The following is a 111,961-nucleotide window of genomic DNA, read 5'->3' on the forward strand; positions in this document are numbered from 1 at the left end:
TGGCGCGGTTGACGGGGCTCGAACCCGCGACCCCCGGCGTGACAGGCCGGTACTCTAACCAACTGAGCTACAACCGCCCGCTGCACTCTCCAGGTCGCCCCGGAGCGTTTGGGTGTTCTATGGTGAGGGCGCTCCGCCGTCAAGCGCGGTTTGCGCGAAAATGTGAAATTTTTGTAAGTTGTTTTTGGGGCGTTTGATGGGCTGGGTCTGAGGCCGAAAATCGGGTGGTTTTCACGGAGGGGTCGGGCCGCTTTTACTTGACTGCCCTATGGTCGGGGCTGACGAAGGCTATGGCTTGGAATACTGCGACGCTGCGTGGGAAATCCGGGCGATGGCCCAATACCAATCTCTGAACGAGACGATCGTGACAGTCTCGAACTCCCGACCCAGACTGACCGCGCAGCGGGCGGGCGTCGGTCGGGCTCACCACTGGGGCAGCCGGTTGATCCAAATAAATAGGTTGGAGGGATGGTGGGTCGTGAGAGGCTCGAACTCCCGACCCAGACTGACCGCGCAGCGGGCGGGCGTCGATTGGGCTCACCACTAGAGCAACTGGTTGATCCAAATAAATAGGTTGGAGGGGGATGGTGGGTCGTGAGAGGCTCGAACTCCCGACATCTTCGGTGTAAACGAAGCGCTCTACCAACTGAGCTAACGACCCGACTTGGACCTGATAGCCCAAGGTGGGGGCGGGCTTCAAGCCTATAATGTCAGCCTTTCTTGCTGACCGTTCTCAAGGCGGAAAACCACCCCTTGCCCGCCCTGCATCTCCCGCAGCGCAGCGGGCGTGCGGCCCAGTAAAATAAGGCGCAACATGCGCGATGTGATGCCGTGGGTGATCAGCACATGGGGGCCGTTCAGGCTGTCCAGAAAGCGCTGGCAGCGCTTATGCAGCGCCGCGAATCCCTCGCCCTCGGGGGCGTGTTCGTAAAGATCGTAGGAATCACGCGCGGCGGGGGTTTGGCGCAGCAACGTCTCGCGCGGCATTCCGGCCCAAGCGCCGATGCCGATCTCCCCCAAACGAGGATCAGGCGCAGCCTCTAGCCCCGTTCCCGCCAGCGCGATTTCGGCTGTGACCACCGCCCGCCCCTGCGGGCTGCTGAGCGCCGAGAACCCCGCCAGATCGCAGCGTTTCAGAATCGCATTCTGCGCCGCGGCCTGTTCACGCCCCCGCTCGGTCAGCGGGGAATCGAAATGCCCTTGGAGCCGATTGGCGAGGTTCCACTCCGTCTCCCCATGGCGCAGGATATAGAGCGTCGGGTAACGGCTCATGCGGGGGCTTCCAAGATGCGCTCGGTCCCGTTCTCCAGCAGATAGACGCAGCCTTGCCGGTTGCTGAGCCGACCGGCCTCTACCGGATCGACGCCGCATATCTCTGCGCGAAGCACCTGCCCCCAGAGCCCGTGGGCGACCAGCACCGTGGGCGTGGTCAAACTGTCGAGCACCGCCCGTATCCGCTTGCGAAAGGCCGCCAGCCCCTCCCCGCCCGGCGCGGCGGCGTAGATCTCCAACGGGGCCGGGTCGCGGGCAGCGAGGTCAGGGTGCGCGGCAAGTATCTCATCCCGGGTTGCCCCCTGCCAATCGCCCGCGTGTATCTCTTTCAGCCGGGCATCCGTTTGGAAAGCGGCGCCATTCAACGCAATCCGCGCCGTTTGCTGCGCGCGGCCAAGCGGAGAGACGAGGATATCCGGCTTTTGCTCAAGGATCGCTGGCATGATCTGTGCCTGCCGCTCAGCCTCGGCGATGCCCTGATCGGTCAGCGGTGAATCGAGATGCCCCTGCAGACGAAACGCGCGATTCCACTCGGTCTGCCCGTGGCGCAGGAACCAGATTTTAGGATGTGCCGACATGCTCTCTCCGCCCGTTGTGCCCGTGGTATGGGCCGCTGGTGATAAGGATCACCCCGACGCGGAGAAGGCAAGCCATGGGACGTGGGCGCAGGCTTAGCGCGGCAAGCTATTGTATTGCGAAGGACGGGGAAAATGGTGGGTGATAAGAGATTTGAACTCCTGACATCTTCGATGTGAACGAAGCGCTCTACCACTGAGCTAATCACCCTTGCGGGGCGAAGTAGCCAATTGCGGCGCGGCTTGCAAGAGGGTTTGGCGCAAAAACTGTCGCGAGATGCGGCGGGCCCTGCCCCACGGTGGATACGAAAAACGCGCGCCTCGAAAGGCGCGCGTTCATGACATTCTGACAGGCTGCTCGCCTTAATGTGTGGTCGTCGCGTCCACGCCTGCGGCACGAGCCTTCATCGCGGCGGCTTCGGCGGCCTCTTGGGCAGCTTCGTCCCAATCGATCGCCTTCGGCTTGCTCACCAGCGCATGCTCCAGAACTTCCGAGACATGGCCCACCGGGATGATGGTCAGCCCCTCTTTGACGTTGTCGGGGATGTCCGGCAGGTCTTTCTCGTTCTCCTTGGGGATCAGCACCGTGGTGATGCCGCCGCGCAGGGCCGCGAGAAGTTTCTCCTTCAATCCGCCGATCGGCATGGCGTTGCCGCGCAAGCTGACCTCGCCGGTCATGGCGATGTCGCGCCGCACCGGGATCTGGGTCAGCACCGAGACGATCGAGGTCACCATCGCCAGACCGGCCGAGGGGCCATCTTTCGGGGTGGCGCCGTCGGGCACGTGCACGTGGATGTCCAGCGTGTCGAACTTCGGCGGCTTGATCCCGATCTGCGGAGAGATCGACCGGACGTAGGAACTGGCCGCGTCGATGCTTTCCTTCATCACGTCGCCGAGCTTGCCGGTGGTCTTCATCCGGCCCTTGCCCGGCAGACGCAGCGCCTCGATGCTCAGAAGCTCACCGCCAACGGAGGTATAGGCCAGCCCAGTCACAACACCGATCTGGTCCTTCTCCTCGGCCAGACCGAAGCGGTGCTTGCGCACGCCAAGAAAGTCTTCAAGATTATCGCCGGTGACGGTGACGCTCTCGGCTTCCTTCTTGACGATCTTGGTCAGCGACTTGCGGGCCACCTTGGCGATCTCGCGCTCAAGGTTCCGCACGCCTGCCTCGCGGGTGTAGTAGCGGATCATGCCGGTGAGGGCCGAATCCTCGATCTCGAACTCTTTCTTCTTCAGACCGTGGTTCTTGATCTGCTTCTGCACCAGATGCTGCTTGGCGATCTCGCGCTTTTCGTCCTCGGTGTAGCCCGACAGCGGAATGATCTCCATCCGGTCCAAGAGCGGCCCAGGCATGTTGTAGCTGTTCGACGTGGTCAGGAACATGACGTTCGACAGGTCGTACTCCACCTCAAGATAGTGGTCCACGAAGGTGCCGTTCTGCTCCGGGTCGAGCACTTCGAGCATGGCCGAGGCCGGGTCGCCCCGGAAGTCCTGCCCCATCTTGTCGATTTCATCGAGCAGGATAAGCGGGTTCGTGGTCTTGGCCTTCTTCAGCGCCTGGATGATCTTACCGGGCATGGAGCCGATGTAGGTCCGACGGTGGCCGCGAATTTCGCTCTCGTCACGCACGCCGCCGAGCGAGATGCGGATGAACTCGCGCCCCGTGGCCTTGGCGACCGATTTGCCCAAGGAGGTCTTGCCGACGCCCGGAGGGCCGACGAGGCACATGATCGGGCCTTTCATCTTGGTCGAGCGCTGTTGCACGGCCAGATACTCTACAATGCGCTCCTTGACCTTCTCAAGGCCATAGTGATCGTCATCGAGAACCTTTTGCGCGCGGCCCAAGTCTTTCTTCACACGGGATTTCACGCCCCATGGGATCGACAGCATCCAGTCGAGGTAGTTGCGCACCACGGTGGCTTCGGCCGACATGGGCGACATGTTCTTGAGCTTCTTCAGCTCGGCCTCGGCTTTTTCGCGGGCTTCCTTGCTCAGCTTGGTCTCGGCGATCTTGGCTTCGAGTTCGGCCACTTCGTTCTTGCCGTCCTCTCCGTCGCCTAGCTCCTGCTGGATCGCCTTCATCTGTTCGTTCAGATAATATTCGCGCTGTGTCCGCTCCATTTGCGACTTCACGCGGGTCTTGATCTTCTTCTCGACCTGCAGCACCGACATTTCGCCCTGCATCAGGCCATAGACCTTCTCAAGCCGCTCGGAGATGCTCAGCGTCTCCAGCAAGTCCTGCTTCTGCTCGACTTCGATGCCGAGGTGACCGGCCACGAGATCGGCCAGACGTGCAGGCTCGGCGCTTTCGCCAACGGCTGCGAGCGCTTCCTCGGGGACGTTTTTCTTGACCTTGGCATAGCGTTCGAACTCATCGGCCACTGTGCGCAGAAGCGCCTGCGTAGTGGCGGCGTCACCCGGCATCTCGGTCAGATACTCGGCGCGCGCTTCGAAGAAATTGTCGTTCTCAAGGTATTCGGTGATGCGCACCCGCGCCTGCCCTTCGACCAGCACTTTCACGGTGCCATCGGGCAGTTTCAGCAGTTGCAGCACATTGGCCAGCACACCGGCCTTGTAGATGCCGGATGTGTCGGGATCATCCTCGGCGGGGTCGATCTGGCTCGACAGCAGGATTTGTTTATCGTCCGCCATCACCTCTTCAAGGGCGCGGACGGATTTCTCGCGGCCAACGAAAAGCGGCACGATCATGTGGGGAAACACGACGATGTCGCGCAGCGGAAGCACCGGGTAGGATGCGTTCAGTGGCTCTAACATGCTCAATTCCTTATCTTAGCAAGACATCCGGGCCCCTGTCATAGGCGGCCTCTGACATCCCCTCTTCTGGACAGGACATGTGTGCATCCCATCCGCCTGTTTCAATCCCTTGCGGGCTACTCGGCCGCCATCATCGCGCTTCGGCGGGATGGAGGCAAGCGCGCGATGGGGTGATTTCGCCCCAATTGCACGCGTCGTAAGAAAGGGGCGCCACACGGGCGCCCCTGATCGGTCAGGCTTCGGCCTGTTCCAGCGTCGGGTAATCGGTAAAGCCCTCGCGCCCACCACCATAGTAGGTATCGGTATCGCCTTCGTTCAGCGGCCCGTTCATCTGCCAGCGGCGCGGCAGATCGGGATTGGCGATGAAGGGGCGGCCCACGGCGATCAGATCGGCCTTATCCTCGGCCAGGGCCTTGATCGCCATCTCGCGGTCATAGCCATTGTTGGCCATGTAAGGCCCGTCAAAGAGCGCCCGCAGCGCCGCGATGCTTTCGCCTTCGTCCAACTCGCGCGAGCCGCCTGTCGCGCCTTCGACAAGATGCAGATAGGACAGGTTGTAACGGTTCAGCCCCTTCACGACATATTCGAAAGTCTCTTGCGGATTGGCGTCTTCGATCCCGTTGGCGGGCGAGAAAGGCGAGAGGCGCAGCCCCACACGTTCGCCGCCCCAGACTTCCGTCACCGCATCCAGCACCTCGAACAGCAGCCGGGCGCGGTTTTCGACGCTGCAGCCATAGGCGTCCTCGCGTTTGTTGCTGCCGGTTTTGAGGAATTGGTCCAGCAGATAGCCATTGGCCCCGTGAACCTCGACCCCGTCGAAGCCTGCTTTCTTGGCCATCTCGGCGGCATGGGCATAGTCGGCGACCAGACGCGGCATCTCATCCAACTCGAGCGCGTGTGGCTCGGAGGTATCCTCGAACCCGTTGGCGGTGAAGGTTTTCACGCCAGCGCCGATAGCAGAAGGCGCGACAGGCTTGCCGCCATCGGGCTGTAGAGAGGTGTGGCTGATCCGGCCCACATGCCAAAGCTGGATGACGATCCGCCCACCTTCGGCATGCACCGCGTCGGTCACCTTGCGCCATGCAGCGACTTGGCCCTCGCTATGAATGCCGGGGGTCTGGAAATAGCCCTTGCCCTCGGCACTGATCTGCGTGGCTTCGGTGATGATGATGCCCGCGCCAGCCCGCTGGCGGTAATAGTCGACATGCATGTCCGAGACTTCGCCGGTCTCATTATCCGCGCGGTTGCGCGTCAGGGGGGCCATCACCAAACGGTTCTCGGCCGCGATCTCACCGGCGGTGAAAGGGGTAAAAAGCTTCTCGGTCATATTCGGGCCTTTCCTTGCAATAGAATGTGCAAGGCACCTAAGACCCCGCCACCTTGCAGCAAGGATCATCCGCACAAATTCCCGTGAGGGCGAAGCGCCCCGCCCCTCAGAGCGGGTCGATGTCACCCTGTTCGCGGCCTGCGTGGAAATCGGCCTGCCACTGGGTGAACCGCCCCGCCGCGATGGCTGCGCGCATGCCGGCCATGATGTCTTGGTAGTATTGCAGGTTGTGCCAGGTCAGCAGCATGGACGAGATGATCTCTTGGCTGCGGAAGACGTGATGCAGATAGGCGCGCGAATAGTTGCGGCAGGCCGGGCAGCTGCAATTCTCATCCAGCGGGCGGGGATCATCCTGATGCCGCGCGTTCTTGATGTTGAGCACGCCCATCCGGGTAAAGACCTGCCCCGTGCGGCCAGAGCGGGAGGGCAGCACACAGTCCATCATGTCGATCCCCCGCGCCACGGCGCCAACGATATCGTCGGGCTTGCCCACGCCCATCAGGTAGCGCGGCTTGTCCTCGGGCAGCATGTCGGTCGAGAAATCCAAGGTAGAGAACATCGCCTGCTGCCCCTCCCCCACGGCCAGACCGCCGACGGCATAGCCGTCAAAGCCGATCTCGCGCAGCGCCTCGGCGCTTTCTTGGCGGAAGTCTTCTTCCAACCCGCCTTGCTGGATGCCGAACAGCATGTGACCGGGGCGGTCGCCAAAGGCCTCCCGGCTGCGCTTGGCCCAGCGCATGGACAGACGCATGCTTTCGGCGATGCGGTCCCGGTCGGCGGGCAGCGCCGGGCATTCATCGAAACACATGACAATGTCCGAGCCCAGAAGCTCCTGAATCTCCATCGAGCGCTCCGGCGTGATCTCATGTTTGGAGCCATCAATGTGGCTTTTGAAAGTCACGCCGCGTTCGGTCAGCTTGCGCAGCCCGGCAAGGCTCATCACCTGAAAGCCGCCACTGTCGGTCAGGATCGGCTTGTCCCAGTTCATGAACCTATGCAGCCCGCCCAAGGCGGCCACACGCTCTGCCGTGGGGCGCAGCATGAGATGGTAGGTATTGCCCAGCAGAATGTCGGCGCCGGTGGAGGCCACGCTTTCGGGCATCATCGCCTTGACCGTCGCCGCCGTGCCCACCGGCATGAAGGCGGGCGTGCGGATCTCGCCGCGCGGGGTTTGGATCACGCCGCTGCGTGCCTTGCCGTCCTGCGCGTGTTTGGTGAATCCGGTGCTGGTCATACGCTGCCCTCTCTGCCTGCGACTGGCGCGATAAACCAGTGGCGGGAAACATGCAATAAAGCTGAAATAGCCGAGATTGCACGAGAATGGTATCGTTCAAAGGTTAACGGGCTTAGGGCTTGGTCGTCGCCACTTATTCACCCCCAACGCATTCCTGCGCAGGCTTTGAAGCCAGCAATCCAACTATGCGCGGCTCGCTACGCGCAACCTCAACGCAGCCCAAAAGCCCGCAAATAGCGTTTCAAAGCGCCGCGCAGCCTTGAATTGCCCGAACCCCCGCTACATTGCGCTATCCATGCAGCGGCTTGCCTTACTCTCACGCGATTTCGCGCCTGTGTTTCCTCGTTTTCTGGGGGCCTTCGTGCTGGCGATTGCGCTGCTGACGGGGGCCGCCACCGGGCAGGCGCAGGAGAAATGGTTTCAAACGACCGAGCTGAACCCCGGCCTGCCGCCCCCGCCTGAGACGCTGGACCGCGGTACACCGATGGCGGCGTTGGAAAGCTTCATCTACCTCACCGACAATGGGCACTATTCGGACGCGGCCCATATCCTTGACCTGTCGGACCTGCCCCAAGGGGATCAGGCGGTTATCGGGGCCGAGCGTGCTTTTCAACTTTCCGTCCTGATGGAGCGCAAGGTCGTCGTGCCATGGCGCAGGCTGGCGGACCGGCCCGACGGCTGGCTCTCAGGCTCCGCCGAGGACAATGACACCGGGCGCGTGCGCCGTTCGCTCTTGATCGACCGTCTGGAACTGGGCGGCCATGACGTGCCACTGCGGCTCAACCGGATCAAACCCGGTGAGGATGCCGAGCCAGTCTGGGTCTTCTCGCGCCAGAGCATCGACAACATTCCGCATCTGCACGCGCAGTATGGGCCGACGGACCTTGAGACGATGCTGCCCGACTGGCTGCGCATCCGCGCCTTTTGGGGCATGTATCTGTGGGAGGTGCTGTTCCTGCCTCTGCTGGTCGTCGTCGCCCTGACAGCCGGTTGGTTCGCCTTCAGCATCATGCGCCGTCTCGGGCAGGCCGCCAAACGCCGCTGGATGCGCTTTGTGCTGCGCTCCTTCCGCTGGCCCGCCGCCATCGTGCTTTGCGCGGCAATCATCGGCACGGCCACCAGCCGGGTCTTGGTCGTTTCAGGCTTTATCGACGCGGTGCTCAGCCCGATTTTGCTAATCGCCTATGTCACCGCCGCCGCCCTCGCCATTGTCTTTACCTTTGACGAGATCTTTGACCGGATCAGCCCCAACAACGCCTATGAGTTGGCCGATCCGATGAATGCCCATATGCGCTCCATCGCCACGACAATCGCGGCGGCGCGCAAAGGGGTGATCGTGATCGCCGTGCTGGTGGCCTCAGGGGTGATCCTCGTCTCCAGCAATGCGGACAATACGCTAGGCCTGTCGCTGCTGGCCTCTGCCGGTGCGGTGACCATCGTCTTGGGTTTCGCGGCGCGTGAGGTTTTGGGCAATATCCTCGCCTCTATCCAGATTGCGCTGAACCGCTCTGCACGGATCGGGGACCAGCTGATCTTCGAAGGGCATTTCTGCACGGTCGAGCAAATTCACTTTACTTACGTGCAACTGCTCAACTGGAACGGCACCCGGCTGATCGTGCCGGTCAGCTATTTCGTCTCCGACGCCTTTGAAAACTGGTCGATCGAGGATCACGCCATGGTGCGCCCCATCATCCTGACCCTGTCGCAAAACGCCGATGTGGCAGCCCTGCGCCGTGTGTTCTTTGACCTCTTGGCCCGCGAAGACCCCGATGATGTCAAACCGATGGACAAGGCCAAGGTGCATGTGCTCGACCAAGATGCCTTTGGCATCAAGGTGCGCTTCGAGTTGCCCACCGACAATGCCGCCACCTTTTGGGATATCGAATGCCGCGTGCGTGAGGAACTTCTTGCCGCCGCCGCGCGGATGGAGAAAGAAGACGACGTCCGCATGTTGCCCCCCGCCCCCGCGGATATGGGCACCCCCTGACATCGCGCCGCTTGATGCAGCCCCTGCCGCAGGTTAGGCAGGCAGACCAATGACCCAAGGAGCAGGCAATGGAAAAACTCACATTCGGTTGGGAAGAATGGGTTGCCCTGCCCGATCTTGGCCTGCCCGCGATCAAAGCAAAAGTCGACACCGGCGCGCGCACCTCGGCGCTGCATGCCCATGACATCGAAGTTTTCGGCCCCGCGTCAAAACCCAAGGTGCGGTTCAACGTGCATCCCATCGCCGGGCGTGAAGATATCTCGATCACCTGTTCCGCCCCGATCATCGACCGGCGTGAGGTGACTTCCTCCAACGGCGAATCCGAACAACGTTTCGTCATCGCCACCACGCTTGAGGTCGGCGGCCAAAGCTGGCCCATCGACGTGACCTTGACCAACCGGGGCACCATGACCAGCCGCATGCTGCTGGGCCGTCAGGCGCTGACCGAACATATCAACATCTCGGCCACCGAACGACGGCTGCAACCTGACCTGAATTACGACGTTTACCATACCGCCAGCCTGCGCCACAAAGCGCCGCAGCGGGCGCTGCGCATCGCTGTGCTGAGCCGGGAAGACAACTATTCCACCCGCCGGCTGGTCGAGGTGGGCGAAGCGCGCGGCCATGTGGTTGAGGTGATCGACACCACGCGCTGCTATATGGCGATCAACCAACTCGCCCCCGAGGTGCATTACGACGGCAAGCGCCTGCCGCGCTACGACGCGGTGATCCCACGCATCGGCGCGTCGATCACCCCCTATGGCACCGCCGTGATCCGCCAGTTCGAAACGATTGGCACCTATTGCGTCAACGGCTCTGCCGGGATCACCGCGAGCCGCGACAAGCTGCACGCGCATCAGGTCTTGGCCGCCAAGCGCATTGGCATGCCGACCACGGCCTTTGCCGCATCGCCGAAAGACACCTCCAACCTGATGGCGCTGGTAGGCACCGCACCTTTGATTGTGAAGCTTCTGGAGTCGACCCAAGGCAAGGGCGTCGTGCTGGCGGAAACCAAGAAGGCCGCAGAGAGCGTCATCGACGCCTTCCGTGGCCTGCGCGCCAACTTCCTCGTGCAGGATTTCGTCAAGGAAGCCGCCGGTGAAGACATCCGCTGCCTCGTGGTGGCGGGCAAGGTCGTGGCCTCCATGAAACGCACCGGCGCGGAGGGGGACTTCCGCTCGAACCTGCACCGGGGCGGCTCGGCCAAGGTCGTGCGCATCTCAAAAGAGGAACGCGATACCGCCGTGCGCGCCGCCCGGGCCTTTGGCCTTGGCATCGCCGGGGTCGATCTGCTGCGGTCGGAAAGCGGGCCAAAGGTGCTTGAGGTCAACTCCTCCCCCGGGTTCGAGGGGATCGAGAATGCCACCAAGAAAGACATCGTCGGCAAGGTCTATGATGAGATCGAAGCCCGGGTGAAGCCACAGCCCGCACGGCGTCGCAAAGGCGGCTAGCGGGGGCGGCACCGGCCCCGCCCGGCTCGGGGCCACTTTACGCCCCTGCCCGCAATCCCTATATAAAACGTCGAGAATGATGCGAGGCAAGAGATGACCGAACAGACCCAACCGCTCGAAGGGACACCGCTGATTGCGCCCTCTTCCACCGACCACCCGCTTTACGAGCAGGTCGTTGAGGCTTGTCGCACGGTCTATGACCCTGAGATCCCGGTGAATATCTATGAACTGGGGCTGATCTACACCATCGACATCAACGACGAGAATGAAGTCGACATCAAGATGTCGTTGACCGCGCCCGGCTGCCCCGTGGCCGGTGAGATGCCCGGCTGGGTCGCCGATGCGGTTGAGCCGATCGCCGGGGTCAAGCAGGTCAATGTGGCACTGGTTTGGGAGCCGCCTTGGGGCATGGATATGATGTCGGACGAAGCCCGCCTTGAACTGGGCTTCATGTAAGCGACAACTTTACAAAGCGAAGAACAGACGCCGTCGATGCAGGGCATTGGCGGCGTTTTCTTTTGGCCGCTTCCCGCCGAGCGGGGTCACCGCGGATTGTTCATTTGACTGACATGATCCGGTCGTGAAACCGTTACATCGGGCACCCATAGAAGCCCCGGAACTTCATTCACGAACGGATAACATTATGCGAACACTTGTTTCTCTCGCCGCTCTGGCCCTCGCGCCCGGCATGGCACTGGCCGAGACCCACGCCGCCGCGACACCGGTGGAATACGGCCCCCGCCCGGCCTATCTGGTGGACAAGCTGCCCGAGGGCGCATTGAAGGACAAGCTGGCTTCCTGCATGGGCCAAGACGCCGCCAAGACCGATTTCTCCATCGGCCACCGTGGCGCGCCGCTGATGTTTCCTGAGCATACCGTGCAATCCAACGTCGCCGCCGCGCGCATGGGCGCAGGCATTCTGGAATGCGACGTGACCTTTACCGCCGATCATGAGCTGGTCTGCCGCCACGCCCAGAACGATCTGCACACCACGACGAACATCCTCGTCTCCGATCTGGCCGAGAAATGCACCACCGGCTTCACCGCCGCTTCGGGTGACACGCCCGCCAACGCCGAATGCCGGACCTCCGACATCACTCTGGCAGAGTTCCGCACCCTGACGCCCAAGATGGACAGCGCGGACAAGACCGCCACCACCGCCGAAGACTACCAAGGCGGTGTCGCGAATTGGCGCACCGAGCTTTACAGCGACAAAGCCGATCTGATGACCCATGCGGAATCGATCGAACTGTTCAAATCCCTGGGCGCCAAGTTCACGCCTGAGCTGAAATCCCCCTCCGTCGAGATGCCGCACGAGGGTTTCTCTCAGGAAGACTACGCGCAGAAACTGGTGGATGAATATGTCGCCGCAGGCATCCCCGCCTCCGACGTTTGGCCACAGTCTTTCAACCTCGAAGACGTGCTCTACTGGGTCGACAACACGCCGGAATTCGGCAAACAGGCCGTCTATCTGGTGCAATGGTCCGATGGTTTCGATGAGCAAGACCCCGAGACATGGGCCGAAGATTTCGCCGATCTGAAAGCCAAGGGCGTGAACTACCTCGCGCCCTCGCTCAACATGATGCTGACCAATAAGGACGGCGCCATCGCCGCATCCGAATACGCCATGGCCGCGAAAGAAGCAGGGCTGACCCTGATCGCATGGACGCTGGAGCGTTCCGGCCCGCTCGCCTCCGGTGGCGGTTGGTACTTCCAGTCGGTCAATGACATCGTGACAGACGACAGCGACTATCTGGTGGCGCTGGATGTGCTGGCCCAAGACGTGGGCGTGGCCGGTGTCTTCTCTGACTGGCCCGCGACCGTGACCTATTATGCGAACTGCATGGGCCTCTGATCGGTCCTAGCCGTTAGATCGCCAGTAGGGCCGCCCCCTTTCGGGCGGCCCTTTTCCGTGGCCGGGCTTGCATGGATTTCGCCTTCCTGCGACATTGCGGGAAACAAGGGGCAAACCATGGAAACTTGGGCAATTTTTACCGGCGATATCGTGAAATCCTCCGCGATGAGCCGGGCGGAGTTGGATGGCATCTTCGCGCGCCTTGATGATGCCGCCGAGGCGCTGACTGCTTGGCAAGGCCAGCCCGCCCGGATGACCCGTTTTCGCGGAGATGGCTGGCAGATGGCCGTGGCGCCCGCCTTCACCTTCCGCGCAGCCCTCGTGCTACGCGCCACCGTGCGCCGCTGCGGCAAGACCGCCGACACCCGCTTTGGCATCGGTATCGGCCCCGCGCATTTCACAGGTAGCGACCTCTCCCGCGCGGACGGAGCGGCCTTGGTCAGCTCCGGCCACGCGCTCGACAACATGCCCCGCGCGCGACGCATGCACGCGCCCGACGCCCCCCTCGCCCTGCGCACGGCCCTGCCCCTCGCCGACCGGATCGCGGGCGGCTGGACCAAGCGCCAAGCCGATGTCGCCTATTACATGCTGACCCCCGAACCACCCCTGCAGGCGGAGCTTGCGCGGGAGTTCGACCTGACGCAGCAGAGCGTACAGGGCCATGTGGACGCGGCGGGGATAGATGAGTTGCGGGAGGTCTGCGAGGTTCTCGAGGCGCGCGAAACAGCCCTTTAAGCCTGTTTTACCAAATTACAGCCAAATTAGACTGTTAAATACCATAAGAAAACCCTTGTCCCGGCTCGCCATGGCTTTTCAAATGGACGCCATCACCAACTACCGGAATTTCTATGACCGAACAGGCCATCGCCACCGCTCTCGCCTGCCTGATCGCTCACTTGCTGGCGGATTTCGTTTTTCAAACCAATGCGATGGTCGCCGCCAAGCGCAAGCCGCAGATGCTGCTGCTCCACGGCGCTATCGTCTTTGCCCTGACCGCGCTGGCCCTCGGCGGCAGTTTGATGCCCGCCGCCCTCCTCGCACTTGCCCATACCGCGATTGATGCGCTTAAGACCTACGCCGTGCCGGAGCACCAGCGCGACCGGCTTTGGCCCTACCTTACCGATCAACTTGCCCATCTCATCAGCATCGGGGTCCTTGTCCTCTATGCCCCCGATGCCTTTGCCAGCGGCATTTGGGCCGACCACAGCGGTACGCTCATCCCGCCTGCCCTGTTCCTTGCCGGGCTGATCACCGCGACCCTTGCGGGCGGTCCGGCGGTGGGCGGCCTGATGCTGCCGCACAAGGCGCAGGCCCAACCGGATGGGTTGGAGAATGCGGGCCGGATGATCGGCCTGCTGGAACGCGCGTTGATCTTTCTAATGGTCATGATCGGCGAGCCTGCGGACATCGGTTTTCTCATCGCGGCAAAGTCGATTCTGCGCTTTGACACCGTGAAAAAGAACCAGAAGATAAGCGAATACGTGATCATCGGCACGCTAGCCTCATTCGGCTGGGCGCTCATCGCCGCCTTCGCCACCAAGGCCGCAATGAATTCCTTCTGACGGCTTGAGATCGCCGCGCCGCACCCCTATCTTGGCGGCATAGGAGATTTGTGATGTTTGGCATTCCCGGCAAGCAAGCCGTTACCATGACCCCCAAAGCCGCTGGCCAGATTGCGAAGTTGATGCAATCGGCGGGCCACGCCGGGCTGCGCATTGGCGTCAAGAAAGGCGGCTGTGCGGGCATGGAATACACCATGGAATACGTCGAAGCGACCGACCCCAATGATGAGGTGGTCGAACAAGACGGCGCGCGGGTGATGATCGCCCCCATGGCACAGATGTTCCTTTTCGGCACCGAAATCGACTATGAAACCACGCTGCTCGAGTCCGGTTTCAAATTTCGCAATCCCAATGTGACCGAAGCCTGCGGCTGCGGCGAATCGATCAAATTCGACGAAAGCCTCGGCGCGAAGTAAGCGCGCCAACCTGCCCCGCCCTTGACGAAAGGCCACGGGCCTGCGAACTGATCTGGTAATATCAACAGATCAGGACGGAACCGATGCGCCCCAAAATCGCCGCCGGCAACTGGAAAATGAACGGCACCGCCGCCGCACTGACAGAGCTTCACAGCCTTGCCACCGGCCTGCCCGAAAACCCGCCGCAGGTCGTGATCTGCCCGCCCAGCACCCTTTTGTTTCGCGCCACAGATGCCACTCATGGCAGCCCCATCCAGATCGGCGCACAGGATTGCCATGCCGAAGATGCGGGCGCCTACACCGGCGATATCTCTGCCGCGATGGTTGCCGACAGCGGGGCCAGCCATGTGATCCTCGGCCATTCCGAACGCCGCGATGCCCACCGTGAGACCGACGCCGACGTGCAGGCCAAGGCCGTCGCTGCATGGGGTGCCGGTCTCACCGCCATCATCTGCATCGGCGAAAGCGAGGCGGAGCGGGACGTAGGCCAGACCCTCGACATTATCGGCACACAGCTCGACGGCTCCCTCCCCGATGCCGTCGACGCAAAGAATACCGTGATCGCCTATGAGCCGATCTGGGCCATCGGCACCGGCAAAATCCCCAGCATCGCGCAGATCAAAGAAGTGCATGACTTCATCCGCACCCGCCTGATCGACCGTTTCGGTACGGAAATTGGCAATGTCCTCCCCCTGCTCTACGGCGGCTCGGTGAAGGCCGCGAATGCGGTCGAGATCTTCGCGGTTGATAATGTCGACGGCGCGCTTGTCGGCGGGGCCAGCCTCAAAGCCGAAGATTTCGCGCCCATCGTGTCGGCGCTCGCGCAATCCTAAAGTGTTCCGGGGCGGCGGGCGCACCTGCCGCCCGGCGAATTCACAGCGGCAGCATCGTCGTCGATTTGATCTCTTCCATCGACAAAAGCGCCGTGACGTTATGCACCTTCACCTCTGAAATCAGCGCCTGATAAAAGACATCATAAGCCCGCGCGTTCTTGACCCGCACCTTTAGGATATAGTCGATATCCCCCGCCAGACGGTGCGCCTCCTGCACCTCGGGCCGGTCTTTCAACGCCTGCAAAAATGCCGCCTGCCAAGCCGCCTCATGCTCTGACGTGCGGATCAGGACAAAGAAACAGGCCTCGAACCCAAGCGCTTCGGAATCCAGCACCACGGTCTGTTGGCCGATCACCCCGGCTTCGCGCAGCTTGCGTATCCGATTCCACACCGGCGTTTTCGAAGACCCCACTTCACGGGCAATATCGTCCAGCGATTGGCTCGCATCGCGTTGCAGCTGCGCCAAAATCTTCCGGTCGGTCTCATCAATTCGGACAGTCATTCTCTTCTCTCTCGCCCCGGCAGGACGTTCATACTCAACCTGCGACTAAAGCGAACGCACGTTCTTATCTGCGCCAGCATGTAGCCAATTATCGGGAATATTTCCTATATAAGAGGTCACGTCAAACAGAATACAGGGCGCATCATGGATCACTTTCCCATCTTCCTCGCCACCCGCGGGCAAAAGATCCTCCTCTCCGGCGGCGGTGAAGCTGCTTTGGCCAAGTTGCGCCTGCTGATGAAAACCAAGGCGGCGCTGCATGTCTTCGCCCCCGACCCGGCGGCAGAGATTGTCGAGTGGCAGGCGGCGGGCAAGCTCACCCTGCACCGCCGCGCCCTTACTGCCGCCGATCTGCCCGGCGCGCGGCTGTTCTATGCAGCGGATGAAGATGACGCGCTGGATGCTGAAAACGCCGCGCTGGCCCATGCGGCGGGCGTGCTGGTCAATATCGTCGACAATCTGCACGACAGCGAATTCATCACCCCCGCCATCGTCGACCGCGACCCGGTGACCGTGGCCATCGGCACCGAAGGCGCCGCCCCGGTGCTGGCCCGCGCCATCAAGGCCGATCTGGAAGAGCGTCTGCCCGTCACCCTCGGCCCGCTGGCGCGCATCGGCAAAGGTTTTCGCAAGCTGGCCGATGCCCTGCCCATGGGCCGCGCGCGCCGTGATTTCTGGCGGGAGTATTATTTCGCCACCGGCCCTCGCGCCATGGCCGAAGGCAAGGATACCGTGCGCCCGGCGCTGAAAACCCTGCTGCACACCCACCTCACCCGCAAAGCCCGCGCAGGCCATGTGGCCTTTGTCGGCGGCGGCCCGGGCGACCCGGAACTGCTGACGCTTAAGGCCCGCCGCGCGCTGGATGAGGCCGATGTGGTGATCTACGACCGGCTGATCAGCCCCGAGATCCTCGAACTCGCCCGCCGCGAAGCGCTGATGATCGACGTCGGCAAAGAGGGTTTCGGCCCCTCCACGGCCCAAGAGCACATCAACGCCCTGCTGGTCGAACACGCGCAAAGCGGCGCGCAGGTGGTGCGGTTGAAATCCGGCGATGCCACGGTCTTTGGCCGGCTCGACGAAGAGATCGACGCGGTCGACGCCCATGGCATCGGCTGGCACATCGTGCCCGGCATCACCGCCGCCTCCGCCGCCGTGGCGGGCATCGGGCAGAGCCTGACCAAACGGGGCCGCAACGCTTCGGTCCGGTTCCTCACCGGGCACGACATGAAAGGTTTCGCCGATCACGACTGGGCCGCCCTTGCGCGCCCGAATGAAGTCGCCGCAATCTATATGGGCAAGAAATCCGCCCGTTTCGTCCAAGGCCGCCTGCTGATGCACGGCGCCGACCGCGCCACACCCGTCACCGTGATCGAAAACGCCTCGCGCGCCGATCAGCGGGTGCTGTCGACCACGCTGAACGATCTGCCGCGCGATCTCGCCGATGCCGAAATGACCGACCCCGCGCTCACCTTCTACGGCCTCGCCCCGCGCGCCGCCGTCCAAGTTGCCACCGAAACCCCGCTAGAGGAGCTGGCCTGACATGCCCAAACCCTTCACCCCCAAGGTCATCACCGCCAATGCGCTGCTCGAAGGCGATGTCGTCTATCAAACCGCCACCGGCTGGACCCGCAAACTGAGTGAAGCCGAAGTCCTCACCGATGAGGCCGACGCCGACCTGCGCCTGATCGACGCGCTGAGCCAACAGGATTTGGTCGTCGGCGTCTACCTCGCGGATGTGGCCCCCGAAGCGGGCGGCCCCCGCCCCACCCATTTCCGCGAAGAGTTCCGCGCCACCGGCCCCTCGAACTACGCCCACGGCAAACAGGAGACCGTCTGATGTACAGCTACACCGAATTCGACGACAAATTCCTCGCCGAGCGCAACGCCCAGTTCCGCGCCCAGGTCGAGCGCCGCATCGCCGGCTCGCTCACCGAGGATGAGTTCAAACCCCTCCGCCTGATGAACGGCCTCTACCTGCAACTGCACGCCTATATGCTGCGGGTGGCGATCCCCTATGGCACGCTCAACAGCGCCCAGATGGACCAACTCGCCTATATCGCCGAGCGGTGGGACAAGGGTTACGGCCATTTCACCACCCGTCAGAACATCCAGTACAACTGGCCCGAATTGCGCGATGTGCCCGATATGCTCGACGCGCTGGCCGAGGTGAAGCTGCATGCGATCCAGACCTCTGGCAACACGATCCGCAACGTGACGGCGGACCATTTCGCCGGCGCCGCCGCCGATGAGGTCGCAGACCCCCGCCCCGTGGCAGAACTGATCCGCCAGTGGTCCACCGACCACCCGGAATTCCAGTTCCTGCCGCGAAAGTTCAAGGTCGCTGTCACCGGCGCCGCCGCCGACCGTGCGGTGATCAAAGCCCATGACATCGGCCTGCACATCGTCGAACGCGATGGCGAGCAGGGTTTCGAAGTCATCGTCGGCGGCGGTCTTGGCCGCACCCCGATGATCGGCAAGGTGCTCTATGAATTTGTCAGCGCCGACGATCTGCTGCCCACGCTCGAAGCCATTGTCAGCGTCTATAACGTGCTGGGCCGCCGCGACAATAAGTACAAGGCGCGCATCAAGATCACCGTGCACGAGAACGGCATCGAAGACATCCGCGCCCGGGTCGATGCGCAATATGCGCTAATCCGCGACCAGTTCACCGGCGTCGACCAGCAAATGCTGTCGCGTATCAAAGCCGACTTTGCAGCACCCGCGTTCAAAACAGCCTCCCTCGGGGCTTACGAATCCGCCTATACCAACGATCCGGTCTTCCGCGCATGGGCGGATACCAACCTCGCCGCGCACCGCGCGCCCGGCTATGCCATCGTCTCGATCAGCCTCAAGGCCCATGGCGCCACGCCCGGCGACGCGACGGCAGACCAAATGCGCGTCATGGCCGACCTCGCGCGCCGCTTCGGCCATGACGAGCTGCGCATCAGCCACGAGCAGAACGTGATCCTGCCCCATGTGCACCGCAGCGACCTGCCCGAACTGCACGCCGCGCTGAAAGAGGCCAAACTGGCCACCGCCAACATCGGCTTGATCTCGGACATCATCGCCTGCCCCGGCATGGATTACTGCGCACTGGCCACCGCGCGTTCCATCCCCATCGCGCAGGAAATCGCCACCCGTTTCGACGAGTTGAAGCTTGAGCATGACGTGGGCCCGCTCAAGATCAAGATCTCCGGCTGCATCAACGCCTGCGGCCACCACCACGTGGGCCATATCGGCATCCTCGGCCTCGACCGCGCGGGCGTAGAGAACTACCAGATCACGCTCGGCGGTGACGGCACGGAAAGCGCAAGCCTCGGCACCCGCACCGGCCCCGGCTTCTCGGCGGATGAGATCATCCCGGCTATCGAACGCCTCGTTCTGGGCTATCTCGACCTGCGCAACGATCCCGGCGAGACCTTCCTGCAAGCCTACCGCCGCCTCGGCCTCGCGCCATTCAAAGCCGTGCTCTACCCCGAAGCGGCAGAGAAGGATCGGGCCAATGCCGCTTGACACCCCTGAACTTCATCCTTTCTCAAATACCGATGCGCCGCCCCCCGAGGGGCTGCGCGCGGTCGAGGAAAAGGTGGCACGGCTCAACGCCGAGTTGCGCCACCACGGGGCGACGGATGTGATCCGCCGCGCCGATGCGGAGATCGAGAACCTCACCCTCGTCTCCAGCTTCGGCGCGGAATCGGTGGCGCTGTTGCACCTCGCCTCCATGGTCTCGCGGGACATCCCGGTGCTCTTCATCGACACCGAGATGCTCTTTGCCGAAACGCTCGTCTACCAGCAGGAGTTGAGCGAGCGCCTCGGTCTGCGCAATGTCACCACCCTGCGCAGCGCAGAGATCGCAGCACAGGATCCCGATGGCACGCTGCACCAATATGACACCGATGCCTGCTGCGCCCTGCGCAAGACCCGGCCCCTCCAGAGCGCGCTGGCGGGCTATGACGGCTGGATCACCGGGCGTAAACGTTTTCAATCGGGCAGCCGCGCGACCTTGGAGTTTTTCGAGACCGAGATCCCCGAAGACGGTGCCGCACCGCGTATCAAGGTGAACCCGCTGGCCTATTGGGCCACGTCCGACGTGAGCGATTACATCACCGAAAACCGCCTGCCGCGTCACCCGCTGGTGGCACGCGGCTACCCTTCGATCGGCTGCGCGCCCTGCACTTCGCCCGTGGCCCCGGGCGAAGACCCGCGCGCCGGGCGCTGGCGCGATCAGAACAAAGAAGAATGCGGCATCCACTTTGTGAACGGCAAAGTGGTCCGAACAGGAGACAAATCATGAGCGTACTCGTCACCGACACAGGCTTCACCACCGACGACTGGACCCAAGGCTATTGCGAGGATGGCGCCGCGAACGATTGCCGCGCCGTCGATCTCGCCTCTGACGCGGATGCCCATGCCCTCACGCTGACCCCGGCGCTTGAGATGATCCGCGTCGATTTCCCCTCTTTCGCGGATGGGCGCGGCTTTACCATCGCCCGCGTCCTGCGCCTGCGCGGCTACAAGGGCCGCCTGCGCGCCCGCGGGCATGTGTTGGCCGATCAATATGCCATGGCGCGCCGCGCGGGTTTCGATGAGGTCGAGATCGACGATGATCTGGCCGCCCGCCAGCCTGAAGACCAATGGCTGGCCCGCGCCGATTGGCAGGCCCATGACTATCAGTCCCGCCTGCGCGGTGCCGCATCCGGACCGGCGACCGCGGCCAAATAGGCCGCTTCATTGCCCTCCCCCCTTCCTTGCCATAAGTAGAGGCCGCAACCCGATTTGCGGAAACCATGATGACCGAGCAGAGCACAGTGAACCAAACCGCCGCCAAGCCCGTCCCGACATTGCCCGACGCCCAGACCGTGACCTCGGTGACCCACTGGACCGATCAGCTGTTCTCGTTCCGGGTAACCCGGCCCGCTTCCCTGCGGTTCCGCTCGGGTGAATTCGTGATGATTGGCCTGATGGGCGACCCGCATCCCGAAACCGGCAAGCAAAAACCGCTCTTGCGCGCCTATTCCATCGCCTCGCCCGCGTGGGACGATGAGTTGGAGTTCTACTCGATCAAGGTGCAAGACGGCCCGCTGACCTCCAAACTACAGCACATCCAGCCCGGCGATCAGATCATCCTGCGGCCCAAGCCCGTGGGCACACTGGTCCATGACGCGCTTCTGCCCGGCCACCGGCTGTGGATGTTCGCCACCGGCACCGGCTTTGCCCCCTTCGCAAGCCTGCTGCGCGAGCCTGAGACCTATGAGAAATTCGACGAGGTCATCGTCACCCACACCTGCCGCGACGTTGCAGAGCTTGAGTATGGCCGCCAGTTGATCGAAGGGCTGAAGGCCGACGAGCTGATGCAGGAACTCATCGGCCCGGAAAACCTTGCCAAGATTCGCTATTACCCGACCACCACCCGCGAAGAGAGCCCCAAGATGGGCCGGATCACCAATCTTTTGCAGGATGGCACGGTGTTCAAAGATCTGGGCGTGCCCCAGATCAATGCCGCCCATGACCGTGCCATGGTCTGCGGCAGCCTTGGGTTCAACAAGGATATTATGGAGATTCTCGAAGGCTTTGGCCTCACCGAGGGTGCCAATTCCGACCCCCAGCATTTCGTCGTCGAAAAGGCTTTCGTCGGCTAAGCCGAATTAAGCCTTACGAAAGGTCGCAGCGTTATAACCAAGGTGTCGGCGCAGCTTTGCCGACGCTTTGGCAGAACCCTGCGCATCCCGAAAACGCCCCCTTCCGCTGCACTGCGGCAGGGCTTAGCTGACGCCTTGCGAGCGCGGGGGACTGCCGCGCGAAACGCAACCACAGGCGAAAGGCATATCAATGGCGAGCAATGGGACCCCGACCCCAAAGAAAGTCTCCGATCTGGCAACTCAGAAGGCCGACCTGTCCAGCACGGCGCTGATCGGCATCTTCGGCAGCGACAGCACGCCCGGCGCGCTGATCCGCGAAGGTGGCGGTAAAATCTCGCGCGTCGAAGTGGGCGATCAGGTCGCAGGCGGCGTCGTCTCTGCCATCGGGCAAGGGACGTTGGTGCTTTCCAGCCGCCGCGGCAATCAAGTGCTGCGCCTGCCGCAGGGCTGAAACCTTGGGGGAGGCGCGGCGCGCGCCTCTTGACCTGCCGCGCGGGGCAGTGCACATCCCGCGCATGAGCAAGATAGCATTGATCACCGGCGCATCGCGCGGCCTTGGGGCCGCATTGGCAGAAGCCTTGGCCCCCACCCATCACATCATCGCGGTCGGCCGCACGACCGGCGCGTTGGAAGAGTTGGACGACCGCATCCAAGCCAAGGGTGGCAGCGCCACTCTGGCCCCGATGGACATCACCAACGCCGATGCGATGGCGGTGCTTTGCCGGGGCATCCATGACCGCTGGGGCAGCCTTGACCTTTGGCTGCATTGCGCCGTCCATGCCGCTCCGCTGACGCCCACCGATCACATCGACGCCAAGGATATGGAGAAATCCATCGCCGGAAACGTCACCGCCACCGCGCGGCTGATCACCTTTGTCTCGCCGCTTTTGGGGGCGGATGGCACGGCGGTCTTCTTTAACGATCCGCGTGCGGGCACGAAATTCTTCGGCAGCTACGGGGCCACCAAGGCTGCGCAGATCGCGCTGGCGACCTCTTGGCAGGTCGAGACCGCGCAGATCGGCCCCCGTGTCCATATCCTCACGCCCGAGCCGATGCCCACCGCCACCCGCGCCCGCTTCTTCCCCGGTGAAGACCGCGCGGCGCTGAGCGACACCGCCACGCAGGCCGCTGCGGTATTGGCGCAACTGTCGGAAAACTCCGCCTCCTGAACCGCGCGGCACCGGCGCGCTGCGCTTGCCGCCGGTCCGCCCCTCGCCTATCAAGGCAAAAAGGGGCCATTCATGCGTATTTTGATTACAAACGATGACGGCATCAACGCGCCCGGTCTGGCCGTGCTGCGCGCCATTGCCGAGGAACTGGCCGGGCCTGCGGGCGAGGTCTGGACCGTGGCACCGGCGTTTGAGCAATCCGGCGTCGGCCACTGCATCAGCTACACCAAGCCGATGATGATCACGCAATTGGACGAACGCGTCTTCGCCACCGAAGGCTCCCCCGCCGATTGCGTCCTTGCCGCGATCCACGACACGATGACCGCCGCCCCCCCCGATCTGGTACTCTCCGGCGTGAACCGGGGCAATAACGCGGCTGAAAACGCGCTCTATTCCGGCACGCTTGGCGGCGCGATCGAGGCGGCGTTGCAAGGTTTGCCCGCCATCGCCCTGTCGCAATACTACGGCCCCGCCAACCGCGATCTGGCCGACCCTTTTGAGGCCGCCGCCCAGCATGGGGCCGAGACCTGCCGCCGCATTCTGGACCACAGCCCCAAAGAAGACGCGGCCTATGGGCTTTTCTACAACGTGAACTTCCCCCCCGTAGCGGGCGCAGATGTGCGCGGCATCCGGCTTGCGCCGCAGGGCCGCCGCCCCGGCACCGGGTTTTCGACCGAAGCACATCTGTCGCCCTCGGGCCGCCGCTTTTTGTGGATCAAGGGCGGCGACCAGCGCGTGCAAACGGCCCCGGGCAGCGATGCCTGCGTCAACCTTGACGGCTATGTCTCGGTCACCCCGATGCGCTGCGACCTGACGGATCACGCGGCTCTCGAAACGCTGGCGGGCATCAACGGATGAATGAGCCACCCATCTCTGAAGCGGAACGCAAGATGCAGTTCCTCTACGCGCTACGCTCCAAAGGCGTGACCGATGCGCGTGTGCTCACAGCGATGGAAGCGATCGACCGCGGCCCCTTCATCCGCGGCCTCTTTGCCAGCCGCGCCTATGAGGACATGCCCCTGCCCATCGCCTGCGGCCAGACCATCAGCCAACCCTCTGTCGTCGGGCTCATGAGCCAAGCCTTGCAGGTGTCCTCACGCGATAAGGTGCTCGAAATCGGGACTGGCTCGGGCTATCAGGCCGCGATCCTCAGCAAGCTCGCCCGGCGGGTCTATACCATCGACCGGCACCGCCGTCTGGTGCAAGAGGCGCGCGGTGTCTTCGAGGCGATGGATCTGACCAATATCACCGCGATCACCGCCGATGGCAGCTTTGGCCTTGCCGAACAGGCCCCCTTTGACCGGATCATCGTGACCGCCGCCGCCGAAGACCCGCCCGGCCCCCTGCTCGCGCAGCTAAAGGAAGGCGGCATCATGGTGCTGCCCGTCGGCCAATCCGACACGGTCCAACACCTCATCCGCGTGCGAAAGACCGCTGAGGGACTGGAATACGACGAATTGCGTGCCGTGCGCTTTGTCCCCCTGCTGGAAGGCTTGGGCAAGGACGGCTAATAGGTTACAGAGACACGGACAACGCCCCATACCGTCTGGGGGCGAAGATGAGGACTTGCAGATGCGCCAAACACGCTTGCGCCGCTCCATGCGGCTGACCCTAATGGCCGGGACCAGTGCGATACTGCTGGCAGGTTGCGAAAATCAGCCCTTGGATTACGACATGCGCAGCACCTTTGGCGATGGGTTCTCCACCGCTGAAGCCGCGCGCGGGCCTTTGGCAGACCGGCCCAAGCCCGACGCCCGGGGCGTGATCTCTTACCCCAATTACCAAGTCGTCGTCGCCCGCCGGGGCGATACGCTGAAAGACGTGGCCGCGCGTGTGGGCGCCGACGGCGGCGAATTGGCCCGCTACAACGGGATCGATCAGGGCGTCCCGCTCCGCCAGGGTGAGATCATCGCTCTGCCCCGCCGCGTCTCTGAGCCCGCGCCGGGCACCAATGGCGCCGTGGACATTACCACCCTTGCCGGCAGCGCCATCGACCGCGCCCCGGCCACCCCCAGCGTCCAGACCCAAAGCCTGCCGCCCGCAGGCACCACCAGCACGCCTGCGCCGCAGCCCGCGGCACCGCAGGCGAAAGAGCCTGTGCGCCACCGGGTCGAGCGTGGCGAGACCGCCTATACCGTGGCGCGTCTTTACAACGTGCCGGTCAAGGCACTGGCCGAGTGGAACGGCCTCGGCCCCGATTTCGCGATCCGCGAGGGCCAATTCCTGCTGATCCCGGTCGAGAAACAGGCGCCCCCGCGTCAGGCGACCAACACCGCGTCGAGCGCCGCGGCCTCGCGCCCCGTGCAGCCGGTCACCAGCGCGCCCGGCGCAGGCACCCCCACGCCGACGCCGCCCTCCGCCGCCAAACCGCTGCCGCAGGATGAGACCGCACAGCCCCTGCCGCCCAAGGTCGAGCCGAAAGAGCCTGTGGCCGATGTGGGCAAGCCCACCGCCCCGGCAAAGGCGACCAAGATGACCCCGCCGGTCCAAGGCTCCATCATCCGCGCCTATTCCAAGGGCAAGAACGAGGGCATCAACATCAAGGGCAGCCCCGGCGGGCCGGTGAAAGCCGCCGAGGCGGGCACCGTCGCCGCGATTACCAAAAGCGCCGAGGGAATCCCGATCGTCGTAGTGCGCCATGCCAACAACCTGCTCACGGTCTATGCGAATGTCGACGGCGTGAATGTGGCGAAGGGCGATAGCGTCAGCCGGGGTCAACAGATCGCCAAACTGCGCGGCGGGTCGGAATCGCATGTGCATTTCGAGGTGCGCAAAGGTTTTGAGAGCGTCGATCCGACACCCTATATTCAGTAACCAAACGACAAAGGGCCCGCAGAATATGCGGGCCCTTTCGCCAATACCGTCCGGCGCTCAACCGCCCGAAACGGGAACGCCTTTCCGGCCAGCCAAATCCACGAAATATTGCCAAGCCACCCGGCCCGAGCGGGCGCCGCGTGTGGCCTGCCATTCGACAGCCTCGGCGCGCAATGTGTCGTCGTCGATCTCTACGCCGAAGGCATCGCAATAGCCGCGGATCATCGCCAGATATTGGTCCTGATCGCAGGGATGGAACCCCAGCCAGAGCCCGAACCGGTCAGAGAGAGAGACCTTTTCCTCTACCGCTTCGGAAGGATTGATCGCGCTGCCGCGCTCGTTCTCGATCATGTCGCGCGGCATCAGGTGGCGGCGGTTCGATGTGGCATAGAGCACGACATTCTCGGGCCGCCCTTCGATGCCCCCATCCAACACGGCCTTCAGCGATTTGTAATGCGCGTCGTCATGGCCAAAGCTCAGGTCGTCGCAAAACAGGATGAACCGCTGCGAGGCCCCGCGCAGGAGGGACAGAAGCCGCCCGACCGACGGCAGGTCTTCGCGCTGCAATTCAACGATGCGCAATGCTTCATGTGATGCTTGAACATCCGCGTGTATCGCTTTGACAAGGCTGGATTTCCCCATGCCCCGCGCGCCCCAGAGCAGCGCGTTATTCGCAGGCAGCCCCGCCGCGAATTGGCGGGTGTTGGCCAAGAGCGTATCCCGCGCCCGATCCACCCCCACCAAAAGCGGCAGGTCGATCCGCGCGACCTGCGGCACGGGAATTAGACGGTCGGGGTCGGTGTGCCAGACGAAGGCAGTGGCCGCATCGAAGTCCGGGGCGGCAAGCGGCGCGGGAGACATACGCTCCAGCGCCGCCGCGATACGGTCCATCGGATCGTTTATCACAGCAGGTCTTCCTCGTCTTCGTCGTCAAAGTAGCCCTCTTCGCGCAGCTTTTCGTTGCGCTTTGTCTCGACCCGACGCACGAGGAAGATCGAGATTTCGTAAAGGCCATAAACCACCACGAAAAGGATCACCTGCGTGATCACATCCGGCGGCGTGACCAGCGCGGCCAGCACGAGGATCGCCACCACCGCATATTTGCGCACATTGGCCAGACCTTCGGAACTGACCAGCCCCGCCTTGCCCATCAGTGTCAGCAGAACCGGGAGCTGGAAACACAGGCCAAAGGCCACGATGAATTTGATCGTGAGCGACAGATACTCCTGCGCCGAGCCTTGGAAGGCGATGGCGGCGATGCCGTTTTCACCATCCGGCCCACCGACCAGCGTGCCGGCCTGTTGGAAGCCAAGGAAGAAGTCGAAGGCCAGCGGCGTGACGACGTAAAAGGCGAAAGCCGCGCCAAGGAAAAACATCACCGGCGAAGAGATCAGGAAGGGCAGAAAGGCCCCCTTCTCGTTCTTGTAAAGCCCCGGCGCCACGAAGCGCCACAGCTGGTAGCTGATGAAGGGGAAGCCCAGCACCAGACCGCCCAGAAGCGAGATCGAGATGGCGACGAAGAAACCCTCTTGCAGCTTGATCAGGATCAGCCCGCAATCCTCTTGCCCGCGCTCGGCCATGGCCGAGCAGAGCGGTTCTGTTAGGAAGTTGAAGATCGGGTTCCAGACGGTAAAGCAGATCACCATCCCGATGATGAAGGCGATGACCGAATGGATGAGCCGCGTGCGCAGCTCGGCCAGATGCTCGATCAACGGGGCGGAACTGTCGTCGATCTCGTCATAATCGTCGGTGGCGCTCATTCAACTCACTCTTTCTTGGCGGCAGCTTTGGGTGCCGGTGACGTCTTGGCGGCGGCATCGTCCGATGCCGCTTGGGCCTGACCTGCGTCTTTTTCGATCACAGGCCGCGCCGGGGCTTCCTTAGCCGGGGCGGTGTCCGAAAGCTTCGCGTCTGCCGCCTCGGCCTGTGTCATGGCTTCCGCCGCTTCGCGTTGCTTGCGTTCGGCGGCGGCCCGCGCGGTGCTGGCTTGGATCTTCTTCACATCCTCGGCCTTTTGCGCCGCCAGTTTGCCGGTCTCGCTCTCAGGGTCGAAATTGGTCAGTGACCGGGTCGCGTCCTTGACCTCATCCATGGCGCTGCCTAGCGGGTTGCTGGCCGTTTTAAGCGATTTGTTCAGCGACGATGACATCTCGCGCATGCCGCTTTCATCGGCGGCATCGTTCATCGCTTGGCTGAATTCACGCGCCATGCCTTTGGCCTTGCCCACGAATTGCCCGACGCGCCGAAACAGCACGGGCAAGTCCTTGGGGCCGACCACGATCAGGGCCACCACGCCGATGACTAAAAGTTCCGTCCAACCCAGATCGAACATTGGGTTACACCCGGTCCTTGTCGGCCTTCAGGTCGGTCTTGGGATGGGTGCCCTGATCGGCATGTTCCGGCAGGTCAGCATGGTGCACGTCTTCGACATGCTTGATCTCGTCGCGCTTGTTCTCTTCTTCGCCTTCGCTGATGCCTTTCTTGAAGCTGGTGATGCCCTTGCCGACCTCGCCCATGAGCGAGGAAATCTTGCCCCGGCCAAAAAGCACCAGCACGACAACCGCGATCAGCAGCAGGCCCGGCAGTCCGATATTGTTCAACATGTCTGTTCTCCCATCATGTTTGGCGCAGTCTGGTCGCGCCAGTCTGCACCGTGATAGCGGGCGCCGCCGGGACCATGAAGGGGCAATGCGGCGGATGGGCGGTGCTGCGGGCGAAGGACTGCCGATTTTCGCGCGTGCAATTCGAGCTGTGACATGTTTTTGTCAGGAGCGTCAGGAGGCAGCATGGTATCAGCGAAAACCGAAGATCGGCTTGTCCGGCTGATCGACAGGCTGCGGGATGGGCAACTGCACCGGTCCGAGGATCTGGCCCGGCAGTTCGGCGTCTCCACACGCACGATCTACCGCGATATGGGCAAGCTCAGCGCGGCGGGCCTGTCCATCGCTGGGACGCGGGGCGAAGGCTATCGGATCATCCCTGCGATCACCCTACCCCCGCTGACCCTGACGACGGCGGAGTTGGAGGCGCTGAACCTCGGCCTCGCCGTGGCAGCAGAGGTGGGCGACCCCGCCCTGCAAGCCGCAGCAGAAACATTGGCCGCCAAATTCGACGCGGTGCTGCCGACCGAGACCATTGCCGAGGGTGCCGCATGGGCGCAGGCGCTGAGGTCGCAGAGCAAAGCCACGCGGGTTTTCACCCATTTGCCGGTGCTACGCGCGGCGGTGCAGGCCCGCCAAAAGCTGCGGATTGCAGTGATCGGCGAAGCGCCGCAGGTGGTGCGCCCGCTTGAGGTGCGCAATTGGGGGCGGTTCTGGCTGCTGACGGCCTGGAGCGAGGGGGCGGCGGATTTCGTGACCCTGCCGCTTGATCAGATCGAGAGCGCCGAACCCCTACCGGAGTTATTCGTGGACGAGCCGGGCCGAACGCTCGCGGATCATCGCCCCTAACCCCAGATCAACGCCGCCTCAGCCCTTCAATCGCCAGCCGGTTTGCGCGGGCAAAAACGCCTCGACACTGGCCTGCGCGATCACGATGGTATCCTGTCCCGTTTCCACGTTCAGCCCGCCCTTTACCGCGTGCACCTCGGCGCGACCGCGCGGCAGTTTGGCCACCAGCGCGTCGACATCCACCTTCTCAGGCTCTTGCACCGCGACGGTGACCTGCACGCGCATCTGATCCGGCGTCACCTCTAGCGCGCCGAACAGCGGCAGGGACGAATGGCGCAGGGCATCCTCGATCGCGCGGGCGGCGGCTTTGGTATAGTCCATCCCATGCAGATCGTTGCCCATGCCCATTTCGATGATGATCCGCTGCTCAGTCATCGGCACGCTCCATCTCGAAGCCGACGGAGAGCGCCACATTGGCCATAACCGTCGGGTTCCCTTCCCCTTCGGGGCGCGGCACGTCGAGGCCGCCGTGATGCAGCTTCACCGTCACCTCGCCATAGGGAAAGACCGCGCGCAGCGCTTCGGCATCCACCAGATCCGGGCGCTGCACACCCACGTCGAGGGTGATGCGCATGGCCGACTTATCAAAACCGAAAAGCTCGGCCAGATTGATCGAATTGTGCCACAGCGCATCCTGCACCGCGCGTTTCGCGGCCTGCGTATAATCACCGCGCCGCAGGGAAGAGCCCATGCCGAATTCCACCAAAAGCGGCTTCATGAGGTCACCGGAAAGACAAAGCAACGATCGCGGCGCACGGTCAGCCACATGACGGCGCCGGGTTGCGGCAGAAAGACATTGGGCACCGTGGCCTTGAGCCGTGATCCGTCCTCCTCCAGTACGAATTCCACGAGGCTTTCGTTGCCCATAAAACGCGCGCGTTCCACCACCGCCCGGGCCGGTGTGCCATCGGTCGCCGTCGGGCGCGGCCCCTTGCCCGCCCGGTCAAAATCGATGCGCAGGTGTTGCGGGCGAAAGACGATATTTACGGGCGTGCCGTCGGGCACCCCGGGGGCAAGGAATTGGCCAAAGACCGTATCGGCCAATGCCCCGGTCACCGTGGCCTCAAGCACATTGGCATCGCTGAAAAAGGCGACGGAGGCGCGGTCGGCGGGCCGCGTATAGACGTTGTAGGGCGCCCCTTGCTGCACGATCTTGCCGTCGCGCATCAGCGCAATCTCATCAGCCATGCGCATCGCCTCGTCCGGCTCATGGGTGACCAGCAAAACGGCGGTGTCCTCTTCCTTGAGGATGCTCAGCGTCTCGTCGCGGATGCCATCACGCAGGCGGTTGTCGAGACCGGAAAACGGTTCATCCATCAGCATGATACGCGGCTGCGGCGCCAGCGCGCGGGCCAGGGCCACGCGCTGCTGCTCCCCGCCCGAAAGCTGGTGCGGGTATCCGTCGATATAGCGCAGCAGGTCCACCCGTTCGAGCAGTTCTTTGATCCGCGCGCGTTTCTCCTCACGCGTGCCTTTCTTGAGGCCAAAGCCCACGTTGTCGGCCACGCTCAGATGCGGGAACAGGGCGAAATCTTGGAACATCAGCCCGATCTCGCGCCGCTCGGGCGGGACGCGGAACATGGTGTCGCAGATCAGTTTGCCGTCGACATGGATCGTGCCGCTGTCTTGCATCTCAACGCCCGCGATCATGCGCAACGTGGTGGATTTGCCGCAGCCCGAGGGGCCAAGCAGACAGGTCACCTGCCCCGGCAAGATCTGCAGGGATACGTCATCGACCACCTGCCGCCCGCCATAGGCGCGGCGCAGGTTGCGGATTTCCAGACGGGGGGTGGGGTCACTCATGGAGGCTGCGGTATCCGATCAAATCGCTCGGAAACCCAGCTATCAGCCCCGCCGCGCCCCCGCAAGCACCGCCGCGAACCCGGCCAGCAGCACGAAGATGCAGATCACCAACAATTGCTCGTATTTATGCCCCTCGGGCAGAAGTGCCGCGACCCATCCCCAGCCCCGCGCGAAATAGGCCGCAGCCCCCAGCATCGCGGCGGCAAAGGCAACAAGGTAGCTCCAGACCGGGATCGCGCGCCCCGCCACCAGCCCGATGAGCAGCACCGGGGTGAGGAACATCGACGCGGTGCCGCTCACCGCCACGGCATCAAAAAGCGTGGCGTTGCCCCAAAGCGTCAGCAGCGCACCAAGCGCCATGAACCCCGCCATCACCAGCCGCCCGCCCGCCAGGCTGCGCGGCGCAATGCGCCATTCCTCAACCATCAGCCGCGCGGCAGAGGCGAGCGCCGAGTCGAGCGTCGACAGCGCCGAGACCAGCAGCGACAGCATCAGCGCCACGAAAATCCAGCCCGGGAACATTTGCCCCCATGTGCCGATCAACTCACCCTCATAGGCCGCGCCGGTCAGGCTGGCTTGGATGCCGAAAAAGCCAAAACCAATGATGCAAAGGGTCGAAATCCAGAAGGCATGGAGGAAAGACGCCCGGGTGGTCGCCTCATCCGCGAGAAAGCCGCGGTCCATCATCACCGGGTCATGCGCCGGGTAGGAAAAGACCTGCAACAGCGCCACGACCAAGAGCACCCAGCCGTTGTAGGAGCCAGAGGCTCCTGGCGCGCTCAGCACCGCGCCAAGCTCGAACCCCGGGCTCAGCAGCAGCGCCCCGAGCGCAAGGCCGAAGACGATGAGAAAGACCAGCATTTGTACCACATCCGTACGCAGCGCGGCGGAAAGCCCGCCCCACGCCGAATAGCCAAAACCAAGGGCGGCGACGATCAGCACAGCCAGCGTACCCGACCCGGGCCAGACGGCTTCGAAAATCAGCGCGACGACCAAGAGATTGGCAAAAACCTCGGACAGCAGCCGCAGCCCGATCACGAGGTTATAGGCCGCCGTGCCCGCGCTCCCGAAATGCCCCGCCAGCCAGTCCTGCACCGACCGCGCGCCGCCGCGGCGCAGGTGACCCACGATGAAGCCGCCCGTCAGGAAAGACCCATAATAGGCCGCATAGGCCAGTGTGCCCGCGATGCCGTAGAAATAGCCCAAGATCGCCGCGTTCATCAGGCTGCGGGCGAAAATCCACGTGGTGACTTGGCTCAGCACCAGCACCGAAAGCCCCGGCGCGCGGCCTGCCGCATTGGCCCCGCCAAAGAAGCCTTCGACCGTCGCGCGGCGCGGTGCCACCAAGAGGCTGGCAAGGATCACGGCTGCGAAAAGAAGGACAAGAACAGTGGTTTGCATGGGCGGTGGACCTTTTGCGAGAAGCTGATCCACAAGGGTTAGCCGCCGCCTGCAATCCGGGCCAGCACTGAAACCGCTGCTGTCAGGAATGTGATCCGCCGCGACGGGTCATGGCCGGGACGCGCGCCCCGGCCATGGAGGGTTTACATGGTCAGATTGGTGCCGCCGCCATCCAGCAGCAGGTTCTGCCCCACGATGAAGCCCGCGTGCTGCGAACAAAGGAAGGCACAGGTCGCGCCGAACTCCTCACGGGTGCCATAGCGCCCCGCGGGGATGCCCGCCTGACGCTCGGCGCGGGCTTCGTCCAGCGTGATGCCCTTTTGCTTAACCACATTGGCGTCGAGCGAATCTGCCCGGTCGGTCGCATGAATGCCCGGCAGAAGGTTGTTAATCGTAACCCCCTTGCCCGCCACCTGCCGCGCGGTGCCCGCGACATAGCCGGTAAGCCCGGTGCGGGCGGAGTTGCTCAGCCCCAGCACTGGGATCGGCGCGCGCACCGACTGGCTGGTGATGTTGATGACCCGGCCCCAGCCGCGCTCCATCATGGCCGGCACCAGCGCTTTGATTAGCGCGATGGGGGCCAGCATATTGGCGTCGAGCGCCTTAATAAAATCCTCGCGGTCCCAATCCTGCCACATGCCCGGAGGCGGGCCGCCCGCGTTGTTGACCAGAATGTCACAGCCCTCTGCCGCCTTGATGACCAGCGCTTGCCCCTCTTCCGTGGCCACATCCGCCGCGACCGTGGTGACTTCGACGCCGTGTTCCTGACGGATGCGCTCGGCCGACGCCTCAAGCGCCTCTGCGCCACGGGCATTCATCACAAGGTTCACCCCTGCCGCCGCCAGCGCCTCGGCGCAGCCAAGGCCGAGCCCCTTGGACGAGGCACAGACCAGCGCCTTCTTCCCTTTGATTCCCAAATCCATTTTGATTCCTCCTATGCATTTGCATATGCCTACCACGCCGCGCCGCCAATGCCAGCAAATCACCCGAGCCTTGACCCATCCGGGCCACAATTCTAACCTATCTCACTGGCGAAAGCCCCTGAACCAAAGGCCCGTCATGTCCCCCAGCCGCACCGCCCCCGCACAGAACCTCGCCGTCTACCGCGGCGGGGAATTTCGCGCGAGCGATGGGGCCAATATGGGCGATGCGCTGTCCTTTGCCGCCGAATTGGTCCTCGATGATGTCTATGAGTTGGACCGCGCGGCGGAGCCGCAGCGCCTGTCACTGCTAACCCTGCCCGGCGATCAATTCCGCCTTACTGAGGATACCGGCGTGGGCCGCCCCGGGGGCGATCTGCATCTCGACAGCCTGCTGACGCTGATGTCGCCCGACGGGCAGACCCAAGAGGCGCTGCTGCTGGTGGAGGTCGATCAACACGGTCACGCGGCAGAGGTTTACCTTTTGCCGTTTGGCCCGCTGACACCGCAGACGGGCTACCGGATCGTGGGCATCGACACCCAGACCGCGCGGCAAAAGTTCGGCCAGCTGGCCTGCGTCTCTTTCACGCGCGGCACCCATATCTCGCTCAGCACCGGCGAGCTACGGCCCATCGAAAACCTGCGCGTGGGGGACCGGATCCTAACCCGCGATGATGGCGTACAAACCCTGCGCTGGATCGGGCAGAGCACCCTGCGCGCGGTGGGCGAGTTTGCCCCGATCCGCATCCGGGCAGGCACGCTCAACAACGAACACGACCTGATCGTCAGCCCCGATCACCGGCTGTTCATCTATCAACGCAGCGATGAGATGGGCGCGGGCCGGTCCGAATTGCTGGTCAAGGCGCGGCATCTGGTCAATGGCGACAGCGTGACGGTGCAGGACGGCGGATTCGTCGACTACTTCCAACTGCTCTTTGACGGGCATCAGATCATCTATGCCGAAGGCATCGCCGCCGAATCCATGTTGGTCGACAGCCGCACCCGCTCGGTCTTGCCGCCGGAAATGGCCGAAGCCTTGGGCGAGGTGATCCCCGGCCATTCCGATCTGCCCCATGCCGGGCTTGATCTGGCAGAGGCTTTGCTTGACCGCCCCAACGCGGCGGCGCTGCTGCGCAAAGCCTCAACCCGTTAAGCTGCCTCGACGGCGTAGTGGAACTCCTCCCGGACGATCTTGCCGTCTTTGACGTGGTAAACGCCGATCTCTTCCATCTGGAACCGCTCACCGCTTTGCTTGTCGGTGGCATCGACCTTGAACATCGCGCTGAACTGACTGTCGCCAAAGTAGAACGGGCCGATCACCTCGGTGCTATGTTCCTCCATCGCGTTCTCCCTCCAGTCGTGCTTGCCGTGGATGGCCTTGACCCCATGGGTCTCTCGCCCCTGTCCGCCCATATCAGCGGCTTCGACCGAGACGGCATCGTCGGCATAGAGCCGATCAAGGTTCGCACGCACCGCAGCATCCCCCGCACGGCAGCCCGAGACCAATTCGCGGGCAATCTCTTTCAGTTCCATCGCATCCCCTCCGTGTACCCCTTATGTTCTCACCCTACGCCACCCAGCGATTCGCAGCAATGGCCAGATTGCGCCCGGTCGCGGCGCAGCCTATATGGGTCGGATGTTGGACACGCCGCAAAACCGCCCCGCCCTGCCGCCCGAGATCGCGCGCCGTCGCACCTTTGCGATCATCAGCCACCCTGACGCGGGCAAGACCACGCTGACTGAAAAGTTCCTGCTCTTCGGCGGGGCGATTCAAATGGCCGGTCAGGTGCGCGCCAAGGGCGAAGCCCGGCGCACCCGCTCGGACTTCATGGCGATGGAAAAGGACCGGGGTATCTCGGTCTCGGCCTCGGCCATGTCCTTTGACTTTCATAGCGGTGACACCAACTACCGGTTCAACCTCGTTGACACGCCCGGCCACTCGGACTTTTCCGAAGACACCTACCGCACCCTGACGGCGGTGGACGCCGCCGTGATGGTGATCGACGGCGCGAAAGGCGTGGAAAGCCAGACGCAAAAGCTCTTCGAGGTCTGCCGGATGCGCGACCTGCCGATCCTCACCTTCTGTAACAAGATGGACCGGGAAAGCCGCGATACCTTTGAAATCATTGACGAGATTCAAGAGAACCTCGCCATCGACGTGACGCCCGCAAGCTGGCCCATCGGCGTGGGCCGCGATTTCGTGGGCTGCTATGACATGCTGCGCGACCGGCTGGAACTGATGGACCGTGCCGACCGGAACCGCGTCGCCGACAGCATCAAGATCGAAGGGCTGGACGACCCAAAGCTGGCCGAACACGTCCCCGCCGCGCTGCTGGAGAAACTGCGCGAAGACCTTGAAATGGCGCGCGAATTTCTGCCACCGCTGGACCTCAAGGCGATGCACGAAGGCACGCTGACCCCGATCTGGTTCGGCTCGGCCATCAACTCCTTCGGGGTGCGTGAATTGATGGAAGGCATCGCCAAATACGGGCCAGAGCCGCAAATCCAAGCCGCCACCCCACGCCAGATCCTGCCCGAAGAGAAAAAAGTCGCGGGCTTTGTCTTCAAGGTGCAGGCCAATATGGACCCCAAGCACCGCGACCGCGTGGCCTTTGTCCGCCTCGCCTCCGGGCATTTCGAGCGTGGCATGAAAATGACCCATGTGCGCACGAAAAAGCCGATGACGGTGTCCAACCCGGTGATGTTCCTCGCCTCCGACCGCGAGTTGGCCGAGGAAGCTTGGGCCGGTGACATCATCGGCATCCCCAACCACGGGCAGCTGCGTATCGGCGACACGCTGACCCAGGGCGAAGCGCTCCGCGTGAGCGGCATCCCCTCCTTCGCGCCCGAATTGCTGCAATCGGTCCGCGCGGGCGATCCGCTGAAGGCGAAACACCTCGAAAAAGCGCTGATGCAATTCGCCGAAGAAGGTGCTGCAAAAGTGTTCAAACCTTCGATCGGTTCGGGGTTTGTCGTGGGCGTTGTCGGCCAGTTGCAATTCGAAGTGCTCGCCAGCCGGATCGAGTTGGAATACGGCCTGCCGGTTCGGTTTGAGCCGTCTCAGTTCACCTCGGCCCGTTGGGTGAACGGCACGAAGCAAGCCGTTGATAAGTTTATCGATAGTAACAAACAGCACATCGCGCATGACCATGATGGCGACATCGTTTACCTGACCCGCCTGCAATGGGACATCGACCGGGTCGAGCGCGATTACCCGGATGTGAAGCTGACCGCGACCAAGGAAATGATGGTGTAAAATGGCCCGCCCCCGGGGGGCAGAAAACCTTGATTTCGGGGCCGATCATGGCATTCTAACCCCAACTGGGGAGACGTGATGACGACGACGACGAAATGGGGGCTGGTGGCCACGATCCTGGCCCCCGCAGAGGAGATACGACGCTTTGCCGCCTACCATTTGGAGGCGGGCGCGCACCGCCTCTACCTATACCTCGATGCCGAGAACCCAGAGGCTTTCGAAAGCCTGAAGGCCCATCCGAAAATCCGTGTCACCACCTGCGACGAGGCCTATTGGCAGAGGCTCTGCGGCAAACGTCCGCAGAAGCATCAAGTCCGTCAAAGCCAGAACGCGACCCGCGCCTATAACCGGGCGGATGATGTGGATTGGCTGATCCATATGGATGTGGACGAGTTCCTCGTCTCTGACCGCCCGGTGGATGAGGTGCTTGCCACCCTGCCCCCGGCACAAAAAATCACCCGCATCCGCCCGATGGAGGCTTTGGCCGGGGATGGGACGGCTTTCAAAGCCTTCATTCCCAACGGCCCCGAGCGCGCCCAGATCGTCTCGGCGCTTTACCCGACCTATGGTGATTACGTCAAAGGTGGCTTTCTGAGCCATCTGGCCGGGAAAGTTTTCGTTCGCACCGGGATGGCGGAGGTGCGGCTCCAGATCCACAACGCTTTTCAGCACGATACGATGATCGACGGGCCAGAGCAGCAGCCCGGCATTGATCTTGCGCATCTTCACGCGAAAAGCTGGCCAGAGTGGCTCGCCGCCTATCGCTACCGGCTGGAAAAAGGCTCCTACCGCGCCGATCTGGCCCCGAACCGCCCCCGCGATCGCGGCGGATTGTCGATGCATGAACTCTTTTCCATGATCGAATCCGAAGGGGGTGAGCCGGGATTGCGCGCGTTCTTCGACGAGGTCTGCGCCGACACGCCCGCGCTGCGCGAGGCACTGGCAGCACACGGGCTGCTGCGCGAGGTCGATCTGGAGCTTGAGGCGAAACTGCCGCGCCAGTTTCCCAAGGTCTCCGACTGAGCCCCAAGTGTTTGACGACACGGCCCCAACTTGCTATGCGCATCGGGAACATGCCGCGGCAGAAGCCGCCCCAAGGGCCATTCGGGCCGGCTTGTATTGCTGCCGCGGGCCAAGTCAGTGTCCGCTCAACCCGGACGCACATGACAAAATTTACCGATCTCAACCTGAATCCCAAGGTTCTTAAAGCCGTTGTAGAAGCGGGCTACGAATCGCCTACACCTATTCAGGCGGGCGCCATCCCCCCCGCTCTTGAAGGTCGTGACGTTTTGGGTATCGCCCAGACCGGCACCGGCAAGACAGCCAGCTTCACGCTGCCAATGCTGTCGCTTCTCGCCCGTGGCCGGGCGCGCGCGCGGATGCCGCGGAGCCTCGTGCTCTGCCCCACGCGGGAACTGGCCGCACAGGTTGCCGAGAACTTCGACACCTATTCCAAGCATCTGAAACTGACCAAGGCGCTGCTCATCGGCGGAGTCTCGTTCAAGGAGCAGGACAAGCTGATCGACAAGGGCGTCGACGTGCTGATCGCCACACCGGGCCGCTTGCTTGATCATTTCGAGCGTGGCAAGCTGATCCTGTCGGACGTCAAGGTCATGGTCGTGGACGAAGCTGACCGGATGCTCGACATGGGCTTTATCCCTGACATTGAGCGGATCTTCGGCCTCACGCCCTTCACCCGGCAAACGCTGTTCTTCTCAGCCACCATGGCGCCTGAGATCGAGCGGATCACCAACACCTTCCTTAGCAACCCTGAGCGGATCGAAGTGGCGCGTCAGGCGACCACGAGCGAGAATATCGAACAGGGCGTCGTGATGTTCAAAGGCTCGCGCAAGGACCGCGAGGCGAGCGAGAAGCGCAAGCTGCTGCGCCTGCTGATCGACGCCGAAGGTGAGAAATGCACCAATGCGATCATCTTCTGCAACCGCAAGATGGACGTGGATATCGTCGCGAAATCGCTGAAGAAATACGGCTATGACGCGGCCCCGATCCACGGCGATCTGGACCAGAGCCAGCGGACCCGCACGCTCGAAGGGTTCCGGGGTGGCGAGTTGCGCTTCCTCGTGGCTTCTGACGTCGCCGCGCGTGGCCTTGATGTGCCAAGCGTAAGCCATGTCTTCAACTTCGACGTGCCGAGCCATGCCGAAGACTACGTTCACCGCATTGGCCGCACCGGCCGCGCGGGTCGCGATGGCAAGGCGATCATGATCTGCCAGCCGCGCGACGAAAAGAACTTCGAGGATGTCGAGCGTCTGGTGCAAAAGGAAATCCCGCGCATCGAAAACCCGCTCGGCAAAGCCAAACCCGCCGAGGAGACCTCCGACGCACCGGCCAAGTCCGATGACAAGCCCAAGCGGACCCGCTCTCGCAGCCGCAAGGCCGACAAACCTGTCGAGGCGCCTGTCGAGGACAAGCAACCGCAGGCCGAGAAGGCTGAGGCCAAGGTCGACACCAAAACCGACGACAAAGCGCTGCCCGAAAAGACAGAAGCCACGCAGGACGAGCGCAAGTCGGGCCGCGGCAACAAGGACGAGAAGAAGTCCCGCGGCGGACGTGGCCGGGGCGACAAACGGGGCGGCAACGACAACCGTGTCGTCGGTCTGGGCGATCACACGCCAGACTTCATCGGTCTAAGCTTCCGCGAACGCATCTAAACCCCGGCACCGCGGGCATGAATTCGCCGCCGATCCCCGCCGGGATTGGCGGCTTTTTCGTCTGTGCTATGTGAGGGGAAACCACTCACATAGGACCATCATGCTGCGCCCCGCCCCCTTCGCCCTTGCCTTTACCCTGACCGCCCTTACCGCCGTCCCCGCCAGCGCCGAACGCTGCCGGGCCGAAGTCAATGGCGCCGAAGTTGTGGTGGAAGCCGAGAATTTCGCCAATTTCGCCGAAGAGGTCGGCACCCGCGAGCGTCTGATGAATTGGCCCGCGCGGAAGTGGAGCAGGCTTTGGGGCACGCCGCCCGCCTGCGACAGCGGGGTGCTGTTCGACTACCTCGCCACCACCGTGCCGCTGGATCAGATCGACGGCTATTGCCTGACCGCCACGCCCGAAGACGGGCATTTCCTGATCCCCGGCGCGCGGAACTATCGGGGCTATTGCAAGAAGACCTTCTGCGAGCGGGTGAACACCACCAAGGAAGAGACTGTCGAGATCAGCAAGAACATCGCGCGCTCCGCCGTGGACAGGCTCAGCCAGCCGGAGAACCTCCGCGCCGTGGCCCATAAATCGGGGGCGTTTATTCTAACGGGCGGTGCCTCTGCCCTCAGCGCCAATTTGGCGACGACAGGCAGCACGCTGGCCACCGCACTCTCGACCCCCGCCGCCCTTGCGGCCACGGGGGTAAGCGTGGTCGCGGTGGGCGGCGCGGTCTATATGTGCAGCGGTGACGCGGAGGTCAGCTCAGACGGCTGACCACCACGGTGACTTCCGGCTTCTTGCCGATTTCGTCATAGGACGACTGCCGCGCGACCTTTTTCAAACCGTCATTCAGTTTGTCGTCATCCCGCAGGGTGGCGGCTTTCTGACGGTTCAGCCATTGGCTGAGGTCTTGTTCCAGCACATCGACGAGCGGCGCGTTGGAGCGGCCCGTTCCCGGCAGGCCCATCAGATCGACCCAAGGCTCACCCAAAGGCTCGTCATCTGTATCGAGGATCAGCGTCACCGTGGCATGGCCGTTCAGCGCCATGCGGATACGGTCGCGGATCACACCATCCAGCGCGCCGACTTGAACCGAACCGTCCAGATACATGCGGCCCGTGTCGACATGTTCGACCACTTTGGGCTTGTTGCCCGACAGGTCCACCATCATGCCGTTCACCGCCAGAACGCCGGTGATGCCCTTGGCATCGGCGATCTTGACGTGTTCGCGCAGGTGGCGATGCTCCCCATGCATGGGGATCAGAACCTGAGGTTTCACGATGGCATGTAGCGTTTCCAGATCGGGGCGGTTGGCATGGCCCGAAACGTGGTAGAGGCCTGAGGAGTCATCCACCACATCGACGCCCTTTTCCGAGAACTGGTTGATGATGCCGATCACGCCACGCTCATTGCCCGGAATGGTTTTCGACGAAAAGAGGAAGAGATCGCCCTCTTTCAACTCGATCCCCTGATACTTGCCCCGGGCCAGTTGCGCCGAAGCCGCGCGGCGCTCCCCTTGGCTGCCGGTGACCAGCAACATCAGGTTCTCGCGCGGGATCGCGCGGGCGTTCTCGGGCGAGATGACGGGCGGGAAGTCTGTCATCACACCGGTTTGGATCGAGGCTTCGACCATGCGGTTCATCGCACGGCCCAAGAGCACGATGGACCGCCCTGCCCGCGCACCGGCTTCGGCCAGCGTTTTGACCCGCGCCACGTTGGACGCGAAGGTGGTGGCGACGACCATGCCCTCGGCGCTGCTCACCAGCTTTTCGATCTCCGGGCCCACGGTGGCTTCGGAGCGACCGGGATGGGCGGAGAAAACATTCGTGCTGTCGCAGATCAGCGCCTTCACGCCATCCTTGCAAACCTCGGTCCAAAGCGCGTCGTCAAAGGCTTCGCCGACGCCCGGCGTGCGGTCGATCTTGAAATCGCCCGAATGGATCGTGCGCCCCTCGGGCGTGTCGATCACCATGGCCGAGGATTCGGGGATCGAATGCGAGATCGGCAGGAAGCCCACTTTGAACGGGCCTGCGGTGATCTGCTCGGGCCATGCGCTGACGGTGGTGACCGCATCCTCGGGGTGGCCGTGTTCGGACATCTTCCGCCGTGCGATATTGGCGGTAAAGGCGCGCGCATAGATCGGCGCCTTCAGCACCTCATAGGAATGCGCAATGGCACCGATGTGGTCTTCGTGAGCATGGGTGATAAAGATCGCCTCGATCTGGTCGCGGCGTTCCTTCAGCCAAGTGATGTCGGGCAGGATCAGGTCCACGCCCGGCGTGCTGTCCATATCCGGGAAGGCGACACCGATGTCGACGACGATCAGCCGCTCTTTCCCGGGCTTGCCGTAGCCATAGACATAGGCGTTCATGCCAATTTCACCCGCCCCACCGAGGGGCAGATAGATAAATCGTTCGCTGCTCATATTATTCAGCTTTGTCCTTATTGTAATCGTGGATCACGGTCAGCCCGTGCATCGTGAGTTCATCTTGATAATCATCGAACAGGTCGACTGCCTGCTGAAACAGCGGTGCCAGACCCCCCGTGGCGATAACGCGCATGGGTCTTGCACGTTCCGCCCTTATCCGCTCACATATCTCACGAACCAGCCCGACATAACCCCAAAAGACACCGGACTGCATGCAGGCCACCGTATTGGTGCCAATGACGGAGGGCGGTTTCGAGATATCGACATGCGGCAGGGCAGCGGCGGCGTTGTGCAGCGCCTCTAGGCTGAGGTTCACCCCAGGCGCGATCACCCCCCCGATATAGGCCCCATCATCGGCCACCACGTCAAAGGTCGTGGCCGTGCCGAAATCCACCACAATCAGGTCGCCGCCATAGAGGTCATAGCCCGCCACGGTGTTCACCAACCGGTCCGGGCCGACCTGCGTGCCCTCGTCCACACGCACGTCGATGGGCAGTGCGCAGCCCGGTTTCCCGACAACGAAGGGCCGCGTGTTAAAGTAGCGATCCGCCAGAACGCGCAGGTTGAACACCACCCGCGGCACCGTCGAGCTGATGATCATATCAGTGATGTCGGCGTCGATATTTTGGAGCCGCATCAGAGTGTTGAGCCAAACGTAATATTGGTCCGCGGTGCGTTTCCATTCGGTCGACGTGCGCCATGTGGCGATAAACGCATCCCCGTCCCAGATAGAGAACACGGTGTTGGTATTGCCGCAGTCGATTGCCAGAAGCATGGTGCCTCCCCTCCCCCCGATTTTAGAAAAACACGTCCGCCGCGGTGATGGGCACCGCGCCGTCGCGGGTGCGCAGGATCAGATTGCCTGCGCTGTCTACATCTTCGAAAACGCCGGTCATCTCGTCGCGCATGGTGCGCGCGGTGATGACCTCTCCGAGCCGCGCGGCATGGGCCAGCCATGCGCTGCGGATCGTGCTGAACCCATAGGTCGTGAACTGCTCTTCCAGACCGGCGTATTCCCGCGCAAGCACGTCAAGGAACTCTTCCGCGCTCACGTTCGCCCCCGCTTCGCGCAGGGTCACCGCAGGTAAGGCGCGCGCCTCAAGGCTGCCCGCCGCCGGTCCATGGGCAAGGTTCACGCCGACGCCAATGGCCAAATGCTCGCCCACGCTCTCCAGCAGGATGCCAGCGACCTTGCCCCCGCGCAGCAGAACGTCATTCGGCCACTTGAGTGCAAAAGCGTCCTCCCGCCCCGTCACAGCCACGAATGCACGGTAAAGCGCGAGCGACGCCACGAAAGAGCGTAGCGCGGCGACTCCCGGCGGCTCTTTGCGCGGCATCATCAGGGTGGCTGCGAAATTGCCGCGGGGGGTGGCCCAGCTCCGGCCCCGACGCCCGCGCGCAGCCGTCTGCTCCAGCGCCAAGATCCAAGTCGGCGCGGTCAGCTCTTGCTGTAACCGCGCCGCCTCTGAGAGGGTGGAATCGAGCGTGTCATAGACGCGCCGGCCATAGCCTTCCGGCCAAGGGGTCATGCGCGGGTCTGGCCGATCTCGTGCCGCACCGCTCAGTTCACCAGCGATGCCGCTGCCGATGCGGCCAAGCCTTCGACGCCGAACATATTGGCAATACCGACGATCATGATGACGGCAGAGGCCATCAACACCACGGTCAGCACGCCGCCGTTCTGGTGGTCGAGCGTGTCCGAACGCTCTTCGCCGAAGTACATGTAAAAGACGATGCGCAGGTAGTAATAGGCACCGATCACACTGGCGATCACGCCCGCGATGGCCAGCCATGTCATATTGGCGTCATAGGCCGCGCGCAGCACATAGAACTTGCCGAAGAAACCCAGCATCGGCGGCACGCCCGCAAGGCTGAACAGCAGCACCAGCATCGCCAGCGCCCGGCCCGGGTTGGTTTTGGCATACATGTTGAGCAGGGTGATATCGGTCACCGGCGCGCCGTCTTTCTGCATCAACAGAATAAAGGCGAAGGTGCCGAGGTTCATGGTTACATAGATCGCCATATAGACCAGCATCGCCTGCACGCCAAAGGCGGTGCCCGCGGCCAGACCCATCAGCGCATAGCCAATATGCGCGATGGAGGAAAAGGCCATCAGACGTTTGATATTGGTCTGACCGATCGCGGCGACCGAGCCAAAGAACATCGACAGGACCGACAGCAGCGCGACGATCTGGGTCCAGTCGCTGACGATCTGACCAAAGGCGTCATGCATCACCCGCGCGAAGAGCCCCATCGCCGCGACCTTGGGCGCCGTGGCAAAGAAGGCCGCGATCGGCGTGGGCGCACCTTCGTAAACGTCCGGTGTCCACATGTGGAAGGGCACGGCGGAGACTTTAAAGGCAAGGCCGGAGATCAGGAAGACCAGACCAAAGAGCAAGCCAAGCGATGTGCCGCCCGTCTGCGCCGTGGTGATGATGCCCGCGAACAGCGTGGTCCCGGCGTAGCCATAGACCAGCGATGCACCATAGAGCAGCAAGCCCGAGCTGAGCGCGCCGAGCACGAAATACTTTAAGCCTGCTTCCGTGGACTTAACCGAGTCGCGGCGCAGGGAGGCCACGACGTAAAGCGCCAGCGATTGCAGCTCGAGGCCCATGTAGAGTGCCATCAGGTCGCCGGCGGAGACCATCATCATCATCCCGACGACAGCCAAGGCCACAAGCATCGGATACTCGAACCGCAGCAAGCCGCGCAGTTTCATATAGTTTTCCGACATGACCAAGACGGCAGCGGCCGAAAGCAGGATCGTCACCTTGGCGAAACGCGCGAAAGTGTCGTCGATGAACATGCCGTGGAAGGCGATATTGGTGGTGCCGTCGCCAGACATGGCCACCCAACCGGCCAGCAGCACCATCACCACCGCGGTCACCCAGACGAGCACCCCGGCGGCCTTGTCTTTCGACGTATAGACCGCGCCGAGAAGGCCAAGCAGGGCAAACCCCGCAAGGACGATCTCAGGCAGAATGATGTTCAGATCAGCGGATATCATGCGCCAAGTCCTTCTTAATGCGAGGCATCGGCGGTCTGCACGGCGGTGTCAGCCGCCTCCAGCGCCATGTCGTAATTTTCAATCAGGGCAGCCACGGAGGGCCCGATCATGTCCAGCACCAGCGCCGGGTAGACGCCCAGGATCAGGGTCATCGCCACCAGAGGGGCAATGATCCATTTCTCACGCGCAGTCATATCGGTGATCGCCTTGAGGCTTTCCTTGATCAGGTCACCCATCACCACGCGGCGATAGAGCCACAGCGCATAGGCCGCCGAGAAGATCACGCCCGTCGTGGCCACGGCCGCCACCCAAGTGTTCACTTGGAAGGTCGCCATCAGCGTCAGGAATTCACCCACGAAGCCCGATGTCCCCGGCAGGCCCACATTGGCCATGGTGAAGAACATGAAGACCAGCGCATAGGCGGGCATCCGGTTCACCAGACCGCCATAGGCGTCGATCTCACGGGTGTGCATCCGGTCATAGATCACGCCCACGCTGAGGAAGAGCGCGCCGGAGATGAAGCCGTGGCTGATCATCTGCAAGATCGCCCCATCGACACCCTGCTGATTGGCCGCAAAGATGCCCATGGTCACAAAACCCATATGCGCGACCGAGGAATAGGCGATCAGCTTTTTCATGTCCTGCTGCACCAACGCCACCAGCGAGGTGTAGACGATGGCGATGGCCGACATCCACAGGATCAGCGGCGTCATCACCTCGGCCCCCACTGGGAACATCGGCAAGGAGAAGCGCAGAAAGCCGTAGCCGCCCATCTTGAGCAGGATTGCCGCCAGCACCACGGAGCCTGCCGTCGGCGCCTGAACGTGGGCATCGGGCAGCCAAGTGTGCACTGGCCACATCGGCATCTTGACCGCGAAGCTGGCGAAGAAGGCGAGGAACATCAGCGTCTGCATGCCGCCGACGATCTGGATGCCCAGAACCTCAAAGCTTTCGGAGCCGAAGTTATGCGTGAGCAGGCTGATTTCGCAGCCACCGATGCAGGTTGTGCCCGCTTCGGTGAACATCGCCACCATGGCCACCAGCATCAGCACCGAGCCGAGGAAGGTGTAGAGGAAGAACTTGAAGCTCGCGTAGATCCGCTCTTTCCCGCCCCAGATGCCGATGATCAGGAACATCGGGATCAGGCCCGCTTCGAAGAAGAGGTAGAAGAGCACCAGATCCAGGGCCATGAAGACGCCCAGCATCAGGGTCTCCAACAGCAGGAAGGCGATCATGTATTCCTTGACGCGATGCTCGACGTTCCAGCTTGCCGCGATGACGAGCGGCATCATGAAGGTTGTGAGCATTACAAAAAGGATCGAGATGCCGTCGACGCCGAGGCGGTATTTCAGGCCCAAGAGCCAATCAGCCTCATCCACGAATTGGAAATCGGTGTTCGACGGGTCGAACTCGAACAGCACAAAAAGCGAGATCAGGAAGGTGACCGTCGTGGTGATGAAGGCCAACCATTTCGCATTGCGCCCGGCGGCGGCATCGTCGCCCCGCAGGAAGACCGCAAGGATCAACGCTGCGAATGCCGGAATGAATGTGATGATTGAAAGCAGATGCGTATCCATCAGTTCGCTCCTCCGCTCATCGTCATCCATGTCACCAGAACGGCGATGCCGATCACCATGGCGAAGGCATAGGTGAAGATATAGCCCGTCTGTGCCTTACCTGCGAGGCGGGTGAAGAAGGGGATGATCCCCATGGCGATGCCATTAAGCGTGCCGTCGATCACAGTGCCATCGCCGCGTTTCCACAGGAACCGGCCGATCGTTTTGGCAGGACGCACGAAAATCACGTCGTAAACCTCATCAAAGTACCATTTGTTTTTCAGGAACAGGTAAAGCGGGCGTTGGTTTGCCGCCAGCCGTCCCGGGACGGTCGGGCTCCAGATATAGAACCACAGCGCCATGACCAGACCGGCCAGCATCGCGATGAAGGGCGAGACCTTGACCCATTTCGGCGCGGCATGGGCATCTTCCAGCACATGGTTGTCAGGTGCGAAGTAAAGCGCCCCCTCGCCCGGCGCACCGCCGAAGGCTTCGTGATGGGTGCCTGCGTCTTGGTGGCCTTCAACCAGCGCATCCGCGCCATGGTCGCCATCGACCGGACCAGTTGCGCCGTGGTCATCCTCGGCCCCTTCGACATGATCGTCGCCGTGGCCTGCCATCTCGGCCATCGGGATGCCGTAGAACTTGCCGACTTGATCCGCGTGACCAAAGAAGCTGCCGTACCAGATCATCCCGGCAAAGACCGAGCCGAGCGCCAGAACGCCAAGCGGGATCAGCATGACCATCGGGCTTTCATGCGCATGCTCATGCGTGTGCTTGTTGCCGCGCGGCTTGCCAAAGAAGGTCAGGAAAATCAGGCGCCAGCTGTAGAAGCTCGTCATCGCCGCGGCGATTACAAGAAGCCAGAAGCCATACATCGACCCACCGCCCCAAGCGCTCTCGATAATCGCGTCCTTCGACAGGAAGCCCGCGAAACCAATATGCGTGAGCGGAATGCCGACGCCGGTGATGGCCAGCGTGCCGATCATCATCGCCCAGAAGGTATAGGGGATCTTTTTGCGCAAACCGCCGTAGTTGGTCATGTCCTGCTCATGATGCATCGCATGGATGACCGAGCCCGCGCCCAAGAAGAGCATCGCCTTGAAGAAGGCGTGCGTGAAAAGGTGGAACATCGCCGCCGAATACATGCCCACGCCCGCGGCCACGAACATATAGCCAAGCTGCGACATGGTCGAATAAGCGATGACGCGTTTGATGTCGGTCTGCACAAGGCCGATGGTCGCGGCAACAAAGGCAGTGGTGGCGCCGATCACGGTGACGAAACCCATCGCCTCGGGCGCGAATTCCATCACCGGCGACATGCGGCAGACAAGGAAAACACCCGCGGTCACCATGGTCGCGGCGTGGATCAGCGCCGACACAGGCGTCGGGCCCTCCATCGCGTCAGGCAGCCATGTGTGCAGGAAAAGCTGAGCCGATTTACCCATCGCGCCGAGGAACAGCAGGAAGGCGATCAGGTTCGCCGCGTTCCAGTCGTTCCACAGGAAGGTAACGGACTGTTCGGCCAGATCGGGTGCGGCGGCAAAGATATCGTCAAAGCGGATCGAGTCCGTCAGCATGTAAAGGCCAAAGATGCCGAGCAGGAAGGCAAAGTCCCCCACCCGGTTGACCACAAAGGCTTTCATCGCCGCGGCATTGGCCGACGGCTTGCGGAAGTAGAAACCGATCAGCAGGTAGGAGGCCACGCCCACGCCTTCCCAGCCAAAGAACATCTGCACGAGGTTGTCGGCGGTCACCAGCATCAACATCGCGAAGGTGAAGAAAGACAGATAGGCGAAGAACCGAGGGCGATAGCTTTCGTTATCGCGGAAGTTCTCGTCATGGGCCATGTAGCCGAAGGAATAGAGATGTACGAGGCTCGACACCGTGGTGATGACGATCAACATGATCGCGGTCAAACGGTCGAGCCGGATCGCCCAATCTGTGCTCAGCGTGCCGCTTTCGATAAAGCGCAGGATCTGAATTTGCTCAGCGGGACCATCAAGCGTCAGGAAGACCACCCAAGACAGGAAGGCGGCAAGGAACAGCAACCCGGTGGCGACCCACTGGGCGGCCTTCTCACCGATGATCTTCCAGCCGAAACCGCAGAGGATGGCGCCCACCAGCGGGGCGAATAGGATCGTGGTTTCCATTGCCTCAGCCCTTCATCACGTTGACATCTTCCACCGCGATCGAGCCACGGTTGCGGAAGAAACAGACCAAAATGGCGAGGCCGATGGCAGCCTCGGCCGCGGCGACGGTAAGCACGAAAAGCGTGAAGACCTGCCCCGTCAGATCACCAAGGAAGCTCGAAAAGGCGACGAGGTTGATGTTCACCGCGAGCAGCATCAATTCGATGCTCATCAGCAGAATGATCACGTTCTTGCGGTTCAGGAATAGCCCGAAGATGCCGATGACAAACAGCGTCGCCGCCACTGTCAGGTAATGCTCAAGTCCGATCATGTCGTCCCTTACGTTCCCGCCCCTTGATGGGCTTTGGTCGCGCCCCATCTGAGGGGGCTTTTAGTATCACTTTGCCCCGGCTGCCACCGGGATTGCCGATGCTTTAGCCGATAAAGCTGTAGCCGCCGAAAAACACGACGATCAACACCACGACCAGTACCACGATTGTTGTTCTCGACATTTCGACGTCCCTTCTCTCTCTTGGTTCAGCCGTTCTCTTTCAAAGAGAACGGCCCCGGAATTTTCAAAAAATTCCGTCTATTACAGGCCCTGCCCTGACTTCACGTCGCGCAGCTCCATCGCCTTGGCCGGGTCGCGCATCATCTGGGCCACCACGTCTTGGCGCTTCACGTCCTTGCGGTGACGCAATGTCAGCACGATCGCCCCGATCATCGCCACCAGCAGGATCAGCCCCGCCAGTTGGAACAGCAGGAAGTAACGATCATACAGCAGCAGGCCGAGAGCTTCGGTGTTGAACCGCGCGGGATCAATCGCATTGGCCCGCAGGCTCTCTGCCGCCGCACTCTGTTCCCATGCGCCGAAGGCCATGACGAATTGCATCAAAATCACCAGCCCGATCAGCAAGGCCAAAGGCATGTAGCGCGCCATCTCGGCCTTGAGTTCGGCGAAGTCCACGTCGAGCATCATGACAACGAAGAGGAAGAGCACCGCCACCGCGCCCACATAGACGATGACCAGCAGCATCGCCACGAACTCCGCGCCGAGCAGAACAAAGAGCCCCGCCGCCGAAAGGAAGGACAGGATCAGCCAGAGCACCGAATGCACCGGGTTGCGGCTGATCACCGTGAACAGCCCGCCGGTGATGACGCTGATCGCGAAGAGGTAAAATGAAAAGACCGTCATGCGCCGTCTTCCTTCTTGGTATCTTTGTCTTCGTCGAGAACCGATTGCGCCAGCTCCAAGGCCCGGGTCATGGCGGGAAGCCCGGCAAAGACCGACATCTGGCTGATCGTCTCGACGATATGTTGTTTCGTGGCCCCCGCCTCGCGCGCGTGACGCACGGTTTGGCGAAGGGCCATGTCATTCTGCGCGCCCTGCATGGTCAACCCGGCAAGGGTCAGAAGCAGCCGCGTCCGCGCGTCCAGCCCGCCCTTGTTGACCGTGTCGCCGAACCAGAAATCCATCATTTCCTTCGGCATGGTGCCCATCATCGCCTCGAACCCTTTAGGCGAAAAAGCATCCATCGCTGGAAAGGCTTTCGCCATTTCCTGCGCTTGCTTCATCATCGCATCAAAAGGGTTCTTGGGGTCGCTCATCTGTAGGGCGCGTCCATTTCGAGGTTGCGGGCAATCTCGGCTTCCCAGCGTTCGCCGTTGTCCAAAAGCTTGGCCTTGTCGTAGTAAAGCTCTTCGCGGGTCTCGGTCGAGAATTCGAAGTTCGGGCCTTCGACAATGGCATCCACCGGGCAGGCTTCCTGGCAGAAACCGCAGTAGATGCATTTGGTCATATCGATGTCATAGCGCGTGGTGCGGCGGCTGCCGTCTTCGCGCGCTTCGGCGTCGATGGTGATCGCCTGCGCGGGGCAGATCGCTTCGCAAAGCTTACAGGCAATGCAGCGTTCCTCCCCATTGGGATAACGGCGCAGCGCATGCTCCCCACGGAAGCGGGGCGACAGCGGCCCCTTTTCATGCGGGTAGTTCAGCGTGGTTTTTGGCGCAAAGAAATAGCGCATCCCCAGCATGAACGCCTTGGCGTAATCCGCCAGCAGGAAATATTTCGCGGCGCGGGTGTAATCAGTCGCAGCCATATCAGCCCCCTACGGTCCAGCGGGCGTAGATGCCCCAGAACCAATCGAATTTTGCAGCGAATGCCACGAAGACCACCCAGAAGAGCGAGAAGGGAAGGAATACTTTCCACCCCAGCCGCATCAGCTGGTCATAGCGGTAGCGCGGCGTGATTGCCTTCACCATGGCGAACATGAAGAAGACCATCAGCATCTTGATGAACATCCAGAAGAAGCCATCGGGCAGGAACGGCACCGGCGACAGCCAGCCACCGAAGAACATCAGCGACACCAGCGCGCACATCAGCACCACCGCCACCAGCTCGCCAATCATGAAGAGCAGGAAGGGCGTCGAGGAATATTCCACCTGATAGCCCGCGACGAGTTCCGATTCCGCTTCCGGCAGGTCGAAGGGCGGGCGGTTGGTTTCCGCCAGCGCCGAGATGAAGAACAGGATCAGCATCGGGAAATGCGGCAGGAAGTACCAGTTCAGCAGACCCCAGTCGCCATCCTGCGCCGCCACGATGGACGAGAAGTTCATCGACCCGGTCGAGAGGATCACGCCGATGATGATCAGACCAATCGACACTTCATAAGAGATCATCTGCGCGGCGGAGCGCAGAGAGCCCAAGAAGGGATATTTCGAGTTCGACGCCCAACCGCCCATGATCACGCCGTAAACCTCGAGCGAGGAGACGGCAAAGACATAGAGGATCGCCACGTTGATGTCCGACAGGATCCAACCGTCGTTAAACGGGATCACCGCCCAGGCGATCATCGCCATGACAAAGGAAATCATCGGCGCAAGGAAGAAGACCCCCTTGTCTGCGCCCGCCGGAACCACCACTTCCTTAACGATATATTTGAGGAAGTCGGCAAAACTCTGTAGCAGGCCGAAGACGCCCACAACGTTGGGGCCGCGGCGCATCATCACGGCGGCCCAGATCTTGCGGTCGGCATACATGAGGAAGGCCAGCGCCAGCAGCAACGGCACCACCAGCAGCAACACCTGCCCAACCGTCAGCAGGGCAATGCCAAGCCCGGTCGTGTAAAAGAAATCAGCCATAAGTCCTCACACCGTCGGAATGCCGCGTTCCGCGCATTGAAACGCGGTCACTTCGGCATCAATTGTCTTCAAGCCTTTGGGCAGGCTCGGCGAGATTGTGTAAACAGCATCTGCCCGCCATATGCCACCCTCTTCGCTCACATTTGTCCGCACATGACGCGCAAAACCGTAGCCCCGGATCAGCGTGTATTGCGCGGCGGCGCATTCGGCGTAGTCCGACACGTCCTGCGCCGAAAGCGCCTTGGTCATCGCCACGTTGAATTGCACCAAATCACCGTCCAAAAGCTGGGTTTCGACCCCCTTGTAATCGGGGATAAAATCCTCGGCCACCGGCACCTGCGGTTCGCAGGCGGCCAGTAGCATCAAGGGGGCCAGCGCCATTGTTCTCACTCCGCCGCCATCGGCTCGGCCCGGCGCGCGGCGGCCAGCGCCGACAGTTCCGCCATCAACTGGCTGGCCCGCGCGATCGGGTTGGAGAGATAGAAGTCACGCACCGCAGGCGCGAAAGACGCATCGCCCAGCTTGCCCGCAGGCAGCGCATTCCATTCGTTTTCGGGCACCTCATCGACATTCGCCAGATGCGGCACGGCCTCGGTCAGTTTGCGGCGCAGCTCAGCGATGGAATCATAGCCCAGTTGCGCGCCCATCTCAGCCGAAAGCGCCCGGAGAATCGCCCAGTTCTCTTTCGCCTGCCCCGGTGCAAAGCCTGCGCGCAGCGCCAGTTGCGGACGGCCCTCGGTGTTGACGAAAAGCCCCGGCTCTTCGGTATAGGCAGCACCCGGCAGAATGATGTCGGCACGGTGCGCGCCGCGGTCGCCGTGGCTGCCTTGGTAGATCACGAAGGGGCCTTCGCCGATCTCGATCTCATCGGCGCCGAGGTTGTAGATCACCTCAGCCGCGTTCACGTCGTCCATGCCGTTCTCGGCCACGGCACCGATGTCCATCGCGCCGACGCGCGATGCGGCGGTGTGCAGAACCATCAGCTTGCTCTTGGTCTTCTCGGCCAGCTCCATCGCTTTCGCCAGAACCGCCGAACCATCGGCTTCGCGCAGCGCGCCTTGGCCGACGACGATCACCGAAGGCTGCTCCAGCACTTCGTCGAAGTCGCTGCCCATCAGCTTGTCGAGCGTGGCGCGGTCGTTGCCAAGATGGTGATGCGGATAGGTCAGGTCAGCCGCTTCGCCGATCAGGCCGATCTCGGCGCCATTGCTCCATGCCTTGCGGATACGCGCGTTCAGCACCGGCGCCTCGACGGCGGGGTTCGTGCCAATGAGCTGGATCATCTTGGCGTTGTCCAGATCCTCGATCCGGGCGTTGCCGACATAGCCAAAGCGGTTGCCCGCGGGCAATTTCGCGCCATCGGTGCGGCATTCGACAACACCGCCCTGCCCCTCGATCAGCTGCTTCAGGGCAAAGGCCGCCTCCACCGGGGCCAGATCGCCAATGAGACCGGCAAGCTTCTTGCCCTTCATCGCGACGGCGGCGGCATTCAGCGCCTCGGGCCAGCTGGCTTTGCGCAGCTTGCCGTTCTCGCGGATGTAAGGTGTGTCGAGACGCTGACGGCGCAGACCGTCCCAGACAAAACGGGTCTTGTCGGAAATCCACTCCTCGTTCACGCCGTCATGGTTGCGCGGCAGGAAGCGCATGACTTCGCGGCCCTTGGTGTCGACGCGGATGTTGGAGCCGAGGGCATCCATCACGTCGATGCTCTCGGTCTTGCTGAGTTCCCACGGACGCGCGGTGAAAGCGTAAGGCTTGGAGACCAGCGCACCCACCGGGCAGAGGTCGATGATATTGCCCGACAGGTTGCTGTCGATCAGCGCGCCGAGATAGGTCGTGATCTCGGCATCTTCGCCACGGCCGGTCTGGCCCATGACGTGCTGGCCCGCGACCTCGGTCGTGAAGCGCACGCAGCGGGTGCAGGAGATGCAGCGGGTCATGTGGGTTTCGACCAGCGGGCCGAGATCGAGATCCTCGGTCGCGCGCTTGGGTTCGCGGTAGCGCGAGAAGTCCACGCCGTAGGCCATCGCTTGATCCTGCAGGTCACACTCACCGCCTTGGTCACAAATCGGGCAATCGAGCGGGTGGTTGATGAGCAGGAATTCCATCACGCCCTCGCGGGCCTTCTTGACCATGGGCGAGTTGGTTTTCACGACCGGCGGCTGGCCCTCGGGACCGGGGCGCAGGTCGCGCACCTGCATGGCGCAGGAGGCGGCGGGCTTGGGCGGCCCGCCGACGACTTCCACAAGACACATGCGGCAGTTGCCAGCGATCGACAGACGCTCGTGGTAACAGAAGCGCGGCACTTCGATGCCGACCTGCTCGCAGGCCTGAATGAGCGTCATCGCCCCTTCGACTTCGACTTCCTTACCGTCGATGATGATCTTGCGGATATCGCTCATAAGCTCACTTTGCCTTCAGTAACGAACCGATCCGGCTCGATTTTTGAATCTCTTCGCGTCCGAGCGCACAATAGCTTTGCGGGTCCGAAGTATCGACCCCCTTCGCCTTGAAAAACGCGGCGCCCCGCGCTCTCATGCGCGCTTTTTCAGCGTCACTATCAATATAGGCGTCGATCTCGGCGTCGGAGTAGCCCAGATCGGTTGCTTTGCCTTTCAAGTCCCAAGCCATCTTGACCGCGCGCAGCATCCGCGCGCTGATGTCGGGGCAGTTTTTGCGGATGATGTCGGCGACGCCCATGTCCAAGAGCGCATCGTCGATGGCGGCCACCTCGCGCAATGGCGGTTTGGCGGCGACCGGTGTCACGGTGGCGGCGGTCAGGCTTAGGCCCATCACGGCGATCATCAGGGTGCGCATATCAATTCTCCTTCATGCAGCGGGCCGGAACGGCCCGTCTGACAGATGGAGATCGCAGGCCGTGATATTCAATATCACCGCCCCCGAGACCCGCAGGCCTGCGATATGTCGCCGATGCGATCACTGGGGGCAGCGCCCCCGAAAGGTCAGCGCCCCGCCATCGAACCGCAGCGCGCTTGCCGGGGCATCGGGGCCAAAGGTCCAGTCGATTTTCGAGTTGCCGTAGTTGCCGACACAGTATTTCACCGCCTCATAGCGCGCCGCCGCACGGGCGCCGTCGATGGATTTGCCGGCGTCCTTGACCGTCACCTGAAAGACATCCCGCTGGCCGTCAACCTTGCGCAGTTTGGTGTTGAAATACTGCCCGTCAAAGGCAATCCGCTCGCCATCATTGGCGCAGCCCGCCAGCAGGGCGCTGAGCGTCAGAACCGTCAAAGCATATTTCATAGACCTACTCCGCTGCGCCATGGCCCGGCCTTGCCGATCGCCCCGCGCCTGTTGTGGACGGACGCGCCTGACGCGCGCCCGCTATCGCCGCTCCTGCGCCAAGCGTCAAGCCGGTGAGGCCCGCCGCCGCGCAGGGTTTCACTCCGCCGCGACCGCGCTGACGCGGCCCGTGCGCTTGTGTTTGATCCGATCTTCGATCTCATCACGGAAGTGGCGGATCAGACCTTGGATCGGCCAAGCCGCCGCATCGCCAAGCGCGCAGATCGTGTGGCCCTCGACCTGTTTGGTCACGTCGAGCAGCATGTCGATCTCTTCCGGCTCGGCATCGCCCGAGACCAGACGGTCCATCACGCGCATCATCCAACCGGTGCCTTCGCGGCAGGGCGTGCACTGGCCGCAGCTTTCGTGTTTGTAGAACTTCGACAGCCGCCAGATCGCTTTGATCACGTCCGTCGAGTTGTCCATCACGATCACCGCCGCGGTGCCGAGGCCCGAACGCTGCTCACGCAGGTAGTCGAAATCCATAATCGCGTCGCGCATATCCTTGCCGGGGATCAGCGGCACCGACGACCCGCCGGGGATCACCGCCTTGAGGTTGTCCCAGCCGCCGCGGATGCCGCCGCAATGGGTCTCGATCAGCTCTTCAAAGGAGATCGACATCGCCTCTTCAACGACACAGGGGTTGTTGACGTGACCCGAGATCGCAAAGAGCTTGGTGCCCGCGTTATTGGCGCGGCCAAAGCCCGCGAACCACTCAGGGCCACGGCGCAGAATGGTCGGCACCACGGCGATGGATTCGACGTTGTTCACCGTGGTCGGGCAACCGTAGAGGCCCGCGCCCGCCGGGAACGGCGGTTTCATCCGGGGCATGCCTTTCTTGCCTTCGAGGCTTTCCAGCAGCGCGGTTTCTTCGCCACAGATATAGGCCCCTGCCCCGTGGTGCAAGTAAATGTCGAAATCCCAGCCCGATTTGCTGGCGTTCTTGCCCACCAGACCGGCCTCATAGGCTTCATCAATCGCGGCCTGCAGGGCTTCGCGCTCACGGATGTATTCGCCGCGGAGGTAGATATAGCAGGTATGCGCGTTCATCGCGAAAGAGGCGATCAGGCAGCCTTCGATCAGCGTATGCGGATCATGGCGCATGATCTCGCGGTCCTTGCAGGTGCCCGGCTCGGATTCGTCGGCGTTGACCACAAGATAGGCCGGGCGGCCATCGCTTTCCTTCGGCATGAAGGACCACTTGAGACCCGTGGGGAAGCCCGCCCCGCCCCGGCCCCGCAGGCCAGAGGCTTTCATCTGGTCGACGATCCAATCGCGGCCCTTTTGAATGATCCCGGCGGTGCCATCCCAATGGCCGCGCGCCTGCGCGCCTTTCAGGGTGCGGTCATGCATGCCGTAGATGTTGGTAAAAATGCGGTCTTTGTCCTGAAGCATGATGCCTACCTTTGGTTCTCACGGCTGGCCCGGCGGGCCTGCCACATTTGATATATCACGACCATCGCCCAGAAAAGCGCGGCCAGTGCAGCAAAGTCGAAGAGCAGCGCATAACGCCCCGGCAGGCCAAGCGCCGGGCCGGCCCATTGCATGGCCAGCCACAAGCACATGGTCACGGCAATGACCAGCCCTGCGGTGCGGCCCTTGCGGGCAAGCGCTCTGTCTTCGGCTTCGCTCATGTCTCTCTCTTACCCCGATCAGCCCTCGGCTTTGCCGTCACTGGCAAGCGCCTTGGCCTGACCGATCCAATCGTCGCGCCGAATACGGCCCTTGAAACGCAGGCGGGAATCGACCCAATCGATCTCCTCACCCTGAAGCGCCGCGATCTGGTCGAAATGGAAGATGCCCAGTTCATTCAGCGTCTGTTCCAACTTCGGCCCGATGCCACCAATGCGCTTAAGGTCATCTGCCCCACCTGTGCGCGGTGCGTCGAGCAGTGCGGGTTTGCCGTCCGTCGATCCGCCACTTGTCGGACCCTCGGGCGCGGTTTCGACGGTCTTTTCAGGGGTGGTCACCACCGCAGGCGCTTCTTCGGCTTCGACAACCTGTTCCGGGGCGGCTTCGACGGCGGCTGTATCGGCCACGGGCGCGGTCGGCACTGCTTCCTCGGAGGTTCCGGCTGGTTCTTCCTCGCTCACCTCTGCCTCGGCAACCTGCTCCGGGGCGGCTTCAACAGCGGCTGTATCGGCCACGGGCGCCGGTGTTTCTTTCACAGGCTCAACCGGCGCACTGGCTTTTCGCGCGGCGCCGATGCCGGCGTCGCCCGCAGGGACGGTGCCCACCGCTGGCGAGACGCTGTCCGATGCTATCGGCGCCGCCGCAACCGATGCTGCCGCCGCGCTGCGCGTGCTGTCTTGCGGTGCGGCGGCTGGCACGTCTTTGCACAGCAGGGTCATCGCCAGATAGCCCACGATCACCGCCACCAGCACACCGGCCAAAATAGACATCAACAGACCCCAAATGCCGAAAGCCAGCAACAGGAATGCCACGAGCAAACCGACACCGGCACCCAGCCACCAGCAGCGCTTGGTGCAGGCTTCTCGTTCCGAAATATCCGTCATGACTGTCCTTCTCTCCCTTGATGCGGGCGATGCGGCTTATGGCTCTGCGGGGTGGTGTGGGTGCCGTCCTTGGCCCGTTGTTAATCTCCGTCTTATTCTTCTGCGAGGCGCGCGGCCTGCTCTACCCAATTGTCGCGGCTGACGCGGCCTTTGAACCCTTCGAGGTTCTGGTCGACCCAAGCCACCTCCTCAGGGCCCCATTGGGCGATCTGATCAAAGTGGTAGAAACCCATGCCGTTGAGCATCTGCTCCAGCTTCGGACCGACGCCTTTGATCTTTTTCAGATCATCCGCCTCGCCCTCACGCGGGCCTTCCAACTGTGCGGGCTTTTGGCCGGGCGTCGCGGGGGTGTCGGTCTCGGCCTCGGCGGCATCGACGGTTTCACCCGCGGGGTCGCGCTTGGAACGCGGCTTGCTTTTCGAGGCGGCCTCGGCCTCCTGCTCGGTGATACCGGTCTTGTCGGCGCTTTCGCCCTCGGCGGGACGCGGCTCTTCGGCTTCGACCTCTTCCACCGTTTCAGGCTGCGGCGCATCGGGCTTGCGCTGCCAAGGTGTCAGCAGCGGCACCTCGGTGCCGTCGATGCGCTTAACGGTATCGCCGATATCGACCGCGGCCTGAGCGCTGGCGTTATACTGCGTGCGCCCGCTTTCGTGATCCGTGAGGCTCGTCAACCCGCCCAGAGGCTCGGAGGCATAGCGCCCGTTCTGAGGCCCGGGCACGGGCACACGCCCCTCGCTCAACTCATCAAGGATTTCGTTCAGCCGCGCGGTGGTCAGGTCTTCGTAATAGTCCTTGCCGATCTGCGCCATGGGGGCGTTGGAACAGGCACCGAGGCATTCGACCTCTTCCCAAGAAAAACGCCCATCCGCCGACAACTCATGCGGCTTGGCGGCGATACGCTCTTTGCAGACGGCGACCAGATCCTCGGCCCCGCAAATCATGCAGGAGGTGGTGCCGCAAACTTGGATATGTGCCACGGAACCAACGGGTTGCAGTTGGAACATGAAGTAGAAGGTCGCCACTTCGAGGCCCCGGATATAGGCCATGCCCAGCATCTCCGAGACATGTTCGATCGCGGGGCGGGTCAACCAGCCCTCTTGCTCCTGCGCGCGCCACAAAAGCGGGATGATCGCGCTGGCCTGACGGCCTTCGGGGTATTTGGTGATCTGCGCTTCGGCCCATTCTTGGTTGGCGGGCGTGAAGGCAAAACTGTCGGGCTGGTCAGGGTGTAGACGGCGGAGCATTAGTTCGAACCTATGGTCAGGCGGAGGCCAATGATGCCCCCGGCGTAAATTTCTTCAAAACGGGGTGACGCCAGCGGCATCACCGGTCAATCTCTCCAAAGACGACGTCCATGGTGCCGATGATCGCAGCGACATCGGCAAGCTGGTGACCGCTGGCCACATGGTCCATCGCCTGCAAGTGCAAGAAGCCCGGCGCGCGGATTTTGGAGCGATAGGGTTTGTTGGAGCCATCGGCCACGAGGTAGACGCCAAACTCGCCCTTGGGCGCTTCGACGGCGCAGTAAACCTCGCCTTTGGGAACGTGGAACCCTTCGGTGTAAAGCTTGAAGTGGTGGATCAGGCTTTCCATGTCGGTTTTCATCGCGGTGCGCGATGGCGGGGTGATCTTGCCCCGGGCCAGCACATCGCCCTGCCCTTCGGGGGCGCGCAGCTTCTCGATCGCCTGCTGGATGATGTAGGTCGACTGGCGCATCTCTTCCATCCGGCAGAGGTAGCGGTCAAAGCAGTCGCCGTTCTTGCCCACGGGGATCTGGAAGTCGAATTCGTCGTAGCATTCATAGGGCTGCGCGCGGCGCAGGTCCCAAGCAAAGCCCGACCCGCGCACCATCACACCGCTGAAGCCGTAGTTGAGGATGTCCTCCTCGGTCACGATGCCGATGTCGACGTTGCGCTGTTTGAAGATGCGGTTCTCGGTCAGCAGCTCATCGATGTCGACCATGAACTTTTTGAGGAACTGTTCGCACCAAGCTTCGATATCGTCCAGCAGCGCGGGCGGCAGGTCTTGGTGAACGCCGCCGGGGCGGAAGTACGCCGCGTGCAGACGCGCGCCGCAGGCGCGTTCGTAAAAGATCATCAGGCTCTCACGCTCTTCAAAGCCCCAGAGCGGCGGCGTCAGCGCGCCCACGTCCAGCGCCTGCGTGGTGATGTTGAGAAGGTGGTTCAGAATGCGCCCGATTTCCGAGAACAGCACCCGGATCAGCGAGGCACGGCGCGGCACCACCGTGTCGGTCAGCTTTTCGATGGCCAGACACCAAGCGTGTTCTTGGTTCATCGGGGCCACGTAATCCAGCCGGTCGAAATACGGCAGGTTTTGCAGGTAGGTGCGGCTTTCCATCAGCTTTTCGGTGCCACGGTGCAGCAGGCCGATATGGGGGTCGCAACGCTCTACCACCTCACCATCAAGCTCAAGCACCAGACGCAAAACCCCGTGTGCGGCAGGGTGTTGCGGGCCGAAGTTGATGTTGAAGTTGCGAATCTTCTGCTCGCCGGACTCAAAGTCGGTCGACCCGTCGTCAAAGGCTTTTGTGCGAATGTCGCCGTCCATTACCGTTTCTCCAGTTCTTGCAGCTTCATGCCCATCCACCACAGCAGGGCAATCGTGCCCAGCGGGATCAGACAGGCCACCGCCCAGTATTTGTTGATGCCGAAGAACGGCAGCAGTTTGACCATCGGAATGGCGGTCAGCGCCGAGAGGATCAGCCACCAAAGCCCGCCCATTACTTCGCGTCCTTGCTCACATGACCGTCGGGTGCCGACTTGTCGTCGCCGGGCAGGATGTAATCAGCCCCTTCCCAAGGCGACATGAAGTCGAACTGGCGGTATTCCTGAACGAGGCTCACAGGCTCATAGACCACGCGTTTGGCGCCTTCGTCATAGCGCACCTCGGTATAGCCCGTGGTCGGAAAATCCTTGCGCAGCGGGTGCCCGCGGAAACCATAGTCCGTGAGGATGCGGCGCAGATCCGGGTGACCGGAAAAGAGGATGCCGAACATGTCAAAGACTTCACGCTCGAACCAATCGGCACTGGGATGCACGCCGGTGATCGAGGGCACCATGTCCTTCTCCCGCGCGGCGGCGCGCAGGCGGATGCGCTGGTTCTGGTACATCGACAGAAAGTGGTAAACCACGTCGAACCGCTTGGCCCGGCCCGGATAATCCACCGCCGTAATGTCCACCAAAGTCGAGAAGCGGCAGGTCGGGTCACCTTTGAGGAACTCGACAAGCCCGGCGACATTGGCCAGCGCCACATCCATGTTCAACTCACCCTTGGTGACATCCCAGCCGAGCACGCAATCGGGGCGTTTGGCTTCGATATAGGCCCCAAGTTCCTGCAGTTGTTCGCTCATCGCAAATCTTCCTTCCACGCGCCGATCAACGCCATCTCACTGTCCCGCGCCTTTGGCGCTTTGTCCTTCTGCCTGCCCCGCTTGCGGCGCAGGCGGTTGCCTTAGCGCACGATCGTCCCGGTGCGGCGAATTTTGCGCTGCAGCTGGAGGATACCATAAAGCAGTGCTTCCGCCGTCGGCGGGCAGCCGGGCACATAGACATCGACCGGCACGATGCGGTCACAGCCGCGCACGACCGAATAGCTGTAGTGATAGTAACCGCCGCCATTGGCGCAGGACCCCATCGAGATCACATAGCGCGGCTCTGGCATCTGGTCGTAAACCTTGCGCAGCGCCGGGGCCATCTTGTTGGTCAGCGTGCCCGCGACGATCATCAGGTCCGACTGGCGCGGAGAGGCGCGTGGTGCTGTGCCGAAACGCTCAAGGTCATAGCGCGGCATGGAGCTGTGCATCATCTCAACCGCGCAGCAGGCCAAACCGAAGGTCATCCAGTGCAAGCTGCCCGTGCGCGCCCAGTTGATAATGTCTTCGGTAGAAGTCAGCAGGAAGCCCTTGTCCTGCAACTCGGCATTCAGGCTTTGTGTGGCGAACTCAGGGTCCGGCCCCGCGCCATATTGGCCGTAGGCCGCAGGGGCGGAGGCACCGGATTTCACCCGTGGGCTTTGGTGGCCATCGCCCATCACCGGGGTGACGAGTGCGTCATCTTTTACTGCCATTCCAGCGCTCCCTTCTTCCATTCATAGGCGAAGCCCGCCGTCAGCACGCCCAAGAACACCATCATCGACCAGAAGCCCACCATGCTCACCTCTTTAAAGGCCACGGCCCATGGAAAGAGGAAGGCGATTTCGAGGTCGAAGATGATGAAGAGGATCGAGACTAGATAGAAACGCACGTCAAACTTCATCCGCGCATCGTCGAATGCGTTGAACCCGCATTCATAGGCCGAGACCTTCTCCGGGTCAGGATTGCGCACGGCCACGACCACAGCGGCGAGGATCAGCACAAGGCCAAGGCCAATCGCCACGGCCAGAAAAACGAGGATGGGCAGGTATTCCCGCAGCATGTCGTCCAAGGGGATGCTCCTTTCGCGGTGCGCGGCATGAGGCAAAGGCCAAAAGCCCGCGCAGACAAACTTGGAACGGGTTTAACTCTGCCCGTGGGTAGGGTCAACGGGCCAAGCCCGGTTAATGCCGCCCACGGGTCCGCAATAGAGCCATTTCGCCAAAGCCTTGAGCTAGACCACCCAAGCGGCTTTGCGCTTGTCAAAGAAGGCACCGATTCCCTCGGCGGCCTCATCGGTTTCCCAACGCGCCGCGAGGGCATCAATGGACATTTCCACCGCCTCGGGCGTGGCGATTCCACCCAGGTCTTGCGCCAGCTTCTTGGCCGCTGCCACCGCCCCCGGCGCGCAGGAGAGGTAAGGCACGACCTCGGCCTCCACAGCTGCGTCCAACTCCTCTGCCGGGACCGCACGCGCCAGAAGGCCAAGCTCCACCGCTTCCGCCGCGCCGAACAGCCGCGCCGACATGAAGACCCGCCGCGCGCGCCCCTCGCCCATGCGCGCCAGCACGTAGGGCCCGATGGTGGCCGGGATGATGCCCAGCCGGGTTTCAGTGAAGCCCATCTTGAGGCTGTCGACCCCCACGGCCACGTCACAGACCGAGGCCATGCCGACCCCCCCGCCGAAGGCATTACCCTGCAGCTTGCCGATCACCGGCTTGGGCAGCGCGTTGAGCGCGCCCAGCATTGTCGCCAGCTTACCCGCCTCCGCCGAGCGTGTCTCGGCATCCATATCGCGCTGGTCGCGCATCCAGCCCAGATCGCCGCCCGCGCAGAAGGATTTGCCCGCCCCGGTCAGCACCACGGCACGCACCGCGTCATCCTCGGCCAGTTTGCCCGCCGCCGAGGTCAGGTCGGCCAGCATCTGCGCCGACATCGCGTTGTGTTTCTCCGGCCGGTTGAGGGTGAGCACCGCCACCCCGCGCGCGTCGGTTTCGATCGTCAAAGTCTCGTACATGTCAGCCTCGCATTGCCCGTGCCATTTCGGCGGCCTCCAGCACCACCGCCTGATCGACGCCGGTGTCGTAGCCAAGCGTCGTCAGATGTTCGTTCACCGCCTCGGTGGCGACATTGCCCGCCGCCCCCGGCGCATAGGGGCAGCCGCCCAAGCCACCGACCGCCGCGTCGAACACCCGCAGCCCCATCGACAATGAGGCATCGATATTGGCCATCGCCCGCCCGTGGGTGTCATGGTAATGCCCCGCGAGCCGCCCCGCCGGGACCACGTCGCGCACCGAAAGCAGCATCCGCGCGATGCTGTCGGGCGTGCCCGCGCCGATGGTGTCGCCCAAGGAGATCTCGTAGCAGCCCATGGCGAAGAGCTTGTCGGCCACGCGGGCCACTTCGCCGGGATCGACCTTGCCGTCATATGGGCATTCCACCACGCAAGAGACATAGCCGCGCACCGGAATGTCCACGTGCCGCGCCTCTTCGAGGATGGGGGCGAAACGCTCGAAAGCCTCGTCGATGCTGGCGTTGATGTTCTTCTGGCTGAACCCTTCGGAGGCGGAGGCGAAGATCGCCACCTCGTCGGCGCGGGCCGCCACCGCATCCTCATAGCCCCGCATGTTGGGCGTCAGCGCCGCATAGCGCACGCCCTCGGCACGGGTGATCTGCCCCAGCACCTCGCCCGAGCCGGCCATCTGCGGCACCCACTTGGGGCTGACGAAACTGGCGCATTCGATGCGGGCAAAGCCCGCTTGGCTCAGCTTGTTCACCAAAGCGACCTTCTCGGCCACGGGAATCTCGCGTTTCTCGTTCTGCAGCCCGTCGCGCGGGCCGACCTCGAAAATCTCACATGGTCCAAGGCTCATTGGCCGCTTTCCTTCCCTGACTGGGCCATGGTCACTCGACCGGCCATGGCGCGTAGAAATCCTTTTTGTAGAGCTTGGCTCCCTCGGGCAGCGCCTGCGCGAAGCTGTCGCGCTCCGTGATCCGTTCATACCACGCCGCGACCGAGGGGTGGTCATCCAATTTCACGAAATGCCGCGCCATGTAGACTGCTTGCCCGACCGAGATGTCGGCGGCGGAAAAGCCGGAGGTCAGCAGGTAGTCGCGGTTCTCCAGCGGCGTCGAGAGCCGCGCCTCCAGCGCGTCGTAGCATTTGCCGATCCGCGCCGCTTCAAGCTTCATCACGATGGGGCTGCGCATGTGGTCCTCGCGCAAAGCGATATGCTGCTGGGTCAGTGCCGCCGTGTGCTGGCTGATGGTCTCGGCGAAATGCACCCAGACCAGCCATGCCATGCGGTCCGGGCTGCCGACCGAGCGGCCCATGCGGTCAGGGCTGTAGCGCTCGCAGAGGTACTGGGTGATCGCCCCGGTCTCGAACATGCGCTCGCCGTCGATCTCCAGCGCAGGCACCCGGCCCGCGGGCGAGAGCACGAGGTATTCCGGATCGCGCAGGCTGCGGTCGAAGGCATGCATCTTGACCTGAAACTCGACGTCGTCCAGCTCGTGCAGCAGCCAGAGCGTGCGCATCGAGCGGGTCTGCGGACAGTGATGCAGCGTGATCATGCGCCCTCCTCGGCTTCCAGACGCACCAGCGCTGCACCGGCCTCAACCTGATCGCCGGCCTCTGCCAGCACCTCGGCCACCACGCCGTCGCGCGCGGCCAGCAGCGAGTGTTCCATCTTCATCGCCTCCAACACCGCCAGACGGTCGCCCTTGGCGACGCTCTGGCCGACCTCGGCGTCGATGGCACGCACCAACCCCGGCATCGGCGCTTCGACGATATTGCCGTCGCCATGGGCGGCGGCGGCGCGTGCCAGCGGGTCGATCACGTCAAAGGCGATGCCATAGGCGTCAAATACCGTGACCACGTCGCCCGCGACCGAGACCGGGGGGGCTATATGGCCGTCGACCTTCCAGCGGCCCGCGATGCGCTCGGCCCGGACCTCGTGGTCGCCCACGGTCCAAAGTTGCACGTCCTCCGAGAGCACACGCACCTTCAGCAGATGCTCCTCGCCATCGCGGCCCAGCATCACCTGATGGCGCAGCGGCCGCCAGAGGTTGAACCCCGCCTCGGCCTGCGGCTGGTCCAGCCCAAGCGCCGCCATCCCGGCCAGCGCAAAATGCCGCCCCGGCACCTCAGGCTGTGCCGTCAGCGCCTCGATATCCCGCGCGATCAGGCCGGTGTCGACATCGCCCTTGGCAAAGCCCTCATGTTCCGCCAGAGCGCCAAGGAAGGCGAGGTTAGTGACCGTGCCACCCACTTCGCAACCCTTCAGCGCCGCGCGCAGGCGCGACAGCGCCACGTCCCGCGTGGGCCCATGCACGATGACCTTGGCGATCATCGGGTCGTAGAAGGGGCTGATCGTATCGCCCGCCCGCACACCGCTGTCGGCGCGGGTCTGGGGCGTAAAGGACAGATGCGTGAGCGTGCCGGTGGCGGGCAGAAAGCCCTTCGGTACGTCCTCGGCATAGAGCCGCGCCTCGAAAGCATGGCCGTCGATCGTGAGTTCATCCTGCGCTTTCGGCAAGGCCTCGCCCGCCGCGACCCGCAGCTGCCATTCCACCAGATCAACCCCGGTGACCAGCTCGGTTACGGGATGCTCCACCTGCAGGCGCGTGTTCATCTCCATGAAGAAGAACCCGTCGGTCGAAAGCCCGCCCGAACCGTCGACGATGAATTCCACCGTCCCCGCCCCGGCATAGCCGATGGCCTCGGCCGCGCGCACCGCCGCCTGACCCATGGCCGCGCGCATCTCTTCCGTCATGCCCGGCGCGGGCGCCTCCTCGATCACCTTCTGGTGGCGGCGCTGGAGCGAACAGTCGCGTTCGAACAGATGCACCGCATGGGTCCCGTCGCCGAAGACCTGCACTTCGATGTGGCGCGGCTTGGTGACAAATTTCTCGACCAAAACGTCCGCATTGCCGAAGGCGGTCTTGGCCTCGGAGCGCGCAGACTCCAGCGCCGCCTGAAAGCCTCCGGCCTCCTCGACCAGACGCATTCCCTTGCCGCCGCCACCCGCAACCGCCTTGATCAGCACCGGATAGCCGATCTTCTCGGCCTCACGCGCCAGCAGCGCATCGTCCTGATCCGCGCCGTGATAGCCCGGGACCACGGGCACGCCCGCCTCGACCATCAACGCCTTGGCCGCGTCCTTCAGCCCCATGGCGCGGATAGCCTTGGCCGAAGGCCCGATGAAGGTCAGCCCGGCGGCCTCGACCGCCTCCACGAAATCGGGGTTCTCGCTGAGAAACCCGTAGCCCGGATGGATCGCCTGCGCGCCGGTATCGCGCGCGGCTTGGATGATCACATCGCCCTTCAGATAACTCTCCGCCGGCGCCGAGCCGCCGATATGCACCGCGGCATCCGCCATGGCGACATGTTTCGCGCCCGCATCCGCGTCCGAGTACACCGCCACGCAGCGCACCCCCATGGCTTGCGCCGTTTCCATCACCCGGCAAGCAATCTCACCCCGGTTCGCAATCAGGATCGTGTCAAACATGCCCTACCCTTTTCATCTCTTTCTGCTCCAAATATTTCGGGGGGTCCGGGGGGCTGCCCCCCCGGTTCCCTCGGCCCGATCACATCCGGAACAATCCAAATTTCGTCGGCTCGATCGGCGCGTTCAGGCTGGCCGAGAGGCTCAGGTGGAGCACGTCGCGGCTCTTGCGCGGATCAATGATCCCGTCATCCCACAGCCGTGCCGAGGCATAGAGCGGGTGGCTCTGCTCCTCGAACATATCGATCGTGGGCTGTTTGAAGGCGGTCTCTTCCTCCTCGGTCCAAGTCTCGCCCGCGCGTTCCATCGCGTCGCGCTTGACTGTGGCCAAGACCCCCGCCGCCTGTGCGCCGCCCATCACGGAGATGCGGCTGTTGGGCCATGTCCAGAGGAACCGCGGCCGGTAGGCCCGGCCCGACATGCCGTAGTTGCCCGCGCCAAAGGAGCCGCCCACCAGCATGGTGATCTTGGGCACATTGGTGGTGGCCACCGCCGTCACCATCTTGGCGCCGTGGCGGGCGATGCCCTCGTTCTCGTATTTGCGGCCGACCATGAAGCCGGTGATGTTCTGCAAGAACACCAGCGGGATGTTGCGCTGGCTGCAAAGCTCCACGAAATGCGCGCCCTTCTGGGCCGCTTCTGAGAAGAGTACGCCGTTGTTGGCGATGATGCCGATGGGACAGCCTTTGACATGGGCAAAGCCGCAGACCAGCGTCTCGCCGAAGCGCGCCTTGAACTCATCAAAGCGGCTGCCATCCACCAGCCGCATGATGACCTCGCGGATGTCGTAGGGCGTGCGCAGGTCGGCGGGCACAACGCCCAGCATCTCGGCGGGGTCGTAAGCCGGTTCCTCCGGGCTGGCCCAGTCCACCGTCTTGGGCTTGCTCTTGTTAAGCTGCCCAACCGCGCGGCGCGCCACTGCCAGCGCATGGGCGTCGTCCTCGGCCAGATAATCCGCCACGCCCGACAGGCGCGTGTGCACGTCGCCACCGCCGAGGTCTTCGGCCGAGACGACCTCGCCCGTCGCGGCCTTCACCAGCGGCGGGCCGGCGAGGAAGATCGTGCCCTGTTCCTTCACGATGATGGTCACGTCCGACATCGCGGGCACGTAGGCACCGCCCGCGGTGCAGGAGCCCATCACCACGGCGATCTGCGCGATGCCCTTGGCGCTCATCCGCGCCTGATTATAGAAGATCGCGCCAAAATGGTCGCGGTCAGGGAAAACCTCGTCTTGGTTGGGCAGGTTCGCACCGCCAGAGTCCACCAGATAGATGCAGGGCAGATGGTTGGCCTCGGCGATCTCCTGCGCGCGGAGGTGTTTTTTCACCGTCATCGGGTAGTAGGTGCCGCCCTTCACGGTGGCGTCGTTGCAGACCACCATGACCTCATGTCCCTGCACCCGCCCGATGCCTGCGATCACGCCCGCACAGGGGGCTGCACCGCCGTAAAGCCCATGCGCCGCCGTGGCGCCGATCTCCAGAAACGGGCTGCCGGGGTCCAAAAGGTTCGCCACCCGCTCTCTGGGGAGCATCTTGCCGCGGCTTTCATGCCGGGCGCGGGATTTTTCGCCGCCGCCCAGGGCGGCGGCCTCGGCGGCCTCGCGCACCTCGCTCAGGGCTTTCAGATGCGCCATCTCGTTGGCCTTGTAGGCATCCGAGGATGGCAGGGCTTGGGATGTCAGTTTCATGTTACGTCCTCATTCTCTCGCGCCGCCAGACGCTTCAATTCCTTGCGGATCACCTTGCCGGTGACGGTCATGGGCAAGTCTTCCACGAATGCAATCTCGCGCGGGTAGGAATAGCTGGCGAGCCTGTCCTTCACCCAGTCCTGCAGTTCCTTTTCTTCGACCTCCGCACCCGGTTTCAGCACCACATAGGCCTTCACGATCTCGGTGCGGAGCGCGTCGGGCTTGCCGACCACGCCGCAGGTCGCCACGGCCGCGTGGGTGAGCAGGCAATCCTCAATCTCTGCCGGGCCAATGCGGTAGCCAGCGGAGGTGATCACGTCATCCTCGCGCCCCACGAAATGCAGGTAGTCGCCCTCCCAGATGCCCCGGTCGCCGGTCAGCAGCCAGTCGCCGTGGAACTTCTGCGCCGTCTCCTCAGCCCGGTTCCAGTAGCGTAGCATCATCGAGGGCGCGCCGCGGCGCACCGCCACGTCGCCCTCGGCGTCAGTGGGCTCTCCGTCTGCATCGAGCACGGCGATCTCGAAGCCGGGCACCGGTTTGCCGATACAGCCGGGCTGGGCGGGGAAATCGACGCCGCAGCTCGAAGCCACCATATTGCATTCGGTCTGGCCGTAGAACTCGTTGATCTCGAGCCCAAACGCCTCGCGGCCCCATGCCAGCATCTCGGCCCCCAGAGGCTCGCCGCCGCTAGCGACCGAGCGCAGGCCCGGCAGCGCGACATCCGCCGCCTTCAGCATCCGCAGGGCCGTCGGCGGGAAGAACACGTTGCGCACCTCGCCTTTCGCGATCACCTCGGCGCAGCCCTCGACGGTGAACTTGGGCATCCGGGTGGCCACCACCGGCACGCCGAGCGCCAGCGCGGGCATCGCCACGTCGAAAAGCCCGCCGATCCACGCCCAATCCGCCGGGGTCCAAAGGCAATCGCCGTCCTGCCCCAGATGATCATGGCTGATCGACACGCCCGGCAGATGACCCGATAGCACCCGGTGCCCGTGCAGCGCGCCTTTCGGCGTGCCGGTGGTGCCGGAGGTGTAGATCAGCACGGCGGGATCTTCGGGGCCGACCTCGGCGAATTCCACCGGCTCACCGTCCACACCAGCCTCCGCCGCGATCCACGGGGTGGCCAGATCGCCGAGCAGTTCCGCGCCTTCCGCATCGGTCAGCACGATTTCGCAGCCTGCGTCGCCCACGCGGCTGGCCAGCGCGTCACGTTTGAAGAGTTTGAACAGCGGCACCGAGATCGCGCCGATCTTCCAGATCGCCAAATGCGCGGCTGCGCACCACGGCGACTGACTGAGCAAAACACCCACGCGGTCGCCGGGGCGCACTTCGGCCTGAAGCGCTCGTGCCAGACCGTTGACCATCTCGTGCAACGCACCATAGCTCACGTCGCGCCGATCCGGGCCAGTCAGGTCGATGATCGCCACCGCGTCCTCGGGCTGGGCAAGGCATTGCGCCGCCATGTTGCCCTGCCAGATGGGCCAGTCGCCTTCGTTCTTCATATCAGCTTCGGTACTCCGGATTTTCGAAATCGAACCGCGCGCCCGCGTCCCAGGCCTCGCGGTCGTTGCCTTCGCGCGGATAGCCGCCCGCGTCCTTCAGCATCCGCGCCAGATGCAGGGCGTTCCATGTCATGATGGTGGTGTTGCGCTGCGTGAATTCGTTGTCGAAACCTGCGCGCTTGCCGTCCACTTCGTCCCCGTAAGACGGCCCCGGCCCGGCCTCGCCGATCCAGCCGCAATCGGCCTGCGGCGGGATCGTGTAGCCCAGATGGTTCATCGCGAAACCGGTGGTCATGGCGACATGTTTGATGCCGTCCTCATTGCCCGTCACCACGGTGCCGCCGACCTTGCCGTAAAAGACCGACTGGCCCTTGTCGTTGAGCTCGCCGCTCATGGCATAGAGCCGTTCGATCAGCACGCGGCAGACACTGCTCTCCTCGCCCAGCCACAAAGGCGTGCCGATGATCAGGATTTCGGCGGCCAAGACCTTCTCCCAGATCGCGGGCCAGTCATCGCGGTCCCAGCCATGCTCGGTCATGTCCGGATAGACGCCCGGCGGCACTTGGTGATCCAGCAGGTAGAGGTGTTCGACACCCACGCCCTGCGCCTCCATGATCCCCGCGCTGGCGTTCATCAGAAGCTGGGTGTGGCTGTCGCCCGGGGTCTTCTTGAGCGAGCAATTGACGTAGAGCGCCTTGAGATCGGAATAGTCAGTCACGGCCGAGTTCCTTCTTCAGTTGCTCCAGTTCCCGGTCAAGGAAATAGGAGGTGATGGAGCGGATGATGACCAGCATCAGCAAGAAGAGCAGGTCCGCAAACCGCAGGCTGATCGCGGTGTGGATCACGTCCGAGACGATGAAAAGCTCCAGCCCCGCGAGGATGTAGCGCCCCAGTTCGATCCGCTCGCGGTTGGTGCGGCGCACGCGCTCTGGCCCCTTCTGCGCGATCTCGGCGATCGTCACCCCGGTCAGGAAACGTGCCGCCCCGATCAGCAGCAGAATGATGGCGGCAATGTCGATGACCGCAGCGAGGATCTCGAAACCCTCGATCAGCCAAGGCAGAAAATGGTGCATCACACCGCCTTCTGTCTCCAGTTCTATCAGGTTTTCCATCCTGATCCCTCCGTCCTGTTTGGCCGACACAGCGAGACGCGGTCAATAGGCCGCCCCCAAACGCAGCGCCTGCTCCCCCGTCATCTGCATCAGGCAGGCCAAGGTTGCAGGCCCGCCGCCTGTGCCACCGCCCCATTGGCTGCGTTCATAATCGCAGGCGGCATCGCGGAAGGTAATCCACGCGCGCTGCATGTCACGCAGCGCCTCGGCCTGCGAAGGCAGTTGCGGCTGGTAGAGGGCATTCTCCTCATCGGCGGATTTCGCCTGCACCATGCGGGCGCGGTAATTCTCGTTCAGCAGGCCGTCCCAAAAGGTCAACTCAGCATCAAGACACCCGCCCATGCCGACGGTCGAGTAGCCGCCCGGCCCTTCCATACAGAGGTTCGCCGAAAGACCGATACAGGCGCGCTGATCGGCAAACTCTTCGGCCCCGGCCAGACAGTCCGCCGTGGCGGCATCGGAATAGGTGATGTCCTGCGCGGCCACCGGCCCCGCCAGAAACGTGCAGGCCAGCAGGACGGCGCGCATCACATCGCCCCCATCATCTCACGGCCCACCAGCATGCGGCGGATCTCAGACGTGCCCGCGCCGATCTCCATCAGCTTGGCGTCGCGGAAGATGCGGCCCACCGGGTTATCGGAAAGGTAGCCCGCGCCGCCCATCGCCTGCACCGCCTGATGCGCCTGCACCATGGCCTGTTCCGAGGCATAGAGGCAGCAGGCCGCCGCGTCCTGACGGGTCACGTCGCCCCGGTCGCAGGCCTGCGCTACGCTGTAGACATAGGCCCGCGCCGAGTTCATCGCGGTGTACATATCCGCCATCTTGCCCTGCATCAGTTGGAAATCCCCGATGCGTTGGCCGAACTGCTTGCGCTCGGCCATGTAGGGCATGATCTCATCCAGACAGGCGGCCATGATGCCGAGGCCGATGCCCGCCAGCACGACGCGCTCGTAATCGAGACCCGACATCAGCACGCGCACGCCCTTGCCCTCTTCGCCGAGAATGTTCTCGAAGGGCACTTCGCAATCCTCGAAAATCAGTTCCGCAGTGTTCGAGCCGCGCATGCCGAGCTTGTCGAAATGCTTGGAGGTCGAAAAACCCTTCATCGACTTCTCGATCAAAAAGGCGGTGATGCCCTTGGAGCCGGCATCCGGGTCGGTCTTGGCATAGACCACCAGCGTCTCGGCGTCGGGGCCGTTGGTGATCCAATACTTGTTGCCGTTCAGACGGAAGTGGTCGTTCCGCTTCTCGGCGTGCAGTTTCATGCTGACCACGTCGCTGCCCGCGCCCACTTCGGACATGGCCAGCGCACCGACATGTTCGCCCGAGCAGAGCTTGGGCAGGAACTGCGCCTTCTGCTCCGGGGTGCCGTTCAGCTTGATCTGGTTCACACAGAGGTTGGAATGCGCGCCGTAAGAGAGCGAGACCGAAGCCGAGGCCCGGGCGATCTCTTCCACCGCGACGGTATGGGCGACATAGCCAAGGCCGGAGCCGCCGAACTCTTCCTCGACGGTCATGCCCAGAAGGCCCAACTCGCCCATTTCCTGCCAAAGCTCGGCGGGGAATTCGTTCTTGCTGTCGATCTCGGCGGCCATCGGCTTGACGCGCTCCTGTGCCCAGCGGTGCACCATCTCACGCATGGCCGCGACGTCTTCTCCCAGATCAAACTGCATACTTGCGTTGAACACGGCTTCTCCCCCCAATTTATTGAACGCTTGTTCATTACCTACCGCCCCGCCCGCTTTGCGTCAAGCGGCGCGATATGGAACCGCCCCGCGCCGCGGCGGGTTGGCCCTGCGACCAAGCGAACACTACAACAAAGCGAGATGCAAATGAGCGATGATCTGAAAAAAGAGTTCTGGGACCGTCTGGACGACACCCGCGCCGGGATGCTGATGACCAAGTCCGCCCGCGCGATCCCAATGACCCATTACATCGACGAAGACGACCGCGCCGCCGTTCTGTGGTTCATCACCGCCAAAGGCACCGATCTGGCGCAATCCGCCGAAGGACGCGCCGCCGCCGAATATCTGATCGCCAGCAAGGACGAATCCCTCTGGGCGCGGATCGACGGCCATGTTTCCGCCGTGACCAACCCGACCGAGCTGGACAAGATTTGGAACGCCATCGCGGGCGCATGGTTCGAGGACGGCAAGCAAGACCCGGATGTGCAATTGATCCGCTTTGACCTCACCGAAGCCGAGGTTTGGGCGACCGATGGTGGGTTCAAGTTCCTCTATGAGATCGGCAAGGCGCAGATGACCGGCCAAAAGCCCGACATGGGCAAACACGGCACCATCCGTTTCTAAGCCTAGCCCCCTTGAAAAACGGCGCTGACCTCGGCGCGGATGATCCGTGCGATCAAGGCGCAATCCTCCAGCGAGAAGGTCAGCGGCACACGCATGTCGATCAACCCCGCCAGCACCGCATCGCTGGCGGGCATTTTTTCAGCCTGCGCATAGCGCCATGTGTCATAGCGGCTGGTGAAGCCCATAGGCTCGGCCCTGCCGAACCATTTCAACTCCACCCCGCGCGCAGCGCAGCGCGCCAACACCGCCTCGACATCCTCCGGCGACCAACCTTTCAGCAGGAATTGGATTGACGAGCCGACGATGCCCTCCGCCTCGGGCCGGTCGATGACCGTGAGCTCCGGCGTGTCGCGTAGCCCCGCCTCAATCCTCCGATAGCGCTCATTCCAGCGCGCCACCTGTTCCGGCAGCCGCCGCAACTGCGGGCGCAGGACCGCGGCGCGCAGGTTGTCCATCCGGCCCGAGATATTGGGCGTCTCATAGCGGATCGTCTCAAAAGCCTCCGGCCCCGGCGCGGCGGTGTGGCGGTCATAGAGCATGTAAGACCCCGACAGCATGATCGCCCGCGCGGCGACCTCGGCGTCATCGGTGATCAGCAACCCGCCCTCGCCCGCGTTCACATGTTTATAGGTCTGGCAGGAAAAACACCCGATCTTTCCCTGTGTGCCCGATGGTTTGCCGTTCCACGCGGCCCCCATCGTATGGGCGCAATCTTCGATCACCGTAATGCCGCGCGCATCGCAAAGCGCCATTAGGGCGTCCATGTCCGCCAGATGGCCGCGCATATGGCTGAGCAGCAGCACATCGGCCTGATCCGCCTTGGCGGCGAGGTCATCAAGGTCGATCACCAGCTGCTCCGTCACGCCGACGAAAACCGGGACCGCCCCCAGCGACGCAATCGCCCCCGGCACCGGGGCGAGTGTGAAGGCATTGGTCAGCACCCGGTCGCCCGGTTTCACCCCCACTGCGCGCAGCGCCGTGGCCATGGCATAGCCGCCCGAGGCCACGGCGAGGCAGTATTTCGCCCCCGTCATCGCGGCGAATTCCTGCTCCAGCAGGGCAACCTCGGCCACCTCCCCCGGGACTGTGTTGTAGCGGTGCAACCGTCCGTGACGCATCACCGCCACTGCCGCCTCGATCGCGTCTTCGGGGATCGGCTCTTGCTGTGTGAAACTGCCGGTGAACCGCTCGGCCATCAGGCGGCTTTGCCGATCAGACGTTTGATGACCTCCGGCAGGTCGGCGAAATCGTCCAACAGCGCTTCGGGTTCCAGCGCGGCCATGTCTTCGCCCGAGGGGCCGAAGGTCACCAGCACGCAAGGAACCCCTGCGGCTTTGGCGGTCTTGCGGTCGGTGTCGCTGTCGCCGATCAACACGCATTGCGCCGGATCGCCCCCGGCACGACGGGCGGTTTCGAACAGGTGTTCGGGGTCAGGTTTGCGCACGGCCAGCGTATCAGCCCCCAACATCGCGCCGAATGCATCGCGCACGCCGAGACGGGTCAGCAGCAACTCCGCCAGAGCCTCGGGTTTGTTGGTGCAGATCGCCACGCGGTAGCCCGCGGCTTTGAGCGCGGCCACAGCCTCCATCGCGCCGGGGTACATGATGGTATGGGTGTCGATGTCGCGCCCATAGGCTTCGAGCAGCATCGGATAATAGCGGTCGATCGTCGCCGCGTCATCGGCACGGCCCAGCTTTTGCATCCCCAAGGTCAGCATCGCCCGCCCGCCGCGCAGCGCGGTACCCGCATCCTCGGCATGGACCAGCACATCGCCCTCGCCCATGTCACGGAAACAGGCATTGGCGGCGGCGATCAAATCGCCCGAGGTATCGGCCAAGGTGCCGTCGAGATCGAAAACCACTGTCTTCACTGGATACTCCTTGGGCGGAACCCCGCCTTGCAAAATGGCATCGTGTTGCAGTCCGCAATCTAGTTTGATGGGCCGCAACCTTGCGCCTTTGTGCGAAGCGCGTAAAGAGAATGCAAGCTGAAGGACAAAGAGATTTACATGGAAACTGCATTGATCATCCTCGCCGCGGGCAAGGGGACACGGATGAACTCGGACCTGCCAAAGGTGCTGCACCGCGTGGCCTCTGCCCCGATGCTGGAACACGCTATGGCCGCAGGCGCCATGCTCGGCCCCCGCCATACGGTCGTGGTGGCCGGGCACGGGGCCGATCAGGTCCGCGCCGCCGCCACGCTTTTTGACGAAGACGCGCAGGTGGTCGAACAGACCGAGCAATTGGGCACGGCCCATGCGGTGGCACAAGCCCGCCCGGCGCTGGACGGGTTCGATGGCATGGCGCTGGTGCTCTACGGTGACACGCCCTTCGTCCAGCCTGAGACACTTGAAAAGATGCAGGAAGCGCTGGCGACACATGATGTCGTGGTTCTCGGATTCGAGGCCGCCGATCCCGCCCGCTATGGCCGTTTGGTGATGCAGGGCGACGCCTTGGAGCGGATCGTCGAGTTCAAAGACGCCTCCGCCGAAGAGCGCGCCATTACCCTGTGCAACTCCGGCGTGGTGGCCTGTAAATCCGAACTGCTCTTCGATTTGATCGACAAGGTCGGCAACGACAATGCTTCGGAAGAATACTACCTCACCGATATCATCGGCATCGCCCGCGCCGAGGGCCGCAGCGCCACGGTGGTCACCTGCGATGAGGCCGAGACCATGGGCGTCAACTCCCGCGCCGATCTGGCGAGGGCCGAGGCCGCGTTCCAATCCCGCGCCCGCGATCTGTTGATGGAAGACGGCGTAACCTTGGTCGCCCCCGAAACCGTCTTCCTGTCGCGCGACACTTTCATCGGGCGCGATACGGTGGTGGAGCCGAATGTCGTCTTCGGCCCGAATGTCACCGTGGAATCCGGCAGCACCATCCGCGCCTTCTCGCATCTCGAAGGCTGCCATGTCTCACGCGGCGGGGTCGTCGGCCCCTATGCCCGGTTGCGCCCCGGCGCGGAACTGGCCGAAGACGTGCGCATCGGCAATTTCGTCGAGGTAAAGAACGCGCAGATCGCCGAAGGGGCCAAGGTCAACCACCTGAGCTATATTGGCGACGCCACCGTCGGCGCGCGCAGCAACATCGGCGCGGGCACGATCACCTGCAATTATGACGGGGTGATGAAACATCACACCACCATCGGCGCGGGCGCATTCATCGGGTCGAACACCATGCTCGTGGCCCCGGTGACCATCGGCGAGGGTGCGATGACCGGCTCGGGCTCGGTCATCACCTCGGATGTAGAACCCGAGGCGCTGGCCCTGTCGCGCGCCCCGCAGGTTGAGAAACCCGGCATGGCGCGCAAGATGTTCGAAATTTTGAAGGCCAAGAAGGCAAAATTGCAGAGAGGCAGCTAATAATGTGTGGAATTGTCGGGGTGCTCGGCACCCATGAAGTCGCGCCGATCTTGGTCGAGTCCCTCAAACGGCTGGAATATCGCGGCTATGACAGCGCGGGCATCGCGACCCTGAATGAAGGCAAGCTTGAGCGGCGTCGTGCCTTGGGCAAGCTGGTAAACCTCTCGGACGCGCTGGTGCATGAGCCGCTGGCGGGCAAGTCGGGCATCGGCCACACCCGCTGGGCCACCCATGGCGCGCCGAGCGTCACCAATGCCCACCCGCATCAGGCGGGACCAGTGGCCGTGGTGCATAACGGGATCATCGAAAACTTCCGCGAGCTGCGGGCCGAACTGGCCGAACATGGCGCGCAATTCGTGACCGAGACCGATACCGAGACCGTGGCCCTCCTGACCCAGCATCACATGGCACAGGGCGCAGGCCCGGTGGAGGCCGCCAAACAGACGCTTGCCCGCCTCGAAGGCGCTTTCGCGCTGGCTTTCCTTTTTGACGGTCACGACGACCTGATGATCGCGGCGCGCAAGGGCTCTCCCTTGGCCATCGGCTATGGCGAAGGTGAGATGTATGTCGGCAGTGACGCCATCGCGCTTGCCCCGCTGACCCACCAGATCGCCTACCTCGAAGAAGGGGATTGCGCGGTCATCACCCGGACCTCGGTCGAGGTCACCGACCGCAACGGGGCGCTCGCCAACCGCGCGATCAAATCCGTGCAAATCGACAATACCCGCATCGACAAGGCGGGGCACAAACACTTCATGGCCAAGGAAATCGCCGAGCAACCCGGCGTGATCGGCGCGGCCATCGGCCACTATCTCACCCCCGAGGGTGAGATCAACATCAGCGCGCAGGACATTGATTTTACGCAGTTTGACCGGATCCTCATGGTCGCTTGCGGCACGGCCTCCTATGCCTGTTTCACTGCAAAATACTGGTTTGAGCAGATCGCCCGCCTGCCGGTCGAGATCGATGTTGCCTCGGAATTCCGCTACCGTGAACCGCCGATCGCGCCGCGCACATTGGCGGTTTTCGTCAGCCAATCGGGTGAGACCGCCGACACGCTCGCCGCTCTGCGCTATTGCGAGGGCAAAGCCGCGCGTATCCTGTCGGTCGTCAACGTGCCCGAAAGCTCCATCGCCCGCGAAAGCGATCTGGCGCTGCCGATCCACGCCGGTGTCGAAGTCGGCGTGGCCTCGACCAAAGCCTTCACCTGTCAGCTCGTTGTCCTCTTCGCACTGGTACTCAAAGCCGCGCGGGACCGCGAGGTGATCAGCGCAAATACCTTCGCCGATCACATCTCAGCCCTGCGTGGGCTGCCCGCGACCATCAGCACCGCGCTTGAACAAAACGACGCGATGCAAGAGGCCGCGCTCAAGCTCTCCCATGCCCGCGACGTGCTGTTCCTTGGTCGGGGCCAGATGTACCCCCTCGCCCTTGAAGGCGCATTGAAACTCAAAGAAATCAGCTATATCCACGCCGAAGCTTATGCATCGGGTGAGCTGAAACACGGCCCCATCGCGCTGGTGGATGAGCATGTGCCGGTGGTCGTCATGGCCCCGCGCGACGCGCTCTTCGACAAGACCGTCAGCAACATGCAAGAGGTCATGGCGCGCAAGGGCAAGGTGATCCTGATCTCCGATGCCAAAGGTCAGGCCGAGGCCAATGACGGCGTCTGGTTCAGCATCGAGATGCCCCCGGTGCCGGATGCGCTGGCGCCGATCCTCTATGCGGTTCCGGCGCAGTTGCTGGCCTACCACACCGCCGTGGCGAAGGGCACGGATGTGGACCAGCCGCGCAATCTGGCGAAATCGGTGACGGTGGAATGACCCCCGAAACCGCTTTGCAGGAGCTCGAAGCGCAGGCCAACCCGGCCCGCGCGGAAGAGATGCGCGCCTATCACAAGGCCGAGCGGCGCTATCTTGGTCTGTCCAACCCGCAAATCGCGGAGCTTGCCCAATCGTGGCGCGCGGCACTCGATGTCGAAGGCCGTGTCGCCCTCGCCGATGGGCTTTGGCAGTCCGACATTTTCGAGGCGCGTGTGGCAGCGGCCAAATTGCTGACCCAAGCGCGGCTGCGCCCCGATGATCAGGCCGCTTGGGCGTTGATCGCAAGCTGGACCGCGGATTTCGACAGTTGGGCGATTGCCGATCACGCCAGCATGGCAGCGCAGAAACGTCTGGTGGCCGACCCCACCCGCTTGGACGAGGTGGAAGATTGGGTCGCCTCAGATCACCTCTGGACCCGGCGCGCGACGCTCGTCTCTACCCTGCCATGGACCAAGCAGAACAATCCTAAGCCTGAGGAACTGGCCGCGCGCGACCGTATCCTCGGCTGGGCCGCGACGATGGTACCGGATCACCGCTGGTTCATTCAAAAAGCAATCGGCTGGTGGCTGCGCGACCTGTCAAAACACGACGCTGACCGCACCCGCGCTTTCATCGCCGCCCATGGGGAGGCAATGAAACCTTTTGCGGTGAAAGAAGCCCTGCGCCTGCTGAAAAAGGCAGAAGGCGCAGGCTGACCCTTAACCTTCGGTCGAGACCTCGACCGTTGTGAGGTCGGTCAGCGACGCGCCGATCAAACGCAAGGCAGGCAGCGACATGCGGCTGCCTGCGGTTGCGGGCCCCTCCAGCGGGATCAGTGTCACCGCGGCGGATTTGCCCGTCGCGGGGTTGGTCACCCGCCCCGGCTGTTCCGCGTCGACCAGAGGTGTTTTCAACCACAGCCCCGGCTCCGTCGCGCTGCCCAAGCTGACCACGGTCGACCCCAAGGCGGCACCGGTACTGGCGGGCGCGCGGGTGGCCGCCTCGCGCTCTGCCGCCGTGGTGGTATCCAGCGCCTCGGCGCTGCTGCCCGCGGTGGCGATGGGAGAGGCGGCGGGCGGCGATGCAGGGGCCGGTCCGCTCGGCGTTGCAACCTCAGCCGTGGCATCGACCGATGCGGATGCGGGTGCAGGCTCAGCCTGGCTAGCATCCATCCCGAGGCGTTCCGTCAGGTTGCTGCAACCGGCGGTGGCGGCGGCAATGAAAAGCGGTAAGATTATACGTGTCATCCACGCAGCCTATCCGCGCCCTGCCCCCTTATCAATCGCCCAAATGGCGCTTGCCCCGGGTTGGGCGGGGCATTACCTATGAAGCATGACAGCACCCCTCATTGACCCTTTCATGCGCGCGATCACCTATCTGCGCGTCTCCGTCACCGACCGCTGCGATTTTCGCTGCGTCTACTGCATGTCGGAGAACATGACCTTCCTGCCTAAGAAGGAATTGCTGACGCTGGAGGAGCTCGACCGCCTGTGTAGCAATTTTATCGACCTCGGCGTCGAGAAGCTGCGCATCACCGGGGGTGAGCCGCTGGTCCGGCGCGGCATCATGACTTTCTTCGACGGCATGAAACGGCATCTCGACAGCGGCAAGCTGAAGGAGCTGACGCTGACCACCAACGGCAGCCAGTTGGAGCGTTTCGCCGACGATCTCTATGCCGCCGGGGTGCGCCGGGTGAATGTCTCGCTCGACACGCTGGACGAGCAGAAATTCGCGGACATCACCCGCTGGGGCCGCCTGCCGCAGGTGCTGCGCGGGATCGACGCAGCGCAGCGCGCGGGGCTCAAGATCAAGATCAACGCCGTGGCGCTCAAGGACTTCAACGAGCCCGAATTGCTGCATATCACCGAATGGTGCGCCGAGCGGGGCATAGATCTCACGTGGATCGAGGTCATGCCGATGGGCGATTTGGGCAACGAGGATCGTTTCGGCCAATACTGGTCGCTGCGCGACGTGCGTGCTCGATACGCCGAACATTACACCGTCACCGATCTGGCTGAGCGCACCGGAGGCCCCGCGCGCTATGTGCGGCTGGAGGAGACCGGGCAGAAGATCGGCTTCATCACCCCGCTGAGCCATAACTTCTGCGAAAGCTGTAACCGCGTGCGGGTCACCTGCACCGGCGAGATCTTCATGTGTCTGGGCCAAGAGGATGTGGCCGATCTGCGCAAACCCCTGCGCGATCACCCGGACACGGATCTGCCGCTACAGGAGGCCATTCGCGCGGCCATCGACCGCAAGCCGAAGGGCCATGATTTCGATTATTCCCGGCAGCGTGTCGACGGGCAGATGCCCCGCCACATGAGCCACACGGGCGGCTGAGCCCTTGGCGGTGCCGTTTCTCTACCGGGCATGGGTCGCGGCGAGCCGTGTGATCTTGCCCGTGGCCGGGCGGCGCTCCATGGCCAAACTGCGCCGCGCCGAGGTCGCACCAGAACGCGCGCGCGAAAAGCTGGGCCATGCCAGCCAACCCCGCCCCGAGGGGCAGTTGATCTGGTTTCACGCAGCCTCGGTTGGGGAGAGCCTGTCGGTTCTGGCGCTGATCGACCGGATGGGGCGCGCCCTGCCGCAGGCGCATTTCCTCATCACTTCCGGCACCGCCACCTCGGCCCGTTTGGTGGGCGGCCGCCTGCCCCCGCGCACGCGGCATCAGTTCGCCCCGCTCGACGCCCCCGGTCCGCTAAAGCGGTTCCTTGACCATTGGCACCCCGATGCGGCGCTCTTCGTGGAAAGCGAGCTTTGGCCGCAGATGCTGCGGCGGACCCATGCGCGGGGCACGGCAATGGCGCTGATCAACGCCCGCCTCTCGCAACGCTCAATCGAAAGCTGGCAGAAACGGCCCGCGCTGGCCGGGTTCCTCTTTGGCGTGTTTGACCTGATCCTGACGCAGAATGACGCGATGGCCCGGGCCATGGCCACGATCAACGCCCCTGCTGACCGGGTCACGCCCGGGATCAACCTCAAGTCCATGGCAGGCCCCCTGCCGCAGGACGACGGGACCATCGCCGAGGCGCGGGCGGCCTTGGAGGGCCGCCCTGTCTGGATCGCCTCCTCAACCCACCCGGGCGAGGAGAAAGCGGTGTTAGAGGCGCATCGCCAACTGCTGGAGCGCATCCCCGAGCTGTGCTTGATCCTTGCCCCCCGCCATCCCGAGCGGGGTGACGAAGTCGCCGGTCTCATCGCCAGCTACGGTCTGACCCATGGGCGTAGAACACGGGGCGACATGCCACGCGAACAGGTCTATCTGGCCGACACTCTGGGCGAGTTGGGCACATGGTACGCGCTATCCGACATCGTCTTTCTGGGCGGGTCGCTGCACCCGATCGGGGGGCACAACCCCTATGAGGTCGCGCAGGCCGGGGCGATGGTGCTCTCAGGCACCCATGTCGCCAATTTTGCCGAGACCTATGCAGAGATGGAAGCCGAGGGCGCCGCGCGACTGGTGGCGGGCACGCAGGATTTGGCAGACCGTGTGGGAGCCCTGCTGCGCAACGATATCGCCCTTGCAAGTGGTGTGGCCGCGGCCAAGGCCTATGCCGCGGGGCAGACCGACAAGCTCGACAGTATCGCCGAGCGTCTGATCACGGCCCTGCACCTGCGAGGGGACAGCGATGCCTGAGCTTTTCGTCACCAACTACAACCGCAATTTCACCGGGGTGTCGGCCACGGCGGCCAATGTGATCCGGCAACAGGTCGACCGGCATGATTTGGCGCTGGTGGGCCAGCCCCTGCCCGGCTGTCCGGTGCCGCTGACCCGCGTCGCGGCGGGGCGGATCACCCGCAAACTTCCCCCCCAAGACCGCCCCTTCGCCATTTGGCATGTGCGCCGCAACCCGGAAATGCGCAGCGCGCTTTGGCTGCGCGATGTGCGTGGGGCAAATATCCGGATCGTCTTTACCTCTGCCGCGCAGCGGCTGCATTCGGCCTATCCGCGTTGGTTGATCCGGCAGATGGACGCGGTAATCGCCACGACCGAACGCGCAGCGGAGTTCGTGCCCCATGTCCGCGCCGTGGTGCCGCATGGGGTGGATACCGATGTCTTCTCCCCCGCCACCAACCGGGCGAACGCTTGGGAGCAATTGGGCTTTGGCGGCACCCATGGCATCGCCACCGTGGGGCGCATCCGGCCTGAGAAAGGCACCGACCTTTTCGTCGAGGCCATGCTGCGCCTGCTGCCCCAACGCCCCGGCGCGGTGGCGCTGGTGATTGGCCGGGCGGGCGGCAAACATGAGGCGTTTTTGACCAAGCTCAAGGCGCAGGTCGAGGCCGCAGGCCTTGCCAACCGGCTGCTTTTCGTCGGCGAGTACCCCGCCGCCGATCTACCGAAACTGATGCGCGCCCTGTCGCTGGTGGTGCAACTGCCGCGCTACGAGGGCTATGGCATGGTTCCGCTCGAAGCGCTGGCCTCGGGCGTGCCCTTTGTCGGCAGCGATGCGGGCTATTACGGCGCTTTCTCGAACGGGGGCCGCGTGGGCAAGGTCGTGCCACTGGGTGCGGCAGAGGCTGCGGCCCAAGCCGCGCTCTCCTTGCTAGAGCGCGAGGATCAAACCGCCCTCTCCGAGGCCGCGCGCCACTGGGCCGAGCAGCGTTTCAGCGCCCGGGCCGAGGCTGATGGGATCGAAGCCGTCTACAACGCGCTTTGGGAGCGCGGCTAGCCCCCAAAGCAAAACGCGCCCCCGAGGGAGGCGCGCTCTAGGCAATACCAATGGCAGGATCAGGCCGCGGGCATCCGCTGCTCGACGATACCTGCCCACCAGCTACACCCCGCCGGAATGGCTTCGTCGTTGAAATTATACTCCGGGTGGTGCACCGCCGCCGTGTCGCCGTTGCCGACAAGGATATAGGCGCCCGGGCGTTCCTCCAGCATGAAGGCGAAGTCTTCGCCACCCATCACGAGCGGCGCTTCCTCGCATTGGCCCGAGATCGAGCGCGCCACGTCGGCGGCGAACTCGGTCTGCTCCTCGTGGTTCACCATGACCGGGTAGCCGCGATGGTAGGTCACGTCGGCGCTGCCGCCGAAGGTGCCTGCGATGCCGTTGCAGATTTCGTTGATGCGCTTTTCGGCCAGTTCCCGCATCTCGGCGGACATGGTGCGCACGGTGCCTTTGATCTGCACCTTCTGCGGGATCACGTTGAAGGCTTTCGAGGAGGTCTCGAAAGAGGTGACGGAGACCACGATCTGCTCCACCGGGTCGGCGTTGCGCGCGGTGATGGTCTGCAGCGCCAGCACGGCCTGAGCGGACATCACGGTGGTGTCGACGGTCTCATGCGGCTTGGCGGCATGGCCGCCGCGGCCTTCGAAGGTGATGTCGAACTGATCGGTCGCGGCAAAGAAGGAGCCTGCGCGGATACCGAAGGAGCCCGTGGGCATGCCCGGCCAGTTGTGCATGCCGTAGACTTCCTGAATGCCCCAACGCTCCATCATGCCGTCTTCGCACATCTCGCGACCACCGCCGCCGCCTTCTTCGGCGGGTTGGAAGATCACCACAACGGTGCCATCGAAGTTGCGGGTCTCGGCGAGGTATTGCGCGGCACCCAAGAGCATGGCGGTGTGGCCGTCATGGCCGCAGGCATGCATCGCGCCATCGGTCTTGGAGGCATAGTCCAGCCCGGTCTGTTCGTGGATCGGCAGCGCGTCCATGTCAGCGCGCAACCCGATGACCTTGCCCGAGCCGGTCTCCTTGCCCTTGATCACGCCAACGACACCGGTGCGGCCGATGCCCTCGACGACTTCGTCGCAGCCGAAGCCGCGCAGTTTTTCGGCCACGGTGGCCGAGGTGCGGTGGGTCTCGAACAGGATTTCAGGGTTCTCGTGCAGGTCGCGGCGCCATGCGGTAATGTCGTCATGCAGCTCGGCAAATCGGTTCTTAACGGGCATTTAGGAAGTATCCTCCGGAGTTGGGTTGGGCGCTGTTTTCATGCAGTCGCATTTATCTGCCACATGCTTACGCCCTTGCCAGCCGGTCCTCAACCACCTGCGCGAACCATGAGCAGCCTGCCGGGATCGCGGCATCGTCAAAGTCATATTCCGGGTGATGGACCGTGGCTCCTTCGCCGTTGCCGATCATAATATAGGCACCCGGTCGCGCATTGAGCATATAGGAAAAATCCTCTCCGGCCATGATCGGCGGCGTGTCCCGGTCGGTGCCGGGAGTGACCTTGTCGGCGGCCTCAGCGGCAAAGCGGGTTTGATCGGCGTGGTTGCGGGTGACCGGGTAACCGCGCTGGTAGTCGATCTCGGCACGGCATTGATGTGCCTCCGCCGTCAGGCGGGTGATGTCGTGCAGCCGACGCTCGGCCAAATCCTGAACCTCCGAATCCAGCGTCCGCACCGTCCCGCGCAGAAGCACCTGATGCGGCAGGACGTTGTGACTGTCGGTGTCGCTGCGCAGGGTGCAGACCGAGACGACGACCTGTTTCAGCGGATCGGTGTTGCGGCTGGCGATGGATTGCAGCGCGATCATCACATGCGCGGCGGCGAGGTTCGTGTCCACCGCCTCATGCGGGGCCGCGGCATGGCCGCCTTGGCCCGTCAGCGTGATGGCAAACTCGTCCGCCGCCGCCAGCAGCGCGCCCTCGCGGATGGCGAACTGCCCGGTCGGGTGGCCGGGCATGTTGTGCATGCCGTAAACCTCATCGATGCCCCAGCGGTCCATCAACCCTTCCTGCACCATGACGTTGCCGCCGCCGCCGCCCTCCTCGGCGGGCTGGAAGATCAGCACCACGCGCCCGTCGAAATTGCGGGTCTCGGCGAGGTATTGCGCCGCCCCCAGCAGCATCGCCGTATGGCCGTCATGGCCGCAGGCATGCATCTTGCCGGGGTTCTTCGAGGCATGCGGCAGCCCCGTCGCCTCGGTGATCGGCAGCGCGTCCATGTCCGCCCGCAGCCCGATGGTGCGGCCCGAGCTGTTGCTCTGCCCTTCGATCACCGCGACCACGCCGGTCTGGGCGATGCCGGTGGTGATGTCGGTGATGCCGAAGCTGCGCAGCTTCTCCTCGACAAATTTCGAGGTCTCGGGCAGGTCGAACATCAGCTCCGGATGCTGGTGCAGATGGCGGCGCCAGGCGGTGATCTCGGCGTGGGTCTCGGCAAAGCGGTTCTTGATCGGCATGGAATGTCCTTCTCGAAATATGCTCAGAGCGTCGGACCGAGGCGGATGGCACTGCCATCGCTGAAACGGTCGGCGCGGAATCTGCCCAGATCATGGCCCGGCGCGTCGCCCATGACCAGTGCCGCCAACACCCGCCCCATCGCCGGGCCGATGCCGAATCCGTGGCCGGACATGCCGGTGCCGATGACAAGGCCCGGGATCTGGGCGCAGCGGTCCACCACCGGCACGATATCGGGCATCACATCGATCATCCCGGCCCATGAGGCGCGGGCGGTGACGGGCGGCAGATCGGGATAGAGCGCGGCAAAACGTTTGCGCGCCCGGCGCAGCGCGCGGTGGTCCGGCATGGGGTCGAGGATACGCATCGCCTCGAAGGGGCTGTGCGCGTCAGCCGCCCAGTTCCGGGGCGTGCGCCAGGCATCGGGAAAGCCGCGCGGGGCTGCGCCGCGCAGACGCTGACCGAAGGGGCTTTGGCGCAGTTGCGGCAGGTAGTGCCGCAAGGCACGGAAGGCATCGGGGCCGACATAGAGATCGGGCCGCCCGCCCGGCGCCAGCGTATAGCCGCCATCGGCGCGGCGGCGGAAGGCAAGACCCGCCTCGGCGGCGGCCCCGGCGTGGACCTCGGGCAGCTTATTGGTGGCCAGCACGCTCTCGCGCACCGCAAGCTGCGGCAGGCTGACACCATGGGCACGCAGGAACAGCGCCGACCACGCCCCGCCCGCCAGCACGACCGAGGAACAGCGGATCGCGCCCGCCTCGCTCACCACCCCCGCCACGCGACCAGCGGCGAGGTCAAGGCGCCGCACCGCGCAATTCTCGATGATCTTCACCCCCTCGCGGGCCGCCAGCGCCGCCAAAGCGGGCACGGCGACCCAAGGCTCTGCGCGCATGTCCGAGGGGGTGGTAAGCGCCCCGGCATAGGTCCCGGCCAGCCCCGGAAAAGCCTTGGCAACTTCGCCCGCGTCCATCAACCGGCTGTCGACGCCGTGGGTCTTGGCATGGGGCAGCCAGTCGGCATAGCCCTGCATCTTGGCTTCGGTCCCCGCCAGATAGGTGACGCCGGTCTGCTGCAGGCCGATGTCGCGGTCGAGTTCTGGCGCAAGCTCACGCCAAAGCCGCGCGGCCTCGACCATGATCGGCAATTCGTCCGGGTCGCGCCCCTGCTGGCGTATCCATCCCCAATTTCGGCTCGATTGCTCCGCGGCGATACGCCCCTTTTCCAACAGCGTGACCTGCTGCCCGCCCCGGGCGAGGAAAAGCGCGGTGCAAACCCCGATCACCCCGCCGCCGATGACCACCACCTCGCTGTCGCGCGGTGGCGTTCGCGGATAGCTGGCGGGGGTGGCGAGAGTGATGGGAAAGGCGGACATGCGGACCCCGAGGCTTGCGCCGCGCGGCTGCACCGGGCGGCCGTGGAATGGACAGGCCCCGGCGAAGGGCCTGCCTCAGGTCTGTCAGGGATGGCCTAGCCCTGCAAGCGGGTCAGCAACCGGCGCATGAAATCATGGCCCGCCTCGAACTGCGCGATCTCGATAAACTCGTTGGGCTGATGCGCCTGCGCAATGTCACCCGGCCCGCAGATCACGGCGGAATAGCCCGCCTCTTGGAACTGTCCGGCCTCGGTGCCGTAGCTCACCTTGTGGCTGGCGTTGTCGCCGGTGATTTGGCGCACGATCTGCTCGGCCTCGCCGTCCTTCTCGGGCTGCAGCGCGGGCACGTCGAAACGGGTCGAGGTCTTGATATAGGTCTCGGGCACCACGTCCTGCATCTGCTTTTCGACCTCGCGCACCTTTTTGAGGTAGGCGGTGCCCCATTTGTCTTTGTCCTCGCCCGGGACCACGCGGAAATCCATCGCGAACTTGCAGTCCTTGGCGGTGATGTTGTGAGCCGTGCCGCCCTCGATCACGCCGACATGGGCGGTGGTGAAGGGCGGATCGAACATCGCCGCCGTCTCGGTCGGTTTGGCGGCCATGTTGTCGCTGTTCACGTCATTGGCCCATTCGATAAGCTTCGCGCCCGCCATGATCGCGTTGACCCCGGTGTGCAGCAACGAGGAATGCACCTCGAAACCCACCAGATGGGTGTTGAAGCCGATGCCGCCCTTGTGGCCGGTCACCGCCTGCATGGTCGAGGGCTCGCCCACGATCACCGCCGAGCCCTTGGGCACCACGCCCTGCATCGCTTGGATCATAGGCGGCGCGCCGGTGCAGCCGATCTCCTCATCGAAGCTGAGTGCGATCTGCAGCGGGCGTTTGACTTCTGCATAATGCGCCTCGACCAGCGCCCAGATCGCCAACGCGTCGAAGCCCTTCATGTCGCAGGTGCCGCGCCCGTAGTAGCGGCCTTCCTTCTCGGTCACGGTGAAGGGATCGGTGTCCCAAGCCTGACCGTCGACCGGCACCACATCCGTGTGCCCCGAGAGCACCACGGCCCCCTCCTCCCACGGGCCCGCATGGGCAAAAAGCGCATGTTTCGGCTGGTCGGGATCGATGTAGCGGTGGCTCTCGATCCCGTGCGAGGCGAGGTAGTCGGCCACCCAGTCGATCAGCGGGATATTGGTGTCGCGCGACACGGTGGGAAAGCTGATGAGTTTGGTCATCAACTCGAGCGGGGTCAGGCGTTCGGTCATGGATCTTCTTTCAATAGCCGCTGTCGGTGGTCAGCACATGGTGCCCCGGCTCCACCTCACGGTAGACCGAAGGCTCGGGCCGGTAACTGACCGGGTGGATTGGCGAGGGGATCGGCTTGAAGTTCAAATCCGTCTCGGACTTGCGGCGGCGCGGATCGGCAATCGGCACGGCCTTCATCAGCGCCTGCGTATAGGGGTGCTGCGGGTTCTCGAAGACCCGCTGGCGCGAGCCCATCTCGACGATGCGACCCAGATACATGACGCCGACATAGTGGCTGACGCGTTCGACCACGGCCATGTCGTGGCTGATGAAGAGGAAAGACAGTTCCATCTCGGCCTGAAGCTCCATCATCAGGTTCAGCACCTGCGCCTGCACAGACACGTCCAGCGCCGAGACCGCTTCGTCCGCGATGATGAGCTTAGGGTTCAGCGCGAGCGCGCGGGCGATGGCCACGCGCTGGCGCTGGCCGCCCGAAAGCTCATGCGGGAAGCGGCGCATGAAGCTGCGCGGCAGTTCCACGCGGTCAAACAGCATCTCGATCCGCTTGTTGATCTCCCCGCCCTTGAGCGTGCCGAAGTTGTGGATCGGTTCGGCCACCTGATCGGCTAGCTGCATCTGCGGGTTGAGCGAGGCGAAGGGGTCTTGGAAGATCATCTGCATGTCGAGCCGCGCGGTGCGCAGCGCCGATTGGTCCAGCGACATGATGTCGACGCCGTCAAGCTTCACCTCCCCCGACATCGGCTCTACCAGCCGCAGGATCGAGCGCCCTGCGGTAGATTTGCCGCAGCCCGTTTCGCCGACGAGGCTGAGCGTCTGGCCCTTGTTGAGCGAAAACGACAGGTCCTCGACCGCATGCACATTGGCCACGGTGCGGCGCAGGAAACCGCCCTGCACCGGGAAGCGCGTGGTGAGGTTCTTGACCGAGAGAAGCGTCTCTTCGCGGCCCTTGATCGGCACGATCTCCTTGTCGGGTGTGCCCAAGAGTTTCATCGGCTCGGGGTATGGCTTGCCCGTCATCTCGCCGAGCTTCGGCACCGCGGCCAGCAGCGCCTTGGTATAGGGGTGCTGCGGGTTCTCGAAGATCTCCTCGACGGTGCCTTCCTCGACCTTCTTGCCGCGGAACATCACGACCACCCGGTCGGCCATCTGCGCCACCACGGCCATGTCATGGGTGATGAACATCACCGCCGTGCCGGTCTCGCGCTTAAGCCGGTCCATCAGGGCGAGGATCTCGGCCTGAATGGTCACGTCGAGCGCGGTGGTGGGCTCGTCCGCGATCAGGAGACGCGGCTCGCAGGCCAGTGCCATGGCGATTACCACGCGCTGGCGCATGCCGCCTGAAAGTTCGTGGGGGTACTGCTTGAGGCGCCGCTCCGGCTCGGGGATGCGGACCTGTTTCATCAGTTCCAGCGCGCGGGCCTCGGCCTGTTTGCGGGTCATGTTCAGATGCAGGCGCAGACCTTCGGTCATCTGCTTGCCGATGGTGAACACGGGGTTCAGCGCGGTCATCGGCTCTTGGAAGATCATGCCGATCTCATTGCCGCGAATCTTGCGCATCAGATTGCCGCCGCTGGCCGCGAGATCAACCTGGCCTTCTTCACCGCGCTCAAAAAGCAGGCGACCGCCTGCAATTTCACCGCCGCCATACTCAACCAGTCGCATCAGCGACAGGGAGGACACCGATTTGCCCGATCCTGATTCTCCGACCACGCAAACCGTCTCACCGGGATTGATGTCGAAACTGACATCCTCAACACCGACCACGGGGCCATCTTTGGTTTGAAATTCGACGCGCAGGCCCTGAATTTGGGCGATTGGCGCCCCATTGGTGTGATCCAGCATCTGTTTCCCTGTTGTTTTTATTGGCGCAGATTTTGCCCGACGCTACGGCGAATGTCACGAGACTGTCAAACCTGACGCGCAGAGTTCGAGCTTTGTCATAATTGCGCCACGTCCGCCCTTGCAATTTCCGGCAAACCTGTTTCGATATAGCCCATGCGGTTTGGAAAGAGCGCTTCGATCACAGGTTGAATATTGCTTGTTTTGTTATGTTTAGCTGGCGAAGCTCATGTTCTTTCCGGGGCGACAACAACAAGGCGGGGAACATCCCGTCGACAATAAGCGGCACGCCCACGTGTCCAACATGGAGTAAGATATGAAATTGAAGACCCTATTGATGGGGGCTGTCGCATCGACGGCGCTTGCCCCTATGGCCTTTGCCGAAGCCCATGAGGGCGAGCGGGGCCGCGACGGCGAAGTCAAGATCATCTATTGGCAGGCGCCTTCGATCCTGAACCCCTATCTGTCGAGCGGCACAAAAGACGTGGAAGCCTCCTCGCTGGTTCTCGAACCGCTGGGCCGCTACGACCAGAACGGCGCGCTGGTGCCCTATCTGGCGACCGAGATTCCGACGCTGGAAAACGGCGGCGTGAGCGAAGACCTCAAGACCATCACATGGAAGCTGAAAGACGGGCTGATGTGGTCCGACGGCACCCCCGTCACCGCCAATGACGTCAAGTTCACCGCCGATTACTGCATGAACCCCGAAGGCGGCTGTGCGCAGCTGGCCAAATTCGAAGGTGTCTCCTCGGTTGACGTGGTCGATGACCAGACAGTCAAAGTTACCTTCTCCGAGCCGATGCCGAACCCTTACGGCCCCTTCATGGGCGGCCAATCCCCGATCATTCAGGCGGCACAGTTTGCCGACTGCACCGGCGCCAAAGCGCCTGAGTGCACCGAGGCCAACTTCAACCCCATCGGCACCGGCCCCTTCACCGTCACCGAGTTCCGCCCGAACGACGTGATCACCATGGCCGCGAACGAGAACTACCGCGACCCGAGCAAACCTGCCTTCGCCACGCTGACCTTCAAAGGCGGCGGTGACGCGACAGCGGCGGGCCGTGCCGTGATGGAAACGGGTGAGTTCGACTACGCCTGGAACCTGCAGCTGGCCCCCGATGTCATCGCCAAGATGGCCGAAGGCGGCAAAGGCAAGCCCATGTCGGCATTCGGCACGTTGGTTGAGCGTCTTGAGCTGAACATGACCGATGCCTCGCCAGACCTTCCCGAAGGTGAACGCGCCACAGCTAAACATCCGCACCCGATCCTGAGCGATGAGAAAGTCCGCCGGGCGCTCTCCATGGCGATCGACCGCGAACTGCTGGTCGAGGTCGGCTACGGCCAAGCGGGCCGCGCCACCTGCAACATGGTGCCTGCGCCCGAACTCTACGCCTCTGACAACACCGACTGTCTGACCCAGGACATCGAAGGCGCCAAGGCGCTGTTGGACGAAGCGGGCTGGGTCGACAGCGATGGCGACGGTGTGCGCGAGAAGGACGGCGAGAAACTGTCCCTGCTCTACCAGACCTCGACCAACGCCGTGCGTCAGGATTTCCAAGCGCTGATCAAGGATTGGTGGAGCCAGATCGGTGTTGAAACCGAATTGCGCAACATCGACTCTTCGGTCTTCTTCGGTGGCGACCCCGGTTCGACCGACACGTTCCAGCGTTTCTATGCAGACGTTGAAATGTACGCCAACAACTTCGACGGCACCGACCCGCAGAGCTACCTTGCCCAGCGGACCTGCGCCAAGTTCCCCAGCCCCGAGACACAGTGGCAGGGCGAGAACATCAACCGCTTCTGCAACGAAGAGTATGATGCGATGGTGGCCGAACTGGGCCGCACCGGCGAGATGGAAAAGCGTGGCGAACTGGCCAAAAAGCTGAACGACATGCTGACCAAAGACAGCTACTCGATCCTGCCGCTGGTGGACCGTGGCCGCGTCTCGGCTGCTTCCAACACCCTTGGTGGCGTTGTGCTGAACACATGGGACTCCGAGCTGTGGAATGCCGCCGATTGGTACCGCATGGAAGAGTGATCTAGGACGGAGGCGCGGCAGGCCCGCGCCTCCCTTCACCGACCTTCGGGGGTGTGCGTCATCCGCGCGCCCCCGTCTCGCCCCCACCCCCTCACAGACTGACCTACAAAGGCGACGCCCATGTTGACCTTCACCATCCGACGACTTCTTTTGTCGATCCCGACGCTTTTGTTTATCAGCCTGGTGATTTTCCTGCTGCTGCAACTCGCCCCCGGCGACCCGATGGCCCAAGTGCCGCTGACGGTCCCGCCCGAGGTGAAAGAAAAGATGCGCGAGGCGCTTGGCCTCGGCCAGCCGATCTATATCCAGTATTGGAAATGGCTCGTGCAGGTCTTTTGGATCGAGCCGCAGGTTTTCATCGACTACCTGACCAACCACTCCGCCCTGTTTAGCTGGCTGCCCGATACGGCGCTTTCCGAAGGCAAGCTGCGCGTGATCTCTTGGCAGACCCGTTCGCCGGTGATGGACATCGTGATCCAGCGCATGCCACAGACCCTTTGGGTCGTGGGGCTGGCCTATATCGTCGGCATCGTCATCGCGATCCCGATCGGCATCTACTCGGCCTACCGTCACTATTCGGTCTTCGATCAGGCCGGGACCTTCATCACCATGATCGGCTTTTCGATCCCGCCCTTCTTTACCGGTCCGCTGCTCATCGTGATCTTCTCGGTCTCTTTGGGCTGGCTGCCCTCGATCTACGATACGACCCATGTCGTGAACGACTGGGAAAGCTTCAAGGTGCAGTTCTTCCAGATGATCATGCCGGTGATGGTGCTGGCGCTGCAAACCACGGCGCAGATCAGCCGCTACATGCGCGGTGCCATGCTTGACAACCTCAACCAAGACTACGTGCGCACCGCCCGCGCGAAGGGTCTGAAGGAAAGCGTCGTGGTTATGGTGCATGTGCTGCGCAACTCGATGATCCCGGTCGTGACCGTTATCGCGCTCGGCATGCCCGCGATCTTTGGCGGCGCCATCATCACCGAGAACGTCTTCAAGGTGAACGGCATCGGCCAACTGCTGCTGACCGCGCTACGCGCCAACGACCTGCCGATGGTGATGACCCTGACCTTCATCTTCGCGGTGCTGATCGTGCTGTTCAACCTGATCGCAGATATCCTCTACGGCCTGCTTGACCCAAGGATCCGTTATGACTGAGCAACCCATTCCCGCAAGCCCGGTCGAAGCCGACCTCGAGTTCATGAAGGCCCTGCAAGACAAGGGCCCGCAAAAACCGCCGCGCAGCCAATGGCGCGATGTTTGGGACCAGTTCCGCAAGCACAAAGGCGCGCTTTTCGGCGGTGGTTTCCTGATCTTCATCACGCTGGCCGTGATCTTTGGCCCCTATCTGTGGGACATCGACGCCAAGAAGCTGGACATCCGCAACAAGAACTGGCGGCCGATCTATACCCTGCTGTGGGATGGCGATGCCAAGGCGGGCTGGGCGCATCCCTTCGGCACCGACCAATTGGGCCGCGACATCCTTGCGCAGATGCTCTTTGGCGGACGGGTGTCGATGGCCGTGGGCTGGATGGCGATGGCGCTGGCGCTGATCATCGGCACCGCCGTCGGCGTGCTCTCGGGCTTTTTCAAACGTATGGACTTCTGGCTGATGCGGTTCACCGACCTGATCCTCAGCCTGCCGATCCTGCCTCTGGTCCTGCTCGCCGTGACGCTCTTTGGCCAACCGCTGCGGGCGCAGTTCGGGCCGGAGGGTGGCATGTTCATCCTCATCGTCTCGGTCATCAGCCTGACCTCATGGATGCAGACCGCGCGGATCGTGCGCGGCGATATTCTGGCGCTGAAAGAGCGTGAGTTCATCCTCGCCGCCCGTTCCATCGGCACCACGCCGGGCAAGATCATCCGCCGCCACCTGCTGCCCAACGTGATCTCGCCCATCATGGTCTCGGCCACCTTGGGCCTCGCCACGGCAATCATCACCGAAAGCGCGCTGAGCTTCCTTGGCGTCGGCTTCCCGTCGGACTTCCCCACATGGGGCAAGCAACTGGCCGATGCCGTGGACCGCATGCAGGAGTTCCCCGAGCGGGTGATGCTGCCGGGCATCGCCATCTCGCTGACCGTGCTGGCGGTGAACTACCTCGGCGACGGGTTACGCGACGCGCTCGACCCGCGCATCCGCGGACGCTGAGCAAAATAAGAACCGACCGGCCCCTGCCCCCTGTGGCGGGGGCCGATTGTTTCGCGCCCCTTGACGCAGGGTGAACAGCGTCGCCCCTTTTCCCACCAATACGGAATTTAATTCACCCCTCTGGGGGTCGGCCCTGTGCGCTTTCACTTGATTGTGACCCGCAGCCGCTCCAAATGGGAAATAATTCCGTTTTTGAGGGTTTTCGCGATGTTTGAGTCTTTCGGCTTTGAAGAGACGACAGCAAAAGAGGCGTCCGTTCTGCTGGCGGCCCTCATCGGGCTGGCGTTCGGCGTGCTGGCGCAGCGCACGCGGTTTTGTTTTCGCCGCAGCCTCGTGGGCGAAGACCGACGCCAAGCGCTTGGCATCTGGCTGACCGCACTGGCGCTGGCCGTGATTGGCACGCAGGCCGCCGTGGCCGCCGGATGGATCAGTTTTGACGCGCATCGCTTCATGGCCAGCGACGTGCCGTTTTTGGCGATTGCCCTGGGCGGGCTGCTCTTTGGCGCGGGCATGGTGCTGACACGCGGCTGCATCTCGCGCCTCACGGTGCTGACAGGCGGCGGCAACCTGCGCGCGGCGCTGGTGGTGCTGGTCTTTGCCGTGGTGGCCCATGCGACGCTGAAAGGCGTCTTGGCACCGCTGCGCGTGGCGCTCGGCTCCGTCACCGTAAATATGGGAGAGAACGTGAGCCTCGCCGCCCTGCCCGGCGGTGCGCTGCTCTGGGCTGGTGTGATCGCCGTGGCGGCGCTGGCCTATGCGCTGCGCTCGGGCAACCGTCCGGGGCAACTGGCGATGGCGGCGCTGATCGGTCTCTTGGTCCCCGCCGCATGGGTGGGCACCGGGTTCATCCTGCTTGATGAATTCGACCCGATCGCGATGGAGAGCCTCAGCTTCACCTCCCCCTCCGCCGATACGCTGTTCTGGACCATCGCCAGCAGTTCGATCCCCGCAGGCTTTGGCACTGGGCTATTGGGCGGCGTTTTTGTCGGTGCGCTGATCGCCAGCCTCTTCGCGCGGGAGTTCCGGTGGCAGAGCTTTGACGCCCCCCGCCAGACCGGGCGCTACCTGACCGGGGCCGCCATGATGGGCGTGGGCGGCGTGTTGGCCGGGGGCTGCACCTTAGGCGCGGGGCTCTCCGGCGTGCCGACGCTTTCGGTCGCGGCCATCGAGGCCATCGTGATGATCGCTTTGGGCGGCTTGGCCATGCAGGCGGTGCTCAACCGATCTTCCGCCGCAGACGGCGCAGCGTCCACCACACACCAAGCACAACCGGCAGAGTGACAGCGGCGGTCAGCAGCCCCTTGCTGACCCCCAGTGGCGCGGCGAGCGGGTATAGCAGATAGCCCGCCAGCGACACCGCGTAATAGCTAATCGCCACAACAGACAGCCCCTCTACAGTATGTTGCAGGCGCAGTTGCAGATCGGCGCGGCGGTCCATACTGGCAAGGATCGCTTGGTTCTGGGCCGAACGTTCCACATCCACCCGCGTCCGCAGAAGATCCGCGGCCCGCAGTGCCCGCGCGGCGAGGGTCTGCAAACGCGTCTCGGTCGATTTCACCGTGCGCATAGCGGCGCATCATGAACTCGCCAAAGCCCTGCCGCCCCAGAAAACGCGCCTCACGCAGGGCCGAGATACGTTCATAGACGATGGCCTCATAGGCGCCCGTGGCGGCGAAACGATAGGCGGTCTCCGCCGTCAGCGCCTCCAGCGCGACCGACACGTCCAAAAGCGCGTGCAGCGTTTCCTCAGCCGCCGTGCCCGCCCCGCTGCGCATCGCTCCCATGAGCGTCGAGAGCTGCCCGTCCAGATCGTTCAACGCCCCGGCCATGTCGCGGGCCTGCATGAACCCCAGCATCGACATCGCCTTATAGGTCTCGATCTCGCAGAGCCGCTGCACGATCCGCCCAATCCGCCGCTGGCCTGTCGTGGCATCGGTGAAAAGCGCGAGGCGCAGATGGCCTGCGGGATCAATCCGAAAGTCGCTGGCCACCACCGCCGCCCCATCCAGCACCTCCGCCACGGCGAGGCTTTCGGGCACGAACCAGTCTTGCAAATGCACGGCGATCTCATCGTCGGCTTCCGGCTTCGGCAGCACCGCAAGCAGGGCCGAGGTGATCCGCTCCCCCTGCACCTCGGCCAGCCAATCCTCTGGGAAGGCGTCGAAATCCGTGGCGGCGAAGGGCAGGCTCCGCCCTGAGGGGGCGATGACCGTATAGGTGACGAACTCGGTATGCTGCTCCCATTTCAGGGTGAAGCGGCCCATCTCTCCGTAATAATGCGTGGCCGCCGCATCGGCGCTCGGGGCGCCGTAATGGGCCAGCAGCGCGTTCAACTCGGCTTGCGGCACGGCATCGGGCGCGGGTTTCACCGCGAGAAAGGCAACCCGCGAGGGCGCGGCAAGCTGCGGAAACGGGCGCGCGTGCATTTCGCCGGTAAGGGCAAGCCGCTGCGGGTGGTCTTTGATCGGGGCCATGACGGGGTCCGCTGTTGGGTGTATTTCACCGAGAATAGCGCCATTGCCGCCGATGAACAGTGAAAAATCACGCCTTTTCAACGGGTTGATGCATACAGAGGTATACCGCAAGACCATAACGGAAAACGCCCCACCGTTTCCGGCGGGGCGTTCATGGGATGGGCCGGGAATTTTTCAAAAATTCCCGGCCGTTTTCTTTAAAAGAAAACGTTAGTCGATCAGCGGCAGCAGCTTGTCGAGGCTAGCCTTCGCGTCACCGTAGAACATGCGCGTGTTCTCCTTGAAGAACAGCGGGTTCTCAATGCCGGAATAGCCCGTGCCCTGCCCGCGCTTGGAGACGATGACGGTCTTCGCCTTCCAGCATTCCAGCACCGGCATCCCGGCGATGGGGCTGTTGGGATCGTCCTGTGCAGCGGGGTTCACAATGTCGTTGGAGCCGATGACAATGGCGACGTCGGTCTCGGGGAAGTCTTCGTTGATCTCCTCCATCTCCATCACGATGTCATAGGGCACCTTGGCCTCGGCCAGAAGCACGTTCATATGCCCAGGCAGACGGCCCGCCACCGGGTGGATAGCAAAACGCACGTTCTTGCCCTTGGCGCGCAGCTTCTTGACCAGATCGCTGACTGCACCTTGGGCCTGCGCCACCGCCATGCCGTAGCCGGGGATGATGATGACACTGTCGGCCTCGTTAAGCGCCTGTGCCACACCGTCGGCCTCAATCGCCACTTGCTCACCCTCGACCTCCATCGCCGGGCCAGCGCTGCCGCCGAAGCCGCCGAGGATGACCGAGATGAAGCTGCGGTTCATCGCCTTGCACATGATGTAGCTGAGGATCGCACCCGAGGAGCCCACAAGCGCGCCGACCACGATCAGAAGATCGTTGCCAAGCGAGAAGCCGATCGCCGCCGCGGCCCAGCCCGAGTAGCTGTTCAGCATCGAGACAACCACCGGCATGTCCGCACCGCCGATGCCCATGATCAGGTGATACCCGATGAACAGCGCCGCCAGCGTCATGACAAACAGCGGCAGGAAGCCCCCGGTGTTGAAGTACCAGATCAGGCACAGAAGCGAGATCAGCGCGGCACCGGCATTGAGCAGGTGACCGCCCGGCAGTTTCGTCGCGGCAGAGCTGACGCGGCCCGCGAGCTTGCCATAGGCGATGACGGAGCCGGTGAAGGTCACCGCACCGATGAAGACGCCGAGAAACAGCTCAACCCGCAGGATCGCGATCTCGACGCTGTCCTTCTTGGCCAGCAGCGCGGCAAAGCCCTCGGTCGCCTTGCGCGCCACATCGTCCATCGCCAGCACGTTGCCCAGTTCGATATGGGCGTTGTAGCCCACGAAGACGGCGGCGAGGCCCACGAGGCTGTGCATCGCCGCGACCAGCTCGGGCATCTGCGTCATCTGCACGCGGGTGGCCAGTTGGTAGCCGATGGCGCCGCCCGCGGCGATCAGGATCAGCGAGAGGAGCCACAGTCCCGCCCCCGGCCCGATCAGCGTGGCGATGACCGCCAGCGCCATGCCGGCGATACCGTACCATACCGCGCGTTTCGCGCTTTCCTGCCCCGACAGACCGCCGAGCGACAGGATGAAGAGAACCGCTGCGACCACATAGGCCGCTGTCGTGAATCCGTATTCCATGATGCTCGCTCCTTCAGGATTTCTGGAACATGGCGAGCATGCGCCGTGTCACGAGGAAGCCGCCGAAAATGTTGATCCCACACATGAAGACCGACAGGGCAGCAAGAAGGATCACCAGCCAAGAGCCGGAGCCGATCTGCATCAGCGCCCCCAGAATGATGATCGAAGAGATCGCGTTGGTCACCGCCATCAGCGGCGTGTGCAGGCTGTGCGCCACGCCCCAGATCACTTGGAAACCGACGAAGACCGCCAGAACGAAGACGATGAAGTGCTGCATGAAGCTGGCCGGAGCGACAAGGCCCACACCCAGCAGCAGCGCCGCACCCACGGCCAGCAGCGTGACCTGGTTCTTGGTCTGCTGCTTGAAGGCCGCCAGTTCCTCGGCGCGTTTCTCTTCCGCAGTCTTTTCCTTGACCTTTTCCTTCTTCGGCGCCGCCGCGATGGCCGCGACCTTGGGCGGTGGCGGCGGGAAGGTCACTTCCTTCTCGTGGGTGATGGTGGCGCCGCGGATGACGTCATCTTCCATGTCGTGGTTGATGACCCCGTCCTTCTCGGGCGTGAGGTCCGCCATCAGGTGACGGATGTTGGTGGCGTAAAGCGTCGAGGCCTGCGTCGCCATGCGGCTGGGGAAGTCGGTGTAGCCGATGATGGTCACGCCATTCTCGGTGACGATCTTCTCGTCCATCTTGGTGAGCTTGCAGTTGCCGCCCTTCTCGGCGGCAAGGTCCACGATCACGGAGCCGGGCTTCATCGCCTGCACCATGTCCTCGGTCCAAAGCTCCGGCGCCTCGCGGTTGGGGATCAGCGCCGTGGTGATGACGATGTCCACATCGGGCGCCAACTCGCGGAACTTGGCGAGCTGTGCTTCACGGAATTCGGGAGAGGAAACAGAGGCATAGCCGCCCGAGGCGGAGCCGTCCTGCTGCTCTTCTTCAAAGTCAAGATAGACGAATTCCGCGCCCATCGATTCGACCTGTTCGGCTACTTCGGGGCGCACGTCGAAAGCTAGCGTGATCGCGCCGAGCGAGGTTGACGTGCCGATCGCGGCAAGCCCCGCGACACCCGCGCCGACGACCAGCACCTTGGCCGGGGGCACCTTGCCCGCCGCGGTGATCTGACCGGTGAAGAAACGGCCGAAATTGTTGCCCGCCTCGATCACCGCGCGGTAGCCCGCGATGTTCGCCATCGACGAAAGCGCGTCCATCTTCTGCGCACGGCTGATGCGCGGCACCATGTCCATCGCCATGACGGTCGCGCCCTTCTCGGCAGCGGCCTCCATCAACGCGGTGTTGCCGGCGGGGTTGAACATGGAGATCAGCGTCTGGCCTTCGCGCAGGTGCTTGACCTCATCCTCGGAGGGCGGGCGCACCTTGGCGACCACATCGGCAGTCTCGTAAAGCGCGGCGGCGGATTGCACCACCTCGACATCCGCGGCTTCATAGGCGGCATCGTCAAAGCCCGCAGCCGCCCCGGCGCCCCTCTCGATGACGCAGCTATGCCCGAGCTTTTGCAGTTGCAGCGCGCTTTCCGGGGTCATCGCGACCCGGTTCTCGCCCTCAAATATTTCTTTTGGTGTCCCGATCTTCAAACCAAGAGTCCCCCTTTGCTGGCCCGTCGCGCCGCTCTGGCGCAACTTTGTTAGTCAGAGCGATAGCGCGCGCGCAGCAATAGTACAAGCAAACCGCGGGGTGAAACGGTGCAAAATTGCTGCACCGCGACATCGGAAGAACGGTTTGCTGTTTTCGGCGCAGAGATGGAACAGCCGTTCCACCCTGCGCCAATGGCATGGCCCGAGGGCCATGCCGAAGTGTCAAACGACGGCTAAGTCGTGATCAAAGACCGGGGATCAGACGCGCCAAGCCGCGCTGGTCAAAGGTGGTGCCACGATCCGCGCCGAAGTTGATCTCACCGCCCAGACCGACAAAGGGCTCGGACTCGCTGATGCTGCCCACGTCCACCTTGGCAGACCCGACTTCCAAGAACAGATTGGTGGTCGGGGAAACCTCACGATCGAGCCGCATGGCAAAACGCGATAGGTCGTCTCCATCGCTGCCTAGCCGATCATAGGAGCCGCTGATGCCAAAGCCTTCCGCCAGCGCATAACGCGCCTTGATACCGCCAAGCGTGCCGTCACCTGCATCGGTATCGACATGGGCCAGATAGCCTTCGAAGTCCCAATCCAGCATTTCATAGCCTGCTTCGAGACCCAAGATATCCGCATCTCCGCCCAAGGCTTCCTCCCGGGTGTAGAAGGCCCCGAAAGAGGTTGCTTCATCCCAGTGGTAAATGCCGTGCAGGCCCAGCAAATGGCTGTCTTCATCGACAAAGTCGAAGTCGCTGTAACCGGCGTCGAACTGCAAGCTAAGGTTGCGGTTAAAGCCAAGCTCTACCGACCCATCAAGGCCAAGCCGGCTGAAATCGGTGTCGTCCGCGAATGCGGAATAGGAAAGCCCGACCGATCCACCCGTCACTTCGACCGCCTGCGCTGTGGTTGCCCCAAAAGCGAGGGCTGCGGAAAGGGCGAGAACTGAAAATTCTATGTGTTTCATTTTACTGCTCCAATGGTTCTGGCAGGGCCCTGTCATCAGGTTACCCATCCGACCAGTGCGCCAAGGCGGCGAGCGCTGCAATAGTCCGGCGTAAGGCTTCCGCAAATGTGATCGGCGGGCGGCAAGATTTGGCCTATCGCCCCTCCAGCCGCCCCGAAAATAACGCCCCGTCATCAAAAGCTGCCTATTGTACTGCCGCCCCCGCCGCGCCACCCTGCCCGCAAAGGGGAGGCATTATGACACTGAGAGACAAACACGCATTCATCACCGGCGGCGGCACAGGCATCGGGCTGGCCATCGCGCAGGACTTGGCCGCCAAGGGCGCGAAGGTCACCATCACCGGGCGGCGGCAGGAGGTGCTCGACGCCGTGTCAGGCAATGGCATCAGCGGCATGGCGATGGACGTGCGCGACGAGGCGCAGGTCACCGAGACCATCGCCCGCGCGGTCGAGGCAAATGGCCCGGTGCAAATCTGCGTGGCCAATGCGGGCGTGGCCGAAGGCCGGTCACTGCATAAAACCGACCTCGATTTTTGGCGCGACATGATGGCGACCAATCTCGACGGGGCCTTTCTCACCATCCGCGAGAGCCTGAAATCCATGCGCCAGACCGATTGGGGCCGGGTCATCGCCGTCTCCTCCATGGCCGGGCTGCGCGGCCTGCCGGGGGCGGCCTGCTACTCGGCCTCCAAACACGGGATGATCGGGCTGATCCGCTCGCTCAGCGAAGATTACATGGGCCAACCCTTTACCTTCAACGCGCTCTGCCCCGGTTACGTCGATACCGAGATCATCGCGCGCAACACGCAGGCGATCTCCAAACGCGCCGGGCTGTCCGAGGAAAAGGCCCGCGATGTCATGGTCAACGCCAACCGCCACAAACGCCTGATCGCGCCTTCGGAAGTCGCTGCTGCGGCGGCATGGCTGGTCGGCGAAGGCTCCGAAAGCATCAACGGCCAGTCGATCGAAATCGCTGGCGGGCAAATGTAGCGGCGTTAAGGTTGCTTTAACCAAGCTGCGCCAAGCTCAGGGCCATGAGAGACAGCCCTTCATCCCATGGCCCGAACAGCTATTTCTTTACTCTGCGCCTTGCGCGGCGCGATGATGATGCGCTGCTGCGGCATATCACGGCCCTGCGCCAAGCGATGCGTGAGACTTTGGCGCGCAAACCCTTCCGCATCGATGCCATCGCCATCTTGCCGGATGTGCTCCATACGGTCTGGACCCTGCCGCCGAACGATACCGATTACGGCAACCGGATCGGCATGTGGAAGGGGCGGTTTTCCCGCCATCTCCCCCCGGCCCCGCATCGCAGTCTCCGGCAGATCAAACGGGGCGAGAAAGGGATTTGGCAGCGGCGATTCTGGGAGCATCGGATCCGCGACCCCGCAGATTTCAAACGGCATTGCAGCTTGGTGCACCTCAGCCCCGTGCATGCAGGCTATTGTGACCGTCCTGAGGCTTGGCCTTACAGTTCCTATAGCCGCAACTGTTCAGGTCCGGCAACGCCTCAGGGGGCGGAGGCGGGGCCGCTCGAGAAAGACGCGGTTTTGGATGATGATGTAACGCCGCTGAACCACGCGGCCCAAGCTGTTGCGCCATTGAGCGGGCTGCACAGTTGAGAGGCGTTGAGATAAGGCACTTGTTGACGGCGCGATCGGGGTCGCGGGGGGCCGACAGAACGACTGCATCGCGATGCAGGCTGCCGCGCCCCGAAAAGCGCGGCGCGCGGTCATCGAGAGTGCAACGCGCGCGCCCTGTGCCCGGCCCTATTGCGCGGCGGTCATCACCGGCATGGCCGATCCATCTGCCGCCCAGGCCCGCACCGCCGCGCCGAAATGTTCGAACAGCGGGCGCGAAACGGGGTCATTGGCTGCATTCCACTCGGGATGCCACTGCACCGCGAGGGTAAAGCCCGGCGCGTCTTTGATATAGATCGCCTCGGGCGTGCCATCATCTGCGTGGCCGTCGATCACCACGCGCGGGCCGGGTTCCTTGATCCCCTGTCCGTGCAGCGTGTTGGTCAGCACCTTGGACGCGCCCATCACACGGTGGAACACGCCGCCTTCAGTAAAGCTCACGTCATGGCGCAGTTCGAATTTCTCTTCGATGGTGCCATCGGGGGGCATGCGGTGGTTCATACGCCCCGGCAGATCGCGAATCTCAGGATAGAGCGACCCACCCATGGCGACGTTCACCTCCTGAAACCCGCGGCAAAGGCCGAGGAAGGGTTGGCCCCGCGCCACACAGGCCCGCACCAGCGCCAGCGCCACCGCGTCGCGCGCGCGGTCAAAGGCACCATGGGCCTCCGTCTCAGGCTCACCATATTCTTCGGGATGCACATTCGGGCGCCCGCCGGTCAGCAGGAAACCGTCGCAGACCTCCAGCAATTCCTCGACCGAGACAAAGCGCGGATCGCTCGGCACGATAAGCGGCAGACAGCCCGAAACCTCGGCAATCGCTTCGGTGTTCATCTGCCCGCCCGCGTGGACGGGGTATTGATCGTTCAGCAGGTAGGAATTGCCGATAATACCAACGACAGGTCGGGCCATGAGTTACCTCTTATTCACCATGGCCCGAACATAGGCGCTTCGCGCGGCGGTCTCAACCTCAGCCCTGCGCCTTCAACTCCAACCGGCGCGCGTGGAGCACCGGTTCGGTATAGCCCGAGGGCTGTTCGCGGCCCTTCAGCACCAGATCGCAAGCGGCCTGAAAGGCCACCCCGTCAAAGCCCGGCGCCATGGGGCGATAGCTGGGATCGTCGGCGTTTTGACGGTCCACCACGGCTGCCATTTTTTTAAGCGCGGCCTCGACTTCCTCGCGGCTGATGACGCCGTGATGCAGCCAATTCGCTAGCGCTTGGGCCGAGATGCGGCAGGTCGCGCGGTCTTCCATCAGGCCCACATCGTTGATGTCCGGCACTTTGGAGCAGCCGACGCCCTGATCGATCCAGCGGACCACATAGCCCAGAATGCCCTGCGCGTTATTCTCGATCTCGCGGGTGATTTCCTCGGTGCTGAGGTTGCGACCTTCCATCACCGGGATGGTCAGCAGCGCGTCGAGCGTGGCGCGTGCGCCGCCCTCTTTGATCTCCTCCTGCCGCGCCAAGACGTCAATCTTGTGGTAATGTGTGGCGTGCAGGGTAGCCGCGGTGGGCGATGGCACCCAGGCGCAATTGGCCCCGGATTGGGGATGGCCGATCTTGGCCTCCAGCATCTCGGCCATACGGTCGGGCATGGCCCACATGCCCTTGCCGATCTGCGCGCGGCCCTGCAAGCCGCAGGCAAGGCCGATATCGACGTTGCGATCCTCATAGGCGGCGATCCAAGCGCTGTTCTTCATCTCGCCCTTGGGCACCATCGGACCGGCTTCCATACTGGTATGGATCTCGTCCCCCGTGCGGTCGAGGAAACCGGTATTGATAAAGGCCACCCGGTGTTTCGCGGCGCGGATACATTCCATGAGGTTGGCGCTGGTGCGGCGCTCTTCGTCCATGATGCCGAGCTTCACAGTATATTGCGGCAGGCCGAGTGTCTTTTCCACATGGGTGAATATCTCATCGGCAAAGGCCACTTCCTCGGGCCCGTGCATCTTGGGCTTCACCACATAGACGCTGCCGGTGACCGAGTTGCCGCCCGCACGTTTGAGGTCATGAATGGCGATCAGCGTGGTCACCATGGCATCCATCAGCCCTTCGCCAATCTCGCGCCCCTCACGGTCGAGCACGGCGGGGTTGGTCATCAGATGGCCGACATTGCGCACCAGCATCAGCGAACGGCCCTTCAGCGTGACCTCCCCCTCCCCATCGGGCGCGGTATAGCGACGGTCCTCGGCCATGCGGCGGGTAACGGTCTGGCCGCCTTTTTCAAAGGTCTCGGCAAGGTCCCCTTTCATCAGCCCCAGCCAGTTGCCATAGGCCAGCACCTTGTCTTCGGCATCCACCGCCGCGACGCTGTCTTCGCAATCCATGATGGTCGAAAGCGCGGATTCGATGATCACATCCGCAACGCTGGCGGGATCGTCCTTGCCAATCGCGTGATCGGGGTCAATCTTGATCTCGATATGCAACCCGTTGTTGCGCAGAAGCACCACGTCGGGCGCCTCCGCCGCGCCTTGGTAGCCCACGAACTGCGCCGGATCGGCCAAGCCGCAGGGCGCGGCATCCTGCGCCAACACCGCTTCAAGCTGCCCGTCCACAACGCGATACCCCGCCAAATCCGCATGGCTGCCCGCCGAGAGCGGCACGGCGTCATCTAAAAAGGCTTTCGCCCGTGCCACCACCCGTGCACCGCGCTCCGCATCATAGCCCTTGCCCACCGGCAGATCGCCCAGCGCATCGGTGCCGTAGAATGCGTCATAAAGGCTGCCCCAGCGCGCATTGGCAGCATTGAGTGCAAAGCGGGCGTTGGTGATCGGGACCACAAGCTGCGGCCCGGGCACCTGCGCGATTTCGGGGTCTACGTTTTGTGTCTCAATCTGGAACGCCGAGCCTTCGGGCAGAAGATAACCAATCTCACGCAGGAAGGCGGTGTAGCTTTCCGCGTCGTGGGGCTGGCCTACGCGTGCGCGGTGCCAGTCGTCAATCTTGGCCTGAATTTCGGCCCGTTTTTCAAGCAACGTACGGTTCTTCGGCCCGAGGTCATGCACAAGGTCCGACAGCCCCGCCCAAAAGACATCCGCGTCTACACCCGTGCCCGGCAGCGCCGATCCTTCGATGAAGTCGACCAGCGCGGGCTCTACCTGCAAACCGTTCTTGTCAATTCTACCCGTCATTCTCCGCCCTCTCCCGCGCTGGATACCTTTGTGAAAGGTCTAACAGAAAGGCAAAGCGGCGCAAGCGCGGGCAGGCAGGCGATAGCGGCGCTAGTCGGCCACCGGCTCCGGGGTGGCGATCACCGGCTCGGCGTCCGCCGGGCCATCCACGGGCTGAACCTCACCTTCCGGCGAGGGGTCAGTGGCCTGCAACACCGCGTAGACGATGCCGGCAATCATCAAGAGCGCCCCTGCGATGATCGCGGTTTTAATACCGATCAAAGCGGGACGATGCCGTTTCTTCTGCGTTTCGGTATCGGTGTCGGGGGCGGACATGGATACACCTCATTGCTCGAAGTTGGGGCAGCTCGGCTTGCAGGCCGCCTTCTGGAGACATAACATTTCCCAGACCAATTACGTTCCCGCGACTGGAGGCCCAATGCGCGACGCCACCCCCCAAACGATCTATCTCAGTGATTACCAGCCCTTCGGCTTTCTGGTGGATGAGGTGGCCCTGACCTTTGACCTCGATCCCCATAAGACGCGGGTCAAAAGCCGCATCGCCTTTCGCCCCAACCCGGCGGCGCAGGAGGCTGAATTTTTCCTGCATGGTGAGCAACTCAAGCTCATCTCCGCGAAGATTGACGGCAAGCCGGTCACCCCGAAGGTGACGGAACGCGGTCTGACCTGCGATGTGCCCGACTGCCCCTTCATCTGGGAGGCCGAGGTTGAGATCGACCCTAAGGGCAACACCGCCCTCGAAGGGCTTTATATGTCGGGCGGCATGTATTGCACCCAATGCGAGGCCGAAGGCTTTCGCAAGATCACCTATTACCCTGACCGCCCCGATGTGATGAGCGTCTTCACCGTGACCATCAACGGTCCGCATCCCGTTCTGCTGTCCAACGGCAATCCGGTCGCGCAGGGGCAGAACCATGCCGAGTGGCATGACCCATGGCCCAAGCCTGCCTATCTTTTCGCGCTGGTGGCGGGCGATCTGGTCGCCCATTCCGACCATTTCACCACCATGTCGGGCCGCGAGGTCGATCTGAACCTCTATGTGCGTCCCGGCGACGAAGGCAAATGCGCCTTTGGGATGGAGGCGCTCAAAGCCTCGATGAAATGGGACGAAGAGGTTTACGGTCGTGAATATGATCTCGACATCTTCAACATCGTTGCGGTGGATGATTTCAACATGGGCGCGATGGAGAACAAGGGGCTGAACATCTTCAACTCCGCCGCCGTTCTTGCCTCCCCCGAAACCTCGACGGATGATAATTTCGAGCGGATCGAAGCAATCATCGCCCATGAGTATTTCCACAACTGGACCGGCAACCGCATCACTTGCCGGGATTGGTTCCAGCTTTGCCTGAAAGAAGGGCTGACCGTCTACCGCGACAGCCAGTTCACCTCCGACATGCGCTCTCCGGCGGTGAAACGCATCAGCGATGTGATCGACCTGCGCGGGCGTCAGTTCGCCGAGGATCAAGGCCCGCTGGCCCATCCGGTGCGGCCCGAAAGCTTTCAGGAGATCAACAACTTCTACACCGCCACCGTCTATGAGAAGGGTGCCGAGGTGATCGGCATGCTCAAGACCTTGGTGGGCGATGACGCCTATGGCAAGGCGCTGGACCTCTATTTTGAGCGTCACGACGGCGATGCGGCGACGATCGAAGATTGGCTGAAGGTCTTCGAAGACACCACGGGCCGCGATCTGACCCAGTTCAAACGCTGGTATTCGCAGGCGGGCACGCCGCGCCTCTCGGTGGTGGAGGCTTGGGATGCGGGTAAAGGCATCTTCACGCTGACCTTCACACAGCACACCCCGCCCAGCACCGCAACGCCCCAGCCGAAACCGCAGGTTCTGCCGATCACCGTGGGGCTGATCGGCGCGGATGGAGCCGAAGTGGCCCCCTCTCGCGTGTTGGAGATGACCGAGGCCGAACAGAGCTTTACCTTCGACGGGCTGGATGCGCGCCCCGTGGCCTCGGTGCTGCGCGGCTTCTCCGCCCCGGTGGTGCTGAAGCAAGACTTCTCGAAAGAAGAGCTGCTGCTGCTGCTCGCCCATGACAGCGATCCCTTCAACCGGTGGGAGGCCGGGCGCACCTTGGCGCGGCAATCCTTGCTGGCCGTGATCACCGAAGGCAGCGCGCCGGATGACGCATGGCTCGAAGCCCTGCGGGCCGTGTTGGAGGATGAAACGCTTGAGCCTGCCTACCGCGCGTTGATGCTGGGGCTGCCCAGCCACGCTGATCTGGCCAGCACCCTTCATGACGCAGGCAAAACGCCGGATCCGGCGGCGATCCATCAGGCGGTGGAGGCCACCCGGGATGCCATGGCCGAACGGTTTGCCGCACTGCTGGGTGATCTCTATGACCGCCACAGGGTCGACGCCCCCTATCAACCCAATGCGGCACAATCGGGCAAACGCGCCTTGACCAATGCAGCACTTGCCCTGCTGACCCGCGTTGAGGGACCAGCGCGCGCGCAAGCGCAGTTCGACGATGCCGACAATATGACCCAACAGCTCAGCGCCCTCGCCGCCTTGCTGCGCGCAGGCCGAGGCGACAAGGCGCTGGCTGCCTTCGAGGCGCAGTGGCGGGAGGACCGTCTGGTGATGGACAAATGGTTCGGGCTGCAAGTCAGCCAAGCCGCCCCAGAAGAGGCTGCCGAAGTGGCGCGCCGGCTTACCGAGCATGCCGATTTCAACTGGAAGAACCCCAACCGTTTCCGCGCGGTCTTTGGCAGTCTTGCCATGCATCACGCCGGGTTCCACAATGAAAGCGGCAGGGGCTACGCCCTGCTGGCCGACTGGCTGATCAAGCTAGACCCGGTCAACCCGCAGACCACGGCGCGGATGTGCTCGGCCTTCCAGACATGGCGGCGCTATGACATGGCGCGGCAAGAGATGATCGAGACCCAACTCGACCGCATCCTCGCCAGCCCCGACCTCAGCCGGGACACGTCGGAGATGCTCAGCCGCATTCGCGGTGCCTAACGCGGCAACCCAGACAGAGGGCATGGCGGCCTATACCTACCGCCGCCATGCCCGCAGCCGAACGGCGCTGCTGCTGTTGCCCGCAATCTGGCTGGCCCTCGCGGCGGCGTGGCTCTGGCTCGACGCCTCGGGCTGGATCATCGGGCTGCTGGGGCTTTTTACCCTGCCCGCGCTATGGGAGGTCTTCAGCAATCCGGCGAGCGGCCTGACGCTCGACCAGCACAGCCTGTCGTGGTTCACCGGCAAACGGGATGCGAAAATCGCGCTGGCGCAGGTCGACCGGGTTCGGCTCGATACGCGCCTTGATATGTCCGTGCGCGCCACGGTCATTCTCCGCACCGGGCGCAAGATCAAACTGCCTTTCGAGGCCACCCCACCGCACCGCGCATTGGAAGCCGCGCTTCAGGCGCGCGGCATCACGACGGAACGGCATCACTTCACGCTGAACCAGTAATCTACGGACGGCTGCGGGGACGGGTCGCGTTCAATGGTTTGCAATAGGACTGCCGCCGCAGCCAGCGGGCCATATCGGCCCGTTTGGACGCGCTGCGCATCGGCCCCCAATCAGCCCCGACGCCGCGCCGCCCGTTTCCGGCGATCACCCCGTCGCGCGGCACGGTCGTCGCCATGATCCGCACAGCACAACTCAGGTTCGCGGCGCCGTTCTTGAGCGCATCACCGCTGCCGACATTGCATTTGTAGCCCCGCGCGGTGCCCGGCAGGATTTGCAACAACCCGTACCAGCGGCCCCCGCCACCCACGGCCCAAGACCGATAGGTGCTCTCATGTTTGGCCAGCGCCGACATGAAGCCGACCCAAAAGGCGCGGCGTTGACTGTCGGATGCCGTGGGATAGGCCGGGCACCACTCCGCCACATCACCGGGCACCATATCCACCAAGGGCTTGCCGTGGGATTTCAGCGCCGAGATCGCCGCGCGGGTCCAAAGCGAATGCCCCCGCATATGCTGCCAGCGCGTGCGCGGCAGATTGCCCGGGCGTGCGGGCGGGCGCAGCGTTGTGGTAAAGGGTGCGGTCTCAAGTGCGGGCGGTTCGTCCTCGGCCTCGACCTCATCAGGGAAGGACAAAGACGTGGCGGCGGTCTGCACCACATTATCCACCTCCACCACCGGGGCGGGCTGTTTGGGCAATTCGGCCCAAATCATGGTGGGGCTGGCGCAGAGCAAGAGGGCAATCATGGCAGGTTTCATGGCGCGCATAAGACCGCCCCAAAACGCGCTTGGCAAGCGCGGCGGGGGCGCGGGATCGGCAGATTTCCTCTGATCGGGAAACAGCGCCCGCCGCGCCGCCGGATTGTCGCGAAGGATTGCCCCCGCCTGCCCGACTGCGCTGCAGAATTTTCCCGAAAGCTCCGCACGCCGGACACGGTTCCGCCCCATTGCCCGGTCAAACCTAAATCATCGACAAACAGCAGGCAGGACCGGCCCCAGATGAAGAAACTCTCGCATATGATCCCGTCCGCCTTGCAAGGGTTCTTTGCCAAGCCCGCACCGCAAGCGCCCGAGTTCGAGCCGCTGGAAATGCCGCTTCTGCGCCGCCGCGCGCCGCGCGACGCGTTGCTGCGCATTTCCTGCCCCGACCCCACCGCCGAAGAAATGCAGCGCGACCGACACCAGTACCGCGCGCAATGGCTGGTGCGCCAAGAACGTTGGGAAGAGATGGCGGCCCTCTTGGACGACGCCGACAAAAACCGCGAGATGACGCCCGGCGCGATGCCGGTGGCCGAGCTGATGGCCTTTGGCGCGCGGGCGGATGTGATTCTCGCCGCGGAACATGCACTCTACGACGGCAAACCGGCCAGCGACGCGCCCCTGATGGCCGGGATCGAAGCGCTGGAACATGTGCTGGCCGATCACGCTCAGAACGCCATGATCGCCGCCATCGTGGCGCAGGCGCATATGGACATCGGCTGGGCGTGGCGCGGCACGGGCTGGGACAGCGACGTGCCCGCCCGCAACCATGCGGCCTTCGCCGCGCATTTTGAACGCGCCGAGCAAATCCTCGCGCCATTCGACAAGGACACAGCCGCCTCGCCCCTGCTCGCGGCGACGCACTGTGCCCTGCTTGGGGGAACCGGCGGTGACGCCCGCGCCGTGGCAGACCGCTACGCCCGGCTCATCGATCTGAACCCCGCAAACCCGCGCCCCATGCGGGCCATGGGCAACCACCTTCTGCCGCGGTGGCATGGCTCATATGACCAGTTGGAACTTGAGGCCCGCCGCACCGCCGCGCGGACCCAAGAGACATGGGGCGCGGGCGGCTACACTTGGGTGCAATTCGACGCGATCAGCTGCGATGCGCAGGCCTGTGCCAACCTTGACGTGCCGTTTTTCATCGAAGGGCTGCGCGATATCCTTGCCCGCCGCCCCGATCCGCATACCGCCAACCTGCTGGCCGCCTATTGCGCCAGCGCCATCGGTCAGGCGGCGGAGACAGAAGATGCCGCCGGGGCCGTCCGGGCCGAGATCGCCGACTGCGCGCGTTGGATCGTGCGCGACCACATGACGGAACTACACCCGATGCTCTGGGCCCATGCTGCGCGCGGCTTTGACAACAACCTGCGCGTCCGCTCCGCCCGGCGTTTCGCCGCCTCGGGCCGGGACGAGGCCATGCGCATCATCACCGGCCTGTTCCAACGTGAGATCGAAGCGGGCAAACGGGTCATTTTCACCGAAGGCCGCCGCCAGATTGCCGTGCCGGGCTAAGCCTGCCTCTTGAAGCGCGTGGTGCGCTCCAGTATGACCGGCCAAGTTCCAATTGACCGAAGGCGGCCGCGATGCTTGATCTGAGTTACGACACCCCGAAACCGCGCGTGATTGCCGGTGCCAAACATGACTGGGAACTGGTCATCGGGATGGAGGTCCACGCGCAGGTCGCGTCGAACGCGAAACTCTTCTCCGGCGCCTCCACCAAATTCGGCGCCGAGCCCAACAGCAACGTGGCCTTCGTCGATGCCGCCATGCCCGGCATGCTGCCGGTGATCAACGAATATTGCGTCGAACAGGCCGTTCGCACGGGGCTTGGCCTGAAGGCCGAGATCAACCTGAAATCTGCCTTCGACCGCAAGAACTACTTCTACCCCGACCTGCCGCAAGGCTATCAGATCAGCCAGCTCTATGAGCCGATCGTCGGCGAAGGCGAAGTGCTGGTGGAACTGGGCGACGGCACTGCGCGCTTGGTGCGGATCGAGCGCATCCACATGGAGCAGGACGCGGGCAAGTCGATCCATGACATGGACCCGAACATGTCCTTCGTCGATCTGAACCGCACCGGCGTCTGCCTGATGGAGATCGTCTCCCGCCCCGACATTCGCGGGCCGGAAGAGGCCGCCGCCTATCTCGCCAAACTGCGCCAGATCATGCGCTACCTTGGCACCTGCAACGGCGACATGCAGTCGGGCGCCATGCGCGCGGACGTCAACGTCTCGGTCTGCCGTGTGGGTCAGTATGAGAAGTATCAGGAAACGCAGGACTTCTCGCATCTCGGCACCCGCTGCGAGATCAAGAACATGAACTCCATGCGCTTCATCCAGCAGGCCATCGAAGTCGAAGCCAAACGCCAGATCGCAATTGTCGAGGCCGGCGGCGAGGTTGTGCAAGAAACCCGCCTCTTCGACCCCGACAAGCAGGAAACACGCTCCATGCGTTCCAAGGAAGAGGCGCATGACTACCGCTATTTCCCCGACCCCGACCTGCTGCCGCTGGAGATCGAACAGGCATGGGTGGACGACATCAAAGCCAATCTGCCCGAACTGCCGGACGAAAAGAAATCCCGTTTCATCAATGACTTCGGTCTGTCGGACTATGACGCCTCTGTGCTGACCGCCGATCTCGACAGCGCGGGCTATTTTGAGGCCGTGGCGAAAGGCCGCGACGGCAAGATGGCCGCGAATTGGGTCATCAACGAGCTTTTTGGCCGCCTCAAGAAAGACGACAAGGGCATCACCGAGAGCCCGGTTACCCCGGCGCAATTGGGCAGCATCGTTGATCTGATCGCCTCGGATGCGATTTCCGGCAAGATCGCAAAGGAAGTCTTTGAAATCACGTATACAACCGGGCGCGAGCCGGAAGAGATCGTGGAGACTGAGGGCCTCAAGCAGGTGACCGA

Annotated in this window: 107 protein-coding genes, 3 tRNA genes and 1 pseudogene (1 of these 111 cut by a window edge); 42 read left to right on the forward strand and 69 right to left on the reverse strand. The window is 63.3% G+C overall.

What is annotated here, in order from left to right; all coding sequences use genetic code 11:
* The 8 genes from ACGYKA_RS00005 to tgt form a co-directional block, all read right to left on the reverse strand.
* Positions 1 to 77 (reverse strand) — tRNA-Asp (locus tag ACGYKA_RS00005).
* A 508-nt stretch (positions 78 to 585) separates the two neighbouring features.
* Positions 586 to 661, reverse strand: a tRNA-Val gene (locus ACGYKA_RS00010).
* Positions 662 to 702: 41 nt separating this feature from the next.
* The gene (locus ACGYKA_RS00015; protein WP_394410436.1) at positions 703 to 1,272 is read right to left on the reverse strand and encodes a histidine phosphatase family protein; all 570 of its coding nucleotides are present in this window, start codon (positions 1,270 to 1,272) and stop codon (positions 703 to 705) included.
* Positions 1,269 to 1,850 (reverse strand): histidine phosphatase family protein, encoded by a 582-nt coding sequence (locus ACGYKA_RS00020; protein ID WP_394410433.1) that lies wholly within the window; start codon positions 1,848 to 1,850, stop codon positions 1,269 to 1,271. The genes ACGYKA_RS00015 and ACGYKA_RS00020 overlap by 4 nt, the downstream gene beginning before the upstream one ends.
* A gap of 133 nt (positions 1,851 to 1,983) precedes the next feature.
* Positions 1,984 to 2,058: transfer RNA gene (locus tag ACGYKA_RS00025), tRNA-Val, on the reverse strand.
* Between the two features lie 152 nt (positions 2,059 to 2,210).
* Complete coding sequence (gene lon / locus ACGYKA_RS00030; RefSeq protein ID WP_394403451.1) at positions 2,211 to 4,622, reverse strand: endopeptidase La; 2,412 nt, start codon at positions 4,620 to 4,622, stop codon at positions 2,211 to 2,213.
* A 232-nt stretch (positions 4,623 to 4,854) separates the two neighbouring features.
* A complete protein-coding gene (locus tag ACGYKA_RS00035) occupies positions 4,855 to 5,949 on the reverse strand; it encodes an alkene reductase (protein ID WP_394410430.1) in 1,095 nt (364 codons plus the stop codon).
* Positions 5,950 to 6,055: 106 nt separating this feature from the next.
* Positions 6,056 to 7,183 (reverse strand): tRNA guanosine(34) transglycosylase Tgt, encoded by a 1,128-nt coding sequence (gene tgt, locus ACGYKA_RS00040; RefSeq protein ID WP_394410427.1) that lies wholly within the window; start codon positions 7,181 to 7,183, stop codon positions 6,056 to 6,058.
* Between the two features lie 295 nt (positions 7,184 to 7,478).
* Here tgt and ACGYKA_RS00045 point away from each other — a divergent pair, with 295 nt between their 5' ends.
* The 8 genes from ACGYKA_RS00045 to tpiA all read left to right on the forward strand — a co-directional run bounded on the left by ACGYKA_RS00045 (position 7,479) and on the right by tpiA (position 15,287).
* Positions 7,479 to 9,170 carry a mechanosensitive ion channel family protein gene (locus ACGYKA_RS00045; RefSeq protein ID WP_394410424.1) on the forward strand — a complete coding sequence of 564 codons (1,692 nt, stop codon included), beginning with the start codon at positions 7,479 to 7,481 and terminating at the stop codon, positions 9,168 to 9,170.
* A gap of 68 nt (positions 9,171 to 9,238) precedes the next feature.
* Positions 9,239 to 10,621, forward strand: coding sequence for a 30S ribosomal protein S6--L-glutamate ligase (gene rimK, locus ACGYKA_RS00050; protein WP_394410422.1), 1,383 nt, complete (start codon positions 9,239 to 9,241; stop codon positions 10,619 to 10,621).
* A gap of 93 nt (positions 10,622 to 10,714) precedes the next feature.
* Positions 10,715 to 11,077 carry an SUF system Fe-S cluster assembly protein gene (locus ACGYKA_RS00055; RefSeq protein WP_209218051.1) on the forward strand — a complete coding sequence of 121 codons (363 nt, stop codon included), beginning with the start codon at positions 10,715 to 10,717 and terminating at the stop codon, positions 11,075 to 11,077.
* A gap of 187 nt (positions 11,078 to 11,264) precedes the next feature.
* A complete protein-coding gene (locus ACGYKA_RS00060) occupies positions 11,265 to 12,476 on the forward strand; it encodes a glycerophosphodiester phosphodiesterase family protein (RefSeq protein ID WP_394410419.1) in 1,212 nt (403 codons plus the stop codon).
* 117 nt (positions 12,477 to 12,593) lie between these two features.
* On the forward strand, positions 12,594 to 13,211 hold the full coding sequence (locus ACGYKA_RS00065; RefSeq protein ID WP_394410416.1) for a hypothetical protein: 618 nt from the start codon (positions 12,594 to 12,596) through the stop codon (positions 13,209 to 13,211).
* Between the two features lie 113 nt (positions 13,212 to 13,324).
* The gene (locus ACGYKA_RS00070; protein WP_394410413.1) at positions 13,325 to 14,038 is read left to right on the forward strand and encodes a DUF3307 domain-containing protein; all 714 of its coding nucleotides are present in this window, start codon (positions 13,325 to 13,327) and stop codon (positions 14,036 to 14,038) included.
* Positions 14,039 to 14,091: 53 nt separating this feature from the next.
* The gene (locus tag ACGYKA_RS00075; protein ID WP_067265014.1) at positions 14,092 to 14,454 is read left to right on the forward strand and encodes an iron-sulfur cluster assembly accessory protein; all 363 of its coding nucleotides are present in this window, start codon (positions 14,092 to 14,094) and stop codon (positions 14,452 to 14,454) included.
* Between the two features lie 83 nt (positions 14,455 to 14,537).
* Complete coding sequence (gene tpiA, locus ACGYKA_RS00080) at positions 14,538 to 15,287, forward strand: triose-phosphate isomerase (RefSeq protein WP_394410410.1); 750 nt, start codon at positions 14,538 to 14,540, stop codon at positions 15,285 to 15,287.
* Between the two features lie 40 nt (positions 15,288 to 15,327).
* Here tpiA and ACGYKA_RS00085 read toward each other — a convergent pair whose 3' ends face one another.
* Positions 15,328 to 15,789, reverse strand: coding sequence for an Lrp/AsnC family transcriptional regulator (locus ACGYKA_RS00085; protein WP_067265010.1), 462 nt, complete (start codon positions 15,787 to 15,789; stop codon positions 15,328 to 15,330).
* 144 nt (positions 15,790 to 15,933) lie between these two features.
* On the opposite strand from ACGYKA_RS00085, the gene cysG reads away from it, so the two are divergent.
* The 11 genes from cysG to ACGYKA_RS00140 all read left to right on the forward strand — a co-directional run bounded on the left by cysG (position 15,934) and on the right by ACGYKA_RS00140 (position 25,411).
* Positions 15,934 to 17,328: a siroheme synthase CysG gene (cysG, locus tag ACGYKA_RS00090; protein ID WP_394410407.1), complete on the forward strand. Its 1,395-nt coding sequence runs from the start codon at positions 15,934 to 15,936 to the stop codon at positions 17,326 to 17,328.
* Position 17,329: 1 nt separating this feature from the next.
* Positions 17,330 to 17,626 carry a DUF2849 domain-containing protein gene (locus ACGYKA_RS00095; protein ID WP_136720162.1) on the forward strand — a complete coding sequence of 99 codons (297 nt, stop codon included), beginning with the start codon at positions 17,330 to 17,332 and terminating at the stop codon, positions 17,624 to 17,626.
* On the forward strand, positions 17,626 to 19,302 hold the full coding sequence (locus tag ACGYKA_RS00100; RefSeq protein WP_394410404.1) for a nitrite/sulfite reductase: 1,677 nt from the start codon (positions 17,626 to 17,628) through the stop codon (positions 19,300 to 19,302). The genes ACGYKA_RS00095 and ACGYKA_RS00100 overlap by 1 nt, the downstream gene beginning before the upstream one ends.
* On the forward strand, positions 19,292 to 20,083 hold the full coding sequence (locus tag ACGYKA_RS00105; protein WP_394410401.1) for a phosphoadenylyl-sulfate reductase: 792 nt from the start codon (positions 19,292 to 19,294) through the stop codon (positions 20,081 to 20,083). Before ACGYKA_RS00100 ends, ACGYKA_RS00105 begins: the two co-directional genes overlap by 11 nt.
* Positions 20,080 to 20,511 carry a DUF934 domain-containing protein gene (locus tag ACGYKA_RS00110; RefSeq protein WP_394410399.1) on the forward strand — a complete coding sequence of 144 codons (432 nt, stop codon included), beginning with the start codon at positions 20,080 to 20,082 and terminating at the stop codon, positions 20,509 to 20,511. The genes ACGYKA_RS00105 and ACGYKA_RS00110 overlap by 4 nt, the downstream gene beginning before the upstream one ends.
* 68 nt (positions 20,512 to 20,579) lie before the next feature.
* A complete protein-coding gene (locus tag ACGYKA_RS00115) occupies positions 20,580 to 21,428 on the forward strand; it encodes a ferredoxin--NADP reductase (RefSeq protein ID WP_394410396.1) in 849 nt (282 codons plus the stop codon).
* A gap of 190 nt (positions 21,429 to 21,618) precedes the next feature.
* A complete protein-coding gene (locus ACGYKA_RS00120; protein WP_067267925.1) occupies positions 21,619 to 21,879 on the forward strand; it encodes a pilus assembly protein PilZ in 261 nt (86 codons plus the stop codon).
* Between the two features lie 64 nt (positions 21,880 to 21,943).
* Positions 21,944 to 22,597, forward strand: a complete 654-nt coding sequence (locus tag ACGYKA_RS00125) for an SDR family NAD(P)-dependent oxidoreductase (RefSeq protein ID WP_394410393.1) — start codon at positions 21,944 to 21,946, stop codon at positions 22,595 to 22,597.
* Positions 22,598 to 22,669: 72 nt separating this feature from the next.
* Positions 22,670 to 23,455, forward strand: coding sequence for a 5'/3'-nucleotidase SurE (surE, locus tag ACGYKA_RS00130; RefSeq protein ID WP_394410390.1), 786 nt, complete (start codon positions 22,670 to 22,672; stop codon positions 23,453 to 23,455).
* Entirely contained in the window at positions 23,452 to 24,108 is a 657-nt protein-coding gene (locus ACGYKA_RS00135; RefSeq protein WP_394410387.1) for a protein-L-isoaspartate(D-aspartate) O-methyltransferase, read from the forward strand. The genes surE and ACGYKA_RS00135 overlap by 4 nt, the downstream gene beginning before the upstream one ends.
* A 61-nt stretch (positions 24,109 to 24,169) precedes the next feature.
* The gene (locus tag ACGYKA_RS00140) at positions 24,170 to 25,411 is read left to right on the forward strand and encodes a peptidoglycan DD-metalloendopeptidase family protein (RefSeq protein ID WP_394410384.1); all 1,242 of its coding nucleotides are present in this window, start codon (positions 24,170 to 24,172) and stop codon (positions 25,409 to 25,411) included.
* Positions 25,412 to 25,468: 57 nt separating this feature from the next.
* On the opposite strand, the gene ACGYKA_RS00145 is transcribed toward ACGYKA_RS00140, so the two are convergent.
* Genes ACGYKA_RS00145 through ACGYKA_RS00160 form a run of 4 tightly spaced genes read right to left on the reverse strand, consistent with a single transcriptional unit; the run spans position 25,469 to position 28,014 of the window.
* Positions 25,469 to 26,317 (reverse strand): ATP-binding protein, encoded by an 849-nt coding sequence (locus ACGYKA_RS00145; protein WP_394410381.1) that lies wholly within the window; start codon positions 26,315 to 26,317, stop codon positions 25,469 to 25,471.
* Positions 26,314 to 27,171 (reverse strand): twin-arginine translocase subunit TatC, encoded by an 858-nt coding sequence (gene tatC, locus ACGYKA_RS00150; protein ID WP_067267932.1) that lies wholly within the window; start codon positions 27,169 to 27,171, stop codon positions 26,314 to 26,316. Before tatC ends, ACGYKA_RS00145 begins: the two co-directional genes overlap by 4 nt.
* A gap of 5 nt (positions 27,172 to 27,176) precedes the next feature.
* On the reverse strand, positions 27,177 to 27,743 hold the full coding sequence (tatB, locus tag ACGYKA_RS00155) for a Sec-independent protein translocase protein TatB (RefSeq protein ID WP_394410378.1): 567 nt from the start codon (positions 27,741 to 27,743) through the stop codon (positions 27,177 to 27,179).
* A 4-nt stretch (positions 27,744 to 27,747) separates the two neighbouring features.
* On the reverse strand, positions 27,748 to 28,014 hold the full coding sequence (locus ACGYKA_RS00160; RefSeq protein ID WP_067268177.1) for a twin-arginine translocase TatA/TatE family subunit: 267 nt from the start codon (positions 28,012 to 28,014) through the stop codon (positions 27,748 to 27,750).
* Positions 28,015 to 28,197: 183 nt separating this feature from the next.
* Between ACGYKA_RS00160 and ACGYKA_RS00165 the strand changes: the two genes are divergently transcribed.
* A complete protein-coding gene (locus ACGYKA_RS00165) occupies positions 28,198 to 28,860 on the forward strand; it encodes a helix-turn-helix transcriptional regulator (protein ID WP_394410375.1) in 663 nt (220 codons plus the stop codon).
* 18 nt (positions 28,861 to 28,878) lie between these two features.
* On the opposite strand, the gene ACGYKA_RS00170 is transcribed toward ACGYKA_RS00165, so the two are convergent.
* From ACGYKA_RS00170 to ACGYKA_RS00190, 5 genes are all read right to left on the reverse strand, one after another.
* Positions 28,879 to 29,235, reverse strand: a complete 357-nt coding sequence (locus ACGYKA_RS00170) for a Lin0512 family protein (RefSeq protein WP_394410373.1) — start codon at positions 29,233 to 29,235, stop codon at positions 28,879 to 28,881.
* Positions 29,228 to 29,578 (reverse strand): Lin0512 family protein, encoded by a 351-nt coding sequence (locus ACGYKA_RS00175; RefSeq protein ID WP_394410370.1) that lies wholly within the window; start codon positions 29,576 to 29,578, stop codon positions 29,228 to 29,230. The genes ACGYKA_RS00170 and ACGYKA_RS00175 overlap by 8 nt, the downstream gene beginning before the upstream one ends.
* Entirely contained in the window at positions 29,575 to 30,663 is a 1,089-nt protein-coding gene (locus ACGYKA_RS00180) for an ABC transporter ATP-binding protein (RefSeq protein WP_394410368.1), read from the reverse strand. Before ACGYKA_RS00180 ends, ACGYKA_RS00175 begins: the two co-directional genes overlap by 4 nt.
* Before the next feature lie 42 nt (positions 30,664 to 30,705).
* Positions 30,706 to 32,064 carry a sodium:proline symporter gene (locus ACGYKA_RS00185; RefSeq protein ID WP_394417303.1) on the reverse strand — a complete coding sequence of 453 codons (1,359 nt, stop codon included), beginning with the start codon at positions 32,062 to 32,064 and terminating at the stop codon, positions 30,706 to 30,708.
* Positions 32,065 to 32,207: 143 nt separating this feature from the next.
* Entirely contained in the window at positions 32,208 to 32,987 is a 780-nt protein-coding gene (locus ACGYKA_RS00190) for an SDR family oxidoreductase (RefSeq protein ID WP_394410362.1), read from the reverse strand.
* 136 nt (positions 32,988 to 33,123) lie between these two features.
* On the opposite strand from ACGYKA_RS00190, the gene ACGYKA_RS00195 reads away from it, so the two are divergent.
* Positions 33,124 to 34,137: a Hint domain-containing protein gene (locus ACGYKA_RS00195; protein ID WP_394410359.1), complete on the forward strand. Its 1,014-nt coding sequence runs from the start codon at positions 33,124 to 33,126 to the stop codon at positions 34,135 to 34,137.
* Here ACGYKA_RS00195 and ACGYKA_RS00200 read toward each other — a convergent pair.
* The gene (locus ACGYKA_RS00200) at positions 34,134 to 34,517 is read right to left on the reverse strand and encodes a SnoaL-like domain-containing protein (protein WP_394410356.1); all 384 of its coding nucleotides are present in this window, start codon (positions 34,515 to 34,517) and stop codon (positions 34,134 to 34,136) included. The two genes, ACGYKA_RS00195 and ACGYKA_RS00200, sit on opposite strands and share 4 nt — an antisense overlap.
* 103 nt (positions 34,518 to 34,620) lie before the next feature.
* On the opposite strand from ACGYKA_RS00200, the gene ACGYKA_RS00205 reads away from it, so the two are divergent.
* From ACGYKA_RS00205 to ACGYKA_RS00220, 4 genes are all read left to right on the forward strand, one after another.
* On the forward strand, positions 34,621 to 36,240 hold the full coding sequence (locus ACGYKA_RS00205; protein WP_394410459.1) for a peptide chain release factor 3: 1,620 nt from the start codon (positions 34,621 to 34,623) through the stop codon (positions 36,238 to 36,240).
* Between the two features lie 78 nt (positions 36,241 to 36,318).
* Positions 36,319 to 37,263 carry a glycosyltransferase family 2 protein gene (locus ACGYKA_RS00210; protein WP_394410353.1) on the forward strand — a complete coding sequence of 315 codons (945 nt, stop codon included), beginning with the start codon at positions 36,319 to 36,321 and terminating at the stop codon, positions 37,261 to 37,263.
* A gap of 140 nt (positions 37,264 to 37,403) precedes the next feature.
* Positions 37,404 to 38,912, forward strand: a complete 1,509-nt coding sequence (locus ACGYKA_RS00215; protein WP_394417297.1) for a DEAD/DEAH box helicase — start codon at positions 37,404 to 37,406, stop codon at positions 38,910 to 38,912.
* Positions 38,913 to 39,012: 100 nt separating this feature from the next.
* Positions 39,013 to 39,675, forward strand: a complete 663-nt coding sequence (locus ACGYKA_RS00220) for a hypothetical protein (RefSeq protein ID WP_394410347.1) — start codon at positions 39,013 to 39,015, stop codon at positions 39,673 to 39,675.
* Here ACGYKA_RS00220 and ACGYKA_RS00225 read toward each other — a convergent pair.
* From ACGYKA_RS00225 to ACGYKA_RS00390, 34 genes are all read right to left on the reverse strand, one after another.
* Positions 39,659 to 41,326, reverse strand: a complete 1,668-nt coding sequence (locus tag ACGYKA_RS00225) for a ribonuclease J (RefSeq protein WP_394410344.1) — start codon at positions 41,324 to 41,326, stop codon at positions 39,659 to 39,661. The two genes, ACGYKA_RS00220 and ACGYKA_RS00225, sit on opposite strands and share 17 nt — an antisense overlap.
* Before the next feature lies 1 nt (position 41,327).
* Positions 41,328 to 42,104: a type III pantothenate kinase gene (locus ACGYKA_RS00230; RefSeq protein ID WP_209218020.1), complete on the reverse strand. Its 777-nt coding sequence runs from the start codon at positions 42,102 to 42,104 to the stop codon at positions 41,328 to 41,330.
* A gap of 22 nt (positions 42,105 to 42,126) precedes the next feature.
* Complete coding sequence (locus tag ACGYKA_RS00235; RefSeq protein WP_271687633.1) at positions 42,127 to 42,858, reverse strand: biotin--[acetyl-CoA-carboxylase] ligase; 732 nt, start codon at positions 42,856 to 42,858, stop codon at positions 42,127 to 42,129.
* Positions 42,859 to 42,890: 32 nt separating this feature from the next.
* Positions 42,891 to 44,336, reverse strand: a complete 1,446-nt coding sequence (nuoN, locus tag ACGYKA_RS00240) for an NADH-quinone oxidoreductase subunit NuoN (protein WP_067268151.1) — start codon at positions 44,334 to 44,336, stop codon at positions 42,891 to 42,893.
* A gap of 14 nt (positions 44,337 to 44,350) precedes the next feature.
* Complete coding sequence (locus ACGYKA_RS00245) at positions 44,351 to 45,913, reverse strand: NADH-quinone oxidoreductase subunit M (protein ID WP_394410341.1); 1,563 nt, start codon at positions 45,911 to 45,913, stop codon at positions 44,351 to 44,353.
* Positions 45,913 to 48,045 (reverse strand): NADH-quinone oxidoreductase subunit L, encoded by a 2,133-nt coding sequence (gene nuoL / locus ACGYKA_RS00250; protein WP_394410338.1) that lies wholly within the window; start codon positions 48,043 to 48,045, stop codon positions 45,913 to 45,915. Before nuoL ends, ACGYKA_RS00245 begins: the two co-directional genes overlap by 1 nt.
* A gap of 4 nt (positions 48,046 to 48,049) precedes the next feature.
* Positions 48,050 to 48,355: an NADH-quinone oxidoreductase subunit NuoK gene (gene nuoK, locus ACGYKA_RS00255; RefSeq protein ID WP_007119508.1), complete on the reverse strand. Its 306-nt coding sequence runs from the start codon at positions 48,353 to 48,355 to the stop codon at positions 48,050 to 48,052.
* 261 nt (positions 48,356 to 48,616) lie between these two features.
* Positions 48,617 to 49,219: an NADH-quinone oxidoreductase subunit J gene (locus tag ACGYKA_RS00260; RefSeq protein WP_067268146.1), complete on the reverse strand. Its 603-nt coding sequence runs from the start codon at positions 49,217 to 49,219 to the stop codon at positions 48,617 to 48,619.
* Complete coding sequence (locus tag ACGYKA_RS00265) at positions 49,216 to 49,632, reverse strand: carboxymuconolactone decarboxylase family protein (RefSeq protein WP_394422992.1); 417 nt, start codon at positions 49,630 to 49,632, stop codon at positions 49,216 to 49,218. The genes ACGYKA_RS00260 and ACGYKA_RS00265 overlap by 4 nt, the downstream gene beginning before the upstream one ends.
* Positions 49,629 to 50,123, reverse strand: coding sequence for an NADH-quinone oxidoreductase subunit NuoI (gene nuoI / locus ACGYKA_RS00270; protein WP_067263454.1), 495 nt, complete (start codon positions 50,121 to 50,123; stop codon positions 49,629 to 49,631). Before nuoI ends, ACGYKA_RS00265 begins: the two co-directional genes overlap by 4 nt.
* A 1-nt stretch (position 50,124) precedes the next feature.
* Complete coding sequence (gene nuoH / locus ACGYKA_RS00275) at positions 50,125 to 51,165, reverse strand: NADH-quinone oxidoreductase subunit NuoH (protein WP_067263452.1); 1,041 nt, start codon at positions 51,163 to 51,165, stop codon at positions 50,125 to 50,127.
* Between the two features lie 6 nt (positions 51,166 to 51,171).
* Positions 51,172 to 51,546, reverse strand: coding sequence for a hypothetical protein (locus tag ACGYKA_RS00280; RefSeq protein ID WP_067263450.1), 375 nt, complete (start codon positions 51,544 to 51,546; stop codon positions 51,172 to 51,174).
* 5 nt (positions 51,547 to 51,551) lie between these two features.
* Positions 51,552 to 53,567, reverse strand: coding sequence for an NADH-quinone oxidoreductase subunit NuoG (gene nuoG, locus ACGYKA_RS00285; protein ID WP_394410332.1), 2,016 nt, complete (start codon positions 53,565 to 53,567; stop codon positions 51,552 to 51,554).
* A gap of 4 nt (positions 53,568 to 53,571) precedes the next feature.
* Positions 53,572 to 53,982, reverse strand: coding sequence for a DUF5333 domain-containing protein (locus ACGYKA_RS00290; protein ID WP_067263433.1), 411 nt, complete (start codon positions 53,980 to 53,982; stop codon positions 53,572 to 53,574).
* A 120-nt stretch (positions 53,983 to 54,102) separates the two neighbouring features.
* Positions 54,103 to 54,429, reverse strand: coding sequence for a hypothetical protein (locus ACGYKA_RS00295; RefSeq protein ID WP_271687638.1), 327 nt, complete (start codon positions 54,427 to 54,429; stop codon positions 54,103 to 54,105).
* A 138-nt stretch (positions 54,430 to 54,567) separates the two neighbouring features.
* Positions 54,568 to 55,863, reverse strand: coding sequence for an NADH-quinone oxidoreductase subunit NuoF (gene nuoF / locus ACGYKA_RS00300; RefSeq protein ID WP_209218008.1), 1,296 nt, complete (start codon positions 55,861 to 55,863; stop codon positions 54,568 to 54,570).
* A 5-nt stretch (positions 55,864 to 55,868) separates the two neighbouring features.
* Positions 55,869 to 56,102 (reverse strand): DUF5337 domain-containing protein, encoded by a 234-nt coding sequence (locus ACGYKA_RS00305; protein WP_067263425.1) that lies wholly within the window; start codon positions 56,100 to 56,102, stop codon positions 55,869 to 55,871.
* An 18-nt stretch (positions 56,103 to 56,120) separates the two neighbouring features.
* A complete protein-coding gene (locus ACGYKA_RS00310) occupies positions 56,121 to 56,984 on the reverse strand; it encodes a hypothetical protein (protein WP_394410329.1) in 864 nt (287 codons plus the stop codon).
* A gap of 92 nt (positions 56,985 to 57,076) precedes the next feature.
* Complete coding sequence (locus tag ACGYKA_RS00315) at positions 57,077 to 58,228, reverse strand: NADH-quinone oxidoreductase subunit E (RefSeq protein WP_394417288.1); 1,152 nt, start codon at positions 58,226 to 58,228, stop codon at positions 57,077 to 57,079.
* A 79-nt stretch (positions 58,229 to 58,307) separates the two neighbouring features.
* A complete protein-coding gene (locus ACGYKA_RS00320; protein WP_067263416.1) occupies positions 58,308 to 59,552 on the reverse strand; it encodes an NADH-quinone oxidoreductase subunit D in 1,245 nt (414 codons plus the stop codon).
* The gene (locus ACGYKA_RS00325; protein WP_169306047.1) at positions 59,552 to 59,725 is read right to left on the reverse strand and encodes a hypothetical protein; all 174 of its coding nucleotides are present in this window, start codon (positions 59,723 to 59,725) and stop codon (positions 59,552 to 59,554) included. The genes ACGYKA_RS00320 and ACGYKA_RS00325 overlap by 1 nt, the downstream gene beginning before the upstream one ends.
* A complete protein-coding gene (locus ACGYKA_RS00330; RefSeq protein ID WP_136720172.1) occupies positions 59,725 to 60,354 on the reverse strand; it encodes an NADH-quinone oxidoreductase subunit C in 630 nt (209 codons plus the stop codon). The genes ACGYKA_RS00325 and ACGYKA_RS00330 overlap by 1 nt, the downstream gene beginning before the upstream one ends.
* Positions 60,355 to 60,455: 101 nt before the next feature.
* Positions 60,456 to 61,070 carry an NADH-quinone oxidoreductase subunit B family protein gene (locus tag ACGYKA_RS00335; RefSeq protein WP_231886322.1) on the reverse strand — a complete coding sequence of 205 codons (615 nt, stop codon included), beginning with the start codon at positions 61,068 to 61,070 and terminating at the stop codon, positions 60,456 to 60,458.
* Positions 61,061 to 61,426, reverse strand: a complete 366-nt coding sequence (locus ACGYKA_RS00340; RefSeq protein ID WP_067263411.1) for an NADH-quinone oxidoreductase subunit A — start codon at positions 61,424 to 61,426, stop codon at positions 61,061 to 61,063. Before ACGYKA_RS00340 ends, ACGYKA_RS00335 begins: the two co-directional genes overlap by 10 nt.
* A gap of 162 nt (positions 61,427 to 61,588) precedes the next feature.
* Positions 61,589 to 62,371, reverse strand: coding sequence for a crotonase/enoyl-CoA hydratase family protein (locus ACGYKA_RS00345; protein ID WP_394410323.1), 783 nt, complete (start codon positions 62,369 to 62,371; stop codon positions 61,589 to 61,591).
* 1 nt (position 62,372) lies between these two features.
* Positions 62,373 to 63,227, reverse strand: coding sequence for a hydroxymethylglutaryl-CoA lyase (locus ACGYKA_RS00350; protein ID WP_394410321.1), 855 nt, complete (start codon positions 63,225 to 63,227; stop codon positions 62,373 to 62,375).
* A gap of 31 nt (positions 63,228 to 63,258) precedes the next feature.
* Positions 63,259 to 63,927, reverse strand: a complete 669-nt coding sequence (locus tag ACGYKA_RS00355; RefSeq protein WP_394410319.1) for a glutathione S-transferase family protein — start codon at positions 63,925 to 63,927, stop codon at positions 63,259 to 63,261.
* A complete protein-coding gene (locus ACGYKA_RS00360) occupies positions 63,924 to 65,864 on the reverse strand; it encodes an acetyl/propionyl/methylcrotonyl-CoA carboxylase subunit alpha (RefSeq protein WP_394410317.1) in 1,941 nt (646 codons plus the stop codon). The genes ACGYKA_RS00355 and ACGYKA_RS00360 overlap by 4 nt, the downstream gene beginning before the upstream one ends.
* Before the next feature lie 79 nt (positions 65,865 to 65,943).
* The gene (locus ACGYKA_RS00365) at positions 65,944 to 67,548 is read right to left on the reverse strand and encodes a carboxyl transferase domain-containing protein (protein ID WP_394437643.1); all 1,605 of its coding nucleotides are present in this window, start codon (positions 67,546 to 67,548) and stop codon (positions 65,944 to 65,946) included.
* Positions 67,545 to 69,050: an AMP-binding protein gene (locus ACGYKA_RS00370; protein ID WP_394410311.1), complete on the reverse strand. Its 1,506-nt coding sequence runs from the start codon at positions 69,048 to 69,050 to the stop codon at positions 67,545 to 67,547. Before ACGYKA_RS00370 ends, ACGYKA_RS00365 begins: the two co-directional genes overlap by 4 nt.
* A gap of 1 nt (position 69,051) precedes the next feature.
* On the reverse strand, positions 69,052 to 69,768 hold the full coding sequence (locus ACGYKA_RS00375) for a flavodoxin family protein (protein ID WP_394410308.1): 717 nt from the start codon (positions 69,766 to 69,768) through the stop codon (positions 69,052 to 69,054).
* Entirely contained in the window at positions 69,761 to 70,162 is a 402-nt protein-coding gene (locus ACGYKA_RS00380; RefSeq protein ID WP_067263390.1) for a DUF1622 domain-containing protein, read from the reverse strand. The genes ACGYKA_RS00375 and ACGYKA_RS00380 overlap by 8 nt, the downstream gene beginning before the upstream one ends.
* A 42-nt stretch (positions 70,163 to 70,204) precedes the next feature.
* Complete coding sequence (locus ACGYKA_RS00385) at positions 70,205 to 70,690, reverse strand: lysozyme inhibitor LprI family protein (protein ID WP_394410306.1); 486 nt, start codon at positions 70,688 to 70,690, stop codon at positions 70,205 to 70,207.
* Entirely contained in the window at positions 70,690 to 71,850 is a 1,161-nt protein-coding gene (locus tag ACGYKA_RS00390; protein WP_271693430.1) for an isovaleryl-CoA dehydrogenase, read from the reverse strand. The genes ACGYKA_RS00385 and ACGYKA_RS00390 overlap by 1 nt, the downstream gene beginning before the upstream one ends.
* 144 nt (positions 71,851 to 71,994) lie before the next feature.
* On the opposite strand from ACGYKA_RS00390, the gene ACGYKA_RS00395 reads away from it, so the two are divergent.
* On the forward strand, positions 71,995 to 72,471 hold the full coding sequence (locus ACGYKA_RS00395; RefSeq protein ID WP_394410303.1) for a pyridoxamine 5'-phosphate oxidase family protein: 477 nt from the start codon (positions 71,995 to 71,997) through the stop codon (positions 72,469 to 72,471).
* A gap of 2 nt (positions 72,472 to 72,473) precedes the next feature.
* Here the strand turns inward: ACGYKA_RS00395 and ACGYKA_RS00400 are convergent, their stop codons facing one another.
* A complete protein-coding gene (locus tag ACGYKA_RS00400) occupies positions 72,474 to 73,667 on the reverse strand; it encodes a DegT/DnrJ/EryC1/StrS family aminotransferase (protein WP_394410300.1) in 1,194 nt (397 codons plus the stop codon).
* Positions 73,667 to 74,341 carry an HAD-IIIA family hydrolase gene (locus ACGYKA_RS00405; RefSeq protein ID WP_394410297.1) on the reverse strand — a complete coding sequence of 225 codons (675 nt, stop codon included), beginning with the start codon at positions 74,339 to 74,341 and terminating at the stop codon, positions 73,667 to 73,669. Before ACGYKA_RS00405 ends, ACGYKA_RS00400 begins: the two co-directional genes overlap by 1 nt.
* A 138-nt stretch (positions 74,342 to 74,479) precedes the next feature.
* On the opposite strand from ACGYKA_RS00405, the gene glmU reads away from it, so the two are divergent.
* Genes glmU through ACGYKA_RS00420 form a run of 3 tightly spaced genes read left to right on the forward strand, consistent with a single transcriptional unit; the run spans position 74,480 to position 78,350 of the window.
* Positions 74,480 to 75,832 (forward strand): bifunctional UDP-N-acetylglucosamine diphosphorylase/glucosamine-1-phosphate N-acetyltransferase GlmU, encoded by a 1,353-nt coding sequence (glmU, locus tag ACGYKA_RS00410; protein ID WP_394410294.1) that lies wholly within the window; start codon positions 74,480 to 74,482, stop codon positions 75,830 to 75,832.
* A 2-nt stretch (positions 75,833 to 75,834) separates the two neighbouring features.
* Entirely contained in the window at positions 75,835 to 77,655 is a 1,821-nt protein-coding gene (gene glmS, locus ACGYKA_RS00415) for a glutamine--fructose-6-phosphate transaminase (isomerizing) (protein WP_394410291.1), read from the forward strand.
* The gene (locus tag ACGYKA_RS00420) at positions 77,652 to 78,350 is read left to right on the forward strand and encodes a DNA alkylation repair protein (protein WP_394410288.1); all 699 of its coding nucleotides are present in this window, start codon (positions 77,652 to 77,654) and stop codon (positions 78,348 to 78,350) included. The genes glmS and ACGYKA_RS00420 overlap by 4 nt, the downstream gene beginning before the upstream one ends.
* Positions 78,351 to 78,353: 3 nt before the next feature.
* Here ACGYKA_RS00420 and ACGYKA_RS00425 read toward each other — a convergent pair whose 3' ends face one another.
* Entirely contained in the window at positions 78,354 to 78,881 is a 528-nt protein-coding gene (locus tag ACGYKA_RS00425; protein ID WP_394410285.1) for a hypothetical protein, read from the reverse strand.
* An 85-nt stretch (positions 78,882 to 78,966) separates the two neighbouring features.
* On the opposite strand from ACGYKA_RS00425, the gene moaA reads away from it, so the two are divergent.
* Genes moaA through ACGYKA_RS00440 form a run of 3 tightly spaced genes read left to right on the forward strand, consistent with a single transcriptional unit; the run spans position 78,967 to position 82,307 of the window.
* Positions 78,967 to 79,974, forward strand: a complete 1,008-nt coding sequence (moaA, locus tag ACGYKA_RS00430) for a GTP 3',8-cyclase MoaA (protein ID WP_394410282.1) — start codon at positions 78,967 to 78,969, stop codon at positions 79,972 to 79,974.
* 4 nt (positions 79,975 to 79,978) lie between these two features.
* On the forward strand, positions 79,979 to 81,271 hold the full coding sequence (locus ACGYKA_RS00435) for a 3-deoxy-D-manno-octulosonic acid transferase (RefSeq protein WP_394410279.1): 1,293 nt from the start codon (positions 79,979 to 79,981) through the stop codon (positions 81,269 to 81,271).
* Positions 81,264 to 82,307, forward strand: a complete 1,044-nt coding sequence (locus ACGYKA_RS00440) for a glycosyltransferase family 4 protein (protein ID WP_394410276.1) — start codon at positions 81,264 to 81,266, stop codon at positions 82,305 to 82,307. Before ACGYKA_RS00435 ends, ACGYKA_RS00440 begins: the two co-directional genes overlap by 8 nt.
* Before the next feature lie 59 nt (positions 82,308 to 82,366).
* Here ACGYKA_RS00440 and ACGYKA_RS00445 read toward each other — a convergent pair whose 3' ends face one another.
* The 5 genes from ACGYKA_RS00445 to ACGYKA_RS00465 form a co-directional block, all read right to left on the reverse strand.
* The gene (locus tag ACGYKA_RS00445; RefSeq protein ID WP_394410273.1) at positions 82,367 to 83,530 is read right to left on the reverse strand and encodes a M20 aminoacylase family protein; all 1,164 of its coding nucleotides are present in this window, start codon (positions 83,528 to 83,530) and stop codon (positions 82,367 to 82,369) included.
* Positions 83,531 to 83,597: 67 nt separating this feature from the next.
* Positions 83,598 to 84,764: a M20 aminoacylase family protein gene (locus tag ACGYKA_RS00450; protein ID WP_394410270.1), complete on the reverse strand. Its 1,167-nt coding sequence runs from the start codon at positions 84,762 to 84,764 to the stop codon at positions 83,598 to 83,600.
* Between the two features lie 23 nt (positions 84,765 to 84,787).
* Positions 84,788 to 86,134 carry an NAD(P)/FAD-dependent oxidoreductase gene (locus ACGYKA_RS00455; RefSeq protein ID WP_394410268.1) on the reverse strand — a complete coding sequence of 449 codons (1,347 nt, stop codon included), beginning with the start codon at positions 86,132 to 86,134 and terminating at the stop codon, positions 84,788 to 84,790.
* 95 nt (positions 86,135 to 86,229) lie between these two features.
* On the reverse strand, positions 86,230 to 87,393 hold the full coding sequence (argE, locus tag ACGYKA_RS00460) for an acetylornithine deacetylase (RefSeq protein WP_394410265.1): 1,164 nt from the start codon (positions 87,391 to 87,393) through the stop codon (positions 86,230 to 86,232).
* A gap of 10 nt (positions 87,394 to 87,403) precedes the next feature.
* Positions 87,404 to 89,236 carry a dipeptide ABC transporter ATP-binding protein gene (locus ACGYKA_RS00465; protein WP_394410262.1) on the reverse strand — a complete coding sequence of 611 codons (1,833 nt, stop codon included), beginning with the start codon at positions 89,234 to 89,236 and terminating at the stop codon, positions 87,404 to 87,406.
* Positions 89,237 to 89,549: 313 nt separating this feature from the next.
* Here ACGYKA_RS00465 and ACGYKA_RS00470 point away from each other — a divergent pair, with 313 nt between their 5' ends.
* The 4 genes from ACGYKA_RS00470 to ACGYKA_RS00485 all read left to right on the forward strand — a co-directional run bounded on the left by ACGYKA_RS00470 (position 89,550) and on the right by ACGYKA_RS00485 (position 94,701).
* A complete protein-coding gene (locus ACGYKA_RS00470) occupies positions 89,550 to 91,271 on the forward strand; it encodes a peptide ABC transporter substrate-binding protein (protein ID WP_168612027.1) in 1,722 nt (573 codons plus the stop codon).
* A 120-nt stretch (positions 91,272 to 91,391) separates the two neighbouring features.
* The gene (locus ACGYKA_RS00475; RefSeq protein WP_067263329.1) at positions 91,392 to 92,429 is read left to right on the forward strand and encodes an ABC transporter permease; all 1,038 of its coding nucleotides are present in this window, start codon (positions 91,392 to 91,394) and stop codon (positions 92,427 to 92,429) included.
* A complete protein-coding gene (locus ACGYKA_RS00480) occupies positions 92,422 to 93,420 on the forward strand; it encodes an ABC transporter permease (RefSeq protein ID WP_067263326.1) in 999 nt (332 codons plus the stop codon). Before ACGYKA_RS00475 ends, ACGYKA_RS00480 begins: the two co-directional genes overlap by 8 nt.
* Before the next feature lie 207 nt (positions 93,421 to 93,627).
* Positions 93,628 to 94,701 (forward strand): YeeE/YedE family protein, encoded by a 1,074-nt coding sequence (locus tag ACGYKA_RS00485; protein ID WP_394410259.1) that lies wholly within the window; start codon positions 93,628 to 93,630, stop codon positions 94,699 to 94,701.
* On the opposite strand, the pseudogene ACGYKA_RS00490 reads toward ACGYKA_RS00485, so the two are convergent.
* From ACGYKA_RS00490 to ACGYKA_RS00505, 4 genes and pseudogenes are all read right to left on the reverse strand, one after another.
* Positions 94,637 to 95,894 (reverse strand): annotated as a pseudogene (locus ACGYKA_RS00490) (DUF3422 family protein). The gene ACGYKA_RS00485 and the pseudogene ACGYKA_RS00490 sit on opposite strands and share 65 nt — an antisense overlap.
* 210 nt (positions 95,895 to 96,104) lie before the next feature.
* Entirely contained in the window at positions 96,105 to 97,538 is a 1,434-nt protein-coding gene (locus tag ACGYKA_RS00495; RefSeq protein ID WP_394410255.1) for an NAD(P)(+) transhydrogenase (Re/Si-specific) subunit beta, read from the reverse strand.
* Positions 97,539 to 97,551: 13 nt separating this feature from the next.
* Positions 97,552 to 99,126, reverse strand: a complete 1,575-nt coding sequence (locus ACGYKA_RS00500) for a Re/Si-specific NAD(P)(+) transhydrogenase subunit alpha (protein WP_394410252.1) — start codon at positions 99,124 to 99,126, stop codon at positions 97,552 to 97,554.
* A 244-nt stretch (positions 99,127 to 99,370) separates the two neighbouring features.
* Complete coding sequence (locus tag ACGYKA_RS00505; RefSeq protein WP_168612021.1) at positions 99,371 to 100,087, reverse strand: porin family protein; 717 nt, start codon at positions 100,085 to 100,087, stop codon at positions 99,371 to 99,373.
* 236 nt (positions 100,088 to 100,323) lie between these two features.
* Here ACGYKA_RS00505 and ACGYKA_RS00510 point away from each other — a divergent pair, with 236 nt between their 5' ends.
* Both ACGYKA_RS00510 and ACGYKA_RS00515 read left to right on the forward strand, forming a co-directional pair.
* A complete protein-coding gene (locus ACGYKA_RS00510; protein WP_394410249.1) occupies positions 100,324 to 101,076 on the forward strand; it encodes an SDR family NAD(P)-dependent oxidoreductase in 753 nt (250 codons plus the stop codon).
* Between the two features lie 44 nt (positions 101,077 to 101,120).
* A complete protein-coding gene (locus ACGYKA_RS00515; protein ID WP_394410246.1) occupies positions 101,121 to 101,708 on the forward strand; it encodes an REP-associated tyrosine transposase in 588 nt (195 codons plus the stop codon).
* Between the two features lie 147 nt (positions 101,709 to 101,855).
* Here the strand turns inward: ACGYKA_RS00515 and ACGYKA_RS00520 are convergent, their stop codons facing one another.
* The 3 genes from ACGYKA_RS00520 to ACGYKA_RS00530 form a co-directional block, all read right to left on the reverse strand.
* Entirely contained in the window at positions 101,856 to 102,638 is a 783-nt protein-coding gene (locus ACGYKA_RS00520) for a gamma-glutamyl-gamma-aminobutyrate hydrolase family protein (protein ID WP_168612018.1), read from the reverse strand.
* Positions 102,639 to 102,696: 58 nt separating this feature from the next.
* On the reverse strand, positions 102,697 to 104,859 hold the full coding sequence (locus ACGYKA_RS00525) for a malate synthase G (protein WP_394410244.1): 2,163 nt from the start codon (positions 104,857 to 104,859) through the stop codon (positions 102,697 to 102,699).
* A 90-nt stretch (positions 104,860 to 104,949) separates the two neighbouring features.
* Complete coding sequence (locus ACGYKA_RS00530; RefSeq protein WP_168612016.1) at positions 104,950 to 105,174, reverse strand: hypothetical protein; 225 nt, start codon at positions 105,172 to 105,174, stop codon at positions 104,950 to 104,952.
* A gap of 103 nt (positions 105,175 to 105,277) precedes the next feature.
* Between ACGYKA_RS00530 and pepN the strand changes: the two genes are divergently transcribed.
* Positions 105,278 to 107,836 carry an aminopeptidase N gene (gene pepN, locus ACGYKA_RS00535; RefSeq protein ID WP_394410241.1) on the forward strand — a complete coding sequence of 853 codons (2,559 nt, stop codon included), beginning with the start codon at positions 105,278 to 105,280 and terminating at the stop codon, positions 107,834 to 107,836.
* A gap of 22 nt (positions 107,837 to 107,858) precedes the next feature.
* Positions 107,859 to 108,290 (forward strand): hypothetical protein, encoded by a 432-nt coding sequence (locus ACGYKA_RS00540; protein ID WP_394410239.1) that lies wholly within the window; start codon positions 107,859 to 107,861, stop codon positions 108,288 to 108,290.
* Position 108,291: 1 nt separating this feature from the next.
* Here the strand turns inward: ACGYKA_RS00540 and ACGYKA_RS00545 are convergent, their stop codons facing one another.
* The gene (locus ACGYKA_RS00545; protein WP_394417279.1) at positions 108,292 to 109,032 is read right to left on the reverse strand and encodes a transglycosylase SLT domain-containing protein; all 741 of its coding nucleotides are present in this window, start codon (positions 109,030 to 109,032) and stop codon (positions 108,292 to 108,294) included.
* 252 nt (positions 109,033 to 109,284) lie between these two features.
* Here ACGYKA_RS00545 and ACGYKA_RS00550 point away from each other — a divergent pair, with 252 nt between their 5' ends.
* Together ACGYKA_RS00550 and gatB are read left to right on the forward strand one after the other, a co-directional pair.
* Positions 109,285 to 110,559 carry a hypothetical protein gene (locus tag ACGYKA_RS00550; RefSeq protein ID WP_394410233.1) on the forward strand — a complete coding sequence of 425 codons (1,275 nt, stop codon included), beginning with the start codon at positions 109,285 to 109,287 and terminating at the stop codon, positions 110,557 to 110,559.
* Between the two features lie 71 nt (positions 110,560 to 110,630).
* Positions 110,631 to 111,961: the 5' portion of an Asp-tRNA(Asn)/Glu-tRNA(Gln) amidotransferase subunit GatB gene (gene gatB, locus ACGYKA_RS00555; protein WP_394410230.1), read on the forward strand. 184 nt of this gene lie beyond the right edge of the window; 1,331 of the gene's 1,515 nt are visible here — the first part of the coding sequence; the start codon lies at positions 110,631 to 110,633; its stop codon lies off the right edge, out of view.

Source organism: Sulfitobacter sp. 1A15106, from assembly GCF_043556995.1.
Classification (GTDB): domain Bacteria; phylum Pseudomonadota; class Alphaproteobacteria; order Rhodobacterales; family Rhodobacteraceae; genus Sulfitobacter; species Sulfitobacter faviae.

Coding starts and splice junctions, on each gene's coding strand:
- ACGYKA_RS00175 (WP_394410370.1), bottom strand. CDS start 29,578: ATGAAGCCGCTTTTGGTGGAATTCGGCATGGGCTCTTCCCTGCGGCGC.
- ACGYKA_RS00260 (WP_067268146.1), bottom strand. CDS start 49,219: ATGACGGTCTTTTCATTTTACCTCTTCGCGATCAGCGTCATCACCGGC.
- ACGYKA_RS00330 (WP_136720172.1), bottom strand. CDS start 60,354: ATGAGCGAACAACTGCAGGAACTTGGGGCCTATATCGAAGCCAAACGC.
- ACGYKA_RS00480 (WP_067263326.1), top strand. CDS start 92,422: ATGACTGAGCAACCCATTCCCGCAAGCCCGGTCGAAGCCGACCTCGAG.
- nuoF (WP_209218008.1), bottom strand. CDS start 55,863: ATGCTTCAGGACAAAGACCGCATTTTTACCAACATCTACGGCATGCAT.
- nuoI (WP_067263454.1), bottom strand. CDS start 50,123: ATGGCTGCGACTGATTACACCCGCGCCGCGAAATATTTCCTGCTGGCG.
- cysG (WP_394410407.1), top strand. CDS start 15,934: ATGGATCACTTTCCCATCTTCCTCGCCACCCGCGGGCAAAAGATCCTC.
- ACGYKA_RS00305 (WP_067263425.1), bottom strand. CDS start 56,102: ATGAGCGAAGCCGAAGACAGAGCGCTTGCCCGCAAGGGCCGCACCGCA.
- ACGYKA_RS00335 (WP_231886322.1), bottom strand. CDS start 61,070: ATGGCAGTAAAAGATGACGCACTCGTCACCCCGGTGATGGGCGATGGC.
- ACGYKA_RS00235 (WP_271687633.1), bottom strand. CDS start 42,858: ATGACCCCTTGGCCGGAAGGCTATGGCCGGCGCGTCTATGACACGCTC.
- ACGYKA_RS00280 (WP_067263450.1), bottom strand. CDS start 51,546: ATGGCGCTGGCCCCCTTGATGCTACTGGCCGCCTGCGAACCGCAGGTG.
- ACGYKA_RS00295 (WP_271687638.1), bottom strand. CDS start 54,429: ATGAAATATGCTTTGACGGTTCTGACGCTCAGCGCCCTGCTGGCGGGC.
- ACGYKA_RS00355 (WP_394410319.1), bottom strand. CDS start 63,927: ATGATCACGCTGCATCACTGTCCGCAGACCCGCTCGATGCGCACGCTC.
- ACGYKA_RS00420 (WP_394410288.1), top strand. CDS start 77,652: ATGACCCCCGAAACCGCTTTGCAGGAGCTCGAAGCGCAGGCCAACCCG.
- ACGYKA_RS00125 (WP_394410393.1), top strand. CDS start 21,944: ATGAGCAAGATAGCATTGATCACCGGCGCATCGCGCGGCCTTGGGGCC.
- ACGYKA_RS00350 (WP_394410321.1), bottom strand. CDS start 63,227: ATGAGCCTTGGACCATGTGAGATTTTCGAGGTCGGCCCGCGCGACGGG.
- ACGYKA_RS00180 (WP_394410368.1), bottom strand. CDS start 30,663: ATGAGTGACCCCACCCCCCGTCTGGAAATCCGCAACCTGCGCCGCGCC.
- ACGYKA_RS00195 (WP_394410359.1), top strand. CDS start 33,124: ATGTCCCCCAGCCGCACCGCCCCCGCACAGAACCTCGCCGTCTACCGC.
- ACGYKA_RS00530 (WP_168612016.1), bottom strand. CDS start 105,174: ATGTCCGCCCCCGACACCGATACCGAAACGCAGAAGAAACGGCATCGT.
- ACGYKA_RS00455 (WP_394410268.1), bottom strand. CDS start 86,134: ATGTCCGCCTTTCCCATCACTCTCGCCACCCCCGCCAGCTATCCGCGA.
- nuoL (WP_394410338.1), bottom strand. CDS start 48,045: ATGGAAACCACGATCCTATTCGCCCCGCTGGTGGGCGCCATCCTCTGC.
- ACGYKA_RS00120 (WP_067267925.1), top strand. CDS start 21,619: ATGGCGAGCAATGGGACCCCGACCCCAAAGAAAGTCTCCGATCTGGCA.
- ACGYKA_RS00365 (WP_394437643.1), bottom strand. CDS start 67,548: ATGAAACTGACATCCCAAGCCCTGCCATCCTCGGATGCCTACAAGGCC.
- ACGYKA_RS00475 (WP_067263329.1), top strand. CDS start 91,392: ATGTTGACCTTCACCATCCGACGACTTCTTTTGTCGATCCCGACGCTT.
- tpiA (WP_394410410.1), top strand. CDS start 14,538: ATGCGCCCCAAAATCGCCGCCGGCAACTGGAAAATGAACGGCACCGCC.
- ACGYKA_RS00510 (WP_394410249.1), top strand. CDS start 100,324: ATGACACTGAGAGACAAACACGCATTCATCACCGGCGGCGGCACAGGC.
- ACGYKA_RS00485 (WP_394410259.1), top strand. CDS start 93,628: ATGTTTGAGTCTTTCGGCTTTGAAGAGACGACAGCAAAAGAGGCGTCC.
- ACGYKA_RS00450 (WP_394410270.1), bottom strand. CDS start 84,764: ATGCCGATCAAGAACCGCTTTGCCGAGACCCACGCCGAGATCACCGCC.
- ACGYKA_RS00470 (WP_168612027.1), top strand. CDS start 89,550: ATGAAATTGAAGACCCTATTGATGGGGGCTGTCGCATCGACGGCGCTT.
- ACGYKA_RS00400 (WP_394410300.1), bottom strand. CDS start 73,667: ATGGCCGAGCGGTTCACCGGCAGTTTCACACAGCAAGAGCCGATCCCC.
- tgt (WP_394410427.1), bottom strand. CDS start 7,183: ATGACCAGCACCGGATTCACCAAACACGCGCAGGACGGCAAGGCACGC.
- ACGYKA_RS00110 (WP_394410399.1), top strand. CDS start 20,080: ATGAGCGTACTCGTCACCGACACAGGCTTCACCACCGACGACTGGACC.
- ACGYKA_RS00360 (WP_394410317.1), bottom strand. CDS start 65,864: ATGTTTGACACGATCCTGATTGCGAACCGGGGTGAGATTGCTTGCCGG.
- rimK (WP_394410422.1), top strand. CDS start 9,239: ATGGAAAAACTCACATTCGGTTGGGAAGAATGGGTTGCCCTGCCCGAT.
- ACGYKA_RS00320 (WP_067263416.1), bottom strand. CDS start 59,552: ATGGACGGCGACATTCGCACAAAAGCCTTTGACGACGGGTCGACCGAC.
- ACGYKA_RS00045 (WP_394410424.1), top strand. CDS start 7,479: ATGCAGCGGCTTGCCTTACTCTCACGCGATTTCGCGCCTGTGTTTCCT.
- ACGYKA_RS00325 (WP_169306047.1), bottom strand. CDS start 59,725: ATGGGCGGGCTTTGGTGGCTGATCCTCTCGGCGCTGACCGCCATTCCG.
- nuoN (WP_067268151.1), bottom strand. CDS start 44,336: ATGATATCCGCTGATCTGAACATCATTCTGCCTGAGATCGTCCTTGCG.
- ACGYKA_RS00520 (WP_168612018.1), bottom strand. CDS start 102,638: ATGGCCCGACCTGTCGTTGGTATTATCGGCAATTCCTACCTGCTGAAC.
- ACGYKA_RS00085 (WP_067265010.1), bottom strand. CDS start 15,789: ATGACTGTCCGAATTGATGAGACCGACCGGAAGATTTTGGCGCAGCTG.
- pepN (WP_394410241.1), top strand. CDS start 105,278: ATGCGCGACGCCACCCCCCAAACGATCTATCTCAGTGATTACCAGCCC.
- glmU (WP_394410294.1), top strand. CDS start 74,480: ATGGAAACTGCATTGATCATCCTCGCCGCGGGCAAGGGGACACGGATG.
- ACGYKA_RS00055 (WP_209218051.1), top strand. CDS start 10,715: ATGACCGAACAGACCCAACCGCTCGAAGGGACACCGCTGATTGCGCCC.
- ACGYKA_RS00020 (WP_394410433.1), bottom strand. CDS start 1,850: ATGTCGGCACATCCTAAAATCTGGTTCCTGCGCCACGGGCAGACCGAG.
- nuoH (WP_067263452.1), bottom strand. CDS start 51,165: ATGGCTGATTTCTTTTACACGACCGGGCTTGGCATTGCCCTGCTGACG.
- ACGYKA_RS00290 (WP_067263433.1), bottom strand. CDS start 53,982: ATGCGCACCCTGATGATCGCCGTGATGGGCCTAAGCCTGACCGCCGCC.
- ACGYKA_RS00190 (WP_394410362.1), bottom strand. CDS start 32,987: ATGGATTTGGGAATCAAAGGGAAGAAGGCGCTGGTCTGTGCCTCGTCC.
- ACGYKA_RS00140 (WP_394410384.1), top strand. CDS start 24,170: ATGCGCCAAACACGCTTGCGCCGCTCCATGCGGCTGACCCTAATGGCC.
- ACGYKA_RS00035 (WP_394410430.1), bottom strand. CDS start 5,949: ATGACCGAGAAGCTTTTTACCCCTTTCACCGCCGGTGAGATCGCGGCC.
- ACGYKA_RS00445 (WP_394410273.1), bottom strand. CDS start 83,530: ATGCCCGTTAAGAACCGATTTGCCGAGCTGCATGACGACATTACCGCA.
- ACGYKA_RS00230 (WP_209218020.1), bottom strand. CDS start 42,104: ATGCTTCTGGCAATCGACTGCGGCAATACCAACACCGTGTTCTCTATC.
- surE (WP_394410390.1), top strand. CDS start 22,670: ATGCGTATTTTGATTACAAACGATGACGGCATCAACGCGCCCGGTCTG.
- ACGYKA_RS00245 (WP_394410341.1), bottom strand. CDS start 45,913: ATGGATACGCATCTGCTTTCAATCATCACATTCATTCCGGCATTCGCA.
- ACGYKA_RS00515 (WP_394410246.1), top strand. CDS start 101,121: ATGAGAGACAGCCCTTCATCCCATGGCCCGAACAGCTATTTCTTTACT.
- nuoG (WP_394410332.1), bottom strand. CDS start 53,567: ATGAGCGATATCCGCAAGATCATCATCGACGGTAAGGAAGTCGAAGTC.
- ACGYKA_RS00115 (WP_394410396.1), top strand. CDS start 20,580: ATGACCGAGCAGAGCACAGTGAACCAAACCGCCGCCAAGCCCGTCCCG.
- nuoK (WP_007119508.1), bottom strand. CDS start 48,355: ATGATCGGACTTGAGCATTACCTGACAGTGGCGGCGACGCTGTTTGTC.
- ACGYKA_RS00070 (WP_394410413.1), top strand. CDS start 13,325: ATGACCGAACAGGCCATCGCCACCGCTCTCGCCTGCCTGATCGCTCAC.
- ACGYKA_RS00370 (WP_394410311.1), bottom strand. CDS start 69,050: ATGAAGAACGAAGGCGACTGGCCCATCTGGCAGGGCAACATGGCGGCG.
- ACGYKA_RS00095 (WP_136720162.1), top strand. CDS start 17,330: ATGCCCAAACCCTTCACCCCCAAGGTCATCACCGCCAATGCGCTGCTC.
- tatB (WP_394410378.1), bottom strand. CDS start 27,743: ATGTTCGATCTGGGTTGGACGGAACTTTTAGTCATCGGCGTGGTGGCC.
- ACGYKA_RS00015 (WP_394410436.1), bottom strand. CDS start 1,272: ATGAGCCGTTACCCGACGCTCTATATCCTGCGCCATGGGGAGACGGAG.
- ACGYKA_RS00135 (WP_394410387.1), top strand. CDS start 23,452: ATGAATGAGCCACCCATCTCTGAAGCGGAACGCAAGATGCAGTTCCTC.
- lon (WP_394403451.1), bottom strand. CDS start 4,622: ATGTTAGAGCCACTGAACGCATCCTACCCGGTGCTTCCGCTGCGCGAC.
- ACGYKA_RS00185 (WP_394417303.1), bottom strand. CDS start 32,064: ATGCAAACCACTGTTCTTGTCCTTCTTTTCGCAGCCGTGATCCTTGCC.
- ACGYKA_RS00345 (WP_394410323.1), bottom strand. CDS start 62,371: ATGTACGAGACTTTGACGATCGAAACCGACGCGCGCGGGGTGGCGGTG.
- ACGYKA_RS00205 (WP_394410459.1), top strand. CDS start 34,621: ATGTTGGACACGCCGCAAAACCGCCCCGCCCTGCCGCCCGAGATCGCG.
- ACGYKA_RS00495 (WP_394410255.1), bottom strand. CDS start 97,538: ATGGAATACGGATTCACGACAGCGGCCTATGTGGTCGCAGCGGTTCTC.
- ACGYKA_RS00310 (WP_394410329.1), bottom strand. CDS start 56,984: ATGACGGATATTTCGGAACGAGAAGCCTGCACCAAGCGCTGCTGGTGG.
- ACGYKA_RS00380 (WP_067263390.1), bottom strand. CDS start 70,162: ATGGAAAACCTGATAGAACTGGAGACAGAAGGCGGTGTGATGCACCAT.
- ACGYKA_RS00385 (WP_394410306.1), bottom strand. CDS start 70,690: ATGCGCGCCGTCCTGCTGGCCTGCACGTTTCTGGCGGGGCCGGTGGCC.
- ACGYKA_RS00105 (WP_394410401.1), top strand. CDS start 19,292: ATGCCGCTTGACACCCCTGAACTTCATCCTTTCTCAAATACCGATGCG.
- ACGYKA_RS00165 (WP_394410375.1), top strand. CDS start 28,198: ATGGTATCAGCGAAAACCGAAGATCGGCTTGTCCGGCTGATCGACAGG.
- ACGYKA_RS00550 (WP_394410233.1), top strand. CDS start 109,285: ATGAAGAAACTCTCGCATATGATCCCGTCCGCCTTGCAAGGGTTCTTT.
- glmS (WP_394410291.1), top strand. CDS start 75,835: ATGTGTGGAATTGTCGGGGTGCTCGGCACCCATGAAGTCGCGCCGATC.
- ACGYKA_RS00540 (WP_394410239.1), top strand. CDS start 107,859: ATGGCGGCCTATACCTACCGCCGCCATGCCCGCAGCCGAACGGCGCTG.
- ACGYKA_RS00525 (WP_394410244.1), bottom strand. CDS start 104,859: ATGACGGGTAGAATTGACAAGAACGGTTTGCAGGTAGAGCCCGCGCTG.
- argE (WP_394410265.1), bottom strand. CDS start 87,393: ATGACCGAACGCCTGACCCCGCTCGAGTTGATGACCAAACTCATCAGC.
- ACGYKA_RS00265 (WP_394422992.1), bottom strand. CDS start 49,632: ATGAGCGACCCCAAGAACCCTTTTGATGCGATGATGAAGCAAGCGCAG.
- ACGYKA_RS00075 (WP_067265014.1), top strand. CDS start 14,092: ATGTTTGGCATTCCCGGCAAGCAAGCCGTTACCATGACCCCCAAAGCC.
- ACGYKA_RS00065 (WP_394410416.1), top strand. CDS start 12,594: ATGGAAACTTGGGCAATTTTTACCGGCGATATCGTGAAATCCTCCGCG.
- ACGYKA_RS00170 (WP_394410373.1), bottom strand. CDS start 29,235: ATGACTGAGCAGCGGATCATCATCGAAATGGGCATGGGCAACGATCTG.
- ACGYKA_RS00220 (WP_394410347.1), top strand. CDS start 39,013: ATGCTGCGCCCCGCCCCCTTCGCCCTTGCCTTTACCCTGACCGCCCTT.
- ACGYKA_RS00395 (WP_394410303.1), top strand. CDS start 71,995: ATGAGCGATGATCTGAAAAAAGAGTTCTGGGACCGTCTGGACGACACC.
- ACGYKA_RS00210 (WP_394410353.1), top strand. CDS start 36,319: ATGACGACGACGACGAAATGGGGGCTGGTGGCCACGATCCTGGCCCCC.
- ACGYKA_RS00505 (WP_168612021.1), bottom strand. CDS start 100,087: ATGAAACACATAGAATTTTCAGTTCTCGCCCTTTCCGCAGCCCTCGCT.
- ACGYKA_RS00100 (WP_394410404.1), top strand. CDS start 17,626: ATGTACAGCTACACCGAATTCGACGACAAATTCCTCGCCGAGCGCAAC.
- ACGYKA_RS00425 (WP_394410285.1), bottom strand. CDS start 78,881: ATGACACGTATAATCTTACCGCTTTTCATTGCCGCCGCCACCGCCGGT.
- tatC (WP_067267932.1), bottom strand. CDS start 27,171: ATGAGCGCCACCGACGATTATGACGAGATCGACGACAGTTCCGCCCCG.
- ACGYKA_RS00060 (WP_394410419.1), top strand. CDS start 11,265: ATGCGAACACTTGTTTCTCTCGCCGCTCTGGCCCTCGCGCCCGGCATG.
- ACGYKA_RS00545 (WP_394417279.1), bottom strand. CDS start 109,032: ATGATTGCCCTCTTGCTCTGCGCCAGCCCCACCATGATTTGGGCCGAA.
- ACGYKA_RS00225 (WP_394410344.1), bottom strand. CDS start 41,326: ATGAGCAGCGAACGATTTATCTATCTGCCCCTCGGTGGGGCGGGTGAA.
- ACGYKA_RS00200 (WP_394410356.1), bottom strand. CDS start 34,517: ATGGAACTGAAAGAGATTGCCCGCGAATTGGTCTCGGGCTGCCGTGCG.
- ACGYKA_RS00465 (WP_394410262.1), bottom strand. CDS start 89,236: ATGCTGGATCACACCAATGGGGCGCCAATCGCCCAAATTCAGGGCCTG.
- ACGYKA_RS00440 (WP_394410276.1), top strand. CDS start 81,264: ATGCCTGAGCTTTTCGTCACCAACTACAACCGCAATTTCACCGGGGTG.
- ACGYKA_RS00215 (WP_394417297.1), top strand. CDS start 37,404: ATGACAAAATTTACCGATCTCAACCTGAATCCCAAGGTTCTTAAAGCC.
- moaA (WP_394410282.1), top strand. CDS start 78,967: ATGACAGCACCCCTCATTGACCCTTTCATGCGCGCGATCACCTATCTG.
- ACGYKA_RS00315 (WP_394417288.1), bottom strand. CDS start 58,228: ATGCTCCGCCGTCTACACCCTGACCAGCCCGACAGTTTTGCCTTCACG.
- ACGYKA_RS00160 (WP_067268177.1), bottom strand. CDS start 28,014: ATGTTGAACAATATCGGACTGCCGGGCCTGCTGCTGATCGCGGTTGTC.